The organism is uncultured Erythrobacter sp., assembly GCF_947492365.1.
Classification (GTDB): domain Bacteria; phylum Pseudomonadota; class Alphaproteobacteria; order Sphingomonadales; family Sphingomonadaceae; genus Erythrobacter.
This window is the reverse complement of sequence record NZ_CANLMB010000001.1, coordinates 1,353,179-1,464,809: the sequence shown is the minus strand read 5'-3', so window position 1 is coordinate 1,464,809 and position 111,631 is coordinate 1,353,179. Positions and strand designations below refer to the sequence as shown.

The following is a 111,631-nucleotide window of genomic DNA, read 5'->3' as shown; positions in this document are numbered from 1 at the left end:
ACCGGCTGGCGCGCTATCCACGTCTGCGAAGCGCCCAGCGACCGCGCATTGTTGGAAATGACCCGCGACCTGTGCATATAGGGGCACATGCGAAGGCGCGCGGGTAACAATTCGCCGCCCCATTAAAAGATAACGTCGCAACGAACGGAACCGTGATGGAATCGAAATTTGGCAGCCGCAGAAAGCCGACCTCTATGCGTCGTTTCATGCTGGCTGCGCTTGCTGCATTTGTCGCTGGCGGAGCGCTGGTAGGCTATGTGGTCTATTACAATCTGAACGATGACGAGGCCCAGATCGCAGCGGCAGACACGCCGCCTGCGCTGCCCGATGCGCCCGCGATTGAAGGCGATGGGGCCGGCGAGCCTGCTGAAGTCACTGCCTCTCCCAGCCCACTCGCCGATGCGGTAGCTGCACTCGAAGAAGGTGATGCTGAGGAAGCTGCGGAGGCGGTGCGCAATGTCGCCGAACAGCAGGGCGGTTTGGACCAGCGCCTTGCCGCCGCTGAACAGCGTCTGGCGCGGCTCGATCTGCAAGCACAGGCAGCGGCAGGCAATGCGGCGCGCGCCGAAGGTCTGCTGATCGCCTTTGCGACCCGCCGCGCGGTCGAACGAGGGGCGGAGCTCGGCTATCTGGCGGACCAGCTGCGTCTGCGTTTCTCCGATCAATGGCCCAATGCGGTCAACACGATCATCAATTTTTCGCGCAATCCGATCCGGATCGACAACCTCACCGCGCGGCTTGACGGGCTTGGCCCACAATTGGTCGAGCGTGACGAGGGTTTGAGCTGGGCGCGGGTTCGCCGCGAGATCGGCGATCTGTTCGTGATCCGCCGCGAAAGCACCCCTTCGCCTCAGCCTGAACGCCGTCTCGAACGTGCGCGCATCGCGCTCGAACAGGGGCGTTTCCAGAACGCGATTGACGAGATTGCCGGAATGCCGGGCGCGGATCAGGCGCAAAGCTGGATCACCGATGCGGAGCGCTATCGTGACGCGATGCTGGCGCTGGAAGTGATCGAAACCGCCGCCGTGCTTGACCAATCAGGCCTGCGCGACGGCGCGGGCAATGTGGTCAATCAGCCAAGCCCGCTCGACGGCGGGAACGAATAGGCCCTGTCGTTTAGGCCTTTAGCAGCTCGGGCAAAGCGCCCGAGACACCGCGCGCTTCGTCCATAAAGAACGTCTTGAGCATCGGGGTGCGCTGCACGGCTGACATGCCGAGCCTCCGCACTGCGCTCGCCGTTTTGCCCGGCACGCCGAACAGCCGCGTCAGGCCATCGGTGGCGAGGCTGACCATGAACGAATCCAGCCCGCGCCAGTTCTCGTAACGCTTGAGCAATTGCGCATCGCCCGGATCAAGCCCGATCCGTGCACCATCCGCGAGCACTTCAACCAGCGCACCGACATCGCGCAGTCCCAGATTGAGGCCTTGACCAGCAATCGGATGAATGCCGTGCGCCGCATCACCCACCAAAGCGAGCCGCGTATCGGTGATCTTGGCGGTGTGGTGGAAACCCAGCGGCCAGCTTGAGCGCGCGCCTACATTGGTCACTTCGCCCAGAATATCGCCCATGCGCTTTTGCACTTCGGCGAGGAAGGCGCGGTCGCCCAGCTTGGTCACTGCGCGCCCGTCCTCTTCGGATACGGTCCAGACCAGCGAGGAGCGATGCGTGCCGTTGGCGTCGTCCTTCATTGGCAGCAGAGCAAAGGGGCCTGCGGGGTAGAATATCTCCCACGCGACATTGCCGTGCGGCTTGGAATGGGTCAGGCCCGCGATCACCGCGCGGTGCTTGTAATCCCAATGCGCGAGGGTGAAGCCCGCTTCCTCGCGTGTCGGCGAGCCGCGTCCTTCGGCAGCGACCATCAACCGGCCTTTGAGCACCCGCCCGTCAGCCAGCGTGGCACTAGTGCCGAACTCGTCGCGCGCTCGCTCGAGAATCTCGGCCTGCGAGGCCCAATGGATCAGTGGCTCACCCGCCGCCGCTTCGAACATGGCAAGGCGCAAGCGGCGATTAGGGAACATCCGGCCCAAAGTCCCTTCGTGCGGCTCGGGCGTAAAGTCGAGCCTGCCGGGCTTGTTCTGGTCGGTCACCGCAATGCTGGCGATGTCGCAGGCAAACTCCTCCAGCCCCTCGGCAATTCCGATATTGCGGAACAGGTGCCAGCTCGCGGTCGAGATCGCGGTGGCCCGGTCATCGAAGCCTTCCTTGGTCAGCTCTGCCGGATCGGCGCGGTCGATCACATGGCTGGTAAGGCCCTGCTTCGCCGCCGCCAAGGCCAGCGCCATGCCCACCAGACCGCCGCCCAGAATTAGCAGGTCACGCGTTTCAGTTTCTGCCGGATTGCTCATGCGATTGGCTGTAACCCTTCAAGAGTGTCTTTGCGAATGCCCATGTGGCCCGCTAGGGCGTCAGCCTTACTGTGTTGGGCCGATAAGAGGCAAGCCGGACGATATGGACTTTGCTGCATCACGGATTGCATTGCCCGCATGGGTGAGGGCGCTTGTGCTGGCGTTCGCAGTGCTGCTGTGGGCCGGTGCAGGCGGCGCAGCCTATGCGCAGGAACGCCCGGCAGAGCCGCGCTATGGCGATGACAATATCGCTGCCGAGCTGCTTGCCGACGGAATGCCGCGCGCAGGCGAGGAATGGATGCTCGCGCTGCGCTTCACCCCCAGCGCGCCCGAGTGGCACGGATATTGGTCCAATCCCGGCGATGCGGGGCTGGGCATGGTGGTCACGCTCGACCTTCCCGAGGGTTGGGAAGCAGGCGAACACCTTTATCCGGTGCCCAAGACGCTGCTGACTTCGGGCCTGATGAACCATATTTACGAAGGGCAGTATTCAGTCCTGATACCCGTGCGCGTGCCCGAAAGTGCCGTGATCGAAGGACTGCCTGAAATCACCGGATACGCCGAATATCTCGCCTGCACCGACCGGATTTGCGTGCCGCAGGATGCTTTGCTGAGCGCAGGGCAGGGCGGCGATTTCGCGCGCTGGCGGGCAGAGATTGCGCCGCTGCTCGATGCGCAGGGGAGCTTTGAAGTTGCGGGCGGGCAATTGCGGGTTGCGATCCCCCTGCCAGCCAGCGTGGCGCTTATCGAACCGCATCTCTTCATCGAGAACACGCGTTTGGTGGCCTATGCTGAAGTCCAGACTTTTCGGCGCGATGGCGATATGCTGGTCGCCCAAATCCCACTCGATGAATTCGGCACGGGCGAAGCGGAGGCCGTTTCTGGTATCCTCGCTTTCGGAGACGGCAGTGGTGTCCGTTTCCAAGCCACTGCGGGAGAAGTGCCAACCGGCGGCGAGTTGATCGCTGGGCCGGTCAGCATGGCCAACACCCCGCCGCTCTGGACGCTGATCCTCGGAGCGTTGGTGGGCGGGTTGATCCTCAACATCATGCCCTGCGTCTTCCCGATCCTGAGCCTCAAAGCGCTCAGCCTTGCGCGGGCTGGCGGGAGCGAGGCCGAAGCGCGTTCAGAGGGGCTTGCCTACACAGCTGGCGTGGTGCTCGCTTGCGTGGCGCTGGGCGGGATCATGCTCGCTTTGCGCGCTGCGGGGGAACAGGTGGGCTGGGCGTTCCAGCTGCAAGAGCCTTCGGTGGTGATCGCGCTGCTGGTGCTGGCGACCATCATCACCCTGAACTTCGCTGGGATATTTGAACTGCCGAGCGTCGATACCGGCAAGGGCGCGGGAAGGGGAGCCTTTGCGACCGGCCTGCTGGCGGCGGTCGCGGCGACTCCCTGCACCGGACCTTTCATGGCCGCCGCATTGGGAGCCGCGCTGTTGCTGCCCACACCGCTCGCGCTGCTGCTGTTCGCGACCCTCGGGCTGGGGCTCGCGCTGCCATTCCTCTTGATAGGCTTCGTGCCAGCATTGCGCCGGATGCTGCCCAAACCCGGCGCGTGGATGGACACGTTCCGCAGGATCATGGCGATCCCGATGGGCCTGACTGCACTCGCGCTGATCTGGCTCACCGTGCAGCTGGGCGGTCGCGGGTTCGCGCTGTTCGCGTTGGTGATGCTGTTCGGGATCGTGCTGGCGCTGTTCGTGGTTGGCAAACTGCAAAAGGCGGGCAAGATGGCGTGGCCCGCCTTCGGTCTGGTCGCCGCGCCGTTCCTGATCTTCGGAGCCTTCGCGCTGCCCTATGGCTACGAAGCAGGCGGCGGGCGCGCGGCGCAGGAAAGCGTGCTGGAGCCGCGCATATTCTCGCGCGATGCTCTGGCCGAAGCCCGCGCTTCCGGCCAGCCCGTGTTCCTCTGGTTCACCGCCGATTGGTGCGTCACCTGCAAGGTCAATGAAAGCGTCGCGATCGAGCGCGAGGCGACACGCGAGGCTTTCGAGCAAGCCGGCGTGATCGCGATGGTCGGCGACTGGACGGTGCGCGATGAAGAAATCACGCAGTTCCTCACCGACCAAGGCGCAGCGGGCGTGCCGCTCTATCTGTGGTATGAACCGGGTGCCGATGCCGAGCAGCTGCCGCAGGTGCTCACGCCCGACATGCTGACGGAGCGGGCGTTACGGGATCGGTGAGACTTCGGGAGCAGCAACGGCTTCAACGCCGCGACATTCGCTCACCAATGCGGCCGGCGCTTCGCTCGGATTTAACGTCACCATGCCTGCGCCGGGCACGGTCAGCGTCACCTGACGCGGGCCAGCCAGCGGCTCCCACGCAAGGTCCGAAGCCAGCAATTCTCCGCGCCAGACGATGCGCCCGCCGACTTCCTCGGCATCCACTTCCAGCCGCCCGATATGGCCATTGCCGACCAACGCCAGCAACGCCTCTGCATCCTCGTCCGCCGGGCTGAGCCGCGTGAGCTGGAGGCTGGGCGCAGCGCTGCCTGCATCAAGGCACTCCAGCGCCACCAGCGCAGGCTGCTCGGGAATGCCATAAAGCAGCCGCGCATCATTCTGCGGCGAAGGCGCCCACATCGCGCCCTCGGTTTCAGGCGAGGGGAGCGGTTCAGACGCAAAGGTCGGCGCAGCCTCAGGCATACCGCGCGCCATATCCGCGTCGGTAGGAGGCGGCTTGCAGGCGGCGAGGGGGACGAACGCTGCAAGCGCGATGGTGAGGCCTAATCTACTCACTTCTTACCGCCCCATTTGCGCTGCGTCTTCCCGTACCGCGTCTTCCTCGTCCCCGGCTTGCCTTCGTTTGAGCGGCCCACGCGGGGGGCTTTGTGCTCGCTGCCGGGCAGGCCGAGTTCGTCATTCTCCAGCCGCCGGATTTCGTCGCGCAGACGGCCGGCTTCTTCGAATTCGAGATCGGCGGCGGCGTCGCGCATGCGTTTTTCGAGGTCTTCGATATAGGCGCGCAGATTGTGGCCGACGAGGTTGTTGACCTCATCCTCAATCTCGACCGTGACGCTGTCTTTCGAAGCGGTGTGGGCGACGATGTCGGCAATGTCGCGCTTGATCGTTTGAGGGGTGATGCCGTGCTCTTCGTTATAGGCGCGCTGTTTCTCGCGGCGGCGGTCGGTTTCGGCCATCGCGCGCTCCATGCTGCCGGTTATGCGGTCGGCATAGAGGATCACGCGGCCATCGACATTGCGCGCCGCGCGGCCGATCGTTTGCACCAGTGATGTCTCGGAGCGCAGGAAGCCTTCCTTGTCCGCATCCAGAATGCACACCAGCCCGCATTCGGGAATGTCGAGCCCTTCGCGCAGCAGGTTGATCCCCACCAGCACGTCATAGACGCCCATGCGCAAATCGCGGATCAGCTCGATGCGCTCCAGCGTCTCGACATCGGAGTGCATGTAGCGAACACGCACGCCTGCCTCGTGCATGAATTCGGTGAGGTCTTCGGCCATGCGCTTGGTCAATGTGGTGACGAGCGTTCGGTAGCCCTTCTTGGCGGTCGCAAGGCATTGCTGGATGCAGTCCTGCACCTGATCCTCGACCGGGCGGATTTCGACAGGAGGGTCGATCAGGCCCGTGGGGCGAATGACCTGCTCGGCAAAGACGCCGCCGGTCTGCTCCATCTCCCACGAACCGGGCGTGGCCGAGACGCAGAAGGTCTGCGGGCGCATCGCGTCCCATTCGTTGAAGCGCAGCGGGCGGTTGTCGATGCAAGACGGCAGGCGGAAGCCGTATTCGGCGAGCGTGATCTTGCGGCGGTGATCGCCCTTCGACATCGCGCCGATCTGCGGCACGGTCTGGTGGCTCTCATCGACGAAGAGCAGCGCGTTTTCGGGCAGATATTCGAACAGGGTGGGCGGCGGCTCGCCCGGCAGGCGTCCAGAGAGGAAGCGCGAATAATTCTCGATCCCCGCGCAGGAGCCGGTCGCCGCGATCATCTCCAGATCGAAATTGGTGCGCTGTTCAAGGCGCTGGTGTTCTAGCAGCTTGCCCTCTTCCTCCAGCTCCTTGAGCCTGTGGCCCAGCTCGAACTTGATCGCCTCCGTCGCCTGTTTCATTGTCGGCCCCGGCGTGACGTAGTGCGAATTGGCATAGACGCGCACCGTCTCCAGCTCCGCGCCGGTCTTGCCTGTCAGCGGGTCAAACTCGGCAATCTTCTCGATATCATCGCCGAAGAAGCTGACGCGCCATGCCATGTCCTCATAGTGCGAGGGGAAGATCTCCAGACTGTCCCCCCGCACCCGGAAGCATCCGCGCGCAAAGGCGGTGTCGTTGCGCTTATATTGCAGCGCGACGAGTTTGCGGATCAGCTCGCGCTGGTCGATCACATCGTCTTTCTTGATGTCAAAGATCATCGCCGAATAGGTCTCGACCGATCCGATACCGTAGAGGCAGGATACCGAGGCGACGATAATCACATCATCGCGTTCGAGCAGCGCGCGGGTGGCCGAATGGCGCATCCGGTCGATCGCCTCGTTCACGCTCGATTCTTTCTCGATATAAGTGTCGGAGCGCGGGACGTAGGCTTCGGGCTGGTAATAGTCGTAATAGCTGACGAAATACTCGACCGCGTTGTTCGGGAAGAAGCTCTTGAACTCGCCATAGAGCTGGGCTGCGAGGATCTTGTTGGGGGCGAGCACCAGAGCGGGGCGCTGCACCTTCTCGATCACCTTGGCCATGGTGAAGGTCTTGCCCGATCCGGTGACGCCCAGCAGCGTCTGGGTCTTGTCGCCATCCTCTACGCCAGCGACCAATTCAGCAATCGCCGTGGGCTGATCGCCAGCGGGTTCGTAGTCAGAGACAAGTTCGAACCTCTTGCCCGGCATCGACTTTTCGGGCCGCTCGGGGCGGTGGGGGGTAAACTCCTCACCGGTTTCAGGTTCGGCAAGGCCTCTGCGGATCACGAGTTCGGACATGTGAACAGATATGGTACAAAGATTGCCGGTTGTGAAGCACCCTCCACCCGTTTAGCTTCAACTCATATCGACGGAGGAGCTCTCAATGAAATTTTCGAAATTTACCGGCGCGATGGCGCTTGCATCTGCCATCGCACTTTCGGCTTGCGGCAGCGTAGGCGGTGCGGTGGACGCCGACGCGGACGGTGACGGCGAAGTCACCTCTGAGGAAATGGTCGCCGCGGCCGATCAGGTCAGCGACCAGATGAAGCCGTTGCCAGGCCAGTACCGCGCCTCGGTCGAATTCGTCAGCGCCGACATTCCGGGCGCTCCGCCAGAAATGGTCGAGATGATGAGCGGCATGATGAGCCAGAGCCACGAATTTTGCATGACGCAGGAAATGGCCGAAGACGGCTTTGCCGAAGCCATGCAGGAAGGGCGCCGCGACGACAATTGCACCGTCAGCCGCATGACCATCGATGGCGGCCAGATGGATATGGCGATGACCTGCAACGATCCCGATGCCGGTGAAATCAGCATTGCCATGAACGGCAGCGTTTCCCCCACATCTTCGGACATTAACATGGTCACCGAAGGGACCTTCGGCCCGCTCGGCGAAGGCCGGATGGAGATGAATGTAAAGCAAGAACGGATCGGCGATTGCGCCGCAGACGGCGAAGGCTAGGCCGGTTAATCACCACCCTGAGTAAGGGGCGGGGGAGGGCGCGGCCTTCTCCCGCCCTTTTTGTGCCCGCTTTAAAGCCAGAATAGCTGCGCGCGAAACTGCGTAAGAAATTCTGCGGACCAGACGTTGCAGAAATTGCGCCATATCCAGCAGCCACTTTGCGAGTCGAAAGGCAGCGCGCGCCAAAAAGCGCCGAGTCGACACAAGTCACTATGCCTAACACGGGCTAAACAGCGCTGATTTGTAAAGTTAATCATTCGATTTGGAGGGGCTTTTTGCTTAGATTCGCGGGGGTTTCAGCGGCAAACGCGAATCATTGCTCCGTATCGGGTTAGGTCCGCCGTGCTAATTTGTATCTTGGCGCTCACCACCCTGAGCATGACACGCAAATCCTCTCTCCACTTCGTCGACTCTAACAGTCGCCACCGCGCTGAATTGGCTAGGGTCGGGTTCACGCTCGGCCACCATTCAGAAGTGTATGGCGACCTTTCAGAGCTCTCTGTCCACCCGCCGCGCGAAGGCATCATTATTGCCCGCGATACCGCCCAGGAAGGCGGGGTCTCGATGATCCTCGAACGATTGAGCAAGTTGGGGATTTGGTTGCCTTTGATCGCGATCAACACCGATCCGCGTCCCGGCCGCATCGTCGAAGCGATCAAGGCAGGAGCACTCGATTACCTCTCGCTGCCGCTCGATACCGAACGGTTCGAACGCTGCCTCAACCGGATCGAGAAAGAGGCCGAAGTGTTCGGCGCTGCTCGCCGCCGGATGATCGAGGCACGCGACCGGATATCCAGTCTTTCAGCCCGCGAACGCGAAGTGCTCGAATGGCTGTCCGAAGGCAGCAGCAACAAGGTCATCGCCCGCGAACTCGATATCAGCCCGCGCACGGTCGAAATCCACCGCGCCAATATGATGCACAAGCTGGGCGCGCGCCACGCCGCCGAAGCGGTGCGGTTGAAACTCGAAGCAAAGCTTGAGCCCAAGATCGAGATCTAGGCTGCGCTTGAGCGCCTTGCCCACAGAAATCGGGCATAGGGATAGCCCCGTTCTCGGTGGGCGACCCTAACTCACCCCGGTGCCCGCACGGCCCTGACATTCCCTGATGTCGGGGCCGTAAAGTATCTGGCGTAGATTTCCGCTCGATTACCGGAGCGCTTGGATTGGCAGCCGGTGACTAGCGGCAGAAGCTCGTATCGCCGGCAGTGCCTTCCAGATGGAAGTGATCCTCATGCGCGCGGTTGTATTCCGGGCCGAGCACAGTGCCAAAACGCTTGCAGGCGCTGCGATGGACGACGCGCAGGAACTCGCGCTCCGCCGCGCTGCCGCCATTCCAGTCACCCGTCAGCGTGATCCGGCGGCCATCCTCGAGCACAAAGCCCGACACATCGATGGCTTCTGCGCTGGCATGGGCAGAGCGGCGGCTCGAACCTGCGACGTTGCGGCAGGCATAACTGCCCATAGTCTCGATCCGGGCGAGCGGACTGCCAAGGATTTCACGCGCAGCGCGATCAACGCCAAAGCGCGCCCATTCGGAGAATGTGCTGGCCACGCGGCATTGCACCGGGCCGATATTGCTGACCCCGAATTGCGAGCGGTCGCCCGCCAGCGCGGCCAGTTGCACCGTGCCAAGCCGGTTGCATCCGGGCGCTGCGTAAGTGTCAGGCAGGGCCTCGAACCGTGCGCCGGTTGACGACAGATCAGTTAGGCAGGCGGCATCCTCAGGCCGTGACATCAGTCGCTGCGGCGCGTTGGCAAGGCGGCGCGGCTGTGTGCGGGCCGGGGCTGGCCGGCTTGCGGGCTGGCTGGCGGAACTGGTCCGCGCAGAGCCGGCCGACGACGCTTCGCCGCTGCCTGCAGGGATCAGTGATCCGCAGCCGGAAAGCGCGAGCGCAGCGGCCATCGGCGCCAGAATTCGGAGAGTTCCCAAGTGCTTCATACTTAGGGATATCTACGATGGATTGGTTAATGCGGGGGGAAGGGTTAGCGTTAACCAAATCCTACTTCGCGTCTAGGTGAAGCCTCGTAAAGGGGCCTAGGGCAGTTCCTCGGCGACCTGTTCCCACAGCTCGATCTTCACGCCATTGGGGTCGAGGATCCATGCAAATTTGCCATAACCTTCATCCGCGGTGTCGAGCACGTCGACATCGCGCGATTTCAACACTTCGACAAATCCGTCGAGGTCGGCAACGCGCAGGTTGATCATGAAGCCTGCCGTTCCGGGCTTCATATAGGCATCATCCTTGAAGTGGCTGATGAGCGAATAGGGGTTCTTCTTAGGTTCGTCGGCCCATGCGAATTGCGGTCCGTATTCGCCGTCCACGCCCAGCTTTTCGCGATACCATGCACGGGTCGCCTCAGGGTCTGCAGCGACGTAGAAGACGCCTCCCAATCCGGTGACGCGCGGTCCAGAGTTCTCGCTCATTCCTCAATCTCCCTCTTGCGAGGCGCAGCATGACGCAAGGCCCGCGAGTAGGAAAGATCAAAAACGCGTCGTGAAGCGGATAACGCTGTCGGGTAGCGCGTCGAGCAGCGCGATCTCGACAAGCTTGTCAAAACCGGTGAGCACCATCAGTCCGACCAATAGGAGCGCTCCGCCAAACAGCGGCTTTCCGTATTTCGCCACCAAGTTGAGGGTCTTGCGCCGCTCGCCCAGCGCCTTGCGCGAACCATAGGCGAAGGCGAGCACGCTGGTCGCCACGCCAAGGCCGAAGATCAGGAAGATGAGGAAGCTCGAGGCAAGGTTCTCACCCTGACTGGTCGCAGCAATCGCAACGCCCAAAGTCGGCCCGACACACGGAGCCCAGACCACGCCGAGCAGCAGGCCCACCGCGAACTGTCCGTGCCAGCCTTCGCCGCTTAGCCCCGCCAGCCGCCGATTGCCAAAGTTCGCAACCGGAGCCGCCGCAGCGCTGAGCGCGACTTGCGCTTGCGGGACCAGCAGAACCACGCCTGCCATCGCAAGCAGACCTCCGGCCATTAGCCGCACAAACTGTTCATTGATGCCCAGCGAATAGCCAAAGGCGATCACGGTGAACCCGAAAAGGGTGAAGCTCGTCACCAACCCGCCTGCGAGCGCGAGCGGGCCAAAGCGGCTCTTGCCCAGCGCCGATGCGACCAGGATCGGCACCAGCGGCAACACGCAGGGGTTGAGGATCGTCACCAGTCCGGCGACGAAGGATAGAAAGCCGCTTGCCAGCATGACCGGTTAGAGCGCGTCCAGCACCAGACGGCGAAGGCGCGTGCGGTCGGTTTCGGCGATCGAGCGCGCACTTTCTTCCATCCCGTTGAACACCAGGATTGTCGATTGGCGGGGGATGCGGTGGGCGCGCAGGAAGTCCTTCTCTTGGTCAAAGTTGACCTTCACAAACAGCACATCAGCGCTCGCGTGCTCCTGCCGCAACTCGTCCATGATCGGAGCCTGCGCGCGGCAGGTTGGGCACCAATTGGCATAGACATCGACCACGATGGTCTTGCCCTTCTTCTGCGCCATCATGAACTCCGCCTCGTCATAGGTCTGCCAACCGGCGGTGGAGACCTGCGCGTTCAATTGCATGACACCGACGACCAGCGCGCCGATGACGGTGAGAAGGAGGAAGAGGCGGGTCATGTGCGATGGGCTCCAATAAGGGGACCAGCAAAAGGGCCGGTCATTCATTCCCTTATTCGCGGCGCACACACTCGCGGTTACAGCTGCTGGCCGCATTCTGTTGCCTGCCGGAGAGAGCCCTAGGCTGTGCGGTTTTCGCCCCCTCTTCCTGCGCCAGCCTTGCTCACCGCGACAATTGCGATCCATGCCGCGATGAAGCCCGGCACGATCTCGTACAGCCCTTCGCCGCCAAGCATGCTCGCATTGAGGCCGAGCGCGATCCAGCCGCCGGTCACCACTGCGCCAGTCACCAGACCCGCGACCGCACCTGCACCGGTGATCCCGCGCCATGTCAGCGCCAGGATGATGAGCGGGCCGAATGCCGCTCCGAACCCTGCCCAGGCGTTCGCCACCAGCCCCAGCACCTGACTGTCCGGATTGCTCGCCATCACGATCGCCGCAACCGCGACCAGCGCGACGCAGATCCGCCCGACATTCACCGCCTCGCGTTCAGAGCATTGTTTGCGCAGGAACAAGCGGTAGAAATCCTCGGTCAGCGAGCTGGACGCGACCAGCAATTGCGAAGAGATCGTGCTCATAATAGCCGCCAGCAGCGCTGCGAACAGGAAGCCGGTGACAAGCGGGTGGAACAGCAATTCGGCCAGGATGATGAAGATCGTCTCCGCATCCTCGACCACGATCCCGTTTGCCTCGGCATAGCCGCGCCCGGCGATCCCCATCGCCACAGCTCCGATCAGCGAGATACCCATCCAGCTGAGGCCATAGGTGCGTGCGCGCGCGACCTTCTCGACCGTGTCGATCGCCATGAAGCGCACGATGATATGCGGCTGCCCGAAATAGCCGAGCCCCCATGTCACTGCGCTGATGAAGCCCAGCAGCGTGACCCCTTCGGTCAGGCTGAGGAACCCCTCCACCGGCACGGTGGAGAGCGACGCGCCGCCATCCCCGCCGCTGCCGAACAGCACCACCAGCGGCATGATGACAAGCGCCAGCATCATGATGATGCCTTGGACAAAGTCGGTCAGGCTGACCGCCAGAAACCCGCCCACCATCGTATAGGCCAGCACGATCCCGGCGGTGATGAGGATGCCTAGCATGTAGTCCGACAGCCCCGTATCGGGCAGCGCTCCGGCAAAGGCGGTTTCGAACAGCTTGCCTCCGCCAACCAGCCCTGCGGCGGTGTAGACCGCGAAGAAGGCCACGATCACAATCGCGCTGATGACCCGCAGATTGGTGCCTTGGCCAGGGAAGCGGTTGGCGAGGAACTGCGGGATGGTGAGTGCATTGCCGTAGCTCTCGGTCTGTTCGCGCAGCCGAGGCGCAACCACGATCCAGTTGACCACGGCACCGGCGAACAGCCCGATCCCGATCCACGCTGCGCTCAAGCCAGTCAGGTAGAGCGCGCCGGGTAGGCCGAGCAGCAGCCACCCCGACATGTCGCTCGCCCCGGCAGAGAGCGCCGCGACCGAAGGCGGCAGATTGCGTCCGGCGAGCAGGTAACCCGCGGAGTCCGAGGTCGATTTGCGCCATGCGTAAAGCCCGATGGCGATCATGGCGATGAAGTAGAGGGCGAGGCTGGCAAGTGTGGCTGTGTTCATGAGTCGAGCCGACTATCAGGCCCGGCCCCGCATGGCCACCATGACACCCTTCGGCCCCGAGACATGGACCGCACAAGTGGGGTCTTTGAAAAACTCTCCTCCCCTCGCAATCGCGCAGAATTCCGCCATCGCGAGAGGGTGAAGCCGGTGACGGGTGTAACCTTTCAACTTTGCCCGCCTGACCCAGCGGATCGCGCTGCAAGAAGTGCGCGCACGCGGGCCGAAAGACGCGAAGGTGAAAGCGAGGCGGTGCCATGCACTAAGGCCTAGCGCGGGAGGGCGCTGTAGGAAAATGCGCTCGGCCCGTCACCTCGCTGTCCTCGCACCCGGGTTACGCGGGCATTTCGAGCCAGTAGAATTCGAACCTGTCGACCGACGATCCGAAATATTGCCGGTGGTCCAGATATTCCTGCGACTGCTGGACCTTCGCAAACCCGTCAACATCACTCCATTCAACGAACGTGATCTGTCCCGGAGCGCCGGGCGGTGAGTTATGAGCCTCCATCGATGGCGCGCGCATCTTGTACACGAACCGTCCGCCAGCAGCCCGCACCGCTGGTTCGATGCCGTCGAGATAGCGGTCGTAATCCGCTGAATTCTCAGCATCGAGCCACGCGACCACGACGGTGTAATGCTTGTCCGAGCGGAACTGGAGAGAGATGTCCTCCTCCAGTTCCAGATTGTACAATCTCAGTTCGTCCCAGCCTTGTGGACGCATGGCTTCGATTTCGGGCAGATCAGGCCGGACCGAAAATTGGTCGAACGCTGCCTGGCTGGGCCATGAGAAGAAGATGAAGCCGCCCGGATCATATTCGCTGACAACCTTTTGGCGGACATTGAGCTGGCCAAGACGGCGGAAACCCAGCTCTTCTGCCGGTGGCACAGCAGTGCGATAATATTCGGCGCGGGCATCGGCGGCATCGGCGCGGGCCTCCGGTGCGATCAGCTGCAACACTTCGCCGCGCTTAAGTTCGACCGAAAAGCTGCGATGCGCGGGCGCTTCCTCGGCGTCTGAAGGTCCGGAGGCGGAGGCGTGGGCAAGACCTGTCGGTGCGAGCATCAGCGCAGTGATTGCCGCAAGTGTGATTGAGCGTTTGGGGGAGAAAAATTCGGGGTGGGGCATGGTAGTGATCCAGACATTCGGTTGATTTGCGCACCATGAACGCCCGCAATTCGAATGTATCGGCTAGAATTTGCCTATGAATGGTGCAAAAACGTTCCAATGGATGACGGGCAGCTGCACGATTGGGATGATTATCGCTTGATCCTGGCGCTGGCGCGTTCGGGAACATTGCGGACCGCTGCCGCTTCGCTTGGCCTGACCCATACAACCGTCTCGCGGCGTCTCGCGGCGATTGAGGCGCGGTGCGGAAAACTGTTCGAAAAGCAACCCGGCGGGTATCTGCCAACCGCGCTTGGCGAGGCGCTTATTGATGTTGCGCAGCGCATGGAGGAACTGGTGCTTGCCGGAGCGCGGCATCAGCGGGCAGCCGATACCGGCCTGTCGGGGGCGATCAATGTGTCCTTGCCGGAACCGATCGCACAATATCTTCTGACAGAAGACCTCTTTGAATTCGCCGCCGCGCATCCGGACATCGAATTGAAGATCGGAACCAGCATCCGGTTCGTCGATCTCGACCGGCTTGAAGCGGATGTGGTGATCAGGGGAGCGCAGGAGCCGCCCGGCCATCTGGTCGGCAGGCGCCTGTTCCCCACTTGTGTGACCTATTACGCCGATCGCGATTACCTTGCCTCAACCCGCCGTGAAGATCTGCGCTGGATTGCCCCTGCATCTGACGGGATGTGGCCCGATTGGCGTGAGAGATCGCCCTATCCCGATGCGCCCGTTTCGATCGTGATTGACGACATCATTGCCAGACACCGAGCTCTGGTAAAGGGCATGGGGTTGGGGCGCGGCGCCTGTTTCATGGCCGATCCCGAACCCGGCCTTGTTCGGCTAACCACAGCCGCCCCGGTTCCGCAGCAGGATCTGTGGGTGCTCACTCACCCGGACTTGCGGCACACGCCCCGCATCCGCGCCTTGATGGATTTCATCGTCGGCGCGATGGCGGATAAGCGCGATTTGGTGCTGGGGCGGCGGCCCGAAGCGGGTGAACTGAAATAGGGAGGCGGTGGCGCGGTTAAGCGCCAGACCTATCCTTCCTTCTTACGATTCCTTCTTGCGCCGTGCCTTCTTGCGCTCATGCGGGCACAGCAGCGTCTTGCGCAGACGGATGCTATGCGGCGTCACTTCGACCATTTCGTCGGTGTCGATATAGGCGATGGACTGCTCAAGGCTCATGCGGCGCGGCGGGGTCAGGCGGATGGCGTCGTCCTTGCCGGTCGAGCGGACGTTGGAGAGCTGCTTGGCCTTCATCGGGTTGACCTCGAGATCGTCCGGCTTGGCGTTTTCGCCGATGATCATGCCTTCATAGACCTTCATCGACGCGCCCACGAACAGCTCGCCGCGCTCTTCAAGCATGTTGAGCGCGTAGGCGTTGCTCTCGCCGTCGCCGTTGGAGATCAGCACGCCGTTGCTGCGACCGTCGATGGGGCCGCGATAGGCGTCATACTTTTCGAACAGACGGTTCATGATGCCGGTGCCGCGCGTGTCGGACAGGAATTCACCGTGATAGCCGATCAGTCCGCGCGAAGGGGCGGAGAAGGTGATGCGGGTCTTGCCGACGCCAGAGGGGCGCATCTCGGTAAGGTCGGCCTTACGCTTCTGCATCTTTTCGACAACGGTGCCCGAGTGTTCATCATCCACGTCGATGACGACGGTTTCGAACGGTTCGGTGCGCTTTCCGTCTTCTTCGCGGAACAGCACGACCGGGCGGCTGATGCCAAGCTCGAAGCCTTCGCGGCGCATCGTTTCGATGAGCACGCCCAGCTGGAGCTCGCCGCGGCCTGCGACTTCGAAAGCGTCCTTGTCGTCGGCTTCGGTGATGCGGATAGCGACGTTGGTTTCAGCTTCGCGCAGCAGACGGTCGCGGATCATGCGGCTGGTGACTTTGCTGCCTTCGCGTCCGGCGAGTGGGCTGTCATTGACCGAAAAGCGCATGGCGAGCGTGGGGGGATCGATCGGCTGTGCAGCAATCGGCGTGCTGACTGCGGGATCGCAGATCGTGTTCGACACGGTCGCCTTTTCCAGGCCGGCCAGCGCGATGATGTCACCGGCGCGGGCGGTTTCAACCGGAACGCGGTCCAGCCCGTCAAAGCTCATCAGCTTGGTCGCTCGGCCGACTTCGACGACTTTGCCGTCCATATCGATTGCGTGGATCGGATCGTTGACCTTGAGCGTGCCCGACTGGACACGGCCGGTGAGCACGCGGCCCATGAAATTGTCGCGGTCAAGCAGGGTGGCGAGGAAGGAGAAGGGGGCTTCCACTTCCAGACCCGGTTCCGGCACGTGATCGACGATCAGGTTGAAGAGCGGGCCAAGATCGCCCTCGCGCGCGGTTTCATCGCTGCTGGCATAGCCATCGCGGCCCGAGGCCCAGAGCGAGGGGAAGTCGAGCTGTTCGTCATTGGCGTCGAGCGAGGCGAACAGGTCGAACACTTCGTCGAGCACTTCCTGCGGGCGGCCATCGGGGCGGTCGATCTTGTTGACGACAACGATGGGTTTGAGGCCGAGCGCCAGAGCCTTGCCGGTAACAAACTTGGTCTGCGGCATTGCGCCTTCCGCGCTATCGACCAGCAGGATGACGCCATCGACCATGGAGAGGATGCGCTCAACCTCCGCGCCGAAATCGGCGTGGCCGGGCGTGTCGACGATGTTGATGCGGGTCACGTCGCCGGACGGGCCTTCCCATTCGACGCTGGTGCATTTGGCAAGGATGGTGATTCCGCGCTCTTTTTCCAGATCGCCCGAATCCATCGCGCGCTCTTCGATGCGCTGATTCTCACGATAAGTGCCCGATTGGCGGAAAAGCTGGTCAACCAGTGTGGTTTTTCCGTGATCGACGTGCGCGATGATAGCGACATTGCGCAGGGAGGAGGGTGATTTGGACATTCGGATCTTTCGGCGATGCGAGGCGCGCCATGGCAATGGGCTACGGCGTTAGGCAAAAGGATTTCGGGTGCGATGCTGCAACGCAGCAGCGCGCGCCTAGCGCAGAGCGTGTCTAACGGCAAGGTGTAGCGAAACAGCGATGACAGCGACCGTCAGGTGCAATTGCGCATAAGTATCGAATCTAGTATTGTTTGCCGGACAATCGAGGGGGGATCGATGACGGGCAATAATCCGGGTGACAATATTCCTGACGCCGCGCAATCTGGCGCCGCTTCTGCTGAAGATGGCGAAGAAGCCGCGACTGCCCAGCAAGTAACGCTCGCCACGATCATAATCTTTGCGATCGTCGCAATTGTCCTGGTCGTCAACGGCTTGGCATTGTACAATTCGCTGTCCCAAAATTGGGAGGGCGGCGGCTGGTCGGTGATCGCTTGGACGGCAAACGGCCTTGCGGGCTGGTCTGCGATTACCGCGTTGCTGGGCTCGCTCGCATCGGCGGTCATCCTGATTTTTACAGAGGCGCATCGCAAGAGCAACCTGATGATCTGGCTGGGCCTGACATTCGGGGTGGCCTTGCTGCTGTCGGTCATAAACTTCTACCACTCGACCAATTTTGAGCCGCAGGCTGAACGCCAAAGCCCTGCTGCGAAGATCGGAAGCACTGACAATCTGCCGGGATGTTTGCTGGAGGATGCGCCTGCGGGGCTGCGTGATGATGAACGCAGCGCATGGCGGCAGGAATGCCGGATTGGCAAAGCGCAGGAATTTCGAGACACGCTTTCGAGTTTCTGGAAAGCGCTGCTGGCATGGTTGATCGCGTCGCTCGGGTCGCTTTTTGTGCGACGGACCAAGCCTGCGCAAGCGGTCAGAGAAAAACTGCAAGAACTGCGGGCCAGCGGCAATTAGGGGGTAGGAGACAGCACATGAGATCGCTGAAAACAGGGCTGCGCTTGCTGGCCGGGGTGGCTGCACTGCCGCTATTGTTCGGGCCGGCACAGGCTGCGGCGCAGGCCCGGAACGTTGAGATGTCTGTCGAATGGCGTCACGCCGACGCCCGCCCGTTTGAGATACGTTTCAAGGGCGAGAACGGTGCAGACAGGATCAAGAGTACATCCGTGACTGCGCAGGGAGCGGAAACCATCGTTGCGAGGAGCGCCGGTGGCGGACAGGATAGGCGGCTCGTTCTGCGTCTCTATTATGGCAATGATTACGCCATTCTTGCTCCCGTTCGGCTAGCGCCCGGGCAAAAGACTGCAAATCTCGTTCTCGGTTCGCGTCAAAGAATATGCACTTTAGATGTGTCGGAGGAATTGCGGCGAGACATGAACCGCAATCGCAACCGGCATATCGAATTGCTCGATGCAATCATCAGTGCCCTCAGAAGCTATGACACCGAATGCCGCAATGAGGGGCCCGCAGAACGGGCGAGTTTCGCGGAAACGATCCTGACCGGTGTGCGGTATTACGCGCGCCTGCCTGGTGGTGCTCTCAATATCACCCATTTTGCCGAAGAGTTGATCAGCGATCCTGTCCAACGCGCATCACTTGCCAGTCAGTTCCGGACCAGTGAAGCGTTGCAAGCGGTTGCATTTGTCAACGCGCTCTACACCGCGGGAGACACAGATGAGGAGCTCTTGCGCGCTGCAACCGGCGAATTGGTTTTGCTCGCTGACACCGGGGACCTGTCAGATGCGTTTGCTCAGTTGGACTGGGGCCGTTCGACTTATGAAGGCCATCTGCTCAACTTTGAATTCACCGATACGGTCAGATTTATCGAAAACGCGGCCCTTGATGATGATGCGATCTTTGCCGAAGCGCAGGCCAGGGTGCAGCGTTTTGCCAACATTGCCGAAGCACCCGAAGGGTCACGCGAGGCGATGGCCTTTGCAAATTCGAGCCTTGATCCGGCGCTTCTCACTTCGCTTGAGCAGCGAACACTTGACCTGCGCGATTATTTCGAACGTCGCCAAACCGAAGGCTCGCAATCTTCCGGGCCGTCGATTGAGCCTAACGCGCCGGATGCGCCCGGCGTGACTGACTCACCCACCATTTTGCTGCAAGATCAGCCGGCTGGGGAAGGCGAGTTGTCGGATTCTATCCTGCAAGCCTCCCCTGTCGATCTGGGTTCCGGAAACTTCGAAACCGGGAGCAGCACGATCGTTTCTCCTTCGCTGCAAGACGCCTTGAACGCCGGAGCGTTTGACAATCTGAGCCAAATTGCAGCCGAAGCAGCGATGGCTGATGGTCCACTTTAAGCGGATGTGTTGGCGCAATTTGGCCCCGGTCCTGTATTCGGGTGAAGGCGAATGGCTGGCGTAACCGCGATAGAGCCGCGTTCTGTGTCAGATCTGGCGACGCTACGGCATCCAGCCTTTGTGATGGCTTTGGATGAGTGCTTCGCAATTTGACGAGCAATTTCGACTGACCGACGCATCGCTAATTGATGAAGAGGGCGTGCCCCTTGCCCGCGTTCGCCCGCCCCGATTCAGGTGTGACGGTGTTGCAACAATACCTCTTATCCCACGCGATTCTGCGGCTTTGCGGCTTGTCGGGTCTGATACAACTGCCTATCACAAGCGTTAATCGAAGCTGATCGGAAGAGCATCTGGGGATGCGCATTCTAAATTCCGGCTGCGTTCGAGGGGATTTGAGGAGAGAATTTCCATGCGTTCCATTAATGCCGGCGCCGCCGGGTCGTTCCGTTTCAGCCTGCTCGCAGGTGCCGCGGGTTTCGCACTGCTCGCGCCTGGCGCAGCCTTTGCGCAAGACACTGACAATGAAGATGGCCCTGATGCGGGTGAAACCACCAGCAGCAACGTCATCATCGTTACCGCTTCCAAGCGTGAAACCACGCTTCAGGAAACGCCGATCTCGGTCAGCGTGACCAGCGGTGAAACGCTCGAAAACGCGCAGATCCGCGACGTTCTCGACCTTCAGACGGTTACCCCGTCGCTCCGCGTCAGCCAGCTTCAGACAGCTTCGGCATCGACCTTCATCATTCGCGGTTTCGGTAACGGCGATAACAACTTCGGTATCGAGCCTTCGGTCGGCGTCTTCATTGACGGCGTGTTCCGTTCGCGCTCTGCCGGCGCCCTGTCCGATCTTCCCAATGTGCAACGCATCGAAGTTCTGAACGGCCCGCAATCGACGCTGTTCGGTAAGAACGCATCTGCCGGCGTCATCTCGGTTGTGACGCGTGAGCCGCAGTTCACTTTTGGCGGCGCGATTGAAGCGACTTACGGAAACTTCAACGCGATGACGCTGAAAGGCGACATCACCGGTCCGATCAGTGATAACATCGCCTTCTCGATCGACGGCAGCTACAACCGCCGCGACGGTTACGGCACGATCGTCAACCTCGACGAAGAGATCAACGACCGCGATCGTTACTCGGTACGCGGCCAGCTCTTGATTGAGCCGAGCTCCGATTTCCGCATCCGTGCAATCGCCGATTATTCGAAGATTGACGAAGTTTGCTGCACCGTCGGCAATCTCGTCAATGGTCCGACCGGACCCGGAATCGGCGCCGTAGGCGGCCAGATCCCGACCGACTTTTTCGGCCGCGAAGTGTTCCTTAACTTCGTGCCTGAAAACGAAGTGAAGAATTATGGCGGTTCGGTTCAGATGGACTGGGAAACCGGCCCGCTGTCGCTGACCTCGATCACGTCCTATCGTGAGCTGGACAACAACTTCCTCACCGACATCGACTTCACCAGCGCGGATATCGCCACCGAAACCCGTGCGCAGCAGGTCGAAACCTTCACTCAGGAACTGCGGATCGCGTCCGATTTTGACGGCCCGATCAACTTCCTGCTTGGCGGCTTCTACTTCGATGAATCGATTGCTCAGCAGAGCGCGATCCAGAACGGCAGCCAGATCCGTAACTTCTTCGAGATTCTTGCTGGCGAGAACCCCGTTGCAGTTCTGACCGGTCAGCCGACGCTGTTCAACGGGCTTGAGCAGTCCTTCGGCTTCCCGCAGGAAACGATCTTCAACACGCCGCTGCTGACGCAGGAAGTGTTCTTCATGAACAACACCGCATGGTCGGTGTTTGGTACGGTTGATTTCGAACCGGTTGAGGGCCTCGTTCTGACGGGCGGCTTCAACTACACCGACGATGAAAAGGACTTCGGTCTTTCGCAGCAGAGCTTTGACCCGCTGGCGCAGGTCAACTTTGTCGATGCCTTCATCACGCAAGCAACCGCGCTCAACCCGGGTTTGCCGACCGTCACTGATCGTGCCGGATTCCAGGCGCTTCCGGCTGCGGTTCAGGCTGGCCTGCTGGCCGCTGCGACCGATCCGGCGCAGAACCCGCTGCTGGGTCTGGCCGCGTTCCAGTTCCAGCCGCCGTTCCTGAACTTCCCGAACTCGGTTGAGCCGGGCATCACCAATGATGACGAGTTCACCTATCTGCTGCGCGCATCGTACGAGATCTCTCCGGAGGTCAACGTCTATGCGAGCTACTCGACAGGCTTCAAGGCAAGCTCGATCAACCTGTCGCGCGATAGCCGTCCTTCGAACCTCGATTTCCTCGCAGGTCCGGGTGGTTCGACTTTCGCTGCGCCTGACTCGGCGATCATCAATGCCGGTCTGGCCGTGCCGAACCTCGTTTCGGGTTCGCGCTTTGCCGGTCCGGAAGAAACCGAAGTCTACGAAATCGGCGTTAAGGGCCAATGGGACGGCGTCGGTATCAACATCGCTTTGTTCGACCAGTCGATTGAAGGCTTCCAGAGCTTTGCCTTCACCGGCACCGGCTTTGCGCTGCGCAATGCAGGTAAGCAGTCGGTTCGCGGCTTCGAAATGGATGCGACAGTCGTTCCGACCGATGGTCTGGTCCTGACCTTTGCGATGACGCATCTTGATCCGCTGTTCGACGACTTCCCCGGAAGCGTTCTTGGCGATCTTTCGGGCGTGCGTCCGGCGGGTATCCCGTCGATCGCGATTTCGACTTCGGCGACCTACACGCATGAATGGGATAGCGGCACCGCACTGGTGACGCGCATCGACTACAACCATGAAAGCAACACGCCGATCAATAACGGCCTGCCGACTTTCGGCCCGAACAATTTCAGCCGCGAAGTGAACCTGGTCAACGGTTCGATGACGCTCAAGCTGAACAACGGTCTGGAAGTCGGTATCTGGGGTCGTAACCTGCTCGATGCCGAGTACATCACGACCATTTTCGACAGTGTGGCACAGGCCGGTTCGGTTTCGGGTTACCCCAACCAGCCGCGCACTTATGGTGGCCTCGTCCGCTTCAAGTTCTGATCCTAACGGACTAGAATTGCACAGTAAAAAGGGGCCTCGCCAGCAATGGCGGGGCCCCTTTTGCATGCGCTGTCACAGCAGCGCCGTCCGCCTTATCAACTTTTGAATTTGCCTCTGCGTCCGCAAAGGGGCAATCTGCATGGTCAGAGGGCAGCGGCTGCGCATGAGGGGTGCGCGTAAAACCCGCCGCTGTCTCAAGTCAGGGGGACTGATATGAGCATTGATATTGGACGCGTGTTTTCGAATACGTGGGAGATGATAAAGCAGCGTTTCTGGCTGCTGCTGGCGCTATGGGCGGTCTTTTTCGCGGTGCAGATAGTGTTCTCCATCGTCTTCACCATTGTAGGCGGCGGATCGATTGCCGCTTTGGGTGCTGCTGCGGGAGGTGGCGGTGATGCTGCACTGCTGGGCGGGCTAGGGATCGGGGCGATCCTGCTGATGATCGTCTTCTACGTCGCCTACATCCTGATCGCTCTGGCGCAGCAATGTTCGATGTCGGAAATGGCATCGCCGCTGGACAAGCCGGAATTTGGTCAGGCCTTCACCAACGGCTTTCGCGCGGCACCGACGCTGCTCGGACTGTTTGCGCTGTTGATCGCCGCCTATATCGGTTTTGCGATCGTCGGCTTGATCGTGGGCTTCATCCTCGCGTTCCTGGGCGATATCGGAGGATTGCTCTTCGGCCTTCTGGCTTTCGCTGCGATCATCTATTTCGCGGTCCGGCTCAGCGTGATCATTCCGGTCATCGCGGTCGACAAGGTGCGCAATCCGATCACAGCCATCACAAAGACGTGGAACATGACCGCAGGCAAGTTTCTGCCCATTCTGGTCATCTACCTCATCATGATCGGTGTCGCTTTGCTGGTGGTCGGCCTTCCGGTCTTCCTGATGCTGGGCTCGATTGGAGCGATGGCCATGGGCGGTGATCCGGCGGCTGCCGGGGGAGCTATTATGGGCGTTCTGGGCGGATTTTTCCTGATCTTCCCGCTGTTCATCATCTTCTCGATTTTCAGCGTGACGCTCGTTTCGTGCCTTCACGCCGAAGTGACCGACAGCACCGCTGAAAAAGCGCAGGACACGTTCAGCTGATAGGCTGAAGTGAACGGGGATAACGCTCCCGCTGTTGCTAAAGCTCTCTAAGAGCCTGCGCCGGTTTGGCGCGCAGCAGCGGGAGTGATCCTCCCAGCGCAAAGGCGAGCACCATCGCAAGGCCAAGGCCGAGAACGCTGAGCACCGCGCCCCAATCGGGCAACCAGTCAAATTCGAACAGCTGCGTGATAATCACCCAGCCCAGCGCCGATCCCAGCGCCAGCGCCACCAGCGCGAGGCTGGCTGCGATCAGGCCATATTCGGCCAGTTGCAGGCCAAGGATCTGCCGCCTGCTTGCGCCCATGACCCGCAGGACGACTGTGTCATAGGTCCGCGCCGCGCGCGCCGCTGCAATCGCTCCCATCAGCACCGCAAGCCCTGCCAGCACCGCCACAGCAGCCGCCGCAAGGGTCGCAAGTCCGACCTGTTCGAGAATGACCCGCGCCTGGCTGAGCACTTCGCCCACTTCGATCACCGAGCTGGAGGGATATTCGCGCACCAGCGAGCGCAGCAGCTCGCCGCGCGCCGCGACGCCTGCATCGCTGTCTGCGCTGTCGGGCAGGTCGATAGTCGCCGCCAGCTTGTGCGGGGCGTCCGATATGGCGTTGCGGGAGAAGACCATGATGAAGTTGAAACCCATCGTCTCCCAGTCGATCTCGCGCGTATTGGCGATCCGCGCGGTGCGCTCCGATCCGAGAATGCCGATGGTGAGCATGTCGCCCACTTCGAGCCCCGCTGCCTCGGCAAAATCCTTGTCGATCGAGACCAGCGGCTCGCCTGCATGATCCGCATCCCACCACTCGCCGTCGATCACGCGGCTGCCTTCGGGCGGTGCGTCGGCATAGGTGAGCCCGCGTTCTCCGCGCAAAGCCCATGCGCCTTCGGGGATTTCTTCAAGGTCTGCGGTGCGCTGCATCGCGCCTTCGGGGCCGAACGCCAGCACTGATCCGCGCAATGTCGGGACAGCGCGGATCGTGGCGTCGGGGAAGGGGGTTTCGACCAGCTCGAAAAAGCGCTCCTCGCCCTCGGTCGGGACGTCGATCACGAAATAGTCGGGCGCGGATTGGGGGACGCGGGTCTGGATATTGCCGTCAATCGCGCTCTGGATGGAGGCGAGCAGGACGAAGGAAGCAAGACCGAACCCGAGCGCGGTCACAAGCGCTCCGGTCGGCGCTCCGGGACGATAGATATTGGCGAGCGCCGAACGCAGCAGCGGGTTGGAGGGGCGCGGCAATCTGCGCGCCACATATTGCAGCAGCAGACCAAGCCCTGCGAGCAGCGCCAGCGCGCCTCCCGCAGCGATCAGGAACCCGCCCGAAAGCATCGGCTGCGCGGTTGTGAGCAAAGCCAGCGCACAGATCGCGGCGATGCCGATGCCGGTGGCAAGCAAAGCGCGCTTGTCGCGGGCGAGCGGCACGATCCGGCTGCGCATCAGCGCCATGGCCGGAAAACTGCGCGCGCGCAGCAAAGGCGCGGCGGCAAAGGCAAAGGCGACCAGCATTCCGTATGCGCCCGCGAGCAGGAGCGGCGCAGGTTCGATCACAAAACCGCTTTCAACCGGGAGCAACCCGTCGAGCGCCATACCGAGCAAAGGCGTCACCAGCACACCCGCTGCGAGGCCAAGAAAGCTTCCCGCGAACGCAGCGACAGCGATCTGGATCGCATAGACCCGCACAATGTCGCGCGACGATGCACCCAGAACTTTGAGCGTGGCGATGCTCGCGCGCCGCTGATCGAGATAGGAGGAGACGCCGCCCGCGATCCCGATCCCTGCAATGACCAAAGCTGCGAGGCCCACCAGCGTCAGAAAATCGCTCATCTGCGAGACAAAGCGGTCTGCACCGGGCGAGGCGCGGTCGCGATTGCGGAAGTCGAAACCGGCATTGGGGAAGGCTTCGGTGAGGGTTTCCTCGACTGTCTCGGGGTCAGCGGACTGGTTGTCGAAAGCGATGCGGTATTTGCTCTGATAGAGCGATCCGGGTTGTAGCAATCCGGCCTCTACCGGCACAGACTTCGCCACCAGCACAGTCGGGCCAAGCTGGAAGCCTTCGGACAAGCGGTCAGGTTCGGTCTCGATCACGCCCGCTGCGCGCATGGTCATGGTGCCGACGCGGAATGTCTCACCCACTTCGATGTCTAGCCGGTCGAGCGCGCCTTGCGCCAGATAGGCCTCATTGCCGCTTGGCGCGGTGCGTGTCTCTCCGCCAGTGACGGTGAAGGTTCCGTAGAGCGGCCAGCGTTCATCGACGGCTTTGAGTTCGACCGGAGCGGCGGCGTCATCGGTGCTGGCCATCGCCTGCATCCGGTAGCCGCCGGAATAGGTGCCGTGTTCCTCGAAAGCGGCCAGTTCGTCCGCATCAAAATCGCGCTGCCAGACTTCGACTTCGAGATCGCCGCCGAGCAATTCCTGCCCGGAAGACTGCAACTCGCGTTCGATCGAAGCGGTCAGCGTGCCAATCGCGGCGAGCGCTGCGGTGCCGAGGAAAATGCACACCAGCAGCAGCCGCAGCCCCTTGAAGCGCGCATTGAGGTCGCGCCGGGCAATTTGCCACGCTGCGCTCCAGTTGAGGCCGTGGGAGGCAGTGTCAGCGCTCACTCGGCGGCTTCCTGCACCGCACTGGTGTCGTTCTTTGTGTCGGAGACGATCACGCCGTCCGCCATGGTCAGCACCCGCTCGCATTTCGCGGCAAGACTGGCGTCGTGGGTGATGATGAGCAGGGTCGCGCCTGTCTCTGCGCGGCGCGCGAAGAGCAGGTCGACGATCTCCTCACCCGTTGCGACGTCGAGATTGCCGGTCGGCTCATCGGCGAAGATCAGCTGCGGGCGCGGCGCGATGGCGCGGGCGATGGCAACGCGCTGCTGCTCGCCGCCCGAAAGCTGGGTGGGGTAGTGGCCGGTGCGATGGCCCAGACCGACCGCTTCGAGTTCGGCCAAAGCGCGCGGGCTCGCATCATCGCTGCCCGCAAGTTCCATCGGAGTGGCGACGTTTTCGGCTGCGGTCATGGTGGGCAGAAGGTGGAAGGCCTGAAGCACAATCCCGATCCGGCCCCTGCGTGCGGCAGCAAGCCCGTCTTCATTGAGGCGAGCGAAATCCTCTCCCGCAACCTCCAGAGAACCGCCGCTGGCGCGCTCCAGCCCGGACAGCACCGCCATCAGCGAGCTTTTGCCCGAACCCGACGGGCCGAGCAGCGCGACGACTTCGCCATGCGCGATATCGAGGTCGATCCCGCGCAGGATATCGACTGGCGCATCGCCGCTGCCGAGTGTGAGGGTGAGATTGCGCGCGCAGATCGCAGGTTGCGATTGGCCGCTGGTCGAAAGGGGGTTTGGTTTGCTTGTCACGCTATCCAGATGGGCTAGGGAAGGGTTGCAAACAAGTACGAAAGAGGATGCTTCGCAGATGAATATCGGCCACTGGCAGAAACGATTGCAGATTGCGGCGTGCAGCGCGGCTTTGTTGGCGCTGGCTGCGTGCGGTAGTGAAGCTCCTGCAGAAGCGCCGAAACAGCCCAGCGACGGCTCGATCAGCGAAGGCGAGCTTGCGATCCCTGTGATGGGAGAGGAAGTGCGCATCCTCGCCTTCGGTGACAGTTTGTTCGCAGGCTACAACCTTGCCGAGAATGAAGGTTATCCAGAGCGCCTTGAGGCCGCCTTGCGAGGGCGCGGGGTCAATGCACGCGTGGTCGATGCGGGCGTATCGGGCGATACCAGTTCGGCCGGACGCGAGCGGCTGCCCTTCGTGCTGAACGGGCAAGAAGAAGCGCCCGACCTGTTTATCCTCGAACTGGGCGGGAATGATCTGCTGCGCGGGATCGAACCGGAGGAAACGCGCGCCAATTTCGAAGCAATGCTGTCCAACCTGCGCGAGCGCGAGATACCGGTCCTGCTCATGGGCATGCGCGCGCCGCCCAATTACGGGCCGGAATATCAGGCAGAGTTTGACGCCATGTATGGCGAGCTGGCCGAGGAGTTCGGCACCGCGATCATCCCGTTCTGGCTCGAAGACATCTATCAGGACCGCACGCTGTTCCTGGGCGACAGGATCCATCCCAACGCCGAAGGGATCGAGGCGCTGGTGGAGTCTACGATTGACGAGATCGTGGCGGCTTTGCCTGCGGATGAGGGCTGATCCCTCTTTTCGTCATTGCGAGGAGCGAAGCGACGCGGCAATCCAGAGCCGGATTGCGATACGCCCTGGATTGCTTCGCTTCGCTCGCAATGACGAGCCGCTAGAGTCTTTCGAGCCTTCCCCCGCTGACCCGCCAGATCGCCGCTTCGCCTTCGATATCGCTGAAGGGGGCAAGTTCAGTTCCGGTCATCCAGACCTGCGCGCCGCCGCTGCGCAGACGGCGAAACAGCTCTGTGCGGCGCACCGGATCGAGATGCGCGGCGACTTCATCGAGCAACAGCACACTTGGGCGCCCGGACGCGGCTAGCACGCCATGCGCGAGAGTAATCGCGATCAACATCGCCTTCTGCTCACCGGTCGAGCATGACGCGGCGGGTTGTCCTGACGAGGCCATCACCACTTCCAACTCGTCGCGATGCGGACCGGTCAGTGCGCGGCCAGCTGCGCGGTCACGCGGGCGGGCGCGGGCGAGCTCGGCGAGCAATTCCTCTGCATTGGTTGGCCCTCCCGCACGATAGGAGAGGATCGGGCGCGCGAAAGGCTCGGCGGGTAGGGCGGAAAGCTCGTCCGCCAACCGCGCCACCAACATCGCTCGGGTGCGCGCCACCACGCTGCCATGCTGGGCAACCTGCGCCTCGATGGCATCGAGCCAGCGCGCATCGCCGCGCTCCTCCAGCAGGCGGTTGCGTTCGCGCAAGGCCGTCTCCAGCTGGCCCACGCTCTTGGCATGGGTCGGCTCGATTGCAAGCGCCATGCGGTCGACAAAGCGCCGCCTCTCGCCCGCACTATCGGTGAACAGCCCGTCCATCGCGGGGGTGAGCCACGACACCGCCTGCCACTCAGAAAGCGCCGAAGCGCTCGCCTCGGCCCCGTTGATGCGGACAAGGCGGCGGGTGGGGCGCTCGACCTGGGTATATGTGCCAAGCCGAGCGGAGACCTGCCCCTGCTCGATCAGAGTAGCGCCAATGGCAAAGGCCCCCGCTTCGTCATCGGGCGATGCCCGCCGCGCAAGGTCATTCAAAGCCGCGCGCCGAAGCCCGCGGCCGGGTGAAAGCAGCGACAACGCCTCCAGCACATTGGTTTTGCCCGCGCCGTTCTCACCCACGAGCAGGTTGAAATGCGCAGTGTCAGCAAGCTCGCTGCCTTCGTGATTACGGAAGTTCTGAAGGGTGATCTTTGCGAGCGCCATGGTCGCCATCGGCGTAGCACGGGCGGCCCCAAAGGCCAGCTTTGCTCATCCGAAAATCCCCAATCCCAATAGGTGGGAAAAAATCCCAACCTTTCGGACTGATGAACGTGAGGTAAATTTACAAATTGATACAGAATGGCGGAATTCTGCGGTTTTTCGAGTTTGGCACACCTCCTGCAATGTATTCCACGACCCCGGGATGGACCCAGGGAAACAGACAAACCTACGAATGGAGATACTAAAATGACCGCAACTGACTTCTCGAACCGCTTCGCCGCTGCCGCTTTCTCGCTGGTCTTCACTGCCGCGATGTTCGCTTACGCAATTGTTCCTGCCACCCCTTCGCTGGCCTGATCCAACTCAGTTCAGCACCCCGAACCAAAGGACCCCTCACCATGTTTGCCAATGAAACCGCCAACCGCCTGTTCGCCGCAGCTTTCTCGCTCGTGCTCACAGCAGGCACCTTCGCCTACGCAATTGTGCCCGGCAGCCCGGCGATTGCGTGAACGGGGAGGGCTAAAAGCAAGCTACCCTGACACCCCGACCCTCTCTCTATCTCTCAAAAAAGGACCCGACGATGTATTCATTCTTTGAACTCTCCGGCACGCCAGGCGCCCGCGCCGCTGCCGCCGCCGGGTCACTCATCATCACCCTGGTGTTTATGGCGCCTACCGCGCTGGGCGCGATGTTCCCCGCTAGCCCGAACGCCGCCAACGCAACCGCAACTATGATTGGAGCCCTCGCATGAGCAACTTGACCCAGAACAACAGCCGCCCGCCCCAGGTCGGTTTCCGCCTTGATAAACGCGACGGAAAGATCATGGGCGTGTGCGGCGGGATCGCCAATTACATGGAAATCGACCCGGTGATCGTCCGCATCGCCTTTGCACTGGGCGCATTCTTCAGCGTCGGCACAGCGGGTATCATCTACCTCGCAATTGGCCTGATCGCCGACTGATTGCAGCCGGTAGCATGACCAAGCAGAGAGGGGCCAATCTGGCCCCTCTTTTGATTCTACATCGCGGAAATACCGCCATCCAACTTGATCTCCGCGCCGGTCATGAAGCGGCTCTCGTCGCTCGCCAGATAGACCACCGCGTTGGCGATATCGTTGGGCTCGCCGACGAATTTGAGCGGGATTTGCCGCGCAAGCTTCTCCATCAGCACTTCCTTGGGGATCGAGTGATTTTTGGCCGTCCCGTCGAGGATCGGCGTGTCGACAAAGGTCGGGTGCACCGAATTGCAGCGGATCTGCATGTTGTTCTTCGCACAGTGGAGCGCGATCGACTTTGACAGCATCCACACGCTCGCTTTGGAGGCGTTGTAAGCGGGCATCGTGTCGCTGGCGATCAGGCCGGCAATGCTGGAGATGTTGACGATGGAGCCGGGCGCGTGCTCGCGCATCAGCGGCAAGGCCTTTTGGCAGCCGTGAAAGATCGAATTGACGTTGATGTCAAAGCAGCGCTGCCAGTCGCCGAAGTCGCAAGTCTCGATATTGCCCGCAACCCCGATCCCGGCATTGTTGACCAGCACGTTGAGCCCGCCCATCTGGTCACGCGCGGCATCGACTGCGGCTTCCCACTGATCGGGATCGGTCACGTCATGGGCAATGCTGAACGCGGTGCCTGCGCCCAGTTGCTCGTTAATCAGCGCTGCGGTTTCCGCCGCGCCGTCACCGTTGATGTCGGTCGCGAGCACACGTGCGCCTTCTTCGGCGAGCCGGATGCAATGCGCGCGGCCCAGACCTTGGGCAGCGCCCGTGACCAGAGCCAGTTTGCCTTCACAACGTTTCGTCATTCTATTTCCACTCCCAGGAATTCCGGTGTCAGCAGCATCGCTACCCGCACATCGACCCCGTGGCCAGCGCCGCGCCACTCGGCGACGAATTCGCCCAGATCGGCGAGCGCCACGCGGTGGATGGTGATGTTCTCGCTTTCGGTCCCGCCGCCTGCGCTAACCTTGGTAAGGCCGCTTGCGCGCAGCAGGGTGAAGCTTTCGGAGACCATGCCGGGGGAGGAAAAGAACTCGCCCAGCACTTCGATATTGTCAGCGTGAAAGCCGGTTTCTTCTTCCAGCTCGCGCGCGGCGGCGTCGATGGCGGGCTCGTCTTCGCTGCCCTCGTCGTCGCCGACAAGGCCTGCGGGTATTTCAAGGCAAAACTGGCCGAGCGGGACACGGTACTGGCTGACGAGGATCACATGGCGTGTCCCGTCATCATCCTCATCAATCGCGATGATCGCGGCGGCGCGAATGCCGCGCGCGCGCCCGACATATTCCCAGCGGCCACGGCGTTTCGCATTGATGAAGCGGCCTTGCCACATCAACTCTTCGGGCTCGTCCGCGTCTTCATCGCGGATCATTTCAAAATCATCCATGACGTAGAGGCTTAGACTTCGATCAGCCTGTCGGGAAGCTCGTTTTCATCCTCGTCGCCTTTGGGGAAGTGCTGCGCGAGGACAAAGCCGACATCGCGCACGCCCGCCGCCATGCCTTCAGCGATCCGGCCCGATTTGATTTCGGCCAGCATGTCACCCATCGCCTCGCCCCAGACTTCGGCATCGACCTTTTCGGCGATGGGCCGGTCGGCGACTATCTCGGCGCGGTGTTCGGACATTGAGAGGTAGATGAGCACGCCCGTGCGGCCATGGGTGCGGCGTTCGGCGCCGACCTTGAAATGTTTGACCGCCTGATCGTGCACCCGCGCGGTTTTGACCGGGCCTGGGATCAGGAGGAAGCGCAAGGGATCCCATTGGAGAACTGCCCATGTGACGACAAAGGCGATCAGTCCCAGCGCAATTGTCATGCTGGCAAGCTCGCCCGTGGTCCAATCGTGTCCCCAGCCGCCCACCAGCGCGTCCCACAGATTGAGAAAAGGGGCGGGGAAGGCCGCAAAAGCGCTCATTGCGGTGAAGGCGAGCGCGGCTGCCCAGACCATCACGACATCGGAATATCCGTCAGAGCGGTCGGCCAGAACGGTCAGGATCTCGCCCGAGGTTCCAAGCTCCGCTTGCCCGACGGCATCGGAGACGATTTTATGCTGGGCTTCGTTTAGATAGGCCATTGCTCACCACCCTCCCGAGGCGCCACCGCCTCCGGACATGCCGCCGCCGAAGCCGCCAAAGCCGCCTCCGCCGCTGAAACCGCCGCCACCGCCGCCGCCCCAGCTGGAGCCGCCGCCGCGCATCGCGCCGCGCGCAATCGCGCTGCCGACTTCCCAAAGGATGATGTTGGAGGCGACATCGGCGGCATCGCTCGCGCGCTCACCCCACGGGCCTTTGCCTTTGGTGCGATAGCGCCGTGAACGCCGCGAACCGCGAATGATCGGCAGGACGAAGAAGAAGAACATGAAGCCGAGCCAGATCAGCGTGCCAATCGGAAAACCACCATCGTTGCGGCTGCGATTGGCCTCGGCAGCCTGCGCGGCCTCTTCAATGGCAATCGCGTCTTCGGGCGACTTGGCAAGGTGGGACAGGATCGCATCGACCCCTTCGGTCACACCCGCATCGAAATCGCCTTGCTTGAAGCGCGGCGTGATCGTGTCGCGGATGACCCGGCCCGCCATGACGCCGCCGAAATAGGGGTGGAGGCCGTAGCCAACTTCGATCCGCATCTTGCGATCATCGCGCGCGACCAGCAGGAGAAGCCCCGTATCGCGCCGCTCGCCGCCAATGCCCCAGGTCGAGAACAGCTCTGTCGCGTATGGCTCGATCGGCTCGCCGCCCAGCGAAGGCACAGTGGCGACGATAATCGCGTGGCCGGTCTGCTGGTTGTAAAGGCGCAGACGCTGGTCCAGCTCTGCCTCTGTCGCAGCGGATAGAATATCCGCCCCGTCATAGACCGGGCCATCCGGACGCGGCGGCATGTCCTGCGCGCTGGCAGAAACCGCCGCGCCGAGCAGCGCGAACATGATGAGCAGAAGTTTGAGCCAGCCGGTTGCCGGGTTTGATCGCGAGAGGGTCAAGTGTGGTTCCTTACCCTTCGGAGCCACCCGTGATGTTGTCGAACTCCACGTCCGGTGCTTGTTCAGCGCCCGCTTCGGCTTCGAAATATTCCATCGGCTCTGCGCCGTGAATGATGTTCGCGCCGATCGTATCGGGGAAGGTGCGGATCGTGGTGTTATAGTCCTGCGCAGCCTCGTTGTAGCGCACGCGTTCGGTGTTGATGAGGTTTTCCGACTCGTCGAGCGCCACGATCAGATCGCGGAAGTTCTGGTTGCTCTGGAGCTCGGGATAGGCCTCTACCACCGAACGGAACTGGCCGAGCGCCTGGGTGAGCTGGTTTTCGGCCTGCTGCACCTGCTGGAACTCGTCCGCATCCATCAGCCCTTCGGTCGTGATGTTCACGCCCATTGCGCGCGAGCGGGCCTCGAGCACGCCGGTTAGAATGTCGCGCTCAGAAATCGCGGCGGCTTCCGCCACGCTGACGAGGTTGGGGATCAGATCGTGGCGGCGCTGCATGGCCGATTCGACGTTACCCCACTGCGCATTTGCGGCCTCTTGCTTGGTCGGAACCGAGTTGATCCCGCAAGCGGCCAGCGTGAGTGAAACGGCGGCGATGATGATGCCGCGTCCGAAATTGCGCAAATTCATGGTGGTCCCTCCTTGGTGGCGCGCTTTGCTGGTGATCGCCGCTGCCGGATGGCCGGGCGAAGCTTCGCAAATGCGCACAATGTCCTGTCTTATCAATATAGCACACCCCGATCCGCTTTCAAGGAGTCCCCAGCGCGCGCACCCCAAAGTCTTGACCGTTCAGCTGGCCATATGCGACCAGAAAGCCGCAAGGGGAACGCACTGGTTAGAGGGGATTGAAATGCTGACCGAATTCAAGGAATTCATTGCCAAGGGCAATGTCATGGAACTGGCCGTCGCGGTGATTATCGCGGGCGGATTTGCCGTTATCGTCGCGTCGATGACGTCCGATCTGATCATGCCGGTTGTCGGCGCGATCTTTGGCAATGTGGATTTCTCGTCCAAATATTACGTGCTGTCAGGCGCTGAATTGATCGAGCCGGGCATGACACTCGAAGCGGCGCGTGAGGCGGGTGCTAATGTGCTCGCATGGGGCGCGTTCCTGACTGCGGTGATCAACTTCGTGATCCTCGCCTTCATCATCTTCCTGCTGGTGCGTTACGCCAACAAGGCGAAGGCGAAATTCGAAACGCCCGAGGAAGCGGCGGAGGAAGCTCCCGCAGGCCCGACCGAGATCGAGCTGCTGACCGAAATCCGCGACGCGCTGAAAAAGTGATTCGACCCGCATCCCGCCCGGTGAAGTCATCGGGCGGGACGCATCGGGCCTTTGTCCCGCACCGGCGCGGCTGATCGGGTTTTGCCGCAACTTGGCATAGCTTGGCGTGAGCGTAATCATGCCCGCAGGTAGAGGACCGGCATGAACGAGAACTCCTCAACCTCCAGCATTCGGCCCGATACTGAAGGCCGCGCGTCAGCCTTTATCGACCTTGCCATCATCCTTGCGGTGCTGGTCGGGGTGAAGCAGGCGGTTCTACCCTATTCGCTGGTCTTTGGCGGTCCCGCATCAACCTTCAGCGCGATGGCAGTGGGCACCTTCCTACTTTGGCGCAGAGGCTTTGGGTGGAGCGATCTGGGCCTGCGCTGGCCGAAGAGCTGGTGGGTCGCAATCGGGATTTCTGTGGCGATTTTCCTCGCATTTCTGGCCACTGCCGGGGCGAGCAGTGCGCTTGCTGACCTGTGGTTCGAGGATGTCGGCACAAGCGGGCGCTTTGATTTCGTCAACGGAAACCTCGCCGCCTATCTGCTGATCATGGCGCTGGTGTGGACGCATGGTTCGTTTTTCGAAGAACTGTTGTTCCGCGCCTTCATCATCACCAAACTGGGAGACGGGTTGGGCGGCACTCGCGCGGCAAGCCTGATCGCAGTTGTCCTCGCCGCGATCTTCTTCGGATATCGGCATTATTACTATCAGGGCATGCACGGCGCGCTGGTGACGGGGTGTATCGGATTGCTGTTCGGGCTGATCTATCTGCGGCTGCGCAGCACATCGATCCTGCCGCTGATCCTGGTCCACGGAGCGGCCAATTCCATCGCGCAGACAAGCCGTTTCCTCAGCGCGCCTGCCGGATAGCGCGTTCCGCTCAATTGCGCGCGGATTGCGCGGTCCACTTCACATTAATCTCTATCGGCCTATATAGGGTCTGTCGGTTTCGGCCGACTATGGTGATAAATTGCAGCGTGCAATAGGCACAACGGACCCGGGGGCAGTACCCGGCGTCTCCACCACAACCTCCTGAATTTGGGAGTTTTTGACGGGGACGAACTAGGATCGACGTGGGCTGAAAAGCGTTGTTTTTGCCCGGGCTGAAAACCCCGTAAAACTGTTCAAAACTCATAAGTGCAAACGATAACGAAGCACTCGCAATCGCAGCGTAATCTGACGGCCTAACGGCCTGATCTTACAAAGCTAAAGCGCGGTTGGACCCACCGGGCAACAGAAGCGGATTCCGGGCGTCCGGAGGGAACGTAGCAACAGAATCCCTCCACTTTTCTTCTGAAAAATCAGTTGGCTTGAGCCTCAACCTGCGCGCGCAACTCCTCAAGCTCCTTCTTCGCCTTGAGCGAATCCAGGATCGCTGCGCCTGCGAGGAACACTGCGCCGGTCGCGGCGAGAAACAAGGCCTGACCCCAGAAGCCGGGATATTGTTCGAGATAGGCAGAGCCGCGCGATGTCGCGCCCAGCGCGAGGGCGTAGATGATCACGAACGCTTCAAAGCGATTCTTGATCACAAACAGCCGTCCGATTTTGCGCAGCGCAGAAAAGCCCAAGACACTCTCTCCAATCGTTAACTCTCGTAAGAGCAAGGTCTGTGCCAACAACGTGTTGGTGCGCCTTGCATTGGTTAACGTGGGTGAGAGTGTAAGCGCATCCGACGCGGGCGCGCAAACGCATTAACGTTGATTAATTCAGTTCTTCGAGGCCGAGCGCGGTGAGCAGTGCCGTGCGCGCGGCGACAATGTCGCTGGCGAGGGCTTCATTGCCAAGGTCGGAGGGGTCGATCTGTTCGGGCCAAGTCTCGCCGATCACCCGTTCGAGCAGGTCCGCCTTCGCTTCGTCCAGAAGGAAGCGCGGATCGACATGGGCCGGATCGCACGCAACGCGCAGGCGCAGGCAGGCAGGGCCGCCGCCATTGGCCATGGACTGGCGCACATCGACGGGGATCACTTCGCGGATGGGGCCGTTGGAGGCCATCATCTCTTCGCAATACTTCCACACCGAAGCGCTCTCGCGGCATTCCTCCGGCACGATCAGCGCCATGGAGCCACCTGGCAAGGTGAGCAGCTGCGCGTTGAAGAGGTAGGTGCGGATCGCCTCTGCCATGGAGACGGCGGAGGAGGGCACTTCGACCACTTCCAATGCCGGAAATTTCGCGCGGATCGCTTCGTAAGCTCCGTCGCGGTTGGCAAAGGCTTCCTCGTGGGTGAAGAGCACGCGCTCATTCACCACCGAGACGACATCATTGTGGAACGCGCCTGCTTCGATCGCGGCGGGGTTTTGTTCGATAAAGACGCATTTTTCCGGATCGAGACCGTGCGCGCGGGCGACGAGGCGGCTGGCTTGTTCGTGCTGGCGTGCGGGGAATTTACCGCCGGTTTTGCCATAGACGAACAGCTCGACGCCGGGCGCGCCGTGGCCCTCGCAAAAGCGCCCGTGATTGGCTGCGCCTTCGTCTCCGAAAGTCGGTGGGACGGGGCCGTGGACGGTGAAGTGGTCGCTATTGCCGAATGCAACGTCGAGCTGGCGCTTTGTATCCGGCCATTCCTGCGCGCGGTGGAGCATGGTGACGAGGTTGGCAGGCGTCAGGTGGCACTTGCCATCAGAGGTGTCCGGCGCGGGGCTGACGGTCGCGGCATTGGCAGTCCACATCGAGGAGGCCGACCAAGGCGCGGCGCGCAAGGCCGCAGCCTCGCTTCCGTCGAAGCTCAACACATTCTCAAGCAGCGCATTGGGGCGGGGGAGCGGCAGGAGGAAGCCTTGCACACCCAGCCGCGCCAGATTGCCGCGCATCTTGGCAACACCCTGTAAGGCCGCTGCGCGCGGGTAAGAGGGATCGCCCTTGTGGCTCGCGCTCGCAATATTGCCGAGGCTGAGGCCTGCGTAATTGTGCGAGGGGCCGACAATGCCGTCGAAGTTGATTTCTTTAAGCGCCATTTTCAATTTGATCCGTCATTGCGAGCGGCCGCAAGGTCGCGCGGCAATCCATGGTCGAACTGTCCAGCAGCGAGCGGGCCATGGATCGCCGCGTCGCTGCGCTCCTCGCGATGACGAGGAAGAATTCTAGCGGGCCACGCTCCACACCGTGTCGCCTTCACTGACGTCCAGCGCGTCGGCTGCGGCGGAATCGATCGCGATGCCGCCATCGCCGTCAAGCTTGCGCGCACCGTAGCAGGCGCGGAAGGTCTGGAGGCGTCCGGTGGCGAGGATGGCGCGCTCGCCTTCCTGCAAATCTGCATCGACCAGCTTGCATGACGAGCTGTTCTTCACGCTTTCCACATCGTCGGTGCGCGCGACCATGCTGGGGCCGCCGTCGAAAATGTCGACATAGCCGTCGAAGCGGAAACCTTCGTTTTCGAGCATCTTCATCGCCGCGCGCCCCGTGGGGTGCGGCACGCCGATAACGCTGCGCGCATCATCGTCCAGCATCGAGATATAGACCGGATGTTTGGGCATCAGATCGGCGATGAACTGGTTGCCGTTGATCGCGTTGAAATAGTCAGCGTCCTGGAAAGACATGCCGAAAAAGCGTCCCGCAACCCCGTCCCAGAACGGCGAACCGCCGCGTTCGTCGATAATTCCGCGCAGTTCTGCCAGAATGCGGTCGGCAAAGCGTTTGCGGTGCATAGCGACGAACAGATAGCGGCTGCGCGCGAGCAGCAGACCAAGCCCGCCAGCGCGGTTGTTCGGGTGGAGGAACAGTCCGCCGACTTCGCTCGATCCCTCAAGGTCAGTGACAAGGCTGAGCAGCTCCGCGCGCACCGTTCGGTCAAGCTCCTGCGAATATTGGGTGAGGGTGTTGAGACGGTAGGAATAGAACGGCCATTGCTGGCCCACCTTGGTCATCAACTGGCAGGTGCCAGCGACCTTTCCGCTGGTGAGATCTTCGAGAACCAGCACGAATTGCTCGTCGACCAGCTCGTCTTCGTCATTGGCGAAGGCCTCGGCAGCGCGCTCGAGTTTCGAAGTCAGCGCTGCACGATCAGGCGGCAGGTTGGTGAACCCACCGCCGGTGAGCTTGGCCATCTCGTAGAGGTGTTCCAGATCTTTGGTGCGCGCGGCGCGCAGGCGAAAGGTCAATTGAGTGCTCCTGATGCTAGCCGCTCGATCACGCGCGCGGAAAGGGCGGCGCGTTCGGCGAGGCTGTCTGTAATGAGAAATTCTTGCGGCGAATGGATCGACCCGCCGCGTACGCCCATCGTATCGACCACGGGCACTCCGCAAGCGGCGATATTGTTGCCATCGCAGACGCCGCCGGTGGATTGCCACTTAATGTCCTGACCCAATTCCGCGCCGCATTCGCGCACCAGATCGAACAGGCGCTGGGCCTGTTCATCGACCGGCTTGGGCGGGCGGGTGACACCGCCGTGACGGTGAGCAGAGACTTCGTGCTCGCTCTCTATTGTGCGCAGCAACGTGTTGAGATCGCTGTCGAAGCTCTCCATCGCCTCCGTAGACTTGGGGCGGATATTGAAGCGCAGCAAAGCGTGGTCGGGCACGACATTGTTGGGGCCGCCGCCTTCGAGCTTTGCCGGGTTGATGGTGATGTTCTCGCGCTCCATCGCCTTCAGCCGCAGGATCAGATCGGCGGCAGCGACGAGCGCGTTGCGACCCTCATGCGGATTGCGCCCGGCATGCGCGGACTTGCCGCTGAGTGTGATCGAGTAGTTCCCCGTCCCTCCGCGCGCATGGGCCAGCGTGCCATCGGGCAAAGCGGCGGGTTCATAGGTGAGTGCGGCCAGCTTGCCCCGCGCCCCTTCCGCAATCAGCGCCGAGCTGGCGAGCGATCCGGTTTCTTCATCGGAATTGATCAGGACGTCATAGCCCAATGACCCTGCACTCGCGCTCTCTTCAAACGCCATCAGCGCGTGGAGCATCACCGCGATCCCGCCCTTCATATCGGCAACACCGGGCCCGTTCAGAACGCCGTCCTCCAGCCATGTCTGCTGCTGGAACGAGTGATCGACGGGGAACACGGTGTCCATATGGCCGGTCAGGAGGATACGGCGGTTGGCGGTCGGGCGCACGCGTAGGACGAGATGCTTGCCATGGGCCTTTTCAAACTCGCTGCCGTCACTTGCAATCGCTGTCACGGGCGCGGGGTCAACCAGTTCGACCTCACCGGGCAGCTGCGAGAAAGCCTTGGCAAGAACGTCAGCCTGCTCGGCCAGCCCTGCGATATTGGCGGTGCCTGTGTTGATCGCGCACCACGACTGGACCTGATCCAGCATGGCAGTAGCGTCAATTTGAGAGAGATAATCTGGTTTCATTCGTGACCACCCCTAGCGGGCGAAACGCGCTGTTCCAACCCGTTGCAATTGCGCTTTGCATTGGCCATAGGCGCAAGAGTCCTCCTCCCCGGGCCCCGATTGCAATTTTTCGAGCTTAGAGGACTATCAATGACGAATATGGTTGAGCGCGCTGGCCTGTCGGTTGACGAGCGGCTGGCGGGTTTTCTCGAAGCGCAGGTGCTTGCGCCCTTGGGTCGCGACTCTGGCGTGTTTTGGCAGGGCTTTGCGGCGCTGCTGGCTGACTTCGCGCCGCGCAATGCTGCTTTGCTGGCGAAACGCGAGGATCTGCAGGCGCAGATTGACGCATGGCACGCCGCGCGGCGCGGCCAGCCGCATGATGCGGGCGAGTATCGCGCCTTCCTCGAAGAGATCGGCTATCTCGTCCCTGAGCCGGGCGACTTCCAGATCGGCACGCAAAACGTCGATGCCGAGATTGCGACCATGGCAGGTCCGCAGCTGGTCGTGCCGATCCTCAATGCGCGCTTCCTTCTCAACGCCGCAAATGCGCGCTGGGGGAGCCTTTACGACGCGTTTTACGGCACCGACGCGCTCGATGCGCCGCCTGCCAAACCCGGCGGCTATGACGAGGCACGCGGCGCGGCAGTGATCGCGCGCGGGCGGCAATTCCTCGACGAAGTGCTGCCGCTGGTGGACCAGAGCTGGGCCGACCTCAAAGACGAGAATGACGGCCAGTTGCAGGACGAAAGCCAGTGGGTTGGCTTCACCGAAAAGGGCCTGCTGTTTCAGAATAACGGCCTGCATATCGAAGTTGTGTTCGACCGCAGCACACCCGTCGGCGCGGGCGACAAGGCGGGCATTGCAGACATCAATGTCGAGGCCGCGCTCACCACGATTGCCGATTGCGAAGATTCGGTCGCGGCGGTCGATGCGGAGGACAAACTCACCGCCTACACCAACTGGCTCGGCGTGATCCGCGGCGATCTGGAGGAGAGCTTTGACAAGGGCGGACGCACGCTGACCCGCAAACTTGCTGGCGACAAGAGCTATAGGGATGGTAGCGGAGCGGAGCATTCGCTGCCCGGCCGCAGCCTGATGTTCGTGCGCAATGTCGGCCATTTGATGACCAATCCGGCGATCCGTCTGCCCGATGGCTCGGAAATCCCCGAGGGTATCATGGACGCGGTGTTCACCAGCGCGATCAGCACCTTCGATGTTGAGGGCCAGGCGAAGTTCGGGAATTCCAAACATGGCTCAATCTACATCGTGAAGCCCAAGATGCACGGGCCGGAGGAATGCGCCTTCACCGACGATCTGTTCAACGCGGTCGAGGATTTGCTCGGCCTGAAGCGCCACACGATCAAGGTGGGCGTAATGGACGAGGAACGCCGCACCAGCGCCAACCTTTCCGCCTGTATCCACGCGGTTCGCAACCGGATTGTCTTCATCAACACCGGCTTCCTCGACCGGACGGGCGATGAAATTCACACCTCGATGCAAGCCGGGCCGATGATGCGCAAAGGCGCGATGAAGGGTTCGGACTGGCTGAAGGCTTACGAGGCGCGCAATGTCGCGATTGGCCTCAAACACGGCCTGTCGGGCAAGGCGCAGATCGGCAAGGGCATGTGGGCTGCGCCGGATCTGATGGGGCAGATGATGGCCGAAAAGATCGGCCATCTGCGCGCCGGAGCCAACACCGCTTGGGTGCCTTCACCCACCGCCGCGACGCTCCACGCACTGCACTACCACGCCGAGAATGTGTTCGAGTTGCAGCAAGGCCTGCCCGAACCTGCTGGCCTCGATGCGCTGCTCACCATCCCGCTTGCCGAAGGGGCAAACTGGTCTGAAGACGAGCTGCGCGACGAGTTGGATAACAACGCACAAGGCCTGCTCGGCTATGTCGTGCGCTGGGTCGATGCAGGCGTCGGCTGCTCCAAGGTGCCCGATATCAACGATGTCGGCCTGATGGAGGACCGCGCCACCCTGCGCATCTCCTCCCAGCACATCGCCAACTGGCTGCTCCACGGCATCGTGACCGAGAATCAGGTGATGGCATCGCTCACCCGCATGGCCGCCAAGGTTGACGCGCAGAATGCAGGCGACCCGGCTTACATACCGCTGATCGGCAACGAAGAGGGTGCAGCCTTCAGCGCGGCCAAGGAGCTGATCTTCAAAGGCGTAGAGCAACCATCCGGTTACACCGAGCCACTGCTCCACGCATGGCGATTGCGCAAGAAGGCGGGCTAACCCCGCGAAACCAGTCCGGAGCGTTTGCGGCCCGCCTGAATATTGCCGCGATTTGCGGCGGGGCCTGTTGGAAGGTCTTGGGTGCCGACGATCTGTTTGAGTGTGTAGTCGCCCAGGCTGCGCTCGAATTCGATCCCGCAAGCGCTTTCGTTCGACCAGATGATCTTGCAATAGATCTCGGTCCCGTCGAGCACCAGCCAGCCGCTGACACCCTCGGCTGGCGGGTCAGCCAGTTCGAGTTTTGCGCCCTCGTCCGAGATATTGGCCATCCTGCATTCGCGCAGGCCTGAAACTGTGCGCAGACCGACTGGGATTTCTGCGACCAAGCGCGACGACCTGCGCCGCTCTGACTGGACTGCCTGTTGGCGAATGGCGAGGCTGCTCATCTTCGGACTTCCCCTATGTGCCAGCCTTGAGGACCGGTCTTCGCGACTTTCTGGCGCAGTTATGGCGCTCGAAAGGATGACGAGGGCTTGGCGAACGTGCTTAGCCGATCTTAAGCAGAGCGCTTAGAGAACCGTGTTTTCTTCCAGCGCCTTGGCGACTTCGGGGCCGAGTTCGGCTTGCAGTTTGAGCTTTTGCAGCGCGCTTTGCACCGAGGCGGCCATAGTGGCGATTTCGTGCGTGTAGTCTGCCAGCAGCATGCCTTCGACATAGGTGGTCGCGCAGAGCAGCGTCACCCGGCAGCGATCTTCGCCGAGTGGCTCGAATGTGAAGCTCTCGTGGGTGTGGGCAAGATTGCCGCATTCGGGCCGGATCACGCAGCCATAGGCGTATTTGCTATGCGGAATGGCTTCGGTGACCAGAAATTCGAAAGTAAGCTCGTCGATAAAGGGCATGACCATATCGAACCGGTCGGGTTTTCCCTCGACCTGAGTGACGTGGTTGCCGGTCGCGCGCTTTGCGTTGCGTTCATCGGCCCAATCGAGAAGCGCATAGACTTCGCTTGCGGGTTTATCGATTTCGACCTCGGCGTTGAATTCGACCGGGCCTTCGGGTGCGAGCTTTGGTTTGAATAATCCGAACATGGCGAGTCCCCTGTGAACCTCGCCGCGCAGCATAGGCCCGGTTGGTTAAGTTTGCCCTAGCGACCGTGCCAGCCCGACAAATTCGGCAACGCTCAAGGTTTCGGCGCGGCGCGTCGGATCGATACCCTCGACTTCGAGAGCATCGAGCGCTCCAGCCACGCCTTTGAGGCTCTGACGTAGCATTTTGCGGCGCTGGCCAAAGGCTGCTTCGGTAAGGCGTTCGAGCGTGCGGGCAGAGACGTCTTGAGGAGACTCAACGGGCATCAGATGGACGATTGCGCTCATCACTTTGGGCGGCGGGGTGAAGGCGCTGCGGTGGACCTTCATCGCCAGCTTCGCCTGCGCGCGCCACTGCGCGAGAACGGCGAGCCGACCGTAGGCCGATCCGCCTTCTTTCGCGACAATCCGCTCGGCGACTTCGCGCTGGAACATTAGCGTGAGTGAGCGCCATTGGGGTGGCCATTCTTCGCCAGACAGCCACTTCACGAACAAGGCCGTGCCGACATTATAGGGCAGGTTGGAGAGGACGTGGAACGGCTCGCCGCTCATGATCTCCCCATGGTCGAGCTTCATCGCATCGCCATGAATGATGGTGAGCTGGCCGGGGAACGCCTCGCCGAGTTCCTCCAGAGCGGGCAGGCACCTTGCATCCATCTCGATGGCCGTCACCTGCGCGCCTGCTCTCAGCAAAGCGCGGGTCAGGCCGCCGGGGCCGGGGCCGACTTCGAGCACCTTAGCGCCCTTAAGGTCGCCCGGTAGCGCCGCTATCCGGTAGAGCAATTGCTCGTCGAGCAGGAAGTTCTGCCCCAGCGCCTTGGACGCGGAAAGGCCGTGCCGCGCAATCGTCTCGCGGATCGGGGGGAGATCAGTCACCGTCCGCGCTGCTCTGCGCAGGAAGCCGCCATCCGGATCGCTGCCATCATCGCTTGCGGCTGCGCCTTGCCGGTTCCCGCAATGTTGAAAGCGGTGCCGTGATCGGGCGAAGTGCGGATGATCGGCAGGCCTAGAGTTACGTTGACACCTTGGTCGAATTCCAACGCCTTAATCGGGATCAGCGCCTGGTCGTGATACATACAGAGCGCGGCGTCGTAGGTCGGGCGCAGCAAGGGTGTGAACAGCGCGTCGCCCGGCACGGGGCCGGTCACGTCAAAACCCTGCTCGCGCAGCTTTTCTATCGCCGGTTCGATTACCCGCGCTTCCTCGCTGCCGAACTGCCCGTTCTCGCCCGAATGCGGATTGAGGCCGGAGATCGCGAGGCGCGGGCGTTCGAGGCCGAAATCGCGGGTGAGCGCGGCCGCGACGATCTGCGCTTTGTGGATGATAAGCTCCGCCGAAAGCAGCTTAGGCACATCGGCGAGCGCGACATGGACGGTGAGCGGCACGGTGCGCAAAGTAGGTCCTGCCAGCATCATCACGGCGTCGTCGGGAGCGAGGCCGCAAACCGCTGCGAGAAATTCGGTCTGGCCCGGAAATTCGAAGCCGACCTTGCCGAGTTGTCCCTTGCTCACCGGAGCGGTCGCAACCGCAGCCGCATGTCCCTCGATCACCGCGCGCACCGCTTCGGCCAGCGAATGGAGCGCCAGCGCTGCGCCTGCTTCATCGGGACTGCCGGGAGTGTAGGCCGCATCCGCACCGGCAAGCACCGGCAGACCTTCGCCAAAACGCACTTCGGCCTCGGCTGGCTCGCCAATCGCCACGATGGGGCAGTCAATCGAGCATTTCGCCGCCGCTTCGCGCAGCACATCCTCGCCGCCGACCACGAAAAAGGGCCGCGCGCTGTCTTTCAGCTGCACATAGCTTGCGAGGATGATCTCAGGACCAATCCCCGCCGGATCGCCCAGCGAAATCGCGAGCGGGAGCTTGGTCAAAGCGGCCTCAATTGTACTCGATATAGGCGTCGTTGCGCAGGTCGCGCAGGTAACGCTGGGCGCGCTTGTTGATGCGCTCTTCCTCGATCGAGTTCATCACCGACTGGAATGTGGGCGAGCCCGCATCTTCTGGATCGTCACGGCCGCACAGCATCAGCACGCGCACGCCGTCCTGCGGGCTGCCAAAGGGCGGGGTGGTCTGCCCGACTTGCAGGTTGAGGACGATGTTCTGCAATTGCTCGGGCAATTGGCGCGCCTGAATCTGGTCGTTTGCGACCACTGTCGCTCCCAGAACCGCGGTCGCCGTATCAGCATCGGCGCAGCTGCGGAGCGATTGCAGGAAGATGCCGAATTCCTCGATCTTGGCGTTGGCTTCGGCCTCGGTCACATCCGGCTCAAAGCTGATCGCGATCTGTTTCAGGTTGAGCAAGGCGTCGCGCGGATCTGCGGTCAGAACCTGACGGCGTTCGATCAGATAAAGGATCGTAAAGCCGCCGGGGATCTCGATCGGGCCGACCAGCTGTCCGGGCTGCATTATGCTTGCTGCTTCGGCCATCTGCCGCGGCAGGGCGGCGAGCCGCAGGAAGCCGGTATCGCCGCCAACAACCCTGGTGGAGGCGTCGGAATATTGGCGCGCATAGGCCACGAAAGAACCGCCCGCCTGCAACTGATCCATGATCTGTTGCATATTGCGGATCACTTGCTCGCGGTTTTCCTGCGTAGCGTTCATGTAAATCTCGCCGAGCCGATATTCTTCGGTCCCGCGCGATGCTTCGAGCCGCGCAAGCACGTCGTTCACTTCCTCAGCGGAGACATTGATGAAGGGCGTGATGTTGCGGCGGAGCAGGCGTTCCCAAGCAAGCTCGCCTTCGATCTGGCGTTTTAGCGCATTTGGCGAGGAGCCGATCGAGCGCAGATACTCGTCCATTCGTTCCGGGTTCTGGCCAAAGTTTTGCGCGGCGAGCTGCTGGTAGGTCTGCTCGATCGCATCGCGTTCGACCGTCATCTCCAGACCGTCGGCTGCCTGGATTTTGAGCGTTTCGTCAATCAGGTTGCGCAGCACCTGCATGCGCAGCCGCTGAAGCTCTTGCTCGGAGACCTCGGCCTCGGAGGCATTGGTGACGAGGTTGACGCGCTGATCGATATCGGTGCCGGTGATGACAAAGCCGTTCACGACAGCGGTCGCGCTGCGTTCATTGGGATTGTCAGCGCCGTAAATGGTGAAGTCCTGCGGCAGCCCAAACGGATTGTCCGAAGTCGGAACCGCGGCGGTCTGAGCCGAAACGCCGGACGGGACACTGCTAGCGGCGAGGCCGACAAGCCCGGCTGCGACTACAGTTGCACAAGTCTTTGAAAATGCCTTCAACGTCACTTTTTAATCCCGATTTTCTCTAGTTCCTGTCAGGCGTCGCCCCTGATCGTGGGTCTGTTTGCGCGCCCGGCTTTGTTCAGCCAACTTCTGGGCCCACTTCGGGCCGTCAGCTCGATCCAGCGATTGCCGCCCGCTGGCTGAACACAGGCTGAGTGCGCTCGATTTCGGCCCTTAACCCCTTTTTCCCGCGCTGCCAACGCGCACCCTGATTCATATGCGGATACAAAGTGGGGAGGGTGCCTATCGGAAGCCCAGATTGCGTAGGGCAAAGAACACCTGAAAACTGTTGCCGCGTTCCGCGTCGCCTGCGCTGATGAAGTCGCGGCGCCATGTCGCGCCGAATTCGATGCAGTCGTCGCTATAGGCAACGCCCAGCCGGGTGCGGATCGGTTCGAACCCGTCAGGCGCGAAAACGGGGTCTTCGGCGGCGCTGGTCAGGTTGAAGACGCCGGAGCCGAACACCGACCAATTGCGCCCAATTGTAAAGCGGCCCGCGGCGCGAATCTCCTCGCGGTCCTGCAAATCCTCGACCGTCTGAATGTCGCGGTTGAGGCGCAGATAGCCGACTTCGAAATAATTGCGCTGCGATCCGATGGTCGCGTCGATTTCATTGCGGCGGACGGCCAAGCTGTCCTTGTCGATGCGGAACCGGTGGGTGACGGCAAGGAAGTTGCGATAGCGCACTTCGGTCCGCCCGACAAAATCCGAAACCCGGTCAGAAAGCCCGGTTCCATCAGGGAAAATCTCGCGTTCGTTGGAGAGGCGGTAGGACTGGCCGACATTGGTGCGCACGCGCCAGCCCGGACGGGTCAGCTCCCAGTCTATGCCCCATGTAACCCGCGCGCCGTCTTCGACGCGGTCATAGCCGGGGAAACGGTTGAGCGCGAAGAGATTGGAATCCTCCAGATCAATCGCGCGCGCATCCTCGTTCGGAACGGCAAGGTTGCGGGTCGGCGGGCTGGCGACGATCTGGATGCGCGGTTTGAGCACCTGCGTCCCGCCGAACATCTCGCCCACAAACGGCCATTCGATATCGACCGCTGCGGTCGCAACACCGCGTGTGGTCCAGCCTTCATTGCCGCGATAGACCTGCGTCAAAGTCGCCAGCGTGTTTTGCGTGTTATAGACATCGCCGCGCACCAATCCGGTGAGCGTGACCACTTGGCCGAGCCCCGTCAGCCGCCGCAAATCCCAACGCGCACCTGCAAAGGCGCGCTGAGTGTCCTGCCCTTCATTGCGCACCAGACTGAGCGTGTTGGCCTGCAATTGCACTTCGCCGCCCAGCACCGGATCATCGAGGATACGGCGATAATCAAAAGCCGGAACCGCGAGTGGCACTTGCCCTTGTGCGGCATTGATGCGCAGCGTCTGCGTCGCCCAACCGGCTAGGCTGAGATAGGAATTGTCGTCGATCCGCTCCAGATTGATGGTCGAGCGCAGCCGGTCATCGCGGCTGAGATCATAACGGCGCAGGAATGTGCGGTCGCTCGCCAGCCGGACAGAGCCAGTGAGGCTCCATTCGGGCGAGAACAGAAACCGGCCATTGGCGAACAGATAGCCGCGCGGGTCGCTTTGAGTGGTAGGAGTGGCGCCAAAGTTTGAAACGCGCCTGCTGGAGGTCGCATAACCGGTGATCTGGTAGGCGCCTTTCTCCGTCAGGTGCCGCCACTCAGCCGAAACCATCGGCGGGGCATCGGTGTAGATCGAAGTGCCGAGTGTCAGATCCTGATTGTCGGCGACCCGCCAGTAATACTCGCCCGAAATCTCCAGCCCGTTCACTTGGTCAAATCGGATGTCGGGGACCAGAAAGCCGCTTTCCGCGCGGCCATCGGTGCGGATCGCGAGGCCGGGCAGCGGCAGGATGCGCGCGCCGAACAATTCGAGCATCGCCCCGCGAAAACGCACGCGGCTTTCATCAGGATCGTAAGTTACCCGGTCGGCGGTGATGCGCCAGCTCGGGTTCTGCGCGCAGCCATCATCGCCGGTGACGGCGCAGGCGGTGTAGGCCGCGTCGGTGAGCAGGACTGTGCCATCCTCACCGCGCTGCGCAGACCGTGCCGCCAGCCTGCCGCCCTGACGCAAAGCAAGCAGCAATTCCTCCATCGCGCCCGCTTCGAATTCATCGTTGAGTTCGAGGCTTTCGGTGAAGATCTGGTTGCCGACACTATCGACGAAACGGATGCTGCCACGCGCAGTTATTGTGCCGCTGTTGCGGTCCCACACGACCTCGTCTGCGCGCACAGATGCGTGTTCATTGCGCAGAATGACATTGCCGCGCGCGGTGATTGTCTCGGCTTGATTGTCGTAAGCGACCTGATCCGCCTCGAAGGCGATTGGCTCACGGGACTCGCTCTCTTGCGCCGCAGCGACATCCTCTGCGGTAACCACCTGAACCGCGACCGGACTGTCGAAACTTGAGAGCGGAACGCGCGCGCCGCCATGCGCTAGCTCCATCTCAAAGACCAGATCGTCCTGCTCTTCCTGCGTGAGTTCGCGCTGTTCCTCCTGAGCGGCAGCGGGCGCAGCAACACCCAAGAGCGCAAACGCCATCGCGCCAAGCGCCAGCGGGCTCGACATGGAACGCCATTCTCGGCGGCAATTCGCAAATGCGCGGACCGTGGAAACTCCCGACATGGCTTGCCTATTGCACCGCTCGCGACTAATCGCAATCGCCATTGACGGGGCGCACAAATTGCCGGGATCAAGCGTGCATCGCGCTGGCCCGGGCGCCCCCGTTTCAGGCCCAATCACAGCCGTCCCCAGATCGGAGCGAGCATGCACATTCAATTCACTAACACCCATCCAGCCAATGTCCGCCTTATCGCGCGGATTGTGAACCAGGGCGATACGCTTGGCGATCTTGACGCAGCGTTGAGCGAGGGTGCTCCGGCAGCACGCTTCAAAGGCAGCGCCGGGCAGGTGTTCGAAAGCTTCGTTTCGGCTGACGGTTCGGTCAACCGCATCGCGCTGGCTGGTGCGGGCGAGAAAGATGCCGAGACGCGCCGCCTCAATATCGAGCGTGCGGGCGGGGCCTTGATGGCGAAATATCTGCGTTCGGGCGAGGCAGAGATGGTCATCGACCTCGGCCACGCCGAACTGTCCGCCGAAGAAGCCGCTGCCGTGCTCACCGGCGTGCGGCTGCGGGCATGGGCATATGACGAATATCGCACCAAGCTGGCGGCGGAAAAGAAGATCACGCTCGAAAAAGTCCATGTGATCGGCGCACCCGAAGGCACCGAAGCGGCATGGGAGGAACAGGCCGCGATTGCGCAGGGCGTTGAGTTCACCAAGCAGCTAATCACCCTTCCGCCCAATGTCCTTTATCCCGAAAGCTTCGTGGCGATGTGCGAGGAAGCCTTTGCAGGCACCGGCGCAGAGATCACGGTGCTGGGCGAAGACGAAATGGCTAAGCTCGGCATGGGGGCGCTGCTCGGTGTGGGGCAGGGTTCGGCCAAGGCCTCGCGCCTGCTCGCGATCCGCTGGAATGGCGGCAAGGATGGCGACAAGCCGACCGTCTTTGTTGGCAAGGGTGTTACCTTCGACACGGGCGGCATTTCTCTGAAGCCCGGACCCGGCATGGAAGACATGAAGTGGGACATGGGCGGCGCGGGCGCGGTTGCGGGCGGTATGCTCTCGCTGGTTTCGCGCAAGGCCAAGGCCAACGTCATCGGTGTGATGGGGCTCGTAGAAAACATGCCCGACGGCAATGCGATCCGTCCCGGCGACGTGCTCACCTCCATGAGCGGACAGACAATCGAAGTGCTCAACACCGACGCCGAAGGGCGGCTGGTCCTGTGCGACGCGCTGCATTGGGCGCAGGAGCAGTATGATCCCGCGCGCATCGTCGATTTCGCCACGCTTACCGGCGCGATGATCATTGCGCTGGGCCACGAACATGGCGGCGTGTTCGCCAATGATGACGAGCTGGCCGAGCAGCTTCTGGGCGCAGGCCTTGCGACCGGAGACAAGCTGTGGCGCCTGCCGATCGGCCCGGCCTATGACAAGCTGATCGACAGCCCGATTGCCGACGTCAAGAATGTCGGTCCGCGCGGTGCCGGTTCGATCACCGCTGCGCAATTCCTCCACCGCTTCATCAAGAAGGGCACGCCGTGGGCGCATTGCGACATTGCGGGCATGGTCTTTTCCGACAAGCCGGGCGCAACGCATGACAAGGGCGCAACCGGATACGGCGCGCGCCTGATCGACCGCTTCGTCGCGGACAACGTCGAATAGAGCCAGCATGGCGCGGATGCGCAAGAAATCGGACCTGCCGTCCAAGATCTGCGCGGCTTGCGGACTGCCGTTTACCTGGCGCAAGAAATGGGAGCGCGATTGGGACAATGTCCGCTATTGTTCGGACAGGTGCCGCAAGATGAAGGGCAAGACGGATGAAGGGTAAGCTAGGTTTCGCGGCTCTGACCATGCTTTTGCTGGCCACTCCGGCTCCGGCAATGGCCAGCGACTTTTCCGGGATGATCTACTTCTTCGTAGGCATCTTTCTTGTCATTGCCGCGATTGTTGCGGCGATCATTTTCATAGCGCGGCGCGCATCCTCTGGCGGAAGCGCGGGTGCCGATGCCGTAACAGCAGCCTTGCTCGCCTTGTGCTTCGCTCCCGTTTCCAGCCTCGATCTCCTCGTTTCGGGCGATTTGATTGTCTGGCCTCTGGGGCTCATTATCATTTTTCTCTCGTTAGGCGCCGACTACGTGGATCTCTTGCCCTTTGGGCTCGTATCATTCGTTGTGACTGCCGGCCTCGTTTACTGGTTCCTCGCTCGGCGCAGGCTGCGGCAGGAGGGCGAAGACGAGGCATGAAAGTCGATTTCTGGCAACTCTCCCGCGATCCGGTCGAGAAAGTGGTCGCCCTGATCGCGCAGCGCGTGTTGGGCGCAGGGGAGCGGTTGCTGGTGGTCAGTAAGGATGCGGCCCAGCGCAAGGCGATTTCGGACGAATTGTGGAAGGCAGGGCCGGAGAGCTTTCTCGCCAATGGTGAAGCTTCTGCCGTTGGTGCTGCCGAACAGCCGGTGCTGCTTTCCGAGGCAGTCGAGGCTCTGAACACCGCCAGCCACATCATCTTTGCCGATGGCGAATATCGGGAACCGGCGGGCTTTGCGCGCGTCTTCCTCTTATTCGACGATACCTCGCTTGAGGCCGCGCGCGCGACTTGGCGCGGGCTCGACGCGAGTGAGGATATGGAACGCGCTTACTTCGCTCAGGAAGACGGCAAATGGGTCAAGAAAGCCTGAGCGCTTGCAGACCAGGCCTTGAATGGGCGATGGAGGAGCAGGGGAGATGGGGAACACATTTATGAACAAAATACTCGTCGCTGCAGTGCTGCCGCTCCTTGCGTTGTCGGCCTGCGGTTCAGATGTTGATGAGAACGCGGACGGCACAACAATCTCCGCCGATGGCACCGAAATGACCTTCGGCAATGGCGAAGGTGAAACGAATATGGTCATCACCGGACCCGATGGTGAGGCGAGCTTTCAAAGCGGGCCGGACGTTACGCCGAATCTTCCCGATGGCTGGACGATTTTCCCGCGTGCTTCGATTCTGAGCGCGATGAATATCGACGGCGTCGACCAAGCAGGCACTGTGGTCGTGATGCAGGTGGACGCAGATATTGAAGATATCATCGCGCATTACCGCGCCGAAGCAGAGGCTACGGAGCACAAAATCCAGATGGAACTCACCACTGGAAATGCGCGGATTATTGGCGGTGAGGGGCCGGATGGAAGCAGCTTTTCCGTCAGCGTCGTGCCCGATGCAGATGGCGGGCCTGCAACAGTGCAGCTGACTGTGGGCAAAGGCGAGTGACGCAGATCAGCGATTGCGACTTCGCAAAGGCTTGAATTAGCGCCGCACCGGCGTTAGGGGCGCGCGCAACAACTCCCCCGAGCGCTCATGGGCGCGCACTCTCTTGTTCAAGGAATACAATCATGGCGGTTACCCGCACCTTTTCGATCATCAAGCCCGATGCCACCAAGCGCAACCTGACCGGCGCTGTCACTGCCATGCTCGAAGGCGCAGACCTGCGCGTTGTCGCATCCAAGCGCATCCACATGACACGCGAACAGGCCGAAGGCTTCTACGCGGTCCATTCCGAGCGTCCGTTCTTCGGTGAACTCGTCGACTTCATGATGAGCGAGCCGGTTGTCGTGCAGGTTCTCGAAGGCGAAGACGCCGTGAAGCGCAACCGCGACATCATGGGCGCAACCAACCCCGCCGAAGCCGCAGAAGGCACGATCCGCAAGGAACACGCGCTTTCGATCGGCGAAAACACCGTCCACGGTTCGGACAGCGAAGAGAACGCGAAGATCGAAATCGACTTCTTCTTCTCGGCAGACGAAATCGTCGGCTAACGCGCTTTTCAGCGGAATTTAGAAAAGGCCCCGCTGCGCAGACGCAGCGGGGCCTTTTTGATTCCGGGGTTTGCCTTTCGCTGATTCGCTTCGCGTGCTTCATGCAGCTATGTATCTAGCGGGTCGCTCGAACGGTTCTGGGGAGGAACTTATGGGCAAACTGTTTCTGATGCTTGTGTCAGCTACATTCTACGCAGCTGCGGTTGCGGCGCTACTCTTTCTGATCGGCTGGGTTGGGGCGTTCGATTTCATGCCTTTGACGGTCGACAATGGCCGCGATGGTCCCGTGGTAACCGCTCTGCTGGTCAATTCCGGTCTGATCGCGCTGTTCGGCGTCCAACACAGCGTCATGGCGCGGCCCGGCTTCAAGGAACGCTGGACCAGGATTGTTCCCGCGCCGGTTGAGCGCAGCTTCTACCTGCTTGGAACGGTGCTGGTTCTCGGCGCTCTCTTCCACTTCTGGTATCCGATCGAAGGGACCATCTGGTCGATCCAGAATGAAGCCGTGCGCATGGCAATCTGGGCGCTGTTCTGGCTGGGCTGGGCGATCCTGCTTCTGTCCACATTCCTACTCAATCATTTCGAGCTGTTTGGACTGCAACAGGCTTGGCACAATCTGACCGGAAAGACAGCAGCTCCGCCTCAGATGCGAACGCCGCTATTCTACAAGTTAGTGCGTCACCCGCTGTATACCGGCTTCTTCATTGGCCTGTGGGCCACACCCGATATGACCTACAGCCACGCCTTCATGGCCGCAGGTTTCACGATCTATATAGTTATCGGAATTGCCTATGAAGAACGCGACCTGCTCGATGTCTTCGGTGAACAATATGCCGAGTATCGCAGCCGTGTCGGAGCCTTCATTCCGGGCATTGGCAGGGTTCGCTAGCTAGACGCCATCCCGCTCGAACAGTGCGAGCTGTTCGGAGTGGGCGCGGTGGCGGCCTTCTTGCGCCTTTGCCATTTGCGCGCGCATTGCGGCGAGTGCATGCGGGGTGAGGTCAAGGCTGAGTTCGGCATAGGCGCGCCTGATTTCGCGCTCCGAGTCCTCACCCAAGGCGTCATAATGCAACTGAGTGATCGGGCCTTTCCAACTGGCGAGCGCCTCGGCCATGCGCCCCTCGCGTAAGTCGATCTTGTGCCGCCACAGCGCCTCGATCCTTGTCAGGTCGCAGCTGTCAGTCTGCACCGCCATCTGGTTGGCGCAAAGAGAGACGGCGCTGCGATGCACGGCCTCCAGATCGCGCTCGGCCAGCACCAGCCTCGCATCGGGAAACAGGGTGATCAATGTGCGGAGGTCTTCGGCGAAAGCGGGCACTTTCATCACGCGCGGCTTGTCAGCAATGCCGCGATGCGCCGCGTCGCTCTTCAATATGCGCGCAAATTCGCGGTAAACGCACGCAGAGTCACGCGCTTCGCTCCACACGGAATAGCTCGGGATATGCCACTGGGTTTCGTAGATCGAGTGGTGCAGACCGGCGGATATCCAGGCCAGCTCCTCCTCGACCTCGCCCGATGCCATCGGGTGGATCGCCTGCATCCACGGATTGAGCGCGCCCAGCATCGCAAGCTCGAGCGCGCCCTTTAACAGGCTTATTCCGGCCAATCCCGGCACCGGGTGATAGGCGTCGCAATAGCGCGTGTGCGAATGCGCGGGATCGGCGGCGAGCAGCTTGTGAATGCGCGTCGTCCCGCTGCGCATATGGCCGATGACGATGATTGGCGGGGCGAGGGTGGTTTCGAGCAGCTCGGGCTGCCGGTTCCACAGCGCGCCCAGCTTGAGCCGGTTTGCGACCACGCGGCTCAGCTGCCCCCAAGCCATCGCCTGACCCAGCGCGTTGAGGTCCGCTTCCTCGCGCACAGCTTGCACAAGCCGGGCGAACCGCTCGCGGAAATCGGCGACGTCTTCGCCTGAACGTCCACCGCGCTCGGCCTCGGCTTCGAAGCGCTTTGCGGCCTGCGCCCAAATTGCCTCGGCATCGAGAACAGGAGGCGGAAGCCACCCTTTCTCCCATGCCCGCGCCAAAAAGCTGCTCGCCCGCTGTGCCCACTTGCCCCGCGCTAACGGATGCTCGCGCGGCGGCGCTGGCATTAGAACTGGTCAGCCGCGTCGAGCAGTTTGGTAAGCCGCGAGGGCGCGCATGCACGCCAGCTGCGCTCAAGCCATTCGGCGACATGATCCCAATCGACACCGCTGCGGTTGAGGATCACGCCGACCCATCCACTCGCGCCGTAATAGGCGGGTTTGAAATAGACCTCCGGCTGGGTTTCGACGAGGTTGAGCAGCTCGTCCATGCTGCTGGTTTTGACCAACACTGCGATATGCTCGACGCCGTGATGCTGGTCGCTGAAATGGGCGAAGAACTTGCCCGATTTCTCCGTCCCGACGCGGAAGCCGGGGGAGCCGTGGCTGTCTTTCTCGTGGGTTTCGGGCAGGGCCAAGGCCAGATCGCGGACTTTCGCATAGAGGAAGTCGGGATCATTCCCGCGCGACACATATTCGGCGACTGCGCGCGGATAGAGCTGGTGTTCAGCCAGCAAGACCCGCGCGGCGAGCGTATCGGGCGTGTCCCCCTCGGCAATCGCTACGCGGGTTTGCGCCAGCACTTCGCCCGCATCGAGTTCGGCCGTCACAACATGGACGCTCACGCCGCCATGGCTGTCGCCCGCTCCGATCGCGCGGGCATGGGTGTCGAGGCCTTTATACTTCGGCAGCAGCGAGGGGTGGATGTTGAGGATCCGGCCCTCCCAGCGGCGCACAAAATCCTCCGACAGGATGCGCATATAGCCCGCCAGCACGATATATTCCGCGCCAGCTCCGCTTGCGGCAGCTTCCATCGCGATATCTTGCGCCTCACGCGAATGGCCTTTGTGCGAATGGACGAAGGTTTCGACCCCTTCGAGCCGCGCCAGTTCCAGCCCGCCCGCTTGCGGATTGTTGCTCGCCACCAACACGATTTCAAACGGCGCATCGGGCGCGCGGCTGGCATAGAGCAGGGCGGCCATATTGGTCCCGCCGCCCGAGATGAAGACCGCGATTTTGGCCTTTCTAGCCAAGATGCACGGCCTCCCAATCGGCGGTCGCGCTCCAGGTGCCTTGCGAGCCGCGCACGGTGCAGCCGCGCTCGCCTTCGGCAATTGTGCCGACTTTCACGACCGTCTCGCCCGCTTCCTCTAGTCGCGCGGTGATCGCATCGACGTCGCTTTCGGCCACAGCGAGAACCATGCCCACGCCGCAATTGAAGGTGCGTGCCATTTCCGCCGGTTCAATCGCGCCTTGCGCTTGCAGGAAAGCCATAAGTCGCGGCTGCTCCCACAGATCGGCATTGACCTGTGCATGCGCGCCTTTGGGCAGGATGCGCGGAATATTCTCTAGCAGCCCGCCGCCGGTGATGTGGGCCAGCCCGTGGATCAGCCCTTCGCGGATCAGCGGCAGGAGGCTCTTCACATAGATACGTGTCGGCTCGATCAAAGCGTCGATCAGCAGCCGGTCCGCATCGAACAAAGCAGGGCGGTCGAGCTTCCAGCCCTTGTCCGCCGCCAACCTGCGCACCAGCGAATAGCCGTTGGAATGCACCCCGCTGCTCGCAAGCCCGATCAGCACATCGCCCGCCGCGACGCGCTCACCCGTCAACTGCTCCCCGCGCTCGACCGCGCCGACGCAAAAGCCCGCAAGGTCGTAATCGCCCGCCGCATACATGCCTGGCATCTCGGCGGTCTCGCCCCCGATCAGCGCGCATCCAGCCTGTTTGCAGCCCTCTGCGATCCCCGCGACCACGCGCTCGGCGACGCCGTTTTCGAGCTTTCCGGTAGCGAAATAGTCGAGGAAGAACAGCGGTTCAGCGCCCTGCACGATCAGATCGTTGACGCACATGGCGACCAGATCGATTCCGACGGAATCGTGGCAGTCAAAATCGATGGCGAGTTTGAGCTTCGTCCCCACCCCGTCATTCGCCGCGACCAGCAGCGGGTCGGCATAGCCAGCCGCTTTCGGATCGAAGAAGCCGCCAAATCCGCCCAGCTCGCTGGTCGCGCCGGGACGCGCGGTTGCCTTGGCGAGAGGGGCGATGGCCTTGACCAAAGCGTTGCCCGCATCGATCGAAACGCCTGCATCGGCGTAGGTGTAGGGTGAATTCTTGTCTGTCATTGCATCGCCTTTACCCTTTCAGGCTTGGAATTCCACTTCGCATTGGGCAAAGACCTGCCAGATTTCCCCGATGACGGCTTCATCCACCCTTTTCGGCCCATTGAGAGCCCCGTTTGCAAGAGCAATCGCGCCCATCCGCTGGGTGTTTGCGGCTGCATTGGCGCTGATTCTGCTCGGCGGAGGCTATGCGCTGGTCATGGCGCAGGTTTCGGGCGAGCGGGGAATCGCACCCACCGCCTCCAGCGCAGACATCGAAGTTCGCGGAATCGAAGTGGATGTGCGCGCCGCGACCGGAGCCGAAGCCCGCGATACTGCATGGCGGCGCGCCCAGCGCGAGGCGTGGAGCCGTGTTGGCGGCCCAGCGATCTCCGACGCGCAGCTTTCGGGCATGGTGTCGGCAATCGTGATCCAGCGCGAGCGGATCGGGCCGCGGCGCTACATTGCGACGTTGGGCGTGACCTTTGACCGCCAGCGGGCAGGGCGCTTCCTCGGCGGAGCAACCCGCGCGCGCTCCTCTGCACCGATGTTGCTGATCCCTGTGACGGTCAGCGCGGGCACCTACACAGCATTCGAAGTGCGCAATCCGTGGCAGCGCGCATGGGCAGAGTTCAATCCGGGTACCAGCCGGATCGACTATGTCCGGCCCAGCGGAGCCGGGGGCGATTCGCTGCTGCTCAATTTCGGGCAATCGGGTCGCCGCAGCCGCGCATGGTGGCGCACAACGCTTGACCAATACAGCGCCGCCGATGCGCTGGTTCCGGTCGCACGGCTCGAACATCAGTTCCCCGGCGGACCGATCACCGGCACTTTCACCGCGCGCTATGGTCCAGACAGCAAGGTGCTCGACAGCTTCACGCTCGAAGCAAGCGGACCGGGGCAATTGCAGGACATGCTCACTCGGGCGGTCGAACAGATGGACGGGATTTACGAACAGGCTCTGGTCGAAGGCAAATTGCAGCCTGATCCGACCTTGCGGCTTGGCGGATCGGGTGCGGTGGACCCCGCGATCCAGCGATTGATTGATATCGGACAGGCGATTCAGGCCCGCGACCGCGCTGCCGCCGACGCAGCTGCAGCGGCAAGCGCCGCGCCGGTTGTTGCCGCTCCCACCGATCAACCCACGCAGGCACCCGCAGTTGTGCGCGCCTTTGTCGTCCAGTTCGCAACGCCCGATCCTGCGACGTTCGATGCAACATTGACCGCGGTGCGTCAGACCGCCGGAGTGCGCGGGCTCGCTGTTACCAGCACAGCGATTGGCGGTACGTCGGTGATGAGCGTGAGCTATGGGGGCGAGCTTTCCGCGCTCGCATCGGTGCTGCGCCAGCGCGGCTTTACCGTGCGCGAAGGTGCCAACGCGCTCGCGATCAGCCGCTAAAGGCCTCGCTATGGCCCGTAAATCCGTCAACAGCTCGCAAATTGCCCTCCCGCTCGTTTCAGCGGGATCGGGTGAGGCACAGCGCATTGTGGTTGGCGCAGCGAATGCCAAGGTCATCGAAGCGCTGCAATCGCCTGAAAGCTGGCCATTCGGAACCGCCGTGCTGACCGGGCCAGAGCGGTCCGGAAAGTCGCTGCTGGGGCGCTGGGCCCGGGCACAGGGTATCGAAGTTGTCGACGGTGCGGACAAGCTCGACGAAGCGGACATCTTCCACCGCTGGAACGCAGTGCAGGATGGCGGGTCGCGCGCGGGCGAGAAGCTGCTGTTGATCGCGGATTGCACGCCTTGGGAGATCACGCTTCCCGATCTCAAATCGCGGCTCGGCGGTTCGCTCCAACTGGCCATTGGCGACCCTGATGATGCCATGGCTGCCGCTTTGATCGAAGCGCATGCAGAGGCGCGCGCGCTGACGCTGGCCGAAGGGGCAGCTGACTATCTCGTCCCGCGAACACGCCGCAGCTTTGCCGATATCGAGGCTCTTATTGCGACGGTTGATCGCATTAGTCTTGAACGTCAGGCGCCCGCCACCATGTCAGTCTGGAGGGCAGCGTTGGAAGCTCTGCATGGGCCGGACCAACAAAAACTGCTGTGAAAGAAATTTGCAATCGCGCGAATTTGGTGGGAGAATCTGGCCATGTTTGACCGGCTGAAGACCTATCTGGACTCGATCAAGGCGCGCGATCCCGCGCCGCGCTCACGCTGGGAGATCATGCTCTACCCGGGTGTCTGGGCGCTGGGCTTTCACCGACTGGCCCATTGGCTGTTCGATGCAAAGCTCTATTTCCTTGCGCGCTTCGTCAACCATTTCAGCCGCTTGCTGACCGCAATTGATATCCATCCGGGCGCAAAGATCGGGAAGAATTTCTTCATCGACCATGGCTTTACCGTGATCGGAGAGACGGCTGAGATCGGCGATAATGTGACGATCTACCAATGCGTCACACTGGGCGGCACCAACCCCACCAACGGGGTAGGCGGAAAGCGTCACCCGACATTGCAGGACAATGTGATCGTCGGATCGGGTGCGCAGATTATCGGGCCTATCATTGTGGGCGAACGCGCGCGCGTGGGCGCAAATGCGGTCGTCATGGAAGATGTGCCCGCAGGCGCGACCATGGTCGGGTTCAAGGCGCGATCAACGCTGGTTCCTGCCGAAGAGTGGATCAAGGAGTTTATCCCCTACGGCACCACACCCACTTGCGAGGATGCCGAGGGCAATCAGATCGACTGCATCGAGAAGCTCGAAGGGGAATTTGCCGTGCTGAAGGCGGAGATCGAGGCGCTCAAGGCAGCGAAGGCGCCCGCAGGTGAACCGGTGCAGCCCTCGCTCGACCTTTCGAAGAAAAGCGGAACCGCTGACTGATGAGCGCAGGGCTCGGTGCCGGTGGTTCAAGCAAGGTCGTAGCCTTTCCGGGCAAGTCGGCCGCGCAAATCGGCTTTGACCGTGACGAGCTCCAGCGCATTCTCGACCTCTATGGCCGCATGGTCGCCGCCGGTCAGTGGCGCGACTATGCGATGGATTTTGACCGCAACGCCGCAAGTTTCTCCGCGTTCCGCCGCACCGCCGAGCGGCCCAATATGCGGATCGAGAAACGCCCCTCGCTGCGCGCCAAGCAGGGCATGTACACCCTGTTTGGAGAGCATGGTCAGGTGCTAAAACGCGGCTCCGATCTCGCCAATGTCCTTGCGCCCATGGAGCGCCGGTTGGTGAAAGCCGTCGAGGATTAGGACGTTATCCTGAGGCGCATCAGAAAAGCGGCGGTGATGATCGACGGGATAATGAAGCCCTTGAGATAGGACAATGGGTGCCGTCCGACAGTGAAGTCTGCATGGACGCCGCCAAAATGCGCCCAGTACTGGGTTGCGACAAGTCCGCCAATGCTGATCCACATCATCCATAGACCGGCGCGTTTTCCAAGAACCACAATTGTGAGGCTTCCCGCGATTAGCAGACGCAAAGCAGCCTGCACCGCGTTGTAAGTGCCGTCGGCGCTGAGACTTTGCCCGGCCCAAAACTCGTAGATCATGGTCAGGTGATAAAACACGAGCAGGCCGGCGAGCATAAGAATGAGGATGCGCAGCGCCATGGGTAGCCAGGCCTGCTTTTGGGCAAAGTCGGTTTGCATAGTGGGGCTCCGGAAAAAGAAAGCGGCCCGCACCTGAGCGCGAGCCGCTTTCGTCTTTCATGAATTGTTCCGATCAGGCGCTTGCGTGCGTTACGCCCGGTTCCGGTAAGCGCGCCTGCAAATCGCCGGGCAGCGCGCCAACAATTGCACTGCGGATCGGTTGCCAAAAGGCCGAGAGGCTCAGCAGGGCCGATCCGATCACCAGCGCGGTCAACGCAAAGTTCAGCTCCACTGCGCCGAATTCACGGAACAGGAAGGTGAGCGCGAACAGCACATAGACCAGCGCCGAAACCAGCAGCGCACGGCGGTCAACCGCCAGCGCCACCAGGCCAAACGCGATGTAGACGCCGATTACGCCGAATGCCGCGCCGATGCCCAGATTGTCACCTTCGGTCACACCGAGCATGGCAAAGATCGGATGGGCGATCATGGGTGCGGCCAGCAGGTGCAGCCAGAATGCTACGTCAGAGCGGCGCGTGGTGCGCTCGCGGTCCGACATGTCCCAGCGCATGGCGAAGCCGAACATTGCAAGCCCGGCGACGAAGACCAGCGTCAGCACGATATTCTCGTTGAGGAGGTCGGGGCCAATCCCGGCGACGATCAATGCGATGACAGTGCCTGCGACCGCTGCGGCTCCGGCTGCGACGGTGATCGGCACCATGAAGCGGCGCCAGTGGAAATAGGCTCCCACAGCAGCGATCAATGCCGAGACAGAGACCAAGACTGCACCAACCTGCTCGTTACCGCCCGACTCGATATACATGACCGCGCCGCCCAGAACGGTGGCGAAAACGCCGCCGACAAAGGCGAGCAGCAGGACAATCGAGGGCAGGGCCATATGGCGCCTGCGCGTGAAAAACTCGGCCAGCGGCCAGGCTGTCGCGGCGACAAACAGACCCATCAACGAGATCGAGAGCGATTCATTGAGGTCGCTTGCCGCATGCCACTGCTGCGTTGCCGCGTCGCCTACCTCAAGAGCGAAGAAGTCGACATCAGGGACAGGTGCGATGATGCCAGCAATTGCCTGACCAATCGCGCCCACCGCAACCAGCAGGATCACCACCCCGATGGTCACAAAGATGTCGTTGAAGCTGTTGATCAGGCGGAAGTTTTCCTCCGACCCGCGCGGCAATTCGCGCCGCTTTGACATATGGTCACGGAAACCCGCAGCAGCCTCGGCGCTCATGGCACCAGCGGCGACGGCGGAATTGATATCTTCTTCGCTGTACATAGCTCAGCTCTCCCACTTCGGGCGGGAAGCTAGGCTAGGCGTGTTACTGTGTCAATACACCCAAGCATACGGGCCGACATTCCAGCTCTATTCGAAGGTGCGCGCAATTGACATTGTCGGCTGGGCTGCGTTGATCCTGCGGATTATCAAAAGCATGCAGATCGCAGAAACGACCGTTGCCACATACGCGACGATGTTCAGCGTAGTGAAGACCTCACCAAATCCGCCAATACTCGACACGAGCCATCCGATCCACCAAACCCAAAGCAGGCCACCTGCGGGGTTGTTGGCGTCAGGTTCCTCACCATGGCTCGCCTGCCACAAGGCCTTCATCGCTTGAAACGGTTTGAACAGATTGGCGATCGGAACGGCGAACCAACCCACAGCCCAACCGGGCGTATATTCGGTCTGCGGCGCGTCAGTGAGGGAGAGGTTGGCATGGGCTCGCCAGATCCACGCACCAATTACGAAGAAACTGACGATCAGAAGCAGCACATCGATCAGCACAAGCGCATCCAGCCCGTGCAGTTCATAACTGCCCGCCAAGGCTTCGGGCCAAAGACCGTTGAGAAACAGCGCCACGCCAATAGCGCAAAGGGTGCTCGATCCCGCAACCAAGGATGCCATAACCTGCGCTACGTCGCCGATGCGGCTGCCGCGCTCCAACCCCTGTCGAAAGTCGATTTCCATCACACGCCCCTTCTGCTGGGCCTCTACTCAAACGTCGCAGCTGCGCCCATGCCTTCGCGTTGGCCATTTGTGACCAGTTTGATCACCTTGATCAGGAAAAACGCCGCGCCGGCGGTCAGGATGTTGGCGAGGATAATCAGGACCTGTGTCGCCCAGAACGGGGTTGTCATCCACAGCCACGGGATGATCGCGACCAGCAGCGTGTAGAGCAGGAACAGGTTTACGACGAAGGAACCGATCCAGCAGCCCCACCAGCTGAACACTTCGTCCACATCGGCAGCGGCCAGTTCCTCCGGCTCACCCAAGCTGCGATTGGCCAGCTCGCGCATGGCGCGGAAAGGCACGAAGAGATTGGCAATCGGGACAAGGAAGCTGAAAGTCGCCCATGAGGGGGAATAGTTCAGTCCTGTGAGCCCGGCCCGGTGCAGGTTCGCATGTGCCATGAAGACCCACACCAGAACTGCAACAATCGAGAGGATATAGACAAAGGGCGAGAGCGCAGCCGCAATCCCTGAGATCGCCAGCATGATGGGCGATTCCGCCATCTGCGTGTATGCGATCAACCAGATCGAGAGCGATAATGCGGACACCAAAGTGAGCGCACAAACGGCCCAGGCAAGGATAGTGGCAATCAGCGCAGGTACGCGCAAATTCTCGGCTTTCATGGATACGACCCCCAATTTTGCCGAATGCCCCCAATGCAAACGGCTCCCGCGCATTTCTGCGTGAGAGCCGTAAAATTGCAAGCCTGCTTTTGAGGCTTTTGCGCAGCTTAGCTTATCCGCGCGCGCTCGAAGGACCGGTGCCGGTCACCTTCTGCATCGCGGTCAGGATCGCGCCCGACTGCTCTGAGCCGCTTTGCGGGGCTTTGAGGTTGGAGAATTCGTTGATCTTGTCCCAATTGTCGGCAAAGCCTTCAACCGTACGCTGGCCGTCGGGCAGCCACACGGCGTCATTCATCACCGTCCATGCCGAGTGATAACCGCCTGCGCCCGCGCCGACGATAGCATTGGTCGGCGCATCTTCGCTAACGAGGTAGAGCGCGGCCGGAACCACATTCACCGGATCAAACAGCTTGTAGGCTTCTTCGGGGAAGAGGTCTTCGGTCATGCGCGTACCGGCAACCGGCGAAAGCGAGTTGCAGCGGATGTTGTATTTCGCGCCTTCGAGTTGGAGCGTCTTTGTGAGGCCAGCAAGGCCGAGCTTAGCCGCGCCGTAATTGGCCTGGCCGAAATTGCCGAACAGGCCGGTCGAGCTGGCGGTCATGAGAACGCGGCCATAGGCCTGCTCGCGGAATGTTTCCCAGCATGCCTTTGTGACAAAGGCCGAACCGGTGAGGTGAACCTTTACGACGAACTCAAAGTCGTCTGGGGTCATCTTGTGGAACGTCTTGTCGCGCAAAACGCCGGCATTGTTGATGAGGATGTGGACGCCGCCCCATTTCTGCTTGGCGTCGGCAACCATCTTTTCCATCTGCTCATATTCGGTGACAGAGCCGCCGTTGGAGACGGCTTCACCGCCCATGGCTTCGATTTCTTCAACGACTTTCAGCGCCATGTCCGAATGGCCGGTGCCATCGCGCGAGCCGCCCAGATCGTTGACGACAACCTTCGCGCCGCGGCGAGCCAGTTCAAGCGCATATTCACGGCCCAGACCGCCGCCTGCGCCGGTAACGATGGCGACCTTGTCTTTGAAGTCGATGCTCATGGGTTCTTCTCCTGTCAGATTGCGGCGTCTGTTTGACGCTCGCGTAAACTTGTCCGGCGCGATGGGTGGCACTTTCCGTGTTGCGTTGCAACAGGCGGATTGGAGGCGCGCAATGCCGTAGGGTCAGGAAGCGCTTTACAGGGCCTTCAAGGCAGGAATCAGGCGGTCGAGCGAATCGATCACCGCATCCGCGCCCAATTCATGCGGCGACTTGTCGCAATAGCCATAGGCCGCGCCGATCACCGGAACGCCTGCGCCGCGCGCCGCGTTGACGTCGTAAGTGCTGTCGCCGACAAAAGCGAAGCTTCCTCCTCCGCAGCGCTTTTGCGCTTCGATGACGGGTTCGGGGTGCGGCTTGGACAGGAACCTGCCATCGGGCCCTTTGCCCATGGAATCCCCGCCAATGACCGTCGCGAATGGCTCGATAAAGTCGAGCTGGGTGAGGATCGAGCGGGCAAACTCCTCGAACTTATTGGTCACCACCGCGAGTTTCACCCCTTGCGCGGTCAGCTCTGCCACGACCTCGCGCGCATGGGGGTAGGGCGCGGAATAGACTGCATTGTGCTCGGAATAGTATTTGAGCATCGCCTTGTAGAGCGCGCGAAAATCCTCCTCGGGCATGCCGCCCTGCGCTTCGACCGCCTGTGCGAGCATGATCTTCGCCCCGCCGCCGATCAGGTCTTTCGAGGAATCCACCGGCACCGGGTCAAACCCGCCAAGCTCCAACGCATGGTTCACCGCTGTGCCCAGATCGCGGAATGTGTCGAGCAACGTGCCGTCGAGGTCGAAGCCCACGGCTGCAAAAGGAAAATCACTCATGCAGGCCCGCGTGAAGTAACCGACTTCAAACCGCAAGCATTTGCTGGCAGAGGCGGCTGGTCTTATGAAGGACCTGTATGACTGATTTTGCCGCCATCATCCTTGCCGCGGGCAAGGGCACCCGCATGAAGAGCAACCTGCACAAGGTGCTGCACCCGATTGCGGGCAAGCCGATGCTGATGCACCTGCTCGACGAGTTCGAGGCCCTGGGGCCGCAGCGCATGGTGGTGGTCGTCGGCGACCGGCGCGAGCAGATCGATGCGGCGCTGGAAGGCCGCGATGTCGTGACCGCGCTGCAAGACCCGCAGCACGGCACCGCGCATGCAGCCTTGCAAGCGCGCGAAGCTTTGAGCGGGTTCAGCGGCAATATCCTCGTCGCATTCGGCGATGTGCCGATGGTGCGCGCCGAGACGGTGCGCAAGCTCACTGAAGCGCTTTCGGGCGGAGCCAAGGTCGCGGTGCTCGGCTTCCGGCCCGCAGACGCGCTCGCCTATGGCCGGATCATCGCGAGCGATGATGGCACGGTCTCCAAGATGGTCGAGTTCAAGGATGCGACCGAGCGCGAGAAGAAGACTCGGCTGTGCAATTCAGGTCTGATCGTCGCGCATTCGGACGATATGTGGCCGCTGCTCGATGCGGTTGGTAACGACAATGCGCAGGGCGAATATTACCTCCCCGATGTCGCCACCGGAGCGATTGCGCGCGGCGACAAGGTGGTTGTGGTCGAGACGAATGCAGACGAAGTCGCCGGTATCAATTCGCGCTCCGAACTCGCCGCAGCCGAGGGGCGCTGGCAGGCCGCGCGGCGAGAGGCTGCGATGGACGATGGGGCTACGCTCAAGGCTCCAGACAGCGTTTTCTTCAGCCATGACACGGTGTTAGGCCGCGATGTTACGGTCGAGCCTCATGTAGTCTTCGGCCCCGGCGTAAGTGTAGCGGACGGCGTTCACATCAAAGCCTATTCGCATCTCGAAGGCGCGCAACTCGCCAGCGGGGTTCAAGTCGGTCCCTTCGCTCGCCTGCGGCCCGGCGCGGTTCTGGAAGAGAACAGCTTCGTCGGCAATTTCGTCGAGATGAAGAAAGCGACCCTCGGCAAAGGCGCGAAGGCGAGCCATCTTTCCTATATCGGCGATGCGACCGTGGGCGAGAATGCCAATATCGGCGCGGGCACGATCACCTGCAATTACGATGGCTATTTCAAGCACCAGACCGTGATCGGCGACCGCGCCTTCATCGGTTCGAACTCGGCTTTGGTCGCGCCCGTCACTATCGGCGCAGACGCCATCGTTGCGGCAGGCTCGACCGTCAGCCGCGATGTCGGCGCAGGCGATCTGCGCATGGTGCGCGGCGAGCAACTGGTCAAACAGGGCTGGGCCGACCGCTTTCATGACGCGATGAAAAAGAAGAAAGCTGCGGCGAAGTCCAAAGGTTGATTGCGCCCTCCCACATAGGGTTTCCCGCAAGGTGAGCATTTAGCGGGCTTTCACCGTGAGTGCCGTAGCTCCGTCAGCGATGGGCCAAGCATTGCAATCGAATATCGCTCCAGCAGAGGAGGCCGCCAAGCTCGTCGGCCTGATCCGTGCCAATGCGGAGCGGGTCAATCACGCCTCGCTCGAACGCAAGGGTTTCATCGAAGAGTTGATCGAGCGCTCGCATCATGTCGGCGCTGAAATCACCAAGCTCAAACAGCAATCGCACAGCGCACAGGACAATCTGAAAGTCACCGCCAAGGCCGCCGAGGAAATCATCAAAGAGGTTCTCTCGATCGTCGCTTTGATGGATCAGTCCATGGACGGCATCGCAGCGCTGGACGAACAGATTTCCGCCTTCGAAAACCGTTTCCACGAAGTGCGCAGCTTTTCAGACACGATCATCGATGTGGCCGACCGCACCAATGTCCTTTCGATCAACGCAATGATCGAGGCTGCGCGAGCGGGCGAGCATGGCGACGGGTTTCAGGTGGTCGCCAACGAAGTGCGCGAACTGGCCGCGATCAGCTCTGAAACGGCCGAAACCATCGCAGACCGGCTCGGCACATTGGTCGAGGATGCGAGCAAGATGTCGCAGCAATGCGCCGACTTGAGAGGGATCACTTCGCGCGGAAATGCGACCAGCAAGTCCAATCTTGAACGGCTTCGCTCGGTCCATGCAAGCGTGAAGGATTCAGCCTCTCACGCCAATAGGGCGAGCGACGTGACCAGCGAACAGCTTGAAGAATTTGCCGGCGTGCTCGAACGGATAGAAAGCCTACTAGAAGACACCGAATCCGCAATTGACGGGTCGGGAAGCAATGTCAGCCTCGCCCTGCAGCTAGAGGATTGCATCGAGCTCTTGCGGTAAGGGCCAGGCTCAATTGCTTTTGCAACCTGCCCTCGCGCTGGGCGCTGTTTGAGTGGTAGAGCGCAAGAGATGGATCAGGTGGAACAAGATTGCTGGTTGTGCGGTCGCCCGCTGGGCGCGCGGATCGAGTGGCATCATCCTGTGCCGAAATCGAAGAAGGGACGTGAGACCGTGCCCGTACACCCGATTTGCCACCAGACGATCCACGCCAATTTCACCAATGCCGAGCTGGCTCGGATCGGCTTAGATCGAGAGGCTGTGAGCGCGCGCGATGCAGTTGCCAATTTTCTCGCCTGGATTGCCAACAAGCCGTCTGATTTCCACGCGCCAACGCGCCGGTGAAATTCGCTCATCCGTCCGGCAGCGCTCTGCGTAACTTGTTGGACATTGAAACTTATCCTCCGGAGAGCTGTACATGGGCATTTTGAAATGGGTTGCAGTGGGCGTTAGCCTCGCCGCGATTGGCGGTGCGGCATTGCATGCCCAATACCGTGACACCGAAGAACCGTCATACGAGGTGGTCACGTCCGACAAGCGCTTTGAATTGCGCGAATACGCCCCGATGATTGTTGCCGAAGTCACCCATGAAGGCGATCGACGCCGGGCGAGCGGTGCGAGTTTCCGCCGACTTGCCGCCTATATCTTTGCCCAGGACCGTCCCGCAGGTGGTGAAGCCATCGCAATGACATCGCCTGTCATTCAGGAACGGGTTGATCAGGACGAGCGGATCGAGATGACATCTCCGGTGCTTCAGGAAGAAACCGGAATGGGCAAGTGGCGCACCAGATTTGTAATGCCCGCGCGCTTTACGATGGAAACTCTCCCTCAGCCGCCTGCCGACATTGCGTTGGTCGAAGTGCCTTCGCGGCGCGTGGCTGCCGTCCGTTTCAGCGGAGTGGCCCGCAGCAGCGATCTTGCGATCATGGAAGAGCGCTTATCACAATGGGTCGATGCTCAGGGCCTGATACCGGTCGGCAGCTTCGAATACGCCTTTTACGATGCACCTATGGTGCCCGGTCCTATGCGGCGCAACGAAGTCCTGATTGAGGTCGCTGCCGAACGGTGATCCGATCAACCGGGAGGCAAAGGGCGATGGGACCGTCCGGCAGCGGCGCTCGGCGGAGCGTCAGACACTCTCCAGTTCAGCTGTTCGGGTACCAGCTTGCGAATGGTATTCGCTTTCCCATTGCTCGAACTCGCTGCGGCTCAGCAGGTAACGTTCGCGCGCCTCGTGAAAGCTGATCGCGCGGTCGTGAACCGCACGCACAACATCGGCTTTGCGAGCAGGCGACCAATGCACCTTGTGGCTCTTGGGAAGGCTGTAGCGTTTGATCGCATCGGCGATCGAAATGTTGCGGGGGTATGCCATTTTTCGTCTCCTTTGGATCCCTGTTGATCAACGTCCTTGGCGCGCAGCCTTAATCCCGGCCTGCGATCATTGGTTAATCCGCACTTGACGACGTTCCCCGTGCCGCAACTGCGGTGAGCCGAGGCAAAACTGTCGGACGATTTTACAGCGCGATGTTGCAGTGCAAAAGAAAGGGCGGTCTCCAATACGGAAACCGCCCCATTCCTGCGCGCGATTCGCGGCGGTTTTGAAGGCCTATTCGTCCATCAATTGCTGCATCAGATAGATATATTGCAGCGCCTGAATCTTCGCGCGTTGTTCGTTATCGACGCCGCCGGAATGTCCGCCGACCGTGTCTTCGAAATAGTAGTAATCGTGGCCCTGCTCGGCAAAGCGTGCGGCGCCTTTACGCGCGTGAGCCGGGTGGGTGCGGTCATCAGCGGTTGAGGCCCACAGGAACGGGGTGGGGTAGTCCACGCCTTCCTCGATCATCTGATAGGGCGAGTATCCGTCGATCCATGCGCGCTGTTCGGGAATGCGCGGATCGCCATATTCGCCAATCCACGAAGCGCCTCTGCCGATCACATGGTAACGCAGCATGTCGAACAGCGGGATCTGCACAATCGCCGCGCCGAACAGGTCGGGCCGCTGGGTGATCGCAGTGCCGACCAGCAGTCCGCCTTGCGAGCCGCCCTGAATGCCGAGATGTTCGGGCGAGGTGTAGCCGCGCGCGACCAGATCCTCACCCACGGCGATGAAGTCGTCCCAAGTGCGCTGCTTGTTCTCGCGGATGGCGGTCTGGTGCCAGCCGGGGCCGAACTCGCCGCCGCCGCGCAGATTGGCGAGCACATAGGCCCCGCCGCGCTCCAGCCACATCTTGCCGGTCGAACCGAGATAGCCGGGCAGGCGCGGCACCTGGAAGCCCCCATAGCCGGTCATCAGAACCGCTGTGTCGCCGCTCATCTCCATGCCCGCAGGCTTGACGATGAAGTAGGGGATTTTGGTCCCGTCCGCGCTGGTCGCTTCGTGCTGTTCGACTTCCATGCCAGCCGCGTCGAAGCGTTCGGGCGAGGTCTTGAGCACCACCGGATCGCTGCTGCCATCGCTGTAGTAAAGCGTTGTCGGCTCCAGGAAGCCGGTGACGGTGAACATGATCTGGTCGGTCTCGTCAGAGCTTGCCGCGATCCCGACGGTTGCATTGTCGGGCAGCGCGACCTGCTTGCTCACCCATGCGCCGTCTTCGAAATTGAACTCCAGCACCTTGCCAACGACATTGTCGAGCAGACCGACATAGAGCGCATTGGCGGTGATCGCCCCGCCGCGCTTTGTCTGGCGCTCTTGCGGGGCCCAGACGAGCGTTTTGGCCGCGCCGTTGGGATCTGCTTTCCACTCTTCCAGATCGACCGCGATCAGGCTGTCTGCGGGGAAGGTCTGTCCGTCCACTTCCCAATCGACATCGGTGCTGAACAGCAGGTGCCCATCGACGATGCCATAAGGGTTCGCCTTTGCTGGCAGGTCGAGCTTGATCCAGTCATCATTGACCGAAACGAAGTATTCGCGCTCGTGGAAGCTGATGCCGCGATAGCCAATCATCGCGTGCACCACATCATCGCTGTCGCGCAGCAGATAGGCACCCGCAGAGACGTCGGAGGATTCGCCGCGGAACACTTCGGGAGCATTAGCGAGGTCAGTACCGCGCACCCAGACTCGGGTGGTGAAAGGGTACTCGCTGTCGGTCAGCGTCCCTTCGCCAAAGTCACGCCCGACCAGCAAAGTGTTCTCGTCGATCCAGCTGACGCCGCCCTGACTCTTGTGCTCGATCGCAAAGCCGCCTTCGACGAAGTTCTTGGTCGAGGTGTCGAACTCGCGCAGGATCGTTGCATCTTCGCCGCCATCGGACAGCGCGATCATGCAGCGACTGAGCGCGGGCGGGAGGCAGGATGAGCCTTTATAGACCCATTCCTTGCCCTCAGCCGCAGCCAGCGCGTCGATGTCGAGAATGGTCTCCCATTCGGGATCGTCGGTCTGGTAGCTTTCCAGCGTGGTGCGGCGGACGAGGCCCTTGGGATTCTCCCTGTCCTGCCAGAAGTTGTAGAGGCCATCGGGGCGGAAGCTGACAAAGGGAATGCGATCTTCGCTGTCGAGGATGGCGAGCGCTTCACCTTTGAGCGTTTCAAAGCGCGGATCAGCCTCAAGCACGCCGAGGGTGCGCGCATTCTCTGCCTCGACCCATGCGAGCGCTTCGTCGCTGCGGGCTTCTTCGAGCCAGATATAGGGATCTTCTTCAGGGCCGGGGATAGGCGCAGTCTCGTTGTGCGCCTCGGCAGTCGCGGGGGTTGTCGCGCCTATCGTCATGGCTGCTGCCAGAACGGCGGTGATTGCGAGGGTTGATGCAAGTTTCAAATGTCCTCTCCTGTGGGGATTGCAAGGCAGGACATTGGCCCTGTTGCAGCCGCTTGTGAAGGGTGAAACCGACCAACAACGTTGCTGCATAGGCCCACGATATGGTGAGACATGGACCGCATGTTACACGGTCCTGAGACAAAAAACTGCGCTGGCCAAGCGGGTGAAAGAACCGGGGGGCGAAGCGAGGTACGGCGGGCAGACATTGCCGCGCCATCTAGCCGCAAGGCCGGTCTGTAGGAAAACGGTTTGCGACGCTTGCGCTCAGCTCCCCGTGCCGGGAACAATCGCAAAGTAATCGCGGTAGGTCTGCGGCAACTCAACCGCCTCGAACGCGCCGCCATAGCCCAGCACAAATGCAATCCCGACCAATGGCCCCAATGCGAGCGCGGGAGCGTGCCATTTGCGGGCGCGGCGGAAATGCAATGCGGCGAGCAAGTGGCTGACAATCGCAGTGACCGCGAGCACGTAATAGGGGGTGAAGCCGTATTTGAGCGGCGCCAGCACCAGCGTTCCGGCGGCCCAGTAGAAATTGGTGTCGAGGCCGATGACAAGCCGCGTCGTGACGGCTGCGGCGGTGTGCATCACCACGAAGAAGGCGAGATAGGCCCCGCTCCAGAACTGCACACGATGCCACAGTCCTTTGCGCGCGCGCTTCCGGATCGCGCGCAGCAATGTGACGCCAAGCACCACTTGCGCTGCGAGCGCGAAGACCAGCGCGATCTCGATCAGCGGGAACTGGTAGATCAGGCGTGCAAGGCCGAGTGCCTCGGTATGGGCGGCAACTCCGCCGAGCGCCGCGAAATGGGTGGCGAAGTGGACCGCGATGAAAACCAGAATGAACAGCGCGAGGGTGCGGTGCGCGCGCTTTGCTTGCAAATGCGTGGAAGGATTGTGCCGAGCTTGATTGGCCTTGGGTTCCATGCCACTTCTCCTTAACCGGATATGTGTTATCCGGATAAAGAATATCCGATTAAGGAGTCAAGCGTGCAGATCTCAAAAGGCGTCGAATGGACCACGCATATCTGCACCGTGCTCGCTCTGCTGCGCGAAGGGCAGGGGCTGAGCGTGGATGCGCTGGCCGAGTTTTTCGAGCTTCCCGCCGCCTATCTCGCCAAGCAGATGCAGCTGCTGCGCCGCGCGGGGATTGTGGAATCCTTGCGCGGGAAGGGCGGGGGATACCGGCTGGCGCGCGGTGTCGATGCGATCACCTTGCTCGATATCGTGACCGCGATCGAAGGCCCGCAAAGCGCCTTTCGCTGCACAGAGATCCGGCAGAATGGACCGTGCGGGTTGAAGCGCGCCGACTGCAGGCGGCCTTGCGAGGTCGCGTCTGCCTTTGCGATTGCCGAACAGGCTTATCGCGATGCGCTCGCCGCGAAGACGCTCGCCTCGATCATGCAGGAGGCTGCCGCCAATTCGACGCCCGAGCATCTGATGGAGATGGCAGGGTGGGTGCAACGGCAAAACGCTTGAGCGCCCAACGAAAAAGGGCGACGCCACTTTTGTAAGTGGGGCCGCCCTTCATCAATTCAGCTTGGGTCGGGCGCGTTAGCCTTCGACGTGCTCTGCAAGCACCGTCAGGCCGTTTTCGCCGACTTCGGCAAAGCCGCCGCGCACTTCGATGCTTTCGGGTGCTGCGCCCTCGGTCTTGTAAACCTGCACCGCACCGTCGCGGATCGTGCTCATGAAAGGCGCGTGGCCTTCAAGCACACCAAACTCGCCTTCAGCGCCGGGGACGACGACCATATGGACGTCTTCCGAACGGACTTGGCGAGCCGGGGTTACGAGTTCAAAGTGGAGTGGCATGGTCAAAAACCTTGTGGAATCGGTATGTTAGAAGGAACTGCGTTTACCGTTGCCAGCAATCGAAAATCAGAATTCGGTATCGGCGTGGTTATCAAGTTAATCAAAAAAGGCTTGCCTTCACTGTCTCGCATCAGGAACCGGCGCATCGTGACGCGGCTTCCCTGACGCGAATCCGCAAAAGGAAGTTCGCGCCACTGCGGTTCCAGCTCGGTCAGTGCGATTGCGACCTCGTCCTCGAGATTGTCCACAGCGGAGCGCAGCAAAATCGTTTTGCAGCCGGGGAGCTGCCCGCCAACGGCTAGGACGATGACGTCTTCGCCTATGACGCGGTGACCCATGACAGAACGGTTCAATATCCCCGAACCCTGTATGCCAAAGCGTTCATAGATCGAACCATCAATACCGTAGCTAAAGCCTTGGCTCTCGATTATTTCTTGATCGCCGGACACGTCAGAGGCCGAAATGTTTACCGTGCCATTGGCGACGGGAAGGCAAAAATCCGCAATTGCTTCTGCGAACTGCGTGGCAACCGACTTCTCGATCGGCTCAACAGCGTCCTGTGCCTGCACCGAACCGGCGAGCAGTACTGCCGCAAGAGCAAGAGCGGATTTCAAAGCTTACGCGTCCTCAGCCATTTCAGCGGCCTTTTTGACCACGTCTTCGATACCGCCGACCATGTAGAAGGCTTGCTCGGGAAGGTGATCGTATTCGCCTTCGACAACAGCCTTGAACGAGGCAACGGTGTCTTCAAGCTGCACGAACACGCCGCTGATGCCGGTGAAGACTTCTGCAACGTGGAACGGCTGCGACAGGAACTTCTGGATCTTACGCGCGCGGGCCACGGTCAGCTTATCTTCTTCCGAAAGCTCGTCCATGCCCAGAATGGCGATGATGTCCTGAAGCGACTTGTACTTCTGCAAGGTCTCCTGAACCTTACGCGCGGTTTCATAGTGCTCGTTGCCGACAACGCGCGGTTCGAGAACGCGGCTGGTGGAGTCGAGCGGGTCAACCGCCGGGTAGATGCCCAGCTCCGAAATTGCGCGGTTCAGCGTGGTCGTTGCGTCAAGGTGAGCAAACGAGGTTGCCGGCGCAGGGTCGGTAAGGTCATCGGCAGGCACGTAGATGGCCTGAACCGAAGTGATCGAACCCTTGGTGGTCGAGGTAATACGCTCTTGCAGGTTACCCATGTCGGTCGACAGGGTCGGCTGATAGCCCACTGCCGAAGGAATACGGCCCAGCAGTGCGGACACTTCCGAACCGGCCTGCGTGAAGCGGAAGATGTTGTCGACGAAGAACAACACGTCCTGGCCTTCTTCATCGCGGAAATATTCCGCCATGGTCAGGCCGGACAGAGCAACACGGGCACGCGCGCCGGGAGGCTCGTTCATCTGGCCGAAGACCAGCGCAACCTTTGAACCTTCTGGAGTGGCGACGCCGTTTTCGTCTTTCTTGATGACTTCGGCATCGAGGAATTCGTGGTAGAGATCGTTACCTTCGCGGGTCCGCTCACCCACACCGGCAAACACGGACACGCCGCCGTGACCTTTTGCGATGTTGTTGATGAGTTCCTGAATAAGAACGGTCTTGCCCACGCCAGCGCCGCCGAACAGGCCGATCTTGCCGCCCTTTGCGTAAGGGGCGAGCAGGTCGATGACCTTAATGCCGGTGACAAGGATGGCCGCTTCGGTCGACTGGTCGACGAAGGCTGGCGCCTCTGCGTGGATTGGCATGGTCTTTTCCGCGCCAACCGGGCCAAGTTCGTCAATCGGTTGACCGATGACATTCATGATGCGGCCCAGCGTCTTGGGGCCAACAGGCACAGATATCTGCGCGCCGGTGGCAACCACTTCAGCGCCGCGAACGAGGCCTTCGGTGGCGTCCATCGCGATGGTGCGAACGGTGTTTTCACCAAGGTGCTGAGCAACTTCGAGAACGAGGGTCTTGCCATCGTTCTTGGTCTCAAGCGCCGAGAGAATTGCGGGCAGTTCGCCTTGGAACTGCACATCGACGACAGCGCCGATGACCTGGCTGATTACGCCATTGGTGGTCTGGTTAAGTGCGGGTGCGGTGGCCATTTTAATGTCCTGCTTTCGTGGAATGCTTATGCGCCAGCTGCGCAAGTGGTTTCGGGGTCAGCGATTTCCCATTCGGTTTCGCCTTGGACCAGGATGGATTCGTGTCGCAAATATTCGTCATCGCCGAGGCCGAACTCGCAGAGGACTTCGGGAGAGCCCATGCCCCGGCGGCGGCAAGCCGCGGTGTTTACAGGCTCGGCATTCGGGCAAATTTCTGCGAATTTCTGAGTGAAGAAAGTCGCGTCAGGCGGCGGGATCTCGGGGGCTTCCGGCTCGGCAACCACCGGCGTCTCAACCGGCGCGGGTGCGGGCTCTTCGCCGCATGCAGCAAGCAGTGCGAGCGGAGCGATTGCAAACAAGGTCAGTGCGTTGTTCTTCATGTCTAGAGCGCCTCTGCACCAGCAATGATTTCAATAAGTTCAGTCGTAATCGCGGCCTGACGGCTGCGGTTGTACTGGATCGTCAGCTTGTTGATGAGGTCGCCGGCATTGCGGGTCGCATTGTCCATGGCGGTCATCGAAGCGCCTTGCTCCGATGCCTCACGCTCAAGCAGCGCGCCGAACAGCTGCGTCTTCACATAACGCGGCAGCAGCTCTTCAAGGATTTCTTCCTCGCCCGGCTCATATTCGACCACCGCGCCGCTGTCCTCTGCCGCCTCGGGGGAGGGGACGGGGATGAGCTGGTTGACGGTCGGGTTCTGGACCAGAGCCGACTGGAAGGTCGGGTAAACGAGATGCGCGACGTCGAACTTGCCGCTGTCGAACAGCTCGATCAGTTCGGCAGCAATAGCGTCGGCTTCTTCGAAACCGGGCGTTTTCACCGTCGAAGTGTCGAAGCCGCCGGTGATCGCGTCGGCATGATCGCGCTTCAAAGGCGCGCGGCCCTTTTTGCCGACGAGGTAAAACTCGACCGACTTGCCTTGGGCCAGCAATTCCTGCGCCTTGAGCTTCGCAGCCTTGACGAGGTTCGAGTTCAAACCGCCGCACAGGCCTTTATCGGTGTTCACCACAACAAGCAGGTTGCGCTGATCCGAACCGGTGCCAGCCAGCAGCTTGGGAGCGCTGTCGCCCGAAACCTTGCCCGCGAGTGAGGCCATGACGGCACCCAGACGCTCGGCATAGGGCCGTCCGGCTTCGGCAGCAGCCTGCGCACGGCGAAGCTTCGCCGCGGCGACCATCTGTTTGGCCTTGGTGATCTTCTGAGTCGATTTAACCGACCCGATCCGATCCTTGAGTTCCTTAAGTGAGGGCATCTACCCTGGTTCCTTATGCGAACTGCTTGGCGAAGGCTTCGAGGGCCGCGACGGTGGCGTCTTTGACGTCGTCAAACTTGCCGGTGTCGCGGATGGTCTTCAGCACGTCAGCGTGTTCGCTGCGGAAGAAGGCGAGCATCTGCTCTTCATATTCACCCACACGGTCAACCGCGATGCCATCGATAAAGCCGTTGGTGCCAGCAAAGATCGAAATCGTCTGCTCTTCAAATGGCATCGGCGAGAACTGGGCCTGCTTGAGCAGTTCAGTAAGACGCGCACCGCGATTGAGCAGCTTTTGCGTCGCAGCATCGAGATCCGAGCCGAACTGCGCAAACGCAGCCATTTCGCGGTACTGCGCAAGGTCGAGCTTCATCGAGCCCGAAACCTTCTTCATCGCCTTGGTCTGGGCGGCGCCCCCAACACGGCTAACCGAGAGACCCACGTTAATCGCGGGACGGATGCCCTGATAGAAGAGGTCGGTTTCGAGGAAGATCTGGCCGTCGGTGATCGAAATCACGTTGGTCGGAATATAGGCCGACACGTCTCCTGCCTGCGTTTCAATGATCGGCAGCGCGGTCAGCGAGCCGTGACCTTCGTCCTTGTTCATCTTCGCGGCGCGCTCAAGCAGGCGGCTGTGGAGATAGAACACGTCGCCCGGATAGGCTTCACGGCCCGGAGGACGACGAAGCAGCAGCGACATCTGACGGTAAGCAACGGCTTGCTTGGAAAGATCGTCATAAACGATCACGGCGTGCATGCCGTTGTCGCGGAAGAATTCACCCATCGCGCAGCCAGTGTAGGGCGCGAGATACTGAAGCGGAGCAGGCTCCGAAGCGGTTGCGGCAACCACGATGGAATATTCCATCGCGCCGTTTTCTTCGAGCTGCTTCACGATCTGGGCAACGGTCGAACGCTTCTGGCCGACAGCGACATAGACGCAGTAGAGCTTCTTGCTCTCGTCGTCGCTTTCATTGACGTTCTTCTGGTTGATGAAGGTGTCGATGGCGACAGCGGTCTTACCGGTCTGACGGTCTCCGATGATCAGTTCGCGCTGGCCGCGGCCAACCGGAACCAGAGCGTCAACCGCTTTGAGGCCGGTCTGCACAGGCTCGCTCACCGATTCGCGCGGGATGATGCCCGGCGCTTTGACTTCGACGCGGCTGCGCTGGGTCGTTTCGATCGGGCCCTTGCCGTCGATCGGGTTGCCCAGAGCATCGACCACGCGGCCGAGCAGAGCCTTTCCAACCGGAACGTCAACAATGGTTTCGGTCCGCTTGACGCTGTCGCCTTCTTTAATCTCGGCGTCAGAGCCGAAGATCACGACGCCGACATTGTCCGCTTCGAGGTTGAGAGCCATGCCCTGAACGCCATTGGCGAATTCGACCATCTCGCCGGCCTGAACCTTGTCGAGGCCGTGGATGCGGGCGATGCCGTCACCAACGCTGAGCACGGAGCCGGTTTCGCTGACCTGGGCTTCGGTGCCGAAATTGGCGATCTGGTCCTTGATGACCTTGGAGATTTCTGCTGCGCGGATTTCCATGTTTCTAGTCCTTTAGGCCTTCATTGCCTGGGAGAGAGAATTGAGACGGGTGCGGATCGAGGCATCAATGCGCTGCGATCCAATGGTGACGACAAGCCCGCCCAGAAGGTCGGGATCGACATCAGCCGAAAGCATAACGGTGCGCCCTTCGCGCGCCGTGAGTTTGTCCTTGAGCGCGGCGACTTGAGCATCGCTCAGTGGGTGCGCGCTGGTGACAGTGGCGGTGACTTCACCGCGTTGGGCCGCTGCGATAGTCTTGAACGCGGCGATCATGTCGGGAAGTTTCGACAGACGGCGATTGCCTGCGAGCACGCCCAGGAATTTGGTGGTGAGGTCAGACAGACCCAGATGACCGGCAACCGCAGCCACCGCATCAGCCTGTTGGCTGCGCGAAAGCTCGGGGTTGGTCGTCGCGCTGCGCAAATCATCCGATTCGCCCAGCGCCGCACCGATCCTTTCCAGATCGGATTCGACCGCGGTCACGGTTCCGTTTTCGCTGGCCAGTGCAAAAAGGGCCGAGGCGTAACGCCCTGCCAGGCTAGCCTGAATACCGGCGGAAATTTCCACGCGTTTAGTGTCCTCTTGGAGGAGTGAAGGATAACGATGCAGCTTTTAAGAGGCCGGGGGCGTTTGGGGGCTCCCTGCCGAAGCTGGCGCGCGCCTAGCAATTGAATCTGGATAGCGCAAGCGAAGGGCGCAGACTCTCGCGAATGCTTGCGATTTTTACCCGGCTGTGGCATAAAACTTACCGATTGGTAAAAAGAACCTGCGGAGAGACGAAATGCAACTCACCCCGATGGCCCCGAAATGCGGCGTTGAAATTTCCGGCGTGGCGCTTGCTTCGTGCAGCGATGCCGAGATGGATCAGATCAAACAGGCGATCTACGAACACGGCGTCGCGGTATTCCGCGATCAGGAGTTCACTCCCGAAGATCACATCAAATTCGGTCGCCGCTGGGGCGGGATCGATGTGAACAACTATTTCCCGCTGCAGGACGATTACAACGAAATCGCCGTGGTCAAGAAAGACCCCGACCAGCAGACCAATATTGGCGGCGCGTGGCACACCGACCATTCCTATGACCAGATCCCTGCCATGGGTTCGGTTCTGGTTGCCCGTCACCTTCCGCCAAGCGGAGGCGACACGATGTGGGCACATATGGGCGCGGCCTACGATGCGTTGTCGGATGAGCTGAAGGCGCAAATCGAAGGGCTCGAAGCCTTCCACACCGCCGATCACGTCTATAAGAAAGACGGCCTCTATGCGCAGACCGATATGGGCAAGAACCTGCGCGGCCACGATCTGAAGACCGGCGCGGTCCATCCGGTCGTCATCCGCCACCCGCGCACGGGCCGCAAGATGCTCTATGTCAATGGCGGCTTCACCATCAACTTTGTCGGCCAGACCCGCGAAGAAAGCCTGCCGCTGCTTGAGAAACTGCTCGACGCCGCGCTGACCGATGACAATCAGTGCCGCCTGCAATGGAAGCCGGGCACGATTGCGATCTGGGACAACCGGACCAGCTGGCACAACGCGATCAATGACTATCAAGGCCACTACCGCGAGATGCACCGCATCACGTTGAGCGGCGAGGCTTTGGCTGCGTAGTTTGCTCTCGCGCTAATCAGGCCTGCGGCCTGACGCTCCGAGGGGCGCGGCAGTAGCCGCGACGCCCTTGCAGGTGGCCTCCGGCCGTCTGCGTCTTCGGCTTCGACTCCGTGCTTGTGAGCCAGCGTCGCTGGCTCGTTTGGCTGATCTCAATCATCTCCCCCAACCACGCCCTCGCGCTTAGTTTCGCAGGTATAGACCAGCCGTTCATTCGGGCGGTCGGGCAGGATTGCTAGCAGCGCGCTTTGCTGTTCGCCCAGAGTGATCTGCGCGTCGGTGACGCCGCATGCGGGTGGGTCATAGGCGCGGCGGGCTTCGCGCGCGGCCTCCATTTCGGCGCGGCCCAGCAGATAGCGGTCGGTGCGGTAGGTGCGCGAATTGGGATCATAGACGCTCACCGAAACCGCCGCTTCGTCGCTCGGCACAAAGATGCGGGTCCACTCGCCGCCGACCATGCCATATTGGGTCCGCTCGTTGACGCAGCCATTGGCGGCCCAGTCGAACTCGACATCATCAGTACGTGCGCCGGTGATGCGGCTGCGTTCAAGATCGAGCGTGCAGATCAGCGTTCCGTCGCCCGACTGCGCGGCGGTGGGATTGTCACCGCCGCCGTCAGCCTCGACATCCTCGCCAAGGATCGCGGCCACTCGCTCCTCCAGCTCGTTAAAGCCCGGGCGCGTGATCCAGACCAGCGCGGCGCCGATCAGCGCCGCGCCCGCGACACCCGCAGAGATCATCGCGCGGTTGCGGTTCGCTGGATTGTCGGCAAGCGTCTGGCGCAATTGCATCGCGGCATAGCCCGATCCGATCGCGCCAAGCAGCAGCAGGACCGCAATCGCGATGGCATTATCGCGCTCCTCCAAAATCTCGATCTGCGCCTGTAGCCGCGCATTGTCGCGTGCCTCGCGCAGTTCAGCCTCGCGCTCATCCAGCCGTGCCTGTGCCTCGGCCCGCTGGGCATCGAAGCGCGCGCGTTCGGCGCGGTTCAGATCGTCAATCGAGGTGCAGGGCAGGGCGTTAATCGCAGGCTCCAGCCCATTGTCGCGCAGGAAAGGGAGCAGTTCGCGCAGGCTTACTGCAAAGTAGAACTCCGCATCCGACCCGTCCGAATCCGCGCCGAAGCTGTTGACGCCCAATACCCGCCCGCATCCATCGAGCAGCGGCCCGCCCGAATTGCCGCGCGCGATCGGTGCTGTGTGGAGGATCGTGTCGAACTGGCGGCTGGGACGCTCGCCCGAGAGAAAGCCGCGGCTCTTCACCGGCGGCTGCGCGCGGAAGATATCGCTAATCTCCAGCCCCTGCGCGAGGTCGACATTCATCGGATAGCCGACCGCAGAGACCTCTCCCATATCGCCCGACACGCCGCCCGCAATGGTCAGCGGAGGCAGGCGCAGCGATCCGTCGCTGATCTGCAAGAGCGCGAGGTCGTTGCGCGGACTGACCGCGACCGGTGTTGCAAACGTGCCCGCATCACCCTCGCTCGGCACAATCCCGATCCGCAATGTGTCATCGACCAAGGCCTCGCGGATCACATGGGCGTTGGTGACGATCATGGTCGGCGTGATCGCAAAGCCGCTGCCATGCGTGACGGGCACGACATCCTCGCCGCTGTTATCGATCAGGACGACGCGAACCACACCGCGCGCCGCCGCATCGATGTCGCCGGTGTCGGCGGCAGCGGTGAAGGGCGCGAGGATCAGCGCGGGGATCAGCGCAGCAAGCGCGGCGAGAATTCGGTAGAACAGTGCCATCGCCGCCATCATTACGCCGCGCACGACATTGACCGCAAGCTTCGGGATGCGCTTATGTGGCGGCTGTGAGATTTAGGCCGTCATGACACAGAACCAAAACCTGACCGACGATCAGCGCTGGCAAATCGCGCTGGCCAAGGATCGCCGCTTTGACGGAGCCTTCGTGACGGGCGTGCATTCGACCGGCATCTATTGCCGCCCGTCCTGCCCCGCTCGCGCGCCGCATCGCAAGAATGTGCGCTTTTATGCGTGTCCCCAAGATGCCGAGGCGGCTGGCCTGCGCGCTTGCAAGCGCTGCTCGCCCAACACCCAAAGCGCCGAGGAAGCCTGTGTGCTCGCTGCAATCGCTGCGATCCGCGAGCAGGGCACAATGACGCTCGACCAGCTGGCGGACCTCACCGGCTATTCACCAACGCACTTCCAGCGGCTGTTCAAGCGCACGGTGGGACTCTCGCCCGCTGCTTTTGCGAGGGCCCTGCGCGAGGAGCGGGTGCGCGAGGCTCTGGAAAGCGGGGCCAGCGTGACCGATGCGCTCTACGACGCGGGCTATTCAGCTCCTTCACGATTCTATGACGGGACACAAAGCCAGATGGGTATGACGGCAAGCGATTGGCGCGATGGCGGGGCGGGGCGCACGGTGCATTGGAGCGTGATCGCCACCTCCCTCGGCGACATGCTGGTCGCGGCGACGGACAAGGGCGTTTGCTGCCTCTCGTTCAACGAAAGCGAGCCAGAGCTGCGCGCGCGCTTTCCCAAGGCCGAACTGGTCGAGGCAGGCGAGGACTTCCGCGCATTGTTCGCTGAAGTGACCGGCATTGTCGAAGACCCTTCGCAGGCCAGCGCGCACATCCCGCTCGACGTAAAGGGCACCGCGTTCCAGCAACGCTGCTGGCAGGCCTTGCGCGAAATCCCGGCAGGCGAAACGCGCAGCTACGGCGAACAGGCGGCAATGCTGGGCAACCCCAAAGCCAGCCGCGCGGTCGGCAGCGCAAACGGCGCGAACAACATCGCGGTGCTGATCCCCTGCCACAGGGTCGTTCCCGCGAGCGGCGGGGTGGGAGGCTATGCCTATGGGCCTCAGATCAAACATGAACTACTGAAACGCGAAGGTTCAGTTGACGAGGAGTTATTCCAGAAATGAACAAGTCCGACTTTGCCCGGCTTCATCACGGCGATACCCCGCTTGTGCTCTACAACATCTGGGACGCGGGTAGCGCTCAGGCAGTGGCACGAGCCGGTGCGAAAGCGATCGCAACGGGCAGCAGTCCGGTCGCCGGGGCCAATGGCTATGCCGATGGTCAGAACTTCCCGATGGAAGCCGCATTGGCAGTCGCACGTAGCATCATTGCCGCGGTCGATGTGCCCGTGACGATTGATTTTGAAGGCGGCTATGCAACCGAGCCCGAAGAAATTGCCGCGAACACGAAACGGCTGGCGGATACCGGCGCGGTTGGGTGCAATTTCGAAGATCAGATCGTAGGCGGAGAAGGGCTGCATGCGATTGCGGACCAAGCGGAGCGGGTCAAAGCCGCAGCGTCCAGCGGGCTTTTCGTCAATGCACGAACCGACCTGTTCCTGTCACGATTGAAGGCCGGCAAGGACGCGAACCAAAGTGACCTGGTCGATCAGGCAGTTGAACGCGCCGCCGCCTATGCCGAAGCGGGTGCAGAATGTTTCTTTGCCCCTGGCCTCAGCGATCCAGAATTGATTGCAAGGTTGTGTGAAGAGGTGGTGTTGCCCGTCAATATCATTCGGTTGCCGAATATGGTCGCCAATGCGCAGCTTGGCGAACTGGGCGTGGCGCGGATCAGCTATGGACCCGGTCCTTGGAAGACAATGATTGCGGAACTCGAGGACACCGCCCGCGCGGCTTTTGCGACTTAGTCCAGCTTAGGCGGAAAGCCCGGTTCCGCCTTTGCCATCGCGCGCTGATAGGCATCACGCGCGCCGATGCGTTGCAGATACGCCTTCAGGTTGGGCATATGCTCGATGCTCATATCGTTGAAGGCGCGCGCGGTTGTTAGCGAGAAGCCGAGCATGATGTCGGCTGTTGTCAGCGCACCGCCGCCAAAGTAATCCGCTTCGCCCAGCCGTTTCTCGATATGCGCCCAGGCATTGGTGAGGCGCTTCATCAGCGGCGGCGGCATTTCTGCGCCAACAGCGTTCACCGCGATGCTCATCATGCCGTTGGTCATCAACGTCGCATTGGCGAAGTGATACCAATAAAGGTGGTCGGCAAAATCGTGGTGGTCCGCTCCGGGCACCAGATCGGTATCGGGCGCATATTTGCCGACGATGTAATCCATGATCGCGCCGCTTTCGCCCAGCACAAGGTCGCCATCGGTGATGACCGGAGCGATCTCCATCGGATGCAACGCCTTCAGCTCGGGCGGGGCGAGCCGCGTTTCCGGATCGCGGTTATAGAGCTTCAGATCGTAATCGAGCCCCAGCTCCTCGCACAGCCAGACGATGCGTTCAGACTGTGAAATGCGCAGGTGGTGGATAGTCAGCATAGCTCGAACTCCGTTTAATCGCCTCGCGCCCATCCTTTGCTGGCTGGCTGAAGCGTGTCGAGGAATTTCTGGGCGCTTTCCAGATAGTCGCGCTGCTTGTCATCGCCCATCCGGTCCCAGGTGGAGTAGACGCGCCCGACGCGGTGGTTGCTTTTCAGCCGGTCGCGGTGGCGGTCCATAAAGTGCCAGTAGAGCGGGTTGAAGGGGCAGGCGCCATCGCCCGTCTTCTTGGCTGGCGAATAGCTGCATTCCTTGCAGTAGTCGGACATTTTGTTGATGTAATTGCCGCTCGCCGCATAGGGCTTGGTCGCCAGATTTCCGCCATCGGCGAAGAGGATCATGGCCGAAACATTGGGCAGCTCGACCCACTCATAGGCATCGGCATAGACGGCGAGATACCAGTCCTGCACATCGCGCGGATTGATCCCGGCAAGCAAGCAGAAATTGCCGAGCACCATCAGGCGCTGGATGTGGTGTGCATGGGCGTTTTCGCGGGTGGAGCGGATGCAGTCGGCGAGGCAGCGCATATCGGTCTCGCCGGTCCAGAAGAACTCGGGCAGCGCGCGCTGGGCTTTGAGCTGATTGTCGCTCTCCAGCCCCGGCATATAGTGCCAATAAAACCCGCGCACATATTCGCGCCAGCCGATGATCTGGCGGATGAAGCCCTCGACCGAATTGAGCGGAGCCTTGCCGTCTTGGTAAGCCTTCTCGGCGCGCTCGCACAGGTCGAGCGGGTCCAGCAGGCCGAGATTGATGCTGGTTGAGAGCATTGAGTGGTAGAGATCGTCCGACCCGTGGACCATCGCGTCCTGATAGGGGCCGAATTGCTCGATCCGTTCGGCGAAGAAAGCATCGGTGGCTTTCTCTGCCTGATCGCGCGTGACCGGCCAGTCGAACCGTTCGAGCGAGCCGAAATGACCGCCGAATGTGTCCTCGACCAAGGCGATGACCTCGCAGGTGATGTCGTCGGGTTCGAACTTCGGCCGGTCCGGCACAAACAGTGCGCCGTCTAGCGCTTCGCGGTTCTCAGAATCGTAGTTCCATTTGCCGCCTTCGGGTTTTCCGTCTTCGCGGATGAGCAGGCCGGTCTTCTTGCGCATCTCGCGGTAGAAATGCTCCATGGTGAGGTGCTTGCGCCCATCGGCCCAGTCGCGGAATTCTGCGTGTGAGCAGAGGAAGCGGTCATCGGGCAATATCTCGACGTCGCAGGCGAACTTGTCGGGCCACTCCTCGATCGCTTGCTGCACCCGCCATTCGCCCGCTTCGACGATATGGATCGCGCGCGGATCGTGCCGTTCGACCGCGCGCGCGACCTCGCCGGTGAAGCTGCCCGCATTGTCCGGATCGGTGAGCTTGATGTAATCGACGTTCCACCCGGCATCTTCCAACTCGGCAGCAAAGTGGCGCATCGCGGAGAAGATCAGCGCGATCTTCTGCTTGTGGTGTTTGACGTAGGTAGCCTCGTCCCAGACCTCCATCATCAGGATCACAGTGTCGTCCTTGGTGCGGCCGCGCAGGCTCGCCAGCGTGCGGGTCAGCTGGTCGCCAAGGATCGGAACGAGAACGGGTTTGTCAGCCATGGTTTTGCAATGCGCGGAGGCGCGAAAAGTGTCCTTCAAACAAAGGAATAGGGATCGATATCGATACCGACTCTCACTCCGGGGGGGAAGTCCTGCTGCTCGATCCAGCCGCGCAGGGCCTCCTGCAAATTGGCGCTGCGGCGCGCATTGATGAGGAAGCGGTAGCGGTAGCGGTTGCGCAGCAGCGCAAGCGGGGCGGGCGCGGGGCCGAGGATATAGAGGTCGTCGAGATGCGGACGTGTATCGCCCAGCCGGACGGCAGCTGCGCGAGCCTCGCGCTCTTCCTCGGACGAGATGATGATCGCGGCCCAGCGGCCAAAGGGCGGGGCACCGGCGTCGCGGCGCGCCTCGGTTTCGGCGGCGTAGAAGGCGTCTCGGTCGCCATTGGCAAGCGCGGCGATGACGGGCGCGTCGGGGTGGCGGGTCTGGAGCAAAACCTCGCCCGGTTTCGCGCCGCGCCCTGCACGGCCCGCGACTTGCGCGACCTGCTGGTAGGTGCGCTCGGCAGCGCGCAAGTCTCCGCCTTCAAGGCCCAGATCGGCGTCGATCACTCCCACCAATGTCAGCTCGGGAAAGTGGAAGCCCTTGGTCACAAGCTGGGTGCCAACGATCACGTCGATCGCCCGCGCTTCGGCCTGCGCGATAAACTCGGCCGCCCGTTCTGGCGAGCCGAGCGTATCCGAGGTGGCGACCGCAATGCGCGCTTCGGGGAACAGTTCGGCGATCTCGTCCGCGATCCGTTCGACGCCGGGGCCGCATGCGACCAGACAATCGCCTTCGCCGCATTCGGGGCAGGTTTCGGGAGGCTTGGTTTCCAGCCCGCAATGATGGCAGGCGAGACGCGAGGACAGGCGGTGTTCGACCAGCCACGCACTGCAATTGGGGCATTGGAACCGGTGCCCGCAATTGCGGCAGAGCGTCAGCGGCGCGTAGCCGCGCCGGTTGAGAAACAGCAGCGACTGCTCGCCCGCCTCGAGCCGCGCCTCCAGCCCTTCGATCAAAGGCGCAGACAGCCAGCGACCGGCGGCGGGTTTCTCGACAGTCAGATCGACCAGCTTGATCGCGGGCAATTGCGCGCCACCGAACCGGCTGGGCAGCTCCAGTTTTGTGTAAGTCCCGCTATTGGCCATGTGCAGGCTCTCCAGCGCCGGAGTTGCGCTCGCCAGCACCACCGGAATTCCCTCGAACCGCGCGCGCATGACCGAGACGTCGCGGGCGTTGTAGCGCACGCCGTCATCCTGCTTGAAACTGATCTCGTGCGCTTCGTCGACCACGATCAGGCCGAGATTGGCATAGGGCAGGAACAATGCTGAACGGGCACCCACGATCACTTGCGCCGAACCGTCCGCAATTGCTCGCCAAGCCCGCCGCCGCTCTTTGGATTTGAGCGAGGAGTGCCACTGGACGGGCGCAGCTCCAAAGCGGTCTTCAAAGCGGGTGAGGAAGTTTTCCGTCAGCGCGATTTCGGGCAGCAGCACCAGCACCTGACGCCCCATCCGGATCGCTGCGGCGACAGGCTCGAAATAGGTTTCGGTCTTGCCCGATCCGGTGACGCCATCGAGAAGGAAGGGTTCAAACTTGCGCGCCTCGACCGCGTTCACCAAGGTCCCGGCGACGCTCAGCTGGTCGGGCGAGAGCGCGGGTTGGTGATGATCGGCGTTCGCTTGAGGGTAGGGGCGGTCGATCGACACGCTCACCGGCTCGATCACTCCCTGATTGACGAGGCCGCGCAAGACGCCGGTCGATACTCCGGCAATCTCGGACAGCTCGCGCAACGTGCCTTGCTCATCGCCGAGCGCTTCGATTGCGGCGGCGCGCTGCGGGGTCATGCGTTCGGGCGTCCCGCCGGTCAGCCGGTATTCGGTCATGGTGGTCGGCCCGCCCAAGGCTCCTCCGCTGGACAGGACCATGCGCGCGACGCTGGCGAGACGGGCGCAGTAATAGTCGGCGGACCATTCGATCAGGCGGCGAAGCGGCGCGGCGAGCGGAGGCACAGCGACCACTTCGCGCAAAGGCCGCAGCTTGCTCGCATCAACCTCGTCCCCTGGCAAGCGCCCGTGGTCCCACACGATCCCGGTGACGGTGCGCGGCCCCAAAGGCGCAACCACAACGCTGCCCGGCTCGACACGCATCCCCTCGGGCACGCTGTAATCGAGCGAGCCAAGCGCAGCATTGAGGACAAGAAGTCGGACACGGTTCATGATAGGCCCTCAATATGGGCGCGATCAGCACATTACGACAAGGATTGAACGATGGATATGAACGGGCGCGATGAGTTCAGCACGGAGCGGCGCAGATTGCTGATGGCGGGAATTGGCGGAGCGGCAGTGCTGGCTCTGCCCGCATGCGCCACCATTCCCGGTTTCAGCCTGACCGAAGCGGTACGGCGTCTGCTGCTGCGTTCGACCGAACAGGCCTTCGCCCGGCTGACCGCGCCTGACGGATATTGGGACGCGCAGGTCGCACGGCTTGGCCTCGGCAACCTGCTTGGCACGCGCGGTGACACGCTGTCGCGGATTCTCACATCGACCCTGTTCAAGGATCGGCTGGAAGGGGTCTTTGCCGACATCGCCATCGAAGGGTCTTACGTCGCCGCGCCGATTGTGACCGATGCGGTGCGGACAATCGGCTTTGCCAATGCGGTCGAGCTTGTGCGGGGCGGTCCGCGCGCGGCAACCACGGCGCTGCGCGGCGAACTGGGCGGACGGCTGATTGACGAGATGGTGCCCGAACTGGGCGAGGCAATCCGGATCGCCTCCGACCCGCTGGTGGCGGAATTGCTGAACGCGGCCACCGGAGCCGATATTGGCGGCGCTGCGCAAAGGCTGGCGGGCAATATCGACGATGCGATCTGGACCGAGATCGGTACGGAAGAGGCCGCGATTCGCGCCAATCCCGAAGCGACCGGCGACCCGCTTTTGATCGGCGTATTTGGCGTCGCTGCCGGTTAGCAACCGCTTAGATGTGGGCGGTCTAGCGCTTTTTCCGGCCCGCATCTGGCCACTATCGGAGGGCTGTGCCAATCAGAACGGCACGAATCGCCACCGCCAGATGCAGGAGCCGCCGCGCCATGAAATTCTTTGCCGACACCGCCGAGATTGCCGAGATCAAGGAACTGGCCGCGACCGGCCTGCTTGACGGGGTTACGACCAACCCGTCGCTGATCCACAAATCGGGCCGCGACTTCATGGAAGTGACGCGCGAGATTTGCGGGCTCACCGATGGCCCGGTCAGCGCAGAGGTGGTCGCGCTCGACCACGAGACGATGATGCGCGAGGCCGAAGTGCTGCGCAAAATTGCCGACAATGTCTGCATCAAAGTGCCGCTGACGGTGGACGGGCTGAAGACCTGCAAGGCGCTCAGCGAAGATGGCACGATGGTCAATGTGACGCTGTGCTTCTCGGCCAATCAGGCACTGCTCGCGGCGAAAGCGGGGGCGACTTTCATCTCACCCTTTGTTGGGCGGCATGACGACAATGGCTTTGACGGCATGGACCTCATCAGCGACATCCGCCTGATCTACGACAATTACGACTTCGACACCGAGATCCTTGTCGCCAGCGTGCGCCACGCGACGCATATTCTCGAAAGCGCCAAGATCGGGGCGGACGTTATGACCGCACCGCCCAAGGTGATCCTCGGCCTGTTCAAGCATGTGCTGACCGACAAGGGGATCGAAGGGTTCCTGAAAGATTGGGAAGCGACCGGTCAGTCGATCGTTTAGGGCATCGTTTGAACCTGCATTATCTGATTTGGGAGTAAGCTTGCGCTTCCGCAGATGGGCGGGAATGGCTAACGAGCTTCGCAATGGCCGAAGAATCTCCTCTCGATAAGTTCAAACAGGCTTTGACCGGCGCGAGCCGCGCGATTGCGCGCGATGCCGAGGTTGAAGTCGCGTGGAGCGCCGATGTGCCCGGAGCCTCGGGCAATCGTTTCCGCGTGCCTTTGCCCGGACGCGATCTGCCGGGCGAACAAGTCACTGAAGCGCGCGGCTTTGCCGACAGTTTCGCGCTCAAGCTGCGCCACCACGACGCTGGGCTGCACGCGGTGGGCGCTCCGCCAGAGCCGGTTGCGCGCGCTTGCTATGATGCAATCGAGCAGGTGCGCTACGAGGCGCTGGGCGCGAACCGTTTTGGCGGGATCAAATCCAACCTCGACGCGGCGACTGAAATGCGCACTGCGGGCGACCAGATCACCCGCGCGCAAAACTCTTCCGAGGTGCCGCTGCAAACCGCGCTTTCGCTGATGCTGCGCGAACAGCTGACCGGTGAGGCAATCCCCGAAAGGGCGCAAGCCGGGGTAGAGCTGGTGCGCGAATTTATCGAGGACGCTGTGGGAGGGGACTTCACCGCCCTGTCCGACAGTCTCGACGATCAGGAAGCCTTCCAGAAGCTCGCGCTCGACATGCTGCGCGATCTCGATCTGACCCGTCTGAGTGACGCTCCCGACGAAACCGACAATGACGATTCGGACGAGGAAGACGGTCAGGACGAGGACGAGTCCGGCGACGAGCAGCAGGAAGGCGACGGCGACCCCCAAAGCGCCGAGACCGCCGCCGAAATGGCCGAGGGTGACGGTGAGGGCGATTCCGACACCGAGATGTCGGCGGATCAGGAAATGCAGGACGGCGAGCCGGGCGAAGAAGGCGATGCCAGTCAGGCACCCGTGCGCCCGAACCGTCCGCAAACCGACATCCCCGGCGGGCTCGACTACAATGCCTATACGGAGCGCTTTGACGAGGAAATCGAAGCGCCCGAATTGTGCGATGCCGAGGAACTCGACCGGCTGCGCGCCTATCTCGACAGCCAGCTGACCGGATTGCAGGGTGTGGTGACGCGGCTTGCCAACCGGCTCCAGCGCCGGTTGATGGCACAGCAAAACCGCAGCTGGGATTTCGATCAGGAAGAGGGTGTGCTCGACGCGGCGCGCCTCAGCCGCGTGATCGTCTCGCCCGGTACGGCCCTATCCTACAAGGTCGAGCGCGACATCGACTTCAAGGACACGATTGTCACGCTGCTGATCGACAATTCCGGTTCGATGCGCGGCCGGCCAATCAGCATCGCCGCGATCAGCGCCGATATTCTTGCGCGCACGCTGGAGCGCTGCGGGGTCAAGACCGAAATTCTCGGCTTCACCACCCGCGCGTGGAAAGGCGGGCAGTCGCGCGAGGCATGGCTCGCCGATGGCAAACCGCCTACGCCGGGCCGCCTCAACGATCTGCGCCACATCATTTACAAACAGGCCGACGAGCCATGGCGCCGCGCGCGCCGCAATCTCGGCCTAATGATGCGCGAAGGGCTGCTCAAAGAGAATATCGACGGCGAGGCGCTGCTCTGGGCGCATTCGCGGCTGATGTACCGGCCTGAAGAGCGCCGCATCCTGATGGTGATCTCAGACGGCGCGCCGGTCGATGACAGCACTTTAAGCGTCAATTCGGCAGGCTATCTCGAGGCGCATCTGCGCGGCGTGATCGACTGGATCGAGAAAGTCTCCCCCGTCCAGCTCGTCGCCATCGGCATCGGACACGACGTAACCCGCTATTACCGGCGCGCGGTAACGATCATGGATGTCGAACAGCTAGGCGGCACGATCATGGAGCAGCTCGCGGAGCTGTTCGAGGATGAGAAGGGAACAACGAGAGGACGACGCTGACCACCTTGACGAGCAGGTCGAGTTGCAGGATATTCCAGATACTTAAAGCGAAAAGAGGGGTCGAATCGCTTTGCTTCCATTATTCTTTTTATTGCTTGGACAGCCGGTGCCTGCATCGGACGCCACGGTTGAAACTCAAAGCACAATTGAGGCGGTGAGCGAAGTGCTAGAGGAAGTGGCTCCCGGTCCGCCCGAGAGCGGAAATACCGCTGTCCCGGCGTCAATCGAAGTCACTATCCCCAGAACCCATCCGATCCTCATCACCATTGAAAGTCAGGTCGGATCGAAGATCAGCGAAGCGCGCGACTTCTTCCCAATTAGGCTCGCTGATGCGGTTGTAATCGACGGCGTTGAGGTGCTCCCAGCCGGTCTAGAAGGTGAAGGACAAGTGGTGCACGCCGAAAGAGCAGGATTTGCCGGTTCAGCAGGGGAGCTTATTCTCGCTGCACGATATCTCCAATATGGCGAACGACGGATAGATTTGCGCAGCTTCCGCTTTATCGAGGAAGGCGAAGAATTGTCTTTCCGCGGCACCGATAACACAGGAGCAGTCTCCGCGACTGTTGCTGCGCTAGGCCCGCTGGGTTTTCTGATCGGCGGAGGTAACACCACAATTGAGCCCGGAACATTGGCGCGCGCCAAGATCCGTAATGACGAAGTCTTCGAAATCGCCGTTGGGCAGGGGGCCCCGGTTGATATCGCTGAGTAAGAGGGACGTAAAAATGAAGAAATTGATTGCAGCGTTCGCGATCGCGACCGCAACTCCTATCGCTTTTGTGGCTAGCGCTCCGGTCGCTATGGCTGATGAAGAGGAGGGTTTCCAGGTTCCAACCCCGCCGGAAGGCATGGGACAGATCGTCTTTTATCGCACCGGCGGACTTTCGGGCGCGGCGCTGGGTTGTGCGGTGTTCAATGCAGGCGAGGAAGAAAAGCTTAGCTCGCTGGGTTCGGGACGCTATTTCGTGCTTGTTTCGGAGCCAGGTGAACGCAACTTCGCCGTCAAGTCGCTCGAAACTGACGATGCGCTAACGCTGGAAGTTGAAGAGGGCGAGACTCAATTTGTGCGCTGCAAGATCAAGTCAGGCTTCTTCTCAGGCCGCGCCAATATCGCACCCAGCTCTCTGCGTGAGATGAACCGTCGTTATCGCAATCCCAAGTTGGTCGATGCCGATGATATGTCTGAAGCCGTTAGGATGACCAACTATCCTGAAACGACTGTCGACGAAGCTGCTCAGTGATTGCTGAACGGTAGTATTGCAGGCCAGTAGAGACCAGTGGGTGGTAATGCCCACTGGCCCGGCCGAGGACGCTTAACCTCTACTGCGGCTCCACCCTGATCTGAAATCCGCAGGGCTCGATCGAGCAGGCGAACATCTGCAAGCGCACGGTAAATTCGGCGCTGCGGATCGGGGTAACGTCGAGGATCGGGTAGTCGTCCTCCAGCACGTCCTCGTCGATCATGTTGCCGTTCTCATCGTAGAGCCACATGTCGATGTCCGAGCAATCCATGTCGCATTCGGCCACGAGCCGGTAGCTTGTGTTGGCGTTCAACCCGACGGCGAAGCGTTGCTCTTCACCCTGCCGGAGTGCGCCGTTGAATGTCTGAGAGGCGGTGGTGAACACTGGGCCGGAAGCTGCCGGGGGCGCCTGTGTCGGAACGGGCGCAGGAGGCGGGGCAGGTTCAGGATTGATCGGTGCACTATCGATTGAACGGTCATCCAAGGCGGGCATATCGCTAGTATCAGCCAGAGCCACAGGGTTGCCGCTATCGCCAACAAGATAGGGATCGTCGTCACCTGAGCCACTTATCGCGGCTACAACCAGCGCGCCGCCGCCCAGCAATCCCACACCTCCCAATCCGAGCGCGGTGTAGAGCGGAGCTTTGGACGAAGGTGTTTGCTGAGGCTGAGTTGATGGTGCCGAAGCGGGTGTAGGTGCCGGAGAGGGTGCTGGAGCGGGCGCTACCGGAGGTGATGCCGCTGCCGCACTTGCCGCGCCGGCCGCAGCTGCGCCCAGCGACTCTCGTTCGCCGCACAGGTCACGCAGGCTTTCCTGCACCTTTTTCCAGCCGATGTGATCGTCTTCACCCTGCCAATCGCCAAGGTCGGCGAACTGGATCTGGTTGAAGGGGAGCGGCGGCATAATATCGCCAAGGGCCGTCTGGATCAGTTTCTTCTGGCTGCGCGCCATGTCGGCCTCTGCCCGCACCCATTCGCTGTCGCGCGCGCTCGGCGACCAGACCACAATGGCGGCATTGGCGTTCTCGATCTTGTCGGTGATGACCTCGCCATAGCTTTTGTGCGGGGGCAGTTCGGCATCCCACCAGACCTCATATCCGGCCTGCTGGATGGCTTTGGCCAGCCGCGCGACCGCATCAAGATCCTGACGCGAATAGGATATGAAAACATCGACCATATTTGCCCCCTTAAGCGGTACGAACCCGCTCACCGTCCGGCACGTTACTATGCCTGTATGGGGGCGTGCAAGTCGCAGTCCTGTCCGCATTGGTAGCTTGCCCTTGGAGCGGGTGCTGTCTAGCACTCGCGGCCATGAACGTATCAGAAGCAGTCACCACCCGCCGCTCCGTCCGCGAGTTTCTCGAAAAACCGGTTGATCTCGGCACCCTACGCCGGGTGATGGAAACCGCACGCTGGGCCGCATCGGGCTGCAATTATCAGCCGTGGGAGGCGACCATCCTCACCGGCCAGCCGCTCAAGGATTTGCAGGCCAAGATCACCACGACGCCGCCGCAGCAGGCCGAATATGACTGGACCGCGCCGGGGCAGGAGGACGCCTACAAGCAGCGCCTTAACGCCGTGTCGAAAGGCATGTTCGGCTCCATGAATATTGCCCGTGATGATGGCGAGGGGCGAATGAAAGCGATGATGCGCAACGCCACCAGCTTCGACGCGCCAGCGGTCATGTTCGTCTATTTCCCGCGCCTGATGAAGGAAGCGCAATGGTCGGACACCGGCATGTGGCTGCAAACCGTAGCGCTGCTGCTGCGCGAGGAAGGGCTCGATAGCTGTTTCCAGGAATATATGGCGCTCTACGCCAATGTGATCCGCGACCATCTGGGGCTGGACCATGACCGCTATATGCTCTTTTGCGGCATGGCGATCGGCTACCGCGATCCGGACGCACCGCTCAACAATTTTGAGCGCGAACGCGAGCCGTTGGACGAGACTGTGAAGTTTCTAGGATTCGAATAGGTTTTCGTCATTGCGAGCGAAGCGAAGCAATCCATGAATCAATCAAGTGAGTTGCTTGGTTCGGCCATGGATTGCCGCGTCGCTTTGCTCCTCGCAATGACGAGATAATTGACGCGGGGCAGGAGGCTCGCCAAAGCGCCACCCAATGACCGACCTCAAACTCTTCAACTCGCTCACCCGCGAGATCGAACCGTTCGTTCCCGTCCATGAAGGCGAGGCGCGCGTTTATACCTGCGGGCCGACGGTCTACAATTACCCCCATATCGGCAATATGCGCGCCTATGTCTTTGCCGATATTCTGGGCCGCACGCTGAGCCACAAGGGCTTTGATCTCACCCACATCATCAACATCACCGACGTGGGCCATCTCACTGATGATGCCGATGAGGGTGAGGACAAGATGGAGAAGATAGCTGCCGAAAAAGCGCAGTCGATCTGGGATATCGCGCGTCATTACACCGAGGCCTATTGGGCCGATGTGAAGGCGCTGGGCATCCGCCAGCCGGCCAAGTGGTCCATCGCCACCGACTATATCGAAGAGATGCTCGATTTCGCGAAGAGCATCGCCGACAAGCACTGCTACGAACTGGAAAGCGGCCTCTATTTCGATGTGTCGACTATCGAGGATTACGGCAGGCTTGCGCGGGCCGTTACCGAAGACGGAGAAGGCCGGATCGACACGGTTGAAGGCAAGCGCAACGCCGCCGACTTTGCGATCTGGCGCAAGACGCCTGCGGGCGAGACGCGGCAGATGGAATGGAATTCGCCGTGGGGCAAGGGCGCGCCTGGCTGGCATCTGGAATGCTCGGTAATGGGTGAGAAGCTGCTTGGCTTTCCCTTCGACATTCACACTGGCGGGATCGACCACCGCGAGATTCACCACCCCAACGAGATCGCGCAGAACCAGGCCTTTTGCGGCTGCGGTGGCCTGTCCGAAGCTACCAATAGCGGGGCGCGGATATGGATGCACAACAACTTCCTTGTCGAGCGATCGGGCAAGATGTCGAAGTCCTCGGGCGAGTTCCTGCGGCTGCAGCTGCTTGTCGATAAGGGCTATCACCCGCTCGCCTACCGGTTGATGTGCTTGCAGGCGCATTATCGCAGTGAGCTGGAGTTTAGCTGGGAGGGCCTGGATGCGGCGCTCACAAGGCTCAAACGGATGGTGATCGCAGCGCAAAGGCTTGTCGATGCGCCGTCCCAGCCGGTTGCCGAACATCCCAAATTCGCCGCTCCACTGACCAAGTTCGAAGAGGCGATCTCGGACGATCTCGGCACGCCCATCGCGCTCACAGCGCTCGAAGATGCATTGGCGGTCAAGAAAGTCGATGCGGGTATCAAGCGCGCGGTGGTCGAGTATATGGACGCCGTGCTGGGCCTCAGCCTGTTCGACCTCACCCGAGAGGCGCTTCGCATCCGGCCCAAAACGGCCACGATCACCGAAGCCGAAATCGAAGATGCGCTCACCCGCCGCAAGGCTGCGCGCGCCGAAAAGGACTTCGCGGCCTCCGATGCGATCCGCGATGAACTCAGCGCCAAGGGGGTCGAGGTAATGGACGGCGATCCGCTGGGCTGGGAGTGGAAGCTGGGGTGAGCGAGAACCGGCGCGATCATTGGCAGACCGTCTATCAGACCAAACAGGTCGACCGCGTCAGCTGGTTCCAGCCGAGCACCGCGCCATCGCTTGACGCGCTTTTGCGGCTGGGCGCGGGCAGCGACAATTCGCTGATCGATATCGGCGCGGGCGCTTCCCCGCTTGTGGCCGATCTCGCCCGCGCCGGTTGGGACGATCTCGCCATGCTCGACATCTCCGAAGCCGCGCTGGAGCTTGCGCGCGATGCGATGGGTGAAGCTGCGGACAAGGTCGAATGGATCGCTGCCGACATCACCCGCTGGTCGCCCCGGCGGCGCTACGATGTATGGCACGACCGGGCCGTGTTTCACTTTCTGACCGAAGCTTCTCAGCGCGATGCCTATCGCGGAGCTCTCGATAAGGGGCTCGCGCCGGGCGGGTTGTTGCTGATCGCAACATTCGCGCCCGACGGACCGGAGCAATGCAGCGACCTGCCGGTCCAGCGTTATGACGCCGCCGGCCTGTCACAAGCGCTCGGTGACAATCTGCGGCTGGTGGAGCATTGGCGCGAGGTGCATGTAACGCCGTGGCAGACAGAACAGGCCTTCACATGGGCCGCTTTTCGCAAGGAACCGACATGACCACCGTAGCCATCTCCGGCCTGATCCGCCCATTGCTCGAACCGCAATTGCCCGATGATCTCGACGTGCGCTGGTTCATGACTCACGAAGAGGCATTGGAAGCGGTGAAGGGCGCGGAGATTGGCTGGTTCGATTCCAACAACAAAGACGACATGGTGAAGTCGCTGATGGCGGCGACCGAGCTCAAGTGGCTGAACTCGATCTATGCGGGGCTCGATTTCCTGCCGATGGACGTGCTGGCAGAGCGCGGGATCACTGTTACGCATGGCGTGGGGATCAACGCGATCACCATTGCCGAATATGTGGTGATGGGGATGCTCAATATCGCCAAGGGCTACCGCGAAGTCGTGCGTGCGCAGGAACGGCGCGAATGGCTGCTCGACAGCCCCGGCAAGCGCGAACTGTCTGGCAGCAAGGCGCTGCTTCTCGGCTACGGAGCAATCGGACAGCTGATCAAACCGCGGCTCGAAGCCTTTGACGTCGATGTCAGCGTGGTGCGGCGATCCAAGGCTGAAGGCGTCCTCACCCCCGATGAATGGCGCGGAGAGCTGGGCGAGTTTGACTGGGTAATTCTCGCCGTGCCTTCAACGCCCGAAACCGAGAACATGATCGGCGCGGACGAGCTTGCGGCGATGAAATCCGACGCGGTGATCGTCAACATCGCACGCGGTGAAGTGATCGACCAGCCGGCTCTGGTCGCGGCGCTTGAAGGCAAGCAGATCGGCGGCGCGTTCCTTGATGTGACAACGCCTGAACCTTTGCCCGCAGACCACCCGCTCTGGGCGCTCGACAATGCGCATATCTCCATGCACCTGTCGGGCCGCGCGCAGGACAAGATGTTCATCCGCAGCGCCGCGCGTTTTCTGGAGAACCTTGCCAATTACCGCGCAGGCAAGCCCATCGGGCCGATCTTCGACCCCCGGCTGGGCTACTAATCACTACCTAAAACCCCTTCGCGCTTGGATTCTGACGGATTCCTGCAATACTCCCCTTCGCAATAGGGGCACTACGCTGCGCACACGCATGTGTAACGCCTCTGCGATGCGGCACGAATGGCGGGTATGAACACACCTGCACAGCCACTTCGCAATGGTGGATGCAAATTGGGGGGAATACAAAATGAGCGATACCAAAAAAGCTTCGGACGTTTTTATCGAATGTCTGGAGGCTGAAGGCTGCGAATATATCTTTGGCGTTCCGGGCGAGGAAAATCTCGACTTTCTCGATTCGCTAGGGCGGTCAGACAAGATCAAGCTCATCCTCACCCGCCACGAACAGGGCGCAGGCTTTATGGCTGCAACCTATGGCCGCCACACCGGCAAAACCGGCGTTTGCGTGGCCACACTCGGCCCGGGCGCGACCAACTTTGTGACAAGCGCCGCCTATGCGCAGCTCGGCGGAATGCCTGTGCTGATGATCACCGGCCAGAAACCGATCAAGAAATCGAAGCAAGGCCGTTTCCAGATCGTCGACATCGTCAGCCTGATGGAGCCAGTGACGAAATATTCGATCCAGATCGCAGCGGGTGACAACATCCCCAGCCGCGTGCGCGAAGCTTACCGCCTCGCCGAAGAGGAAAAGCCGGGCGCAACTTTGATCGAGCTGCCCGAAGATATCGCCGAAGAGCCGACCACCGACTGGCACCCGCTGCCCAAGAGCGTCGCGCGGCGGCCTAGCGCAGAGCCCAAGGCTGTGCGCGCGGCGGTGAAAGCCATCGAAGAGGCGAAGAACCCCGTTCTGGTGATCGGTGCAGGCGCCAACCGCAAATTGTGCGGCCGTATGCTCGAACAGTTCGTCGAGAAGACCGGCATCCCCTTCCTAACCACCCAGATGGGCAAGGGCGTGATCGACGAGCGGCATCCGAAATTCCTCGGCTGCGCGGCTTTGTCAGCCGGTGACTTCGTTCACCGCGCCGTCGAAGCCTCCGACTGCATTATCAATGTCGGCCATGACGTGATCGAGAAGCCGCCCTTCTTCATGCATGATAACGGCGTAAAGGTGATCCACGTTTCGACCCGCACGGCAGAGGTTGATCCGGTTTACTTCCCCCAGATCGAGGTCATCGGCGACATCGCCAATGCGATCTGGCAGATCAAGGAAGACATCAGCCCCAATCGCAGCTGGAATTTCGATCACATGCTCGCCTTCCACCAGGCAGAGCTGGAGCATACGGGCAAGCTGGCTGCAGATACCCGTTTCCCGATTTTCCCGCCGCATCTGGTGCAGCAGGTGCGCGATTGCCTGCCGCATGACGGGATCATCTGCCTCGACAATGGCGTCTACAAGATCTGGTTTGCGCGCGGCTACACCGCTTACCTGCCCAACACCGTGCTGCTCGACAATGCGCTCGCCACAATGGGGGCAGGCCTGCCAAGCGCGATGATGAGCGCGATGCTCTATCCCGATCGCAAGGTGATGGCGATCTGCGGCGATGGCGGCTTCATGATGAACAGCCAGGAGATGGAGACCGCGGTGCGCCTCGGCCTCAATATGACTGTGCTGATCCTGCGCGATGACGCATACGGGATGATCCGCTGGAAGCAGGCCAATATGGGCTTCAACGATTTCGGCCTGACCTATGGCAATCCCGATTTCGTCCAATATGCCGAAAGCTACGGCGCGAAGGGACACCGGGTCGAAAGCTCGGATCACCTGCGCGAAGTGCTGGCCCATTGCCGCGATACGCCGGGTGTCCACCTGATCGATTGCCCGGTTGATTACACCGAGAACGACCAGATCCTGAATATCGACATCAAGAAGCTCTCCGCAGAGCTTTGATCCTCCAGTCGATAAGGAAACGGATATGAGTCTCGAAGTCGTAAACCCGTTCGACCTCTCCCCGATCGGCAGTGTTCCTGTTGCATCGTGGGAAGAGGTGGATGCCTATCTTGCCGAAGCCCACGCGCTTTACCGCAACCGCGATGGCTGGATGAAGCCGCATCAGCGCGCCAAGATCCTCCACCGCGCAATGGAGATCATGGAGCAGCGCAAGGACCACCTTGCCCACCAGATCGCCAATGAAGGCGGCAAACCGCTGGTGGATGCAAAGGTTGAAGTCGACCGCGCGATCAACGGCGTGGAGCTGTGCATTCACGAAATGGGCGCGCTCAAGGGTACCGAAATCCCGATGGGGCTGACGGCGGCGGGCGATGGCCGTTTTGGCTGGACTTCGCGCGAGCCGATTGGGGTTGTGGTGGCGGTTTCGGCCTTCAACCATCCGCTCAATCTGATCGTGCACCAGGTCGCTCCGGCGGTGGCAACTGGCTGTCCGGTGATCGTCAAGCCTTCGGGCGACACGCCGCTTTCGTGTTTCGAATTTATCTCGATCCTGCACGAGGCGGGTCTGCCAGAGGGCTGGGCACGGGCAGTATCGCCGCCGCGCGATGTGTCGGAAAAACTGGTGACCGACCCGCGCGCTGCCTTCTTCAGCTTTATCGGGTCGGCTGCGGTTGGCTGGTCACTGAAGTCAAAGCTCGCGCCGGGCACGCGCTGCGCGCTCGAACATGGCGGCGTTGCTCCGGTGATTGTCGATCCCAGCGCGGATATGGACAAGACCGTGGCGAGCCTGACCAAAGGCGGGTTCTACCATTCAGGACAGGTCTGCGTGTCCGTCCAGCGCGTCTTTGCCCACAGCTCAATCGTCGGCGAATTGTCGAGCAAGCTGGCGGCGGCTGCCAACGCGCTCAAGGTCGGCAATGCGATCGACGGCGATGTCGAATGCGGCCCGCTGATCCGTCCGCGCGAAGTCGACCGTGTGGCCGAATGGGTCGAGGAGGCGCGCGCTGGCGGTGCCGAGGTGCTGTGCGGGGGCGAGAAGCTGTCCGACACGACCTACGCGCCGACTGTGCTGCTCAACCCCTCACCCGATGCGACGATTTCGAAGAACGAAGTCTTCGGGCCGGTGGTCTGCGTCTATTCCTACGACGATGTGAATCATGCGATTGCGCAGGCAAACTCGCTCGACGTGGCGTTCCAGGCGGCTGTGTTCACCAACGATCTGGCATCAGCGATGAACTCATACCGCAACCTCGATGCATCGGCGGTGATGGTCAACGATCACTCCGCCTTCCGCGTCGACTGGATGCCCTTTGCCGGGCTGAAACATTCGGGCCACGGCGTGGGCGGCATTCCCTACACGATGCATGAGATGACGATCGAGAAGATGATCGTGATAAATAGTTAGGGGCCACTTTCCCCTGTTCGTCATTGTGAGAAGCCGACAGGCGACGCGGCAATCCATAGCCTGACTTCGCGTCTTGGCTCGGCGTTCGTCCATGGATTGCTTCGCCTGCGGCTCGCAATGACGACGCATGAATTCAGCTCTCCTCCAACAGCAGCAGCACCGCTGTCACCACCATCCGCTCATCCGCGCCAAAGCGGTGGTCGACCTCGCGCACATTGGCGTCGGCGACCAGCTGGCCGGGGATGCGGAATTCGTGTTCGGGCAGTTGCTCGATAAACTCCTCGCCAACCTCGACCTCTTCCGCGCCCTGAAATTCGAGCATGATCTCGTGCCGCGTGCCTGAGAATGTGATCGAGCTCCACGGCGTCTCCTCATGGGTGAGCAGGTTCGCGCGCCCCTCGGCCAGCATCAGCACCGCCTCGCGCAAGCGGTCTGACGTGGTCCGGCGCGGGCGGTAACGGCGCGCGGGCGGGCGCTGGGCTCCGCCTGTCGACGCCGATTTGGTCTCCAGCGGCAGGTTTGCGGCGAGTTCGGCATCATACAGCATAGGAAAATTCCTTCGTTTCGAGCGAATGGGGCAGGCAGGCCAGGTGGCCGCGAACGGATCGGCTCGCCTCGAACTCTTCCATCCAGCGTAAAGTGCGCGCTTCCGTGGCGGCGCGCGGGATCCGGCCCATGCGCAGGTCCAGCACAAAGCGCGGATCATGCGCGGCCAGCCGTCCGAATTTGGTGGCGGGCATGTCGTGCTCGCGGAGGAATTTTTCGACTTTGCGTATCAGCATTTCTGATCCCCTGTCTTGTCCTGTCCATGCGGGGTGCGACCCCCAGAGTGACCCGAGCGAATCGCCCGGTGTTCACTAAACGTTCCATGCGAAATCCTACTTGTCTAGGAAAAATCTTTCATGTAGGAAGAATTTCTTGAATGAGCTGAGGAGCCCGCCATGACTGATCTCCAATCGGACCCCCGCAAGCGCCTGCTGGAATTGTCGCAGGAGCGCGGGGCGAGCCTTGCCAGCCTGTCCGAATTGCTCGGGCGCAATGCGAGCTATCTCCAGCAATTCATTAAGAAAGGTTCGCCGCGAAAGCTGGAGGAGGGCGACCGCCGGACGCTTGCGCGCGCGCTGGGTGTGGACGAAGTCGAGTTGGGCGGCCCGGGTGATGCCTCGCAGGAAAAATCCTACGCGCAATCCCCTAGCCGCGAATCAACCGAGTGGGTGGAAGTCGCAAGGCTCGATATCGGAGCCTCCGCGGGCCCCGGTGCTATGCCCGCATCCGAGGCCGCTTTCGACGCCTTCCGCTTCTCGCGCCGCTGGCTGGCCGAGCAAGGGCTGACCGGCGCGCAGCTATCGGCGATCACGGTGGAGGGCGATTCGATGGAGCCGCTGCTCAACAATGGCGACGAAATCCTGATAGACCGCTCCCCCCGCGCGTTCCGCGACGGCGTCCACGTCGTGCGCCTAGGCGACACTCTGATGGTCAAACGCGTCGCGCAAGCCGGGGCAGGGCGCTATTCACTCCTCAGCCAGAACCTCTCCTACCCGCCTGTTGACGTCAGCGCGGAGGAGATGGAGGTTATTGGCAGGGTTGTGTGGAAGGGGGGGCGGATATGACCATTTGTGATAAGTCGAGCGTTATGAGCGATTCGAAGTCAGCGACTTTCAATATCGGACCGGGCGACATCTACGAGGATTGCGCATATCATCCCTGCCTGTGCGTCGAGGCTTGCGAGGAAGATGACCAGATTTGGGGAGTATCCCTTATTGATGGTAGTCACCCGCGAAGCTGCAGTTTCTGGCACTGCGGTGTACGAAAGTTAACAGTGGCTGAGGCGTGGACTATCAAAAAAAAGCACCTGCGACATAACGGAGCTGACTGTTGGTGGGAGATGGATTAGCACGATTCCGAGTAGTTGCTTTGCATCAGACGTCTGGTTGAAATTGGTTGCAAAGCAAGCCACATCGCCCGGCATGACCCACCAACCCAAACCAACACCCCCTATGAAAGCCGCGATCATTCCGGTGACGCCGCTTCAGCAGAATTGCTCGCTGATCTGGTGCACGGCCACCAATAAAGCCGCGCTGATTGATCCGGGCGGTGATCTCGACAAGCTCAAAGAGGGTGTCGCTAAGGCTGGCGTTGATCTGGTCAAGATTTTCATCACCCACGGCCATCTCGATCATTGCGGTCAGGCGGGCATGCTGGCGGAGGAACTCGGGCTGCCCATCGAAGGCCCGCACAAGGACGATCTGTTCTGGATCGAGCAGCTCGACTCAGACGGGGCGCGCTACGGGATGGAGGCGGCGAGCTTCACGCCTGACCGCTGGCTGGAGAATGGCGACACGGTGACATTGGGCGAGTTGACGCTCGACGTGATCCATTGCCCCGGCCACACACCCGGCCATGTGGTCTTCTTCCACGCACCCAGCCGCTTTGCGGTTGTCGGCGACGTGCTGTTTCAGGGAAGCATCGGGCGCACCGATTTCCCGCGCGGCAATCACCAAGACCTGATCGACGCCATCACCCAGCGCCTCTGGCCGCTGGGCGATGACGTGATGTTCATCCCCGGCCACGGCCCGACCAGCACCTTTGGCCAAGAGCGCAAGACCAATGCGTTTGTGAGCGACTACGCGCTTTCTTGATTGCGCACCCGCCTCCGCGGGTGCGTCCTCGCTAGACGTGCAGCAAGCTGCACTCGCTGCGGGCGGGCAGTCGCCCTTTGACTGCCGTGACCAAGGGGTGGGAGCTCTTAGAGCACCCGCGCAGCGACCAGCGCTGCGAAAATGCCGAGACCCAGCAGCACCAGCAGAGTCACAATCGTGCCGACAAACCGGCCCCACTTCAGCGATGCGCCGTCCATGCCATAGGCGTGCAGGATGCGGCCGATGAAATAGACGCCTGCGACATAGGCAAGCCACGGCGCGCCTTTGCCGGCAAGCTCGATCGCTGCGATCAGGATCAGGACAAAAGGCGTGCTTTCGATGAAATTGGCCTGCGCGCGCATCCGGCGTTGCAGAGGCTCGCTGCCGCCATCGCCGATGCTGATCTCTGCCGCACGGCGGATCGCGCCGATCCGCAGCATCAGCCAGATGTTGAGAATCGCCGCAGCCGCAGCCGACGCCAGTGTAACCGTGAGCAAAGTGTCCATTTGATATCCCCTCAATGTGTCTTCTTGGATAGCTGCTTGGAGCTTCGTCTCACTGCTGGCAACTCCCATGCTTGCAACGGGCGATTTTTCCGTTATAGCGCGCGCCTTCCGCCACAACCGGCTCGGACGACGCATTCGCATGGGACTTTATCTTGTGCGCATCGGCCCCTTGCCCTAATGGCGACTATCGAAATCACCGGCGCGGGTTTCCCCGTCCAGACACATGTTTATTTGAGGAAGTGGCTTAGCCATGGCAGTCCCCAAGAGAAAAGTTTCCCCGCACCGTCGCGGTAATCGCCGCGCACACGATTCGCTGAAAGTCGAAGCATTCCAGGAATGCTCGAACTGCGGCGAACTCAAGCGTCCGCACAATCTGTGCTCGGCATGCGGCTTTTATAACGGCCGCGAAGTGATCGTGCCCAAGGGCATCTGACCCGTCAGTAAAGAAGGACCAGGCGCATGACTCTCCCGCGTATCGCAATTGACGCGATGGGCGGCGATGAGGGCGTGCGCGTCATGGTCGAAGGCGCGGCTATGGCCCGCCGCAAGCATGACAAGTTCAACTTCCTGCTCGTGGGTGACCGCGAGCGGATTGAACGCGCGCTTGAGAACCATCCGGGCATGGCGGGCGCGTCTGAAATCCTCCACTGCGACGATGTCATCAGCGGCGATGAGCAGCCTTCCAAGGCAATCCGCCGTGCCAAGACCACCAGCATGGGCCTCGCCGTCAACGCGGTGAAGGAAGGGCAGGCCGGAGCAGCGGTGAGCGCGGGCAATACCGGCGCGCTGATGGCGATGAGCAAGATTGCCCTTCGCACAATGCCCGGCATCGACCGCCCGGCGCTCGCGGCTTTGATGCCCACGCTGGAGCCGCATGATGTGGTGATGCTCGATCTGGGCGCCAATACAGAGGCCGATGCGCGCAACCTTGTCCAATATGCGGTGATGGGCGCGGCCTATTCGCGGATCGTCAACGGCTTTGAAAAGCCGAGCGTGCGCCTGCTCAATATCGGCACCGAAGAGATCAAGGGCACCGATGCTCTGCGCGATGCCGCGGCGCTGCTGACACAGGCCTGCGCGCGCGAAGAGGGCGCTCTGGCGCTCCAGTTTGACGGCTTTGTTGAAAGCGACAAGATCAATCGCGGCGAAACCCATGTGGTCGTCACGGACGGTTTCTCGGGCAATATCGCCTTGAAAGCGATCGAGGGATCGGCGCGCTTTGTGACCGACCTTCTGAGGCAGGCTTTCACCAGCTCGCTGCGCTCCAAGATCGGCTTTCTGGTCTCGCGTCCTGCGACCGAGCTGCTCAAGCACCATCTTGACCCCAACAACCATAATGGCGCGGTCTTCCTTGGCCTCAACGGCGTCGTGGTGAAAAGCCATGGCAGCGCGACAGCAAAGGGCGTCGCCCACGCGGTCAATGTCGCGGCCAAACTTCTCGAAGACAAGCTGACCCAGCGTATCGCGCAAGACCTTGCCGAACTGGGAGAAGACGCGCTGCGCAGCAACGGCACCCCTTCCGCAGCCGCCGCGAGCAGCCAAGACGGAGCCACTAAGTGACCGGCTCGCGCCTGCTTGGCTCAGGCTCTGCATTGCCAAAGCGGGTGGTGCCGAATGCCGAACTCGCCGCGCAGATCGACACATCGGATGAGTGGATCGTTGAGCGCACCGGCATCCGCCAACGCCATATCGCTGGCGAGGGGGAGACCACCGCGACTCTCGCCACACAGGCCGCGCGTGCCGCGCTTGCCGATGCGGGCCTAGAGGCCAAGGATATCGGTTTAATCATTGTCGCGACCGCCACTCCGGACAACACATTCCCGGCGACCGCGACCAAGGTCCAGCACGCGCTGGGCTGCAATGGCGGGGTCGCGTTCGATGTCGCGGCGGTGTGTTCGGGCTTCCTCTACGCGCTGACCACTGCCGATTCGCTGCTCGCAACCGGCACTGCGAAGCGCGCTTTGGTGATCGGCGCAGAAACTTTCAGCAGAATTCTCGACTGGGAAGATCGCACGACCTGCGTGCTGTTTGGCGATGGCGCGGGGGCAGTTGTGCTCGAAGCGCCTGACGCTGCCAATCCGGCGCGCGAAGGCGGGCCGGGCGTGCTCGCAAGCCGGCTTCACGCCGACGGCGCGCAGCACGATTTGCTCTATGTCGATGGCGGACCTTCAACCACGCAAACGGTCGGCCATCTGCGCATGAAGGGCCGCGAAGTGTTCCGCCATGCGGTGGTAAACCTTGCCAGCGTCCTTGGCGAAGTCCTTGAAGACGCTGATCTTTCGGCTGATGACATCGACTGGGTCGTGCCGCATCAGGCCAATGCGCGGATCCTCGATGCGACCGCGAAAAAGCTCGGCATTCCGGCTGACAAGGTGATCGTCACCGTGGACCAACACGCCAACACATCGGCTGCTTCTGTCCCGCTCGCCTTTGATGTGGCGCGCAAGGACGGGCGGATCAAATCAGGCGATCTGGTCATGTTTGAAGCGATGGGCGGCGGCTTTACATGGGGCGCAAGTCTGATCCGCATTTGATCTTTGCGCGCGGCTTTACCGCGAATAAACCACGGTTTTCGACCGGCTACATTGCCCAATTGCAATTTTTTCAATACAAACAGCCGCAATCCGTAGGGGCCGCGTTTTTGAGGGAGAGATGCGTATGATGCGTTCGGTGGGTACGCTAACCCGCGCCGATCTGGCCGAGACAATCAATCGCAAGATGGGTTTCAGCCGGGCCGAATCGCTCGAGCTGGTCGAAGCCATTCTCGACAAGATGACGGGCGCGCTGGAAAATGGCGAGAACGTCAAGATTTCAGGCTTTGGCAGTTTTGTCCTGCGCGACAAGAATGAACGGATTGGCCGCAATCCCAAGACCGGGGTCGAAGTGCCGATCACTTCGCGCCGCGTCCTGACATTCCGCGCCAGCCAGCTGCTCAAGGAACGGATTGCGAAGGGCTAACCGGCCCGATCAGGACAATCCCGATAGAGGACTAGCATGGTCGAATTTAATGATGGCAAGGATCGCGCCGCCTTTCGCACAATTGGCGAGGTGAGCGAGGCTCTTGGCATCAAGCCGCATGTCCTGCGCTATTGGGAGCAGCAGTTTTCGCTGCTCAAACCGATGAAACGCAGCGGCGGACGACGGCTCTACCGCCCCAATGACATCGAAATGGTCGAAGCGATCAACCGGCTGGTGAACGAAGAGGGCTACACGCTCAAAGGGGCCGAAGCGGTGCTGCGTTCAAGCGGCGCGTCCGGCATGGACCGGCGGCGCGAAGACCGGCGCGTCGGGGACCGGCGAGCCAATGCCGGTGACGGCCAATCGCGCAGGGCCGACGATACAGGCGCGGCCGAAGCGCCCAAGCCGGACTACTCTGACGCAATTGCCAAACTCAAAAACCTGCGCGGACGGCTGGCCAAGGCCATCGAAGCCTAAGAGCGCTTCATTCCGCCGCTAGCAATTCGGCCTCACCCAGATCGACACTGACAAGGCGCGAGACGCCTTTTTCGGCCATCGTCACCCCGAACAGCCGGTGCATGCGGCTCATCGTCACGGCGTTATGCGTGACGATAAGATAGCGCGTGTTGGTGGTGCGGACCATCGAATCGAGCAGGTCGCAGAAGCGCTCCACATTGGCATCGTCGAGCGGGGCGTCGACTTCGTCGAGAACGCAGATAGGTGCGGGATTGGTGAGGAACAGGGCAAAGATCAGCGCGGTCGCTGTCAGTGCCTGCTCGCCGCCCGATAGCAGCGAAAGCGATTGCAGGCGCTTGCCCGGCGGCTGGGCGTAAATCTCCAGACCTGCCTCAAGCGGATCATCGCTATCGACCAGTGCGAGATGCGCCTGACCGCCTTGGAACAGGCGGGTGAACAGCACGCGGAAATGCCCGTCCACTTCCTCGAAAGCCGCGCGCAGACGTTCGCGCCCTTCGCGGTTGAGATTGCCGATCGAATTGCGCAGGCGATTGACCGCTTCGGTCAGTTCGGCCTGTTCGCTGGCACTGGTGCCGTGCTCTTCCTCGATCCGCGCAAGTTCCTCGGCGGCGACGAGATTGACCGGCCCGATCCGCTCACGGCTGGCGGTGAGGCGGTCCATTTCGTCCGATTCTTCGCTGGCGGGTTTGACCGTGCTGTCGTCAAAGTCGAACCGCTCGCCCAGCATCGGGGGAGGGCACTGGAACCGCTCGCCCGAAATCCGCGCCATCTCGCTGCGGCGGGCTTCTTCGTTCTCCGCCCGGGTGGCCAAAGTAGCGCGGCCTTCGCGCGCCACGGCGAGGCTTTCTTGCGCATCGGCGAGCTTGCGGTCGGCACTGTTGCATGCCTCCTGACACAGATCCATCGCCGCTTGCGCTGCCTCAAGCTCCCGCGTCAGCCGCGCGCGCACCGCATCGCCTTGCTCAATCTCCGCCATCAGCGAGGCGGGCTTGGCAGCGATGACTGCGCGCTCTTCCTCGATCTCCTCAAGCCGCATTCCGGCATTGGCAACGCGGGTGGCCGCTTCGCCCGAGCGCGCCTTCCAGCTCGCATGATCGGCCTGCTGCGCCGCCAGTCGCTCGCGCGCCACGGCCAACCCCTGATCGTGTGAGGCGAGTTCGGCGAGTGTGGCCTGCACGGCGGAGCGCGAGGCTTCGTTCTTGGCCTGCGCAGCCTCGAGCGCGGCGCGTCCGGCGTCGGGCGCGGGCAGCGCTTCGCGGGCATCGCGCGCTTCGGTCAGTTCGGTCTGCGCAAGGGCCTGTTGTTCTTCGAGATCACCCGTGGCTTCGGCCAGTTCGGCCAGCCGCGTCGCGATCCGTTCCTTGGCGGCTTCAGCCGAATCGAGACCCCGCAAGGCCGCGCGTTCGGCCTCGATTGCGCCTGCGATCTCGCGCTCCTGCGCCACAAGAGCGGTCTGGAGCGCGGACAATTCCTCGCGCGCGGTGGTCTCATTGGCAGCGGCAAGTTCAGCCGCGCCGCGTAGGTCGGGGAGCTGCACTTCCAGTTCGGCGAGCCGGTTCGCTGCTTCGAGTGTCGCGGCCTCTGCTGAGCCTTCGCCGCGCGCGACAAAGCCGTCCCAGCGGCGCAAATGTCCGCCGGTCGTGACCAGCCATTCGCCCGGGCCGAGCGTCCGACCGTCATCCTTGGCGGCGCAATGGACCAGAGCGAGGCGCGCGCGCAGTTCTGCGGGGCAGTCGCTGATATGGTCGAGAATGCTTTCGGCCACGGGAGAGGGTGCGTTGCTGCCGGTCCAGAAACGGCCGTCGCTGGCCTGAGGCGGCGCGCCAAGCGGCGACTTCGCATCGCGGCCCAGCACGGCGGCGATGGCGCGTTCATAGCCCTTGGCCACGCGCACCTTGTCGAGCGCTGCGGGCAGGCCTTCGCGGTTCTTCGCCCGTTTCTCGCGCGCGTCGCGGTCACGGGCGAGGGCGGAATATTCGCGCTCGATCCCGGCCAGTTCGGCACGCGCGGCGGAGAGCGCGCTGGCGGCTTCGTCGCGGGCGGTCTGGAGCTCACCCTTGCGCGCCTGGTCGTCTTCGAGGCGGGTGCGCAAGCGGGCGACTTCGCGCGCAGCCTCATCGGCGGCTTCGCGCGCTTCGGCGACGGCGGTTTCGGGATTACCCGCGCCGCTCAGTTCGGCGCGCGTCGCGGCAATCCGTTCGCCTTCGCGGGTCAGACGGGCGAGCCGCGCTTCGGCCTGTTCGATGGCTGCTTCAGCAACGCGCCATTCGGCCTCTACGCCTGCATGGTCGGCGGTTGCTTTGGCCAGCGCGAGTTCGGCGGCGCGGCTGGCGCGTTCGGCTTTTTCGGCAGCGTCGGCGACACCGGGGCGAGTGGTTTCGGCCTCGCTCACGCTTTTCTGCGAGGCTTCCAATTCGCGTTCGAGCCGCGCGAGCGCATCGGCGGCGTCATTTGTCATGCGGTCGGCAGCGACGCGGTCTTCCTCCAGCCGTGCGCGTTGGCGTTCCAGATCGGCAAGCCGCGTTTCGGCAGCTTCCAGCTTTTCCGACAGCGCCGCCATCCGGTGCCCATGCGCGCTGGCATCGTCGCGCCGGTCGGTCAGTTCCTCGCGCGCTTCGGCAAGTTTGCTGGCGGCTTCGGCCTGTTCCTTTTGCGCGGCTTCGGCTGCTTCTTTCGCAGCGGCAACCCGCGCCTCGGCTCCCTCAGCCGCCTCGCGCGCTTCCTTCGCGGAGTAAGCCGCATCGCGCCAGCGGGCGAAGACCAGCCGCGCTTCGGCATGCTGGATCTGCTCGGTCAGCTTGGTGTAGCGCTCTGCCTGCTTGGCCTGCCGTTTGAGCGAGGCCATCTGCGAATCCAGCCCCGCCATCAAATCTTCGAGCCGTTCGAGGTTCTTCTCGGTCGAGCGCAGTTTGCTCTCGGCATCCTTGCGCCGCACGTGAAGCCCCGCGATCCCTGCGGCTTCTTCGAGCATGGCGCGGCGTTCGGTCGGCTTGGCGGCGATCACCTGCGCGATCTTGCCTTGGCTGACGAGCGCGGGTGAGTGCGCGCCTGTTGCTGCATCGGCAAAGGTCAGCGCGACATCCTTCGCGCGGACATCGCGGCCATTGACGCGGTAGGCGCTGCCCGCACCGCGCTCGATCCGGCGGGTGACGACCAGTTCCTCGTCCTGATCGTCGGCAGCGTGCAGGACCACTTCGGCAAAGGCGCGCGAGGGACGGCTGTCAGTGCCGGCGAAGATCACGTCTTCCATCCCGCCGGAACGCATCGACTTGGGCGAGTTTTCGCCCATCACCCAGCGGATTGCCTCGAGCAGATTGGACTTGCCGCAACCATTCGGCCCGACAACGCCTGTCAGGCCTGGCTCAATCCGCAATTCAGCCGGCTCTACGAAGCTTTTGAAGCCAGAGAGTTTGAGCCGGTTGATTTGCATGGGTGGTTGCTGTGCTCCCGATTATTCGCTGCGAGCACCGGCGCGTTGCAGCACGCCTTCAATTTCACGCCACTGATTCACATCGAGCCTGCGCCCGTTGAGAAGGAAGGCCGGAGTGGCATTGATGTTCAGTTCCGACGCCTGCTCGCTCGAATTGTTGGCAATCGTTTCGATGGTTTCCGTGTCGGTCAGGCAAGCGAGTTGCTGATCCGCCGAAAGCCCGCGTGCGGCGAAGAAGTCGATCAGGCCAGCAGCCTGTGCGATGCCGACAAAGCGCTCTTCCAGCGGCGCTTCGCCTGCGGCCTGATAGGCAGCGCCGTTCTGGTTGACCGCGGCAAAGGTCGCTTCGAGATTGCCCCATGCCTGATCCGACAGCGGCTGCATGTTTTCTTTCGCACCGCAGCGCACCAGAGTGGCGATGGTGAGGTCGATCGGGTCGCGCACGAGGTTGCGCTGCTCAAAGCTCACAACGCCGGTTGCAACGAATTCCTTGATCCCAGGCTTGGCCTGAGCGGAGAAATTCGCGCAGGCACCGCAAGTGTGCGAGGCGTACTCGACCAGTTTGAGCGGCGCATCGGGGTTGCCGAGGACATAGCCGTCTTCTTCGCTGATCGTGACAGTCTCGCCCCAATTGGTGCCTTCGGGTGCGGCGATTGGTGCGATCACGTCGCCATCCTCGACATCGCCTGACCCGCCACCGCATGCGGCAAGGGCGAGCGCCAAGGGCGCGGCGAGCGAGAGTTTGAGCAAAGTGCGGGTCGATTTCATCTCGGGCTGATCCTTTGATCGAAGTTGTGCAAACTATACGGATGCTCCGGAGGAGCGGAAGCGGTTAAGCATGCGGGATTGTGCAAAAATGGAGGTGTCCTGTGGATATAGCCCACTCGGCGGCGCTTAAAAGCTCGAATCCTGTTCCCTTTCGGGACGGAAGCGTTCGCTGAGCACCGGGTAGAGCGCCGCCCAATTGTGCACGCCAGTGAGCAATTCACCGTCGAGCGCGAAGCTGGGCGTGCCTGCGACGCCGAAGTCGCTGCTATCCGCGCGGCCATTTCGCAGCAGCGCCAGCGCGGCCTCATCATCGGAAAGACAGGTGCGGATATCGGCCATTGACGCACCGCGCTCTGCCAGCATGTCATCCAGATCGAGCGCCTGCGCCATATTGAGCCGAGCCGCACGGTCGCCGCGCGCCCAGATTTGTTGCTGCGCGGCCGGAGCCGAGCGGGCTTTGTCGAGCCAGCTTTCCTGCCGCATCAGATAGAGCCGGTGGCTGTCCTTGAAGCTGTCTGCTCCGCCGCATTGAACCAGCAGAGACACAGTGAGGTCGATGGCGTTGCGGATCACGGGGCGCACTTCGACATTCATATGGCCGGGCGCGAGCAGTGCGAGGTCCAGCGCACCTTCGCCCTCGCGGGCAAAGGTGGCGCAGTGGCCGCAAGTGTAGCTGATGAACTCGATCAGGCTCGCCTCTGCATCGGGGTTGCCGATGCGAAAGCCGCGCTCGGTGCGCTCAACCTCGGCATGCCACGCCGCGCGCCGACCGCTGCCGACAAAGGCGCTGGGGGCATCGCGCAGCTGGTCTTGCGAGCTTGATTGCGAGCCGGATTGCGCCGACGCAGGGGTGAGGGCGAGCGCACCGATGGCCGTGCCAAATAGCAGGGGCGCTCCCCAAAAAGCTGTCTTCACGTGTCGTCTTCTTTCTTTCCATCGTCAAAGCTGCGGGCGAGCGATTCGAGCACGGTGCGCAGTTCGGGATCGCCAATATCGCGCAAGCTGTCACCCAGTTCCATCGGAA

General features: G+C 61.6%; 113 protein-coding genes and 1 other RNA gene (2 of these 114 cut by a window edge). 55 read left to right on the top strand and 59 right to left on the bottom strand.

Features of this window, described 5'->3' with window-relative positions; translation table 11 throughout:
- Both Q0887_RS07195 and Q0887_RS07190 read left to right on the top strand, forming a co-directional pair.
- Positions 1–81, top strand: partial view of a uroporphyrinogen-III synthase gene (locus tag Q0887_RS07195; RefSeq protein ID WP_299193546.1) — the final stretch only. 597 nt of this gene lie to the left of the window's left edge; 81 of the gene's 678 nt are visible here — the last part of the coding sequence; its start codon lies beyond the left edge, outside the window; it ends in the stop codon at positions 79–81.
- Between the two features lie 74 nt (positions 82–155).
- Positions 156–1,106, top strand: a complete 951-nt coding sequence (locus tag Q0887_RS07190) for a hypothetical protein (protein ID WP_299193544.1) — start codon at positions 156–158, stop codon at positions 1,104–1,106.
- A gap of 10 nt (positions 1,107–1,116) precedes the next feature.
- Here the strand turns inward: Q0887_RS07190 and Q0887_RS07185 are convergent, their stop codons facing one another.
- Positions 1,117–2,346, bottom strand: a complete 1,230-nt coding sequence (locus Q0887_RS07185; protein ID WP_299193543.1) for an FAD-dependent monooxygenase — start codon at positions 2,344–2,346, stop codon at positions 1,117–1,119.
- Positions 2,347–2,449: 103 nt separating this feature from the next.
- Here Q0887_RS07185 and Q0887_RS07180 point away from each other — a divergent pair, with 103 nt between their 5' ends.
- Positions 2,450–4,528 carry a thioredoxin family protein gene (locus Q0887_RS07180; RefSeq protein ID WP_299193540.1) on the top strand — a complete coding sequence of 693 codons (2,079 nt, stop codon included), beginning with the start codon at positions 2,450–2,452 and terminating at the stop codon, positions 4,526–4,528.
- On the opposite strand, the gene Q0887_RS07175 is transcribed toward Q0887_RS07180, so the two are convergent.
- Both Q0887_RS07175 and uvrB read right to left on the bottom strand, forming a co-directional pair.
- Positions 4,514–5,083 (bottom strand): hypothetical protein, encoded by a 570-nt coding sequence (locus Q0887_RS07175; RefSeq protein WP_299193538.1) that lies wholly within the window; start codon positions 5,081–5,083, stop codon positions 4,514–4,516. The genes Q0887_RS07180 and Q0887_RS07175 overlap by 15 nt on opposite strands.
- Complete coding sequence (gene uvrB, locus Q0887_RS07170; protein ID WP_299193536.1) at positions 5,080–7,269, bottom strand: excinuclease ABC subunit UvrB; 2,190 nt, start codon at positions 7,267–7,269, stop codon at positions 5,080–5,082. The genes Q0887_RS07175 and uvrB overlap by 4 nt, the downstream gene beginning before the upstream one ends.
- Before the next feature lie 85 nt (positions 7,270–7,354).
- Between uvrB and Q0887_RS07165 the strand changes: the two genes are divergently transcribed.
- Complete coding sequence (locus Q0887_RS07165) at positions 7,355–7,933, top strand: DUF3617 domain-containing protein (RefSeq protein WP_299193535.1); 579 nt, start codon at positions 7,355–7,357, stop codon at positions 7,931–7,933.
- A gap of 378 nt (positions 7,934–8,311) precedes the next feature.
- On the top strand, positions 8,312–8,932 hold the full coding sequence (locus Q0887_RS07160) for a LuxR C-terminal-related transcriptional regulator (RefSeq protein WP_299193534.1): 621 nt from the start codon (positions 8,312–8,314) through the stop codon (positions 8,930–8,932).
- 178 nt (positions 8,933–9,110) lie between these two features.
- Here the strand turns inward: Q0887_RS07160 and Q0887_RS07155 are convergent, their stop codons facing one another.
- The 6 genes from Q0887_RS07155 to Q0887_RS07130 form a co-directional block, all read right to left on the bottom strand.
- On the bottom strand, positions 9,111–9,872 hold the full coding sequence (locus Q0887_RS07155) for an extensin family protein (protein ID WP_299193532.1): 762 nt from the start codon (positions 9,870–9,872) through the stop codon (positions 9,111–9,113).
- Positions 9,873–9,968: 96 nt separating this feature from the next.
- Complete coding sequence (locus tag Q0887_RS07150) at positions 9,969–10,358, bottom strand: VOC family protein (protein ID WP_299193530.1); 390 nt, start codon at positions 10,356–10,358, stop codon at positions 9,969–9,971.
- Positions 10,359–10,415: 57 nt separating this feature from the next.
- Positions 10,416–11,135, bottom strand: coding sequence for a cytochrome c biogenesis CcdA family protein (locus Q0887_RS07145; protein ID WP_299193528.1), 720 nt, complete (start codon positions 11,133–11,135; stop codon positions 10,416–10,418).
- Between the two features lie 6 nt (positions 11,136–11,141).
- Positions 11,142–11,543 carry a thioredoxin family protein gene (locus tag Q0887_RS07140; RefSeq protein WP_299193526.1) on the bottom strand — a complete coding sequence of 134 codons (402 nt, stop codon included), beginning with the start codon at positions 11,541–11,543 and terminating at the stop codon, positions 11,142–11,144.
- A gap of 119 nt (positions 11,544–11,662) precedes the next feature.
- Positions 11,663–13,141, bottom strand: coding sequence for a sodium/proline symporter PutP (gene putP, locus Q0887_RS07135; protein WP_299193524.1), 1,479 nt, complete (start codon positions 13,139–13,141; stop codon positions 11,663–11,665).
- A gap of 331 nt (positions 13,142–13,472) precedes the next feature.
- Positions 13,473–14,264, bottom strand: coding sequence for a DUF1330 domain-containing protein (locus tag Q0887_RS07130; protein WP_299193523.1), 792 nt, complete (start codon positions 14,262–14,264; stop codon positions 13,473–13,475).
- Between the two features lie 99 nt (positions 14,265–14,363).
- On the opposite strand from Q0887_RS07130, the gene Q0887_RS07125 reads away from it, so the two are divergent.
- The gene (locus Q0887_RS07125; protein ID WP_299193522.1) at positions 14,364–15,266 is read left to right on the top strand and encodes a LysR family transcriptional regulator; all 903 of its coding nucleotides are present in this window, start codon (positions 14,364–14,366) and stop codon (positions 15,264–15,266) included.
- A gap of 42 nt (positions 15,267–15,308) precedes the next feature.
- Here the strand turns inward: Q0887_RS07125 and typA are convergent, their stop codons facing one another.
- A complete protein-coding gene (gene typA / locus Q0887_RS07120; RefSeq protein WP_299193520.1) occupies positions 15,309–17,153 on the bottom strand; it encodes a translational GTPase TypA in 1,845 nt (614 codons plus the stop codon).
- A 216-nt stretch (positions 17,154–17,369) separates the two neighbouring features.
- Between typA and Q0887_RS07115 the strand changes: the two genes are divergently transcribed.
- The 4 genes from Q0887_RS07115 (at position 17,370) to Q0887_RS07100 (ending at position 23,510) form a co-directional block, all read left to right on the top strand.
- A complete protein-coding gene (locus Q0887_RS07115; protein ID WP_299193518.1) occupies positions 17,370–18,059 on the top strand; it encodes a hypothetical protein in 690 nt (229 codons plus the stop codon).
- Entirely contained in the window at positions 17,960–19,408 is a 1,449-nt protein-coding gene (locus tag Q0887_RS07110; protein ID WP_299193516.1) for a hypothetical protein, read from the top strand. Before Q0887_RS07115 ends, Q0887_RS07110 begins: the two co-directional genes overlap by 100 nt.
- Positions 19,409–19,817: 409 nt before the next feature.
- Positions 19,818–22,421 carry a TonB-dependent receptor gene (locus tag Q0887_RS07105; RefSeq protein WP_299193514.1) on the top strand — a complete coding sequence of 868 codons (2,604 nt, stop codon included), beginning with the start codon at positions 19,818–19,820 and terminating at the stop codon, positions 22,419–22,421.
- A gap of 213 nt (positions 22,422–22,634) precedes the next feature.
- Positions 22,635–23,510 (top strand): glycerophosphoryl diester phosphodiesterase membrane domain-containing protein, encoded by an 876-nt coding sequence (locus tag Q0887_RS07100; RefSeq protein WP_299193513.1) that lies wholly within the window; start codon positions 22,635–22,637, stop codon positions 23,508–23,510.
- Positions 23,511–23,547: 37 nt separating this feature from the next.
- Here Q0887_RS07100 and Q0887_RS07095 read toward each other — a convergent pair whose 3' ends face one another.
- Positions 23,548–26,106: an FtsX-like permease family protein gene (locus Q0887_RS07095; protein WP_299193512.1), complete on the bottom strand. Its 2,559-nt coding sequence runs from the start codon at positions 26,104–26,106 to the stop codon at positions 23,548–23,550.
- Positions 26,103–26,852, bottom strand: a complete 750-nt coding sequence (locus Q0887_RS07090; RefSeq protein ID WP_299193510.1) for an ABC transporter ATP-binding protein — start codon at positions 26,850–26,852, stop codon at positions 26,103–26,105. Before Q0887_RS07090 ends, Q0887_RS07095 begins: the two co-directional genes overlap by 4 nt.
- Positions 26,853–26,910: 58 nt before the next feature.
- Between Q0887_RS07090 and Q0887_RS07085 the strand changes: the two genes are divergently transcribed.
- Positions 26,911–27,639 carry an arylesterase gene (locus Q0887_RS07085; RefSeq protein ID WP_299193508.1) on the top strand — a complete coding sequence of 243 codons (729 nt, stop codon included), beginning with the start codon at positions 26,911–26,913 and terminating at the stop codon, positions 27,637–27,639.
- Between the two features lie 100 nt (positions 27,640–27,739).
- Here Q0887_RS07085 and recF read toward each other — a convergent pair whose 3' ends face one another.
- The gene (gene recF / locus Q0887_RS07080) at positions 27,740–28,828 is read right to left on the bottom strand and encodes a DNA replication/repair protein RecF (protein ID WP_299193506.1); all 1,089 of its coding nucleotides are present in this window, start codon (positions 28,826–28,828) and stop codon (positions 27,740–27,742) included.
- 243 nt (positions 28,829–29,071) lie between these two features.
- Between recF and Q0887_RS07075 the strand changes: the two genes are divergently transcribed.
- From Q0887_RS07075 to Q0887_RS07065, 3 genes are all read left to right on the top strand, one after another.
- On the top strand, positions 29,072–29,182 hold the full coding sequence (locus tag Q0887_RS07075) for an enoyl-CoA hydratase (protein WP_299193504.1): 111 nt from the start codon (positions 29,072–29,074) through the stop codon (positions 29,180–29,182).
- Between the two features lie 41 nt (positions 29,183–29,223).
- Positions 29,224–29,334: an enoyl-CoA hydratase gene (locus tag Q0887_RS07070; protein ID WP_299193502.1), complete on the top strand. Its 111-nt coding sequence runs from the start codon at positions 29,224–29,226 to the stop codon at positions 29,332–29,334.
- 238 nt (positions 29,335–29,572) lie between these two features.
- Complete coding sequence (locus Q0887_RS07065) at positions 29,573–29,785, top strand: PspC domain-containing protein (protein ID WP_299193500.1); 213 nt, start codon at positions 29,573–29,575, stop codon at positions 29,783–29,785.
- Positions 29,786–29,841: 56 nt separating this feature from the next.
- Here Q0887_RS07065 and Q0887_RS07060 read toward each other — a convergent pair whose 3' ends face one another.
- Genes Q0887_RS07060 through Q0887_RS07040 form a run of 5 tightly spaced genes read right to left on the bottom strand, consistent with a single transcriptional unit; the run spans position 29,842 to position 33,416 of the window.
- Positions 29,842–30,624: an SDR family oxidoreductase gene (locus Q0887_RS07060; RefSeq protein WP_299193498.1), complete on the bottom strand. Its 783-nt coding sequence runs from the start codon at positions 30,622–30,624 to the stop codon at positions 29,842–29,844.
- Positions 30,621–31,202, bottom strand: coding sequence for an NUDIX hydrolase (locus Q0887_RS07055; RefSeq protein ID WP_299193496.1), 582 nt, complete (start codon positions 31,200–31,202; stop codon positions 30,621–30,623). Before Q0887_RS07055 ends, Q0887_RS07060 begins: the two co-directional genes overlap by 4 nt.
- A gap of 11 nt (positions 31,203–31,213) precedes the next feature.
- On the bottom strand, positions 31,214–31,888 hold the full coding sequence (locus Q0887_RS07050; RefSeq protein WP_299193494.1) for a hypothetical protein: 675 nt from the start codon (positions 31,886–31,888) through the stop codon (positions 31,214–31,216).
- 3 nt (positions 31,889–31,891) lie between these two features.
- Positions 31,892–32,788, bottom strand: a complete 897-nt coding sequence (locus Q0887_RS07045; RefSeq protein ID WP_299193493.1) for a TPM domain-containing protein — start codon at positions 32,786–32,788, stop codon at positions 31,892–31,894.
- 10 nt (positions 32,789–32,798) lie between these two features.
- A complete protein-coding gene (locus Q0887_RS07040; RefSeq protein ID WP_299193491.1) occupies positions 32,799–33,416 on the bottom strand; it encodes a LemA family protein in 618 nt (205 codons plus the stop codon).
- Positions 33,417–33,636: 220 nt separating this feature from the next.
- Here Q0887_RS07040 and mscL point away from each other — a divergent pair, with 220 nt between their 5' ends.
- The 3 genes from mscL to ssrA all read left to right on the top strand — a co-directional run bounded on the left by mscL (position 33,637) and on the right by ssrA (position 35,305).
- Entirely contained in the window at positions 33,637–34,071 is a 435-nt protein-coding gene (gene mscL, locus Q0887_RS07035) for a large conductance mechanosensitive channel protein MscL (RefSeq protein ID WP_299193489.1), read from the top strand.
- 141 nt (positions 34,072–34,212) lie between these two features.
- Positions 34,213–34,926 (top strand): CPBP family intramembrane glutamic endopeptidase, encoded by a 714-nt coding sequence (locus Q0887_RS07030; protein ID WP_299193487.1) that lies wholly within the window; start codon positions 34,213–34,215, stop codon positions 34,924–34,926.
- A gap of 34 nt (positions 34,927–34,960) precedes the next feature.
- Positions 34,961–35,305, top strand: a transfer-messenger RNA (tmRNA) gene (ssrA, locus tag Q0887_RS07025).
- 52 nt (positions 35,306–35,357) lie between these two features.
- Here the strand turns inward: ssrA and Q0887_RS07020 are convergent.
- The 4 genes from Q0887_RS07020 to Q0887_RS07005 all read right to left on the bottom strand — a co-directional run bounded on the left by Q0887_RS07020 (position 35,358) and on the right by Q0887_RS07005 (position 39,341).
- Complete coding sequence (locus tag Q0887_RS07020) at positions 35,358–35,624, bottom strand: hypothetical protein (protein WP_299193485.1); 267 nt, start codon at positions 35,622–35,624, stop codon at positions 35,358–35,360.
- Positions 35,625–35,757: 133 nt separating this feature from the next.
- Positions 35,758–37,008 carry an N-succinylarginine dihydrolase gene (locus tag Q0887_RS07015; protein ID WP_299193484.1) on the bottom strand — a complete coding sequence of 417 codons (1,251 nt, stop codon included), beginning with the start codon at positions 37,006–37,008 and terminating at the stop codon, positions 35,758–35,760.
- A gap of 126 nt (positions 37,009–37,134) precedes the next feature.
- Entirely contained in the window at positions 37,135–38,151 is a 1,017-nt protein-coding gene (locus tag Q0887_RS07010) for an arginine N-succinyltransferase (protein ID WP_299193482.1), read from the bottom strand.
- A complete protein-coding gene (locus Q0887_RS07005; RefSeq protein ID WP_299193481.1) occupies positions 38,148–39,341 on the bottom strand; it encodes a hydrolase in 1,194 nt (397 codons plus the stop codon). The genes Q0887_RS07010 and Q0887_RS07005 overlap by 4 nt, the downstream gene beginning before the upstream one ends.
- A 129-nt stretch (positions 39,342–39,470) precedes the next feature.
- Between Q0887_RS07005 and Q0887_RS07000 the strand changes: the two genes are divergently transcribed.
- A complete protein-coding gene (locus tag Q0887_RS07000) occupies positions 39,471–41,567 on the top strand; it encodes a malate synthase G (protein WP_299193480.1) in 2,097 nt (698 codons plus the stop codon).
- Here the strand turns inward: Q0887_RS07000 and Q0887_RS06995 are convergent.
- From Q0887_RS06995 to lptD, 6 genes are all read right to left on the bottom strand, one after another.
- Entirely contained in the window at positions 41,564–41,953 is a 390-nt protein-coding gene (locus tag Q0887_RS06995; RefSeq protein WP_299193478.1) for a PilZ domain-containing protein, read from the bottom strand. The genes Q0887_RS07000 and Q0887_RS06995 overlap by 4 nt on opposite strands.
- A 123-nt stretch (positions 41,954–42,076) precedes the next feature.
- Complete coding sequence (locus Q0887_RS06990; protein ID WP_299193476.1) at positions 42,077–42,595, bottom strand: hypothetical protein; 519 nt, start codon at positions 42,593–42,595, stop codon at positions 42,077–42,079.
- A gap of 45 nt (positions 42,596–42,640) precedes the next feature.
- Positions 42,641–43,468, bottom strand: coding sequence for a 16S rRNA (adenine(1518)-N(6)/adenine(1519)-N(6))-dimethyltransferase RsmA (gene rsmA / locus Q0887_RS06985; RefSeq protein ID WP_299193474.1), 828 nt, complete (start codon positions 43,466–43,468; stop codon positions 42,641–42,643).
- Positions 43,465–44,463 (bottom strand): 4-hydroxythreonine-4-phosphate dehydrogenase PdxA, encoded by a 999-nt coding sequence (gene pdxA / locus Q0887_RS06980; protein WP_299193472.1) that lies wholly within the window; start codon positions 44,461–44,463, stop codon positions 43,465–43,467. The genes rsmA and pdxA overlap by 4 nt, the downstream gene beginning before the upstream one ends.
- Before the next feature lie 7 nt (positions 44,464–44,470).
- Positions 44,471–45,835: a peptidylprolyl isomerase gene (locus Q0887_RS06975; protein ID WP_299193470.1), complete on the bottom strand. Its 1,365-nt coding sequence runs from the start codon at positions 45,833–45,835 to the stop codon at positions 44,471–44,473.
- Positions 45,836–46,075: 240 nt separating this feature from the next.
- Positions 46,076–48,412, bottom strand: coding sequence for an LPS assembly protein LptD (gene lptD / locus Q0887_RS06970; RefSeq protein ID WP_299193468.1), 2,337 nt, complete (start codon positions 48,410–48,412; stop codon positions 46,076–46,078).
- A gap of 198 nt (positions 48,413–48,610) precedes the next feature.
- Between lptD and Q0887_RS06965 the strand changes: the two genes are divergently transcribed.
- The 7 genes from Q0887_RS06965 to mddA all read left to right on the top strand — a co-directional run bounded on the left by Q0887_RS06965 (position 48,611) and on the right by mddA (position 53,085).
- Positions 48,611–50,068, top strand: a complete 1,458-nt coding sequence (locus Q0887_RS06965; protein WP_299193466.1) for a leucyl aminopeptidase — start codon at positions 48,611–48,613, stop codon at positions 50,066–50,068.
- A 7-nt stretch (positions 50,069–50,075) separates the two neighbouring features.
- The gene (locus tag Q0887_RS06960; RefSeq protein WP_299193465.1) at positions 50,076–50,234 is read left to right on the top strand and encodes a DUF2256 domain-containing protein; all 159 of its coding nucleotides are present in this window, start codon (positions 50,076–50,078) and stop codon (positions 50,232–50,234) included.
- Positions 50,224–50,649, top strand: a complete 426-nt coding sequence (locus tag Q0887_RS06955; protein ID WP_299193463.1) for a hypothetical protein — start codon at positions 50,224–50,226, stop codon at positions 50,647–50,649. The genes Q0887_RS06960 and Q0887_RS06955 overlap by 11 nt, the downstream gene beginning before the upstream one ends.
- Complete coding sequence (locus Q0887_RS06950) at positions 50,646–51,080, top strand: DNA polymerase III subunit chi (protein ID WP_299193462.1); 435 nt, start codon at positions 50,646–50,648, stop codon at positions 51,078–51,080. The genes Q0887_RS06955 and Q0887_RS06950 overlap by 4 nt, the downstream gene beginning before the upstream one ends.
- Before the next feature lie 61 nt (positions 51,081–51,141).
- Positions 51,142–51,651: a hypothetical protein gene (locus Q0887_RS06945; protein WP_299193460.1), complete on the top strand. Its 510-nt coding sequence runs from the start codon at positions 51,142–51,144 to the stop codon at positions 51,649–51,651.
- A 122-nt stretch (positions 51,652–51,773) separates the two neighbouring features.
- On the top strand, positions 51,774–52,196 hold the full coding sequence (gene ndk, locus Q0887_RS06940) for a nucleoside-diphosphate kinase (RefSeq protein WP_299193458.1): 423 nt from the start codon (positions 51,774–51,776) through the stop codon (positions 52,194–52,196).
- Between the two features lie 151 nt (positions 52,197–52,347).
- Positions 52,348–53,085: a methanethiol S-methyltransferase gene (gene mddA, locus Q0887_RS06935; RefSeq protein WP_299193457.1), complete on the top strand. Its 738-nt coding sequence runs from the start codon at positions 52,348–52,350 to the stop codon at positions 53,083–53,085.
- On the opposite strand, the gene Q0887_RS06930 is transcribed toward mddA, so the two are convergent.
- The 3 genes from Q0887_RS06930 to purM form a co-directional block, all read right to left on the bottom strand.
- On the bottom strand, positions 53,086–54,222 hold the full coding sequence (locus tag Q0887_RS06930) for a sulfotransferase (protein WP_299193454.1): 1,137 nt from the start codon (positions 54,220–54,222) through the stop codon (positions 53,086–53,088).
- Positions 54,223–54,287: 65 nt separating this feature from the next.
- Positions 54,288–55,253, bottom strand: a complete 966-nt coding sequence (gene purN, locus Q0887_RS06925; protein ID WP_299193452.1) for a phosphoribosylglycinamide formyltransferase — start codon at positions 55,251–55,253, stop codon at positions 54,288–54,290.
- Positions 55,246–56,343, bottom strand: a complete 1,098-nt coding sequence (purM, locus tag Q0887_RS06920) for a phosphoribosylformylglycinamidine cyclo-ligase (RefSeq protein WP_299193450.1) — start codon at positions 56,341–56,343, stop codon at positions 55,246–55,248. The genes purN and purM overlap by 8 nt, the downstream gene beginning before the upstream one ends.
- Before the next feature lie 157 nt (positions 56,344–56,500).
- On the opposite strand from purM, the gene Q0887_RS06915 reads away from it, so the two are divergent.
- Genes Q0887_RS06915 through Q0887_RS06900 form a run of 4 tightly spaced genes read left to right on the top strand, consistent with a single transcriptional unit; the run spans position 56,501 to position 59,506 of the window.
- A complete protein-coding gene (locus tag Q0887_RS06915) occupies positions 56,501–57,718 on the top strand; it encodes a heavy-metal-associated domain-containing protein (RefSeq protein ID WP_299193449.1) in 1,218 nt (405 codons plus the stop codon).
- A 10-nt stretch (positions 57,719–57,728) separates the two neighbouring features.
- Positions 57,729–58,370: a DnaA/Hda family protein gene (locus Q0887_RS06910; protein WP_299193447.1), complete on the top strand. Its 642-nt coding sequence runs from the start codon at positions 57,729–57,731 to the stop codon at positions 58,368–58,370.
- Positions 58,371–58,412: 42 nt separating this feature from the next.
- Entirely contained in the window at positions 58,413–59,141 is a 729-nt protein-coding gene (epsC, locus tag Q0887_RS06905) for a serine O-acetyltransferase EpsC (protein WP_299193445.1), read from the top strand.
- Positions 59,141–59,506, top strand: a complete 366-nt coding sequence (locus Q0887_RS06900) for a DUF2794 domain-containing protein (protein ID WP_299193443.1) — start codon at positions 59,141–59,143, stop codon at positions 59,504–59,506. The genes epsC and Q0887_RS06900 overlap by 1 nt, the downstream gene beginning before the upstream one ends.
- Here the strand turns inward: Q0887_RS06900 and Q0887_RS06895 are convergent.
- The 6 genes from Q0887_RS06895 to Q0887_RS06870 form a co-directional block, all read right to left on the bottom strand.
- Positions 59,503–59,904, bottom strand: a complete 402-nt coding sequence (locus Q0887_RS06895; protein ID WP_299193442.1) for a hypothetical protein — start codon at positions 59,902–59,904, stop codon at positions 59,503–59,505. The two genes, Q0887_RS06900 and Q0887_RS06895, sit on opposite strands and share 4 nt — an antisense overlap.
- Positions 59,905–59,977: 73 nt before the next feature.
- Positions 59,978–61,135, bottom strand: a complete 1,158-nt coding sequence (locus tag Q0887_RS06890) for a hypothetical protein (protein ID WP_299193441.1) — start codon at positions 61,133–61,135, stop codon at positions 59,978–59,980.
- Between the two features lie 87 nt (positions 61,136–61,222).
- Positions 61,223–61,825, bottom strand: a complete 603-nt coding sequence (locus Q0887_RS06885) for a DUF4328 domain-containing protein (RefSeq protein WP_299193439.1) — start codon at positions 61,823–61,825, stop codon at positions 61,223–61,225.
- A gap of 23 nt (positions 61,826–61,848) precedes the next feature.
- Positions 61,849–62,490, bottom strand: coding sequence for a DUF4328 domain-containing protein (locus tag Q0887_RS06880; RefSeq protein WP_299193437.1), 642 nt, complete (start codon positions 62,488–62,490; stop codon positions 61,849–61,851).
- Between the two features lie 112 nt (positions 62,491–62,602).
- A complete protein-coding gene (locus Q0887_RS06875; RefSeq protein WP_299193436.1) occupies positions 62,603–63,532 on the bottom strand; it encodes an SDR family NAD(P)-dependent oxidoreductase in 930 nt (309 codons plus the stop codon).
- 135 nt (positions 63,533–63,667) lie between these two features.
- Complete coding sequence (locus Q0887_RS06870; RefSeq protein WP_299193435.1) at positions 63,668–64,351, bottom strand: HAD-IA family hydrolase; 684 nt, start codon at positions 64,349–64,351, stop codon at positions 63,668–63,670.
- Between the two features lie 77 nt (positions 64,352–64,428).
- Between Q0887_RS06870 and glmU the strand changes: the two genes are divergently transcribed.
- The 4 genes from glmU to Q0887_RS06850 all read left to right on the top strand — a co-directional run bounded on the left by glmU (position 64,429) and on the right by Q0887_RS06850 (position 67,757).
- A complete protein-coding gene (glmU, locus tag Q0887_RS06865; RefSeq protein WP_299193434.1) occupies positions 64,429–65,784 on the top strand; it encodes a bifunctional UDP-N-acetylglucosamine diphosphorylase/glucosamine-1-phosphate N-acetyltransferase GlmU in 1,356 nt (451 codons plus the stop codon).
- A 55-nt stretch (positions 65,785–65,839) separates the two neighbouring features.
- On the top strand, positions 65,840–66,691 hold the full coding sequence (locus Q0887_RS06860) for a methyl-accepting chemotaxis protein (protein ID WP_299193433.1): 852 nt from the start codon (positions 65,840–65,842) through the stop codon (positions 66,689–66,691).
- Between the two features lie 69 nt (positions 66,692–66,760).
- Positions 66,761–67,033 (top strand): HNH endonuclease, encoded by a 273-nt coding sequence (locus Q0887_RS06855; protein ID WP_299193432.1) that lies wholly within the window; start codon positions 66,761–66,763, stop codon positions 67,031–67,033.
- Between the two features lie 73 nt (positions 67,034–67,106).
- Complete coding sequence (locus Q0887_RS06850) at positions 67,107–67,757, top strand: heme-binding protein (protein WP_299193431.1); 651 nt, start codon at positions 67,107–67,109, stop codon at positions 67,755–67,757.
- 60 nt (positions 67,758–67,817) lie between these two features.
- Here the strand turns inward: Q0887_RS06850 and Q0887_RS06845 are convergent, their stop codons facing one another.
- From Q0887_RS06845 to Q0887_RS06835, 3 genes are all read right to left on the bottom strand, one after another.
- Positions 67,818–68,060 (bottom strand): DUF1153 domain-containing protein, encoded by a 243-nt coding sequence (locus tag Q0887_RS06845; protein ID WP_299193430.1) that lies wholly within the window; start codon positions 68,058–68,060, stop codon positions 67,818–67,820.
- 234 nt (positions 68,061–68,294) lie between these two features.
- On the bottom strand, positions 68,295–70,442 hold the full coding sequence (locus Q0887_RS06840) for a prolyl oligopeptidase family serine peptidase (protein WP_363317646.1): 2,148 nt from the start codon (positions 70,440–70,442) through the stop codon (positions 68,295–68,297).
- A gap of 264 nt (positions 70,443–70,706) precedes the next feature.
- Positions 70,707–71,366, bottom strand: coding sequence for a hypothetical protein (locus Q0887_RS06835; RefSeq protein WP_299193429.1), 660 nt, complete (start codon positions 71,364–71,366; stop codon positions 70,707–70,709).
- 63 nt (positions 71,367–71,429) lie between these two features.
- Between Q0887_RS06835 and Q0887_RS06830 the strand changes: the two genes are divergently transcribed.
- The gene (locus Q0887_RS06830; protein WP_299193428.1) at positions 71,430–71,918 is read left to right on the top strand and encodes an Rrf2 family transcriptional regulator; all 489 of its coding nucleotides are present in this window, start codon (positions 71,430–71,432) and stop codon (positions 71,916–71,918) included.
- Between the two features lie 75 nt (positions 71,919–71,993).
- On the opposite strand, the gene Q0887_RS06825 is transcribed toward Q0887_RS06830, so the two are convergent.
- Genes Q0887_RS06825 through Q0887_RS06795 form a run of 7 tightly spaced genes read right to left on the bottom strand, consistent with a single transcriptional unit; the run spans position 71,994 to position 77,685 of the window.
- On the bottom strand, positions 71,994–72,251 hold the full coding sequence (locus Q0887_RS06825) for an ATP synthase F1 subunit epsilon (RefSeq protein WP_299193427.1): 258 nt from the start codon (positions 72,249–72,251) through the stop codon (positions 71,994–71,996).
- Between the two features lie 2 nt (positions 72,252–72,253).
- Positions 72,254–72,865: a hypothetical protein gene (locus Q0887_RS06820; RefSeq protein WP_299193426.1), complete on the bottom strand. Its 612-nt coding sequence runs from the start codon at positions 72,863–72,865 to the stop codon at positions 72,254–72,256.
- A 3-nt stretch (positions 72,866–72,868) separates the two neighbouring features.
- The gene (gene atpD / locus Q0887_RS06815; RefSeq protein WP_299193425.1) at positions 72,869–74,326 is read right to left on the bottom strand and encodes a F0F1 ATP synthase subunit beta; all 1,458 of its coding nucleotides are present in this window, start codon (positions 74,324–74,326) and stop codon (positions 72,869–72,871) included.
- A 26-nt stretch (positions 74,327–74,352) separates the two neighbouring features.
- Complete coding sequence (locus tag Q0887_RS06810) at positions 74,353–74,706, bottom strand: hypothetical protein (protein WP_299193424.1); 354 nt, start codon at positions 74,704–74,706, stop codon at positions 74,353–74,355.
- 2 nt (positions 74,707–74,708) lie between these two features.
- Positions 74,709–75,578 (bottom strand): F0F1 ATP synthase subunit gamma, encoded by an 870-nt coding sequence (locus Q0887_RS06805; RefSeq protein ID WP_299193423.1) that lies wholly within the window; start codon positions 75,576–75,578, stop codon positions 74,709–74,711.
- 13 nt (positions 75,579–75,591) lie between these two features.
- Positions 75,592–77,118, bottom strand: coding sequence for a F0F1 ATP synthase subunit alpha (gene atpA, locus Q0887_RS06800; protein WP_299193422.1), 1,527 nt, complete (start codon positions 77,116–77,118; stop codon positions 75,592–75,594).
- Between the two features lie 12 nt (positions 77,119–77,130).
- Positions 77,131–77,685, bottom strand: coding sequence for a F0F1 ATP synthase subunit delta (locus tag Q0887_RS06795; RefSeq protein ID WP_299193421.1), 555 nt, complete (start codon positions 77,683–77,685; stop codon positions 77,131–77,133).
- A gap of 214 nt (positions 77,686–77,899) precedes the next feature.
- Here Q0887_RS06795 and Q0887_RS06790 point away from each other — a divergent pair, with 214 nt between their 5' ends.
- Positions 77,900–78,727 (top strand): TauD/TfdA family dioxygenase, encoded by an 828-nt coding sequence (locus Q0887_RS06790; RefSeq protein WP_299193420.1) that lies wholly within the window; start codon positions 77,900–77,902, stop codon positions 78,725–78,727.
- Positions 78,728–78,876: 149 nt separating this feature from the next.
- Here the strand turns inward: Q0887_RS06790 and Q0887_RS06785 are convergent, their stop codons facing one another.
- Complete coding sequence (locus tag Q0887_RS06785; RefSeq protein WP_299193419.1) at positions 78,877–80,478, bottom strand: trypsin-like peptidase domain-containing protein; 1,602 nt, start codon at positions 80,476–80,478, stop codon at positions 78,877–78,879.
- A gap of 82 nt (positions 80,479–80,560) precedes the next feature.
- On the opposite strand from Q0887_RS06785, the gene ada reads away from it, so the two are divergent.
- Both ada and Q0887_RS06775 read left to right on the top strand, forming a co-directional pair.
- Positions 80,561–81,619 carry a bifunctional DNA-binding transcriptional regulator/O6-methylguanine-DNA methyltransferase Ada gene (gene ada, locus Q0887_RS06780; protein ID WP_299193418.1) on the top strand — a complete coding sequence of 353 codons (1,059 nt, stop codon included), beginning with the start codon at positions 80,561–80,563 and terminating at the stop codon, positions 81,617–81,619.
- Complete coding sequence (locus tag Q0887_RS06775) at positions 81,616–82,362, top strand: isocitrate lyase/phosphoenolpyruvate mutase family protein (protein ID WP_299193417.1); 747 nt, start codon at positions 81,616–81,618, stop codon at positions 82,360–82,362. The genes ada and Q0887_RS06775 overlap by 4 nt, the downstream gene beginning before the upstream one ends.
- On the opposite strand, the gene Q0887_RS06770 is transcribed toward Q0887_RS06775, so the two are convergent.
- Genes Q0887_RS06770 through Q0887_RS06760 form a run of 3 tightly spaced genes read right to left on the bottom strand, consistent with a single transcriptional unit; the run spans position 82,359 to position 86,772 of the window.
- A complete protein-coding gene (locus Q0887_RS06770; RefSeq protein ID WP_299193416.1) occupies positions 82,359–82,991 on the bottom strand; it encodes a glutathione S-transferase in 633 nt (210 codons plus the stop codon). The two genes, Q0887_RS06775 and Q0887_RS06770, sit on opposite strands and share 4 nt — an antisense overlap.
- A 14-nt stretch (positions 82,992–83,005) precedes the next feature.
- On the bottom strand, positions 83,006–84,571 hold the full coding sequence (locus Q0887_RS06765) for a cryptochrome/photolyase family protein (RefSeq protein ID WP_299193415.1): 1,566 nt from the start codon (positions 84,569–84,571) through the stop codon (positions 83,006–83,008).
- 35 nt (positions 84,572–84,606) lie between these two features.
- On the bottom strand, positions 84,607–86,772 hold the full coding sequence (locus tag Q0887_RS06760) for a primosomal protein N' (protein ID WP_299193414.1): 2,166 nt from the start codon (positions 86,770–86,772) through the stop codon (positions 84,607–84,609).
- A 51-nt stretch (positions 86,773–86,823) separates the two neighbouring features.
- On the opposite strand from Q0887_RS06760, the gene Q0887_RS06755 reads away from it, so the two are divergent.
- From Q0887_RS06755 to Q0887_RS06735, 5 genes are all read left to right on the top strand, one after another.
- Positions 86,824–87,522, top strand: coding sequence for a DUF4197 domain-containing protein (locus tag Q0887_RS06755; RefSeq protein WP_299193413.1), 699 nt, complete (start codon positions 86,824–86,826; stop codon positions 87,520–87,522).
- Between the two features lie 119 nt (positions 87,523–87,641).
- Entirely contained in the window at positions 87,642–88,295 is a 654-nt protein-coding gene (gene fsa / locus Q0887_RS06750) for a fructose-6-phosphate aldolase (protein WP_299193412.1), read from the top strand.
- 83 nt (positions 88,296–88,378) lie between these two features.
- On the top strand, positions 88,379–90,223 hold the full coding sequence (gene cobT, locus Q0887_RS06745; protein ID WP_299193411.1) for a cobaltochelatase subunit CobT: 1,845 nt from the start codon (positions 88,379–88,381) through the stop codon (positions 90,221–90,223).
- A 154-nt stretch (positions 90,224–90,377) separates the two neighbouring features.
- Positions 90,378–90,932 (top strand): hypothetical protein, encoded by a 555-nt coding sequence (locus Q0887_RS06740; protein ID WP_299193410.1) that lies wholly within the window; start codon positions 90,378–90,380, stop codon positions 90,930–90,932.
- Between the two features lie 13 nt (positions 90,933–90,945).
- Positions 90,946–91,461, top strand: a complete 516-nt coding sequence (locus Q0887_RS06735; protein WP_299193409.1) for a DUF2846 domain-containing protein — start codon at positions 90,946–90,948, stop codon at positions 91,459–91,461.
- Positions 91,462–91,540: 79 nt separating this feature from the next.
- On the opposite strand, the gene Q0887_RS06730 is transcribed toward Q0887_RS06735, so the two are convergent.
- Entirely contained in the window at positions 91,541–92,638 is a 1,098-nt protein-coding gene (locus tag Q0887_RS06730; RefSeq protein WP_299193408.1) for a toll/interleukin-1 receptor domain-containing protein, read from the bottom strand.
- A 134-nt stretch (positions 92,639–92,772) separates the two neighbouring features.
- Here Q0887_RS06730 and Q0887_RS06725 point away from each other — a divergent pair, with 134 nt between their 5' ends.
- The 6 genes from Q0887_RS06725 (at position 92,773) to Q0887_RS06700 (ending at position 99,829) form a co-directional block, all read left to right on the top strand.
- Positions 92,773–93,435, top strand: a complete 663-nt coding sequence (locus Q0887_RS06725) for a nitroreductase (protein ID WP_299193407.1) — start codon at positions 92,773–92,775, stop codon at positions 93,433–93,435.
- A 145-nt stretch (positions 93,436–93,580) separates the two neighbouring features.
- Positions 93,581–95,026, top strand: coding sequence for a cysteine--tRNA ligase (cysS, locus tag Q0887_RS06720; protein WP_299193406.1), 1,446 nt, complete (start codon positions 93,581–93,583; stop codon positions 95,024–95,026).
- A complete protein-coding gene (locus Q0887_RS06715) occupies positions 95,023–95,646 on the top strand; it encodes a class I SAM-dependent methyltransferase (protein WP_299193404.1) in 624 nt (207 codons plus the stop codon). The genes cysS and Q0887_RS06715 overlap by 4 nt, the downstream gene beginning before the upstream one ends.
- Positions 95,643–96,581: a D-2-hydroxyacid dehydrogenase gene (locus Q0887_RS06710; RefSeq protein WP_299193402.1), complete on the top strand. Its 939-nt coding sequence runs from the start codon at positions 95,643–95,645 to the stop codon at positions 96,579–96,581. Before Q0887_RS06715 ends, Q0887_RS06710 begins: the two co-directional genes overlap by 4 nt.
- A 184-nt stretch (positions 96,582–96,765) precedes the next feature.
- Positions 96,766–98,424 (top strand): acetolactate synthase large subunit, encoded by a 1,659-nt coding sequence (locus Q0887_RS06705; protein WP_299193400.1) that lies wholly within the window; start codon positions 96,766–96,768, stop codon positions 98,422–98,424.
- Positions 98,425–98,449: 25 nt separating this feature from the next.
- Entirely contained in the window at positions 98,450–99,829 is a 1,380-nt protein-coding gene (locus Q0887_RS06700) for an aldehyde dehydrogenase family protein (RefSeq protein ID WP_299193399.1), read from the top strand.
- A gap of 133 nt (positions 99,830–99,962) precedes the next feature.
- Here Q0887_RS06700 and Q0887_RS06695 read toward each other — a convergent pair whose 3' ends face one another.
- Both Q0887_RS06695 and Q0887_RS06690 read right to left on the bottom strand, forming a co-directional pair.
- Positions 99,963–100,376: a hypothetical protein gene (locus Q0887_RS06695; protein ID WP_299193397.1), complete on the bottom strand. Its 414-nt coding sequence runs from the start codon at positions 100,374–100,376 to the stop codon at positions 99,963–99,965.
- Positions 100,366–100,611 (bottom strand): hypothetical protein, encoded by a 246-nt coding sequence (locus Q0887_RS06690; RefSeq protein WP_299193396.1) that lies wholly within the window; start codon positions 100,609–100,611, stop codon positions 100,366–100,368. The genes Q0887_RS06695 and Q0887_RS06690 overlap by 11 nt, the downstream gene beginning before the upstream one ends.
- A gap of 159 nt (positions 100,612–100,770) precedes the next feature.
- Here Q0887_RS06690 and Q0887_RS06685 point away from each other — a divergent pair, with 159 nt between their 5' ends.
- Both Q0887_RS06685 and Q0887_RS06680 read left to right on the top strand, forming a co-directional pair.
- A complete protein-coding gene (locus Q0887_RS06685) occupies positions 100,771–101,439 on the top strand; it encodes a S24 family peptidase (protein WP_299193395.1) in 669 nt (222 codons plus the stop codon).
- 387 nt (positions 101,440–101,826) lie between these two features.
- Positions 101,827–102,468 (top strand): MBL fold metallo-hydrolase, encoded by a 642-nt coding sequence (locus tag Q0887_RS06680; protein WP_299193394.1) that lies wholly within the window; start codon positions 101,827–101,829, stop codon positions 102,466–102,468.
- A gap of 107 nt (positions 102,469–102,575) precedes the next feature.
- On the opposite strand, the gene Q0887_RS06675 is transcribed toward Q0887_RS06680, so the two are convergent.
- On the bottom strand, positions 102,576–102,974 hold the full coding sequence (locus Q0887_RS06675) for an MAPEG family protein (protein ID WP_299193393.1): 399 nt from the start codon (positions 102,972–102,974) through the stop codon (positions 102,576–102,578).
- 250 nt (positions 102,975–103,224) lie between these two features.
- Here Q0887_RS06675 and rpmF point away from each other — a divergent pair, with 250 nt between their 5' ends.
- The 5 genes from rpmF to Q0887_RS06650 all read left to right on the top strand — a co-directional run bounded on the left by rpmF (position 103,225) and on the right by Q0887_RS06650 (position 106,409).
- Complete coding sequence (gene rpmF / locus Q0887_RS06670) at positions 103,225–103,407, top strand: 50S ribosomal protein L32 (protein WP_299193391.1); 183 nt, start codon at positions 103,225–103,227, stop codon at positions 103,405–103,407.
- A 26-nt stretch (positions 103,408–103,433) separates the two neighbouring features.
- Complete coding sequence (plsX, locus tag Q0887_RS06665) at positions 103,434–104,534, top strand: phosphate acyltransferase PlsX (RefSeq protein WP_299193390.1); 1,101 nt, start codon at positions 103,434–103,436, stop codon at positions 104,532–104,534.
- On the top strand, positions 104,531–105,508 hold the full coding sequence (locus tag Q0887_RS06660) for a beta-ketoacyl-ACP synthase III (RefSeq protein ID WP_299193388.1): 978 nt from the start codon (positions 104,531–104,533) through the stop codon (positions 105,506–105,508). The genes plsX and Q0887_RS06660 overlap by 4 nt, the downstream gene beginning before the upstream one ends.
- 124 nt (positions 105,509–105,632) lie before the next feature.
- Positions 105,633–105,932, top strand: a complete 300-nt coding sequence (locus Q0887_RS06655; RefSeq protein WP_299193386.1) for an integration host factor subunit alpha — start codon at positions 105,633–105,635, stop codon at positions 105,930–105,932.
- 36 nt (positions 105,933–105,968) lie between these two features.
- Positions 105,969–106,409 (top strand): MerR family transcriptional regulator, encoded by a 441-nt coding sequence (locus tag Q0887_RS06650; protein ID WP_299193384.1) that lies wholly within the window; start codon positions 105,969–105,971, stop codon positions 106,407–106,409.
- 7 nt (positions 106,410–106,416) lie between these two features.
- Here Q0887_RS06650 and Q0887_RS06645 read toward each other — a convergent pair whose 3' ends face one another.
- The 4 genes from Q0887_RS06645 to Q0887_RS06630 form a co-directional block, all read right to left on the bottom strand.
- Entirely contained in the window at positions 106,417–109,839 is a 3,423-nt protein-coding gene (locus Q0887_RS06645) for an AAA family ATPase (protein ID WP_299193383.1), read from the bottom strand.
- A gap of 21 nt (positions 109,840–109,860) precedes the next feature.
- Positions 109,861–110,607, bottom strand: a complete 747-nt coding sequence (locus Q0887_RS06640) for a thioredoxin domain-containing protein (protein ID WP_299193381.1) — start codon at positions 110,605–110,607, stop codon at positions 109,861–109,863.
- A 126-nt stretch (positions 110,608–110,733) separates the two neighbouring features.
- Positions 110,734–111,522 carry a thioredoxin domain-containing protein gene (locus tag Q0887_RS06635; RefSeq protein ID WP_299193380.1) on the bottom strand — a complete coding sequence of 263 codons (789 nt, stop codon included), beginning with the start codon at positions 111,520–111,522 and terminating at the stop codon, positions 110,734–110,736.
- Positions 111,519–111,631, bottom strand: partial view of a DUF721 domain-containing protein gene (locus Q0887_RS06630; RefSeq protein WP_299193379.1) — the 3' portion only. It continues 457 nt past the right edge of the window; only the last 113 of its 570 coding nucleotides appear in the window; its start codon lies off the right edge, out of view; its stop codon occupies positions 111,519–111,521. The genes Q0887_RS06635 and Q0887_RS06630 overlap by 4 nt, the downstream gene beginning before the upstream one ends.

Excerpts from the sequence above, each read along its gene's own strand:
- Q0887_RS06960 (WP_299193465.1), top strand. The coding sequence starts at position 50,076 with ATGGCGCGGATGCGCAAGAAATCGGACCTGCCGTCCAAGATCTGCGCG.
- Q0887_RS06835 (WP_299193429.1), bottom strand. The coding sequence starts at position 71,366 with ATGGAACCCAAGGCCAATCAAGCTCGGCACAATCCTTCCACGCATTTG.
- Q0887_RS06805 (WP_299193423.1), bottom strand. The coding sequence starts at position 75,578 with ATGCCCTCACTTAAGGAACTCAAGGATCGGATCGGGTCGGTTAAATCG.
- Q0887_RS06850 (WP_299193431.1), top strand. The coding sequence starts at position 67,107 with ATGGGCATTTTGAAATGGGTTGCAGTGGGCGTTAGCCTCGCCGCGATT.
- Q0887_RS06725 (WP_299193407.1), top strand. The coding sequence starts at position 92,773 with ATGAACGTATCAGAAGCAGTCACCACCCGCCGCTCCGTCCGCGAGTTT.
- Q0887_RS07140 (WP_299193526.1), bottom strand. The coding sequence starts at position 11,543 with ATGACCCGCCTCTTCCTCCTTCTCACCGTCATCGGCGCGCTGGTCGTC.
- Q0887_RS06775 (WP_299193417.1), top strand. The coding sequence starts at position 81,616 with ATGAACAAGTCCGACTTTGCCCGGCTTCATCACGGCGATACCCCGCTT.
- Q0887_RS06760 (WP_299193414.1), bottom strand. The coding sequence starts at position 86,772 with ATGAACCGTGTCCGACTTCTTGTCCTCAATGCTGCGCTTGGCTCGCTC.
- Q0887_RS07165 (WP_299193535.1), top strand. The coding sequence starts at position 7,355 with ATGAAATTTTCGAAATTTACCGGCGCGATGGCGCTTGCATCTGCCATC.
- Q0887_RS07000 (WP_299193480.1), top strand. The coding sequence starts at position 39,471 with ATGACGAATATGGTTGAGCGCGCTGGCCTGTCGGTTGACGAGCGGCTG.
- Q0887_RS06910 (WP_299193447.1), top strand. The coding sequence starts at position 57,729 with ATGGCCCGTAAATCCGTCAACAGCTCGCAAATTGCCCTCCCGCTCGTT.
- Q0887_RS06785 (WP_299193419.1), bottom strand. The coding sequence starts at position 80,478 with ATGGCACTGTTCTACCGAATTCTCGCCGCGCTTGCTGCGCTGATCCCC.
- atpD (WP_299193425.1), bottom strand. The coding sequence starts at position 74,326 with ATGGCCACCGCACCCGCACTTAACCAGACCACCAATGGCGTAATCAGC.
- Q0887_RS06995 (WP_299193478.1), bottom strand. The coding sequence starts at position 41,953 with ATGAGCAGCCTCGCCATTCGCCAACAGGCAGTCCAGTCAGAGCGGCGC.
- Q0887_RS06690 (WP_299193396.1), bottom strand. The coding sequence starts at position 100,611 with ATGCTGATACGCAAAGTCGAAAAATTCCTCCGCGAGCACGACATGCCC.
- Q0887_RS06640 (WP_299193381.1), bottom strand. The coding sequence starts at position 110,607 with ATGAAATCGACCCGCACTTTGCTCAAACTCTCGCTCGCCGCGCCCTTG.
- rpmF (WP_299193391.1), top strand. The coding sequence starts at position 103,225 with ATGGCAGTCCCCAAGAGAAAAGTTTCCCCGCACCGTCGCGGTAATCGC.
- Q0887_RS07110 (WP_299193516.1), top strand. The coding sequence starts at position 17,960 with ATGGTTGATCGCGTCGCTCGGGTCGCTTTTTGTGCGACGGACCAAGCC.
- Q0887_RS07005 (WP_299193481.1), bottom strand. The coding sequence starts at position 39,341 with ATGAAACCAGATTATCTCTCTCAAATTGACGCTACTGCCATGCTGGAT.
- Q0887_RS07030 (WP_299193487.1), top strand. The coding sequence starts at position 34,213 with ATGAACGAGAACTCCTCAACCTCCAGCATTCGGCCCGATACTGAAGGC.
- Q0887_RS06895 (WP_299193442.1), bottom strand. The coding sequence starts at position 59,904 with ATGCAAACCGACTTTGCCCAAAAGCAGGCCTGGCTACCCATGGCGCTG.
- Q0887_RS07075 (WP_299193504.1), top strand. The coding sequence starts at position 29,072 with ATGACCGCAACTGACTTCTCGAACCGCTTCGCCGCTGCCGCTTTCTCG.
- typA (WP_299193520.1), bottom strand. The coding sequence starts at position 17,153 with ATGTCCAAATCACCCTCCTCCCTGCGCAATGTCGCTATCATCGCGCAC.
- mddA (WP_299193457.1), top strand. The coding sequence starts at position 52,348 with ATGGGCAAACTGTTTCTGATGCTTGTGTCAGCTACATTCTACGCAGCT.
- Q0887_RS06790 (WP_299193420.1), top strand. The coding sequence starts at position 77,900 with ATGCAACTCACCCCGATGGCCCCGAAATGCGGCGTTGAAATTTCCGGC.
- Q0887_RS07050 (WP_299193494.1), bottom strand. The coding sequence starts at position 31,888 with ATGGCCTATCTAAACGAAGCCCAGCATAAAATCGTCTCCGATGCCGTC.
- Q0887_RS06855 (WP_299193432.1), top strand. The coding sequence starts at position 66,761 with ATGGATCAGGTGGAACAAGATTGCTGGTTGTGCGGTCGCCCGCTGGGC.
- Q0887_RS07040 (WP_299193491.1), bottom strand. The coding sequence starts at position 33,416 with ATGAATTTGCGCAATTTCGGACGCGGCATCATCATCGCCGCCGTTTCA.
- Q0887_RS06885 (WP_299193439.1), bottom strand. The coding sequence starts at position 61,825 with ATGGAAATCGACTTTCGACAGGGGTTGGAGCGCGGCAGCCGCATCGGC.
- fsa (WP_299193412.1), top strand. The coding sequence starts at position 87,642 with ATGAAATTCTTTGCCGACACCGCCGAGATTGCCGAGATCAAGGAACTG.
- Q0887_RS06700 (WP_299193399.1), top strand. The coding sequence starts at position 98,450 with ATGAGTCTCGAAGTCGTAAACCCGTTCGACCTCTCCCCGATCGGCAGT.
- Q0887_RS06675 (WP_299193393.1), bottom strand. The coding sequence starts at position 102,974 with ATGGACACTTTGCTCACGGTTACACTGGCGTCGGCTGCGGCTGCGGCG.
- Q0887_RS07065 (WP_299193500.1), top strand. The coding sequence starts at position 29,573 with ATGAGCAACTTGACCCAGAACAACAGCCGCCCGCCCCAGGTCGGTTTC.
- Q0887_RS07105 (WP_299193514.1), top strand. The coding sequence starts at position 19,818 with ATGCGTTCCATTAATGCCGGCGCCGCCGGGTCGTTCCGTTTCAGCCTG.
- Q0887_RS06810 (WP_299193424.1), bottom strand. The coding sequence starts at position 74,706 with ATGAAGAACAACGCACTGACCTTGTTTGCAATCGCTCCGCTCGCACTG.
- cysS (WP_299193406.1), top strand. The coding sequence starts at position 93,581 with ATGACCGACCTCAAACTCTTCAACTCGCTCACCCGCGAGATCGAACCG.
- Q0887_RS07150 (WP_299193530.1), bottom strand. The coding sequence starts at position 10,358 with ATGAGCGAGAACTCTGGACCGCGCGTCACCGGATTGGGAGGCGTCTTC.
- Q0887_RS07145 (WP_299193528.1), bottom strand. The coding sequence starts at position 11,135 with ATGCTGGCAAGCGGCTTTCTATCCTTCGTCGCCGGACTGGTGACGATC.
- ndk (WP_299193458.1), top strand. The coding sequence starts at position 51,774 with ATGGCGGTTACCCGCACCTTTTCGATCATCAAGCCCGATGCCACCAAG.
- Q0887_RS06705 (WP_299193400.1), top strand. The coding sequence starts at position 96,766 with ATGAGCGATACCAAAAAAGCTTCGGACGTTTTTATCGAATGTCTGGAG.
- ada (WP_299193418.1), top strand. The coding sequence starts at position 80,561 with ATGACACAGAACCAAAACCTGACCGACGATCAGCGCTGGCAAATCGCG.
- Q0887_RS06945 (WP_299193460.1), top strand. The coding sequence starts at position 51,142 with ATGAACAAAATACTCGTCGCTGCAGTGCTGCCGCTCCTTGCGTTGTCG.
- Q0887_RS06880 (WP_299193437.1), bottom strand. The coding sequence starts at position 62,490 with ATGAAAGCCGAGAATTTGCGCGTACCTGCGCTGATTGCCACTATCCTT.
- Q0887_RS07060 (WP_299193498.1), bottom strand. The coding sequence starts at position 30,624 with ATGACGAAACGTTGTGAAGGCAAACTGGCTCTGGTCACGGGCGCTGCC.
- lptD (WP_299193468.1), bottom strand. The coding sequence starts at position 48,412 with ATGTCGAGCCCGCTGGCGCTTGGCGCGATGGCGTTTGCGCTCTTGGGT.
- Q0887_RS06730 (WP_299193408.1), bottom strand. The coding sequence starts at position 92,638 with ATGGTCGATGTTTTCATATCCTATTCGCGTCAGGATCTTGATGCGGTC.
- Q0887_RS07185 (WP_299193543.1), bottom strand. The coding sequence starts at position 2,346 with ATGAGCAATCCGGCAGAAACTGAAACGCGTGACCTGCTAATTCTGGGC.
- glmU (WP_299193434.1), top strand. The coding sequence starts at position 64,429 with ATGACTGATTTTGCCGCCATCATCCTTGCCGCGGGCAAGGGCACCCGC.
- Q0887_RS06965 (WP_299193466.1), top strand. The coding sequence starts at position 48,611 with ATGCACATTCAATTCACTAACACCCATCCAGCCAATGTCCGCCTTATC.
- mscL (WP_299193489.1), top strand. The coding sequence starts at position 33,637 with ATGCTGACCGAATTCAAGGAATTCATTGCCAAGGGCAATGTCATGGAA.
- Q0887_RS07100 (WP_299193513.1), top strand. The coding sequence starts at position 22,635 with ATGAGCATTGATATTGGACGCGTGTTTTCGAATACGTGGGAGATGATA.
- Q0887_RS07190 (WP_299193544.1), top strand. The coding sequence starts at position 156 with ATGGAATCGAAATTTGGCAGCCGCAGAAAGCCGACCTCTATGCGTCGT.
- Q0887_RS07085 (WP_299193508.1), top strand. The coding sequence starts at position 26,911 with ATGAATATCGGCCACTGGCAGAAACGATTGCAGATTGCGGCGTGCAGC.
- Q0887_RS06990 (WP_299193476.1), bottom strand. The coding sequence starts at position 42,595 with ATGTTCGGATTATTCAAACCAAAGCTCGCACCCGAAGGCCCGGTCGAA.
- Q0887_RS06710 (WP_299193402.1), top strand. The coding sequence starts at position 95,643 with ATGACCACCGTAGCCATCTCCGGCCTGATCCGCCCATTGCTCGAACCG.
- Q0887_RS06645 (WP_299193383.1), bottom strand. The coding sequence starts at position 109,839 with ATGCAAATCAACCGGCTCAAACTCTCTGGCTTCAAAAGCTTCGTAGAG.
- Q0887_RS06845 (WP_299193430.1), bottom strand. The coding sequence starts at position 68,060 with ATGGCATACCCCCGCAACATTTCGATCGCCGATGCGATCAAACGCTAC.
- Q0887_RS06955 (WP_299193463.1), top strand. The coding sequence starts at position 50,224 with ATGAAGGGTAAGCTAGGTTTCGCGGCTCTGACCATGCTTTTGCTGGCC.
- Q0887_RS07115 (WP_299193518.1), top strand. The coding sequence starts at position 17,370 with ATGACGGGCAATAATCCGGGTGACAATATTCCTGACGCCGCGCAATCT.
- Q0887_RS06695 (WP_299193397.1), bottom strand. The coding sequence starts at position 100,376 with ATGCTGTATGATGCCGAACTCGCCGCAAACCTGCCGCTGGAGACCAAA.
- Q0887_RS06765 (WP_299193415.1), bottom strand. The coding sequence starts at position 84,571 with ATGGCTGACAAACCCGTTCTCGTTCCGATCCTTGGCGACCAGCTGACC.
- Q0887_RS07125 (WP_299193522.1), top strand. The coding sequence starts at position 14,364 with ATGGATGACGGGCAGCTGCACGATTGGGATGATTATCGCTTGATCCTG.
- Q0887_RS06755 (WP_299193413.1), top strand. The coding sequence starts at position 86,824 with ATGGATATGAACGGGCGCGATGAGTTCAGCACGGAGCGGCGCAGATTG.
- Q0887_RS06770 (WP_299193416.1), bottom strand. The coding sequence starts at position 82,991 with ATGCTGACTATCCACCACCTGCGCATTTCACAGTCTGAACGCATCGTC.
- purM (WP_299193450.1), bottom strand. The coding sequence starts at position 56,343 with ATGACAGACAAGAATTCACCCTACACCTACGCCGATGCAGGCGTTTCG.
- Q0887_RS06950 (WP_299193462.1), top strand. The coding sequence starts at position 50,646 with ATGAAAGTCGATTTCTGGCAACTCTCCCGCGATCCGGTCGAGAAAGTG.
- epsC (WP_299193445.1), top strand. The coding sequence starts at position 58,413 with ATGTTTGACCGGCTGAAGACCTATCTGGACTCGATCAAGGCGCGCGAT.
- Q0887_RS06680 (WP_299193394.1), top strand. The coding sequence starts at position 101,827 with ATGAAAGCCGCGATCATTCCGGTGACGCCGCTTCAGCAGAATTGCTCG.
- Q0887_RS06875 (WP_299193436.1), bottom strand. The coding sequence starts at position 63,532 with ATGAGCATCGACTTCAAAGACAAGGTCGCCATCGTTACCGGCGCAGGC.
- Q0887_RS07015 (WP_299193484.1), bottom strand. The coding sequence starts at position 37,008 with ATGGCGCTTAAAGAAATCAACTTCGACGGCATTGTCGGCCCCTCGCAC.
- atpA (WP_299193422.1), bottom strand. The coding sequence starts at position 77,118 with ATGGAAATCCGCGCAGCAGAAATCTCCAAGGTCATCAAGGACCAGATC.
- Q0887_RS06650 (WP_299193384.1), top strand. The coding sequence starts at position 105,969 with ATGGTCGAATTTAATGATGGCAAGGATCGCGCCGCCTTTCGCACAATT.
- Q0887_RS07155 (WP_299193532.1), bottom strand. The coding sequence starts at position 9,872 with ATGAAGCACTTGGGAACTCTCCGAATTCTGGCGCCGATGGCCGCTGCG.
- cobT (WP_299193411.1), top strand. The coding sequence starts at position 88,379 with ATGGCCGAAGAATCTCCTCTCGATAAGTTCAAACAGGCTTTGACCGGC.
- Q0887_RS06825 (WP_299193427.1), bottom strand. The coding sequence starts at position 72,251 with ATGCCACTCCACTTTGAACTCGTAACCCCGGCTCGCCAAGTCCGTTCG.
- Q0887_RS07130 (WP_299193523.1), bottom strand. The coding sequence starts at position 14,264 with ATGCCCCACCCCGAATTTTTCTCCCCCAAACGCTCAATCACACTTGCG.
- Q0887_RS07160 (WP_299193534.1), top strand. The coding sequence starts at position 8,312 with ATGACACGCAAATCCTCTCTCCACTTCGTCGACTCTAACAGTCGCCAC.
- Q0887_RS06685 (WP_299193395.1), top strand. The coding sequence starts at position 100,771 with ATGACTGATCTCCAATCGGACCCCCGCAAGCGCCTGCTGGAATTGTCG.
- Q0887_RS07180 (WP_299193540.1), top strand. The coding sequence starts at position 2,450 with ATGGACTTTGCTGCATCACGGATTGCATTGCCCGCATGGGTGAGGGCG.
- uvrB (WP_299193536.1), bottom strand. The coding sequence starts at position 7,269 with ATGTCCGAACTCGTGATCCGCAGAGGCCTTGCCGAACCTGAAACCGGT.
- Q0887_RS07055 (WP_299193496.1), bottom strand. The coding sequence starts at position 31,202 with ATGGATGATTTTGAAATGATCCGCGATGAAGACGCGGACGAGCCCGAA.
- Q0887_RS06870 (WP_299193435.1), bottom strand. The coding sequence starts at position 64,351 with ATGAGTGATTTTCCTTTTGCAGCCGTGGGCTTCGACCTCGACGGCACG.
- putP (WP_299193524.1), bottom strand. The coding sequence starts at position 13,141 with ATGAACACAGCCACACTTGCCAGCCTCGCCCTCTACTTCATCGCCATG.
- Q0887_RS06900 (WP_299193443.1), top strand. The coding sequence starts at position 59,141 with ATGAGCGCAGGGCTCGGTGCCGGTGGTTCAAGCAAGGTCGTAGCCTTT.
- plsX (WP_299193390.1), top strand. The coding sequence starts at position 103,434 with ATGACTCTCCCGCGTATCGCAATTGACGCGATGGGCGGCGATGAGGGC.
- Q0887_RS06655 (WP_299193386.1), top strand. The coding sequence starts at position 105,633 with ATGATGCGTTCGGTGGGTACGCTAACCCGCGCCGATCTGGCCGAGACA.
- Q0887_RS07070 (WP_299193502.1), top strand. The coding sequence starts at position 29,224 with ATGTTTGCCAATGAAACCGCCAACCGCCTGTTCGCCGCAGCTTTCTCG.
- Q0887_RS06890 (WP_299193441.1), bottom strand. The coding sequence starts at position 61,135 with ATGTACAGCGAAGAAGATATCAATTCCGCCGTCGCCGCTGGTGCCATG.
- recF (WP_299193506.1), bottom strand. The coding sequence starts at position 28,828 with ATGGCGCTCGCAAAGATCACCCTTCAGAACTTCCGTAATCACGAAGGC.
- Q0887_RS06735 (WP_299193409.1), top strand. The coding sequence starts at position 90,946 with ATGAAGAAATTGATTGCAGCGTTCGCGATCGCGACCGCAACTCCTATC.